The organism is Brenneria sp. g21c3 (assembly GCF_040240345.1).
Lineage (GTDB): Bacteria > Pseudomonadota > Gammaproteobacteria > Enterobacterales > Enterobacteriaceae > Brenneria.
Genome location: NZ_JBEIAB010000002.1, coordinates 461,371 through 557,482, shown reverse-complemented (window position 1 = coordinate 557,482; position 96,112 = coordinate 461,371). Strand labels below are relative to the sequence as shown.

Here is a 96,112-nt window from a genome sequence, read left to right as displayed (position 1 = left end):
GGCAAAGAAGCAAGCTTCTTCCCGCTGCCGCTCGACTTGCATGTGTTAGGCCTGCCGCCAGCGTTCAATCTGAGCCATGATCAAACTCTTCAATTTAAGATTTGTTTGATTCGCTAAGTTAATAGCTATGCTCAAAGAATTAGTAACTGTTCATTCGTAATGAATTTACTGCTAGTCACTCTTCAAGACTTTTTATATCGTCAGCCGATAGGTCTTGTGAGTGCCCACACAGATTGTCTGATTAAATTGTTAAAGAGCAGTGCGCGATGGCCTTGGCCGCTGCGCGAGGTGGCGTATATTACGCTTTCCTCTTTCAGAGTCAATGTTTATTTTAAACATCGTTCTCTTTTTCTTATCGACCCGCCGTTGTGTTCACAGCGCCGTGTCGATGGAGGCGCATTATAGGGAGCCGATGCAGAAGCGCAAGCGAATATCGCTAACTTTTTCTCGTTTGCGCAACATTCATTCACTTGGTCGATTTAATGCGCGTTTTTATCCACTGAGGCAGCTCGGCAAGGCTAGCGATGATGCCATCAGCCAGAGATTCGCCCTGCGCGGTGATGGGCTTTCCGCTACGAACCAGAACTTTTGTGCCTACGCCTGCGGCAATTCCCGCCTGCATATCCTCGGCTTTATCACCAACCATATAAGAAGCGGCCATATCGATATTCAAATGGCGCTGCGCGGAAATCAGCATGCCTGGTTGCGGCTTGCGGCAATCGCAAACCTGGCGATATTCATCGCTCCCATGTTCAGGATGATGCGGACAAAAATAGATGCCGTCCAAATCCACGCCGCGATCGGCCAATGACCAATCCATCCACTCCGTCAATTGCATAAACTGATCTTCAGTAAATTTACCACGGGCAATACCGGATTGGTTGGTGACGACGATCAGCGCGAATCCCATATCCTTTAACTCACGCATGGCATCAATGACGCCCTCAATGAACTGAAACTGATCGATCTCATGAACATATCCGTGATCGACATTAATCGTACCGTCACGATCAAGAAAAACTGCTGGAACACTTTGTGCCACTTACTTTGCTCCTGATGGCGTAAATTGCCGGTTAGTATCGCATGTTTTCGTCATCAGAGAGAATGCCGGGGGAGCGACAATGCCAATTGACTTAGACGTCTAGACGCCCTACCATCCAGCTAACATTCTGACTACTCAGAATATGAATGATTCTGCCATAGGCGTTTATAATAAAAAGTTATGATTGAACTCTCTAATATCACAAAGGTTTTTCAGCAAAATGGTCGAGAGATTACTGCGCTTGCCAATGTAAACCTTCATGTTCCAAAAGGACAAATCTATGGCGTCATTGGCGCATCGGGCGCGGGTAAAAGCACGCTGATCCGCTGCGTCAATTTATTAGAGCGTCCCACCCGGGGTACCGTGCTGGTTGACGGTCAGGATCTGACGAAACTATCGGAAAGCCAGTTAACGCAGGCTCGCCGCCAGATCGGCATGATTTTTCAACATTTTAATTTGCTTTCATCGCGCACGGTTTTTGGCAATATCGCCCTCCCGCTGGAGCTTGATAACACGCCAAAGGCCGAGATTAAGCGCCGGGTAAACGAGTTGCTGAATATCGTCGGTTTATCCGACAAGCACGACGTCTATCCGGCCAACCTTTCCGGCGGACAAAAGCAGCGTGTGGCAATAGCCCGTTCATTGGCCAGCAACCCGAAAGTTTTATTATGCGACGAAGCAACCAGTGCTCTGGATCCGGCAACAACCCGCTCTATTTTAACCTTGCTTAAAGATATCAATCGTCGTCTGGATCTGACGATTCTCTTGATCACCCATGAAATGGATGTCGTAAAGCGTATTTGCGACCAGGTCGCCGTGATCAGCGACGGATGTCTGATTGAACAAGATACGGTGGGACAACTGTTTTCTCATCCAAAAACCCCGTTGGCGCAACAATTCATTCATTCAACACTGCACCTGGATATTCCTGAAGACTATGTCGAACGTTTAACGCCGACGCAGCGGGAAGGTTCGGTGCCGTTGCTGCGTATGGAGTTCACCGGTCAGTCCGTGGATGCTCCGCTGCTTTCCGAAGTGGCGCGGCGTTTTAGCGTCAACAATAATATTATCAGCGCGCAGATGGATTATGCAGGCGGCGTAAAATTCGGCATTATGCTGGCGGAAATGCACGGCCAGGAGGCGGATACCCAGGCAGCAATAAAATTCCTGCAAGATCACCATGCAAATATCGAGGTATTAGGTTATGTCTGAAGCCATGATGTGGCTAATGGCCCGTGGTGTATGGGAAACAGTGGCAATGACATTGGTTTCCGGCTTTTTTGGTTTTGTGTTGGGTCTACCGGTAGGAGTATTGCTTTACGTCACCCGACCGGGGCAGATTATCGCCAACCCCAAACTTTACCGGGTGCTTTCAGCACTGGTGAATATCTTCCGCTCCATTCCTTTTATTATTTTACTGGTATGGATGATCCCCTTTACCCGCATTATTGTCAGCACATCCATCGGCCTACAGGCGGCGATGGTCCCATTAACCGTCGGCGCCGCGCCCTTTATCGCCCGTATGGTGGAAAATACCCTGCTGGAAATTCCAACAGGACTGATTGAGGCTTCACGGGCCATGGGCGCGACCCCCATGCAAATCGTCAGAAAAATCCTGCTGCCGGAAGCATTACCGGGTTTGATTAATGCCGCGACCATCACGCTCATCACCCTTGTTGGCTATTCCGCCATGGGCGGGGCGGTGGGCGCCGGCGGTCTGGGTCAAATTGGTTATCAATATGGTTACATTGGTTATAACGCGACGGTAATGAATACGGTATTGGTCTTGCTGGTTATTCTGGTTTATCTGATTCAATTCTGTGGCGACCGGGCAGTAAAAGCCGTCACGCATAAGTAAGCGTTAAAAACAGGCATGAGCTTATTCCAGGCTCATGTCACGAAGACTTTTAATTATAATTAGAGGAAGGATATGGCTATCAAATTGAAATCCATCGCAGCCATCGGCGCATTGATTGGCGCACTGGCTGTAGCGGGATGTGGTCAGGAAGAAAAAGATCCTAATCATATCAAGGTAGGCATCATTGTCGGCGCAGAGCAGCAGGTTGCGGAAGTTGCGCAAAAAGTAGCGAAAGACAAATACGGTTTGGACGTTGAGTTAGTCACTTTCAATGATTATGTCTTGCCAAACGAGGCGTTGAGCAAAGGCGATATCGACCTGAACGCTTTCCAACACAAACCTTACCTGGACCAGCAAATTAAAGATCGCGGCTATAAGCTGGTCTCCGTAGGCAACACCTTCGTTTACCCGATTGCCGGTTACTCTAAGAAAATAAAGTCGCTGGATGAATTGCAGGATGGTTCTCAGGTAGCGGTGCCAAACGACCCGACCAACCTGGGCCGGACGTTACTGCTGTTGCAGAAAGTGGGGCTGATTAAACTCAAAGAAAACGTTGGCCTGCTGCCAACCGTGCTGGACGTAACGGAAAATCCGAAAAACCTGAAACTGGTCGAACTGGAAGCGCCGCAGTTGCCGCGTTCGCTGGATGACGCCCAGATCGCTTTGGCGGTTATCAATACCACTTATGCCAGCCAAATCAACCTGACGCCGACCAAAGACGGGATTTTTATCGAAGATAAAGAGTCTCCCTATGTCAACCTGCTGGTTGCACGCGAAGACAATAAAGATGCCGACAATGTGAAAAAATTCGTCCAGGCCTATCAGTCTGAGGAAGTAAACGCCGCGGCAAATAAGATCTTTAACGGCGGTGCGGTTAAAGGCTGGTAGACCATTATTACCACCTTTACAAAATATATCGCTAAGACGGGCCTCGGCCCGTCTTGTTATTTGTGCAATAGCTTGCTTCAATATCCGCTCTTGGAGAAAGAACTGAGGAAATCATATGCGCGCCCTACCGCTTATTCTGTTGGCAATGTCGCTAACAGGATGTTCTCTATTGCAGAAGCCATCCGCTCCAAAACATCACCCCACTAGCGAAGCGAAAGTAGAACCGACGGCTAAGCCCAAGCCGACGACACGACCGCTCGCGCCGGCGGTGTTATACAAAAGCGCGGAAGAGCTGGTTGGCAGCCCATTCCGTGATATGGGAGAAGTTTCCGGCTCGTCTTGTCAGGTCAGCGCTCAGGATGCGCCGCCGAACATCGCCAACGCCCGCCGGAGAATGCAGAACCGGGCTACGGCCATTAGGGCCAATGCGGTCCTGCTGCATGACTGTCAGATTATCAGCGGCGTCGCCGGCTGTTATCGTCAGGCGGTTTGCCAAGGCACGGCATTACAAGTCTCTAATCAATGAAACCGTTTTTGTTCAATCAGATCGGCGTTATTCGCTCTCCTTATAAAGAAAAATTCGCCATTCCGCGACAACCAGGTCTGATTGAAGATGGCGGAGGCGAACTCCAGCTATTACCGCCATACAATCAGGCGGAATGCGTACGCGGGCTGTCTGACTTCAGTCATATCTGGGTCCTGTTTGTTTTCCATCAAACAATGGAAGGCGGCTGGCGCCCTACGGTTCGGCCTCCCAGATTAGGCGGAAATGCGCGCGTAGGCGTCTTCGCCACGCGTTCAACCTTTCGGCCCAACCCCATCGGCATGTCGCTGGTGGAACTGAAAGCGATTCACATCAAAGGCGATACGGTGAAACTGGCATTGGGAAGTCTTGATTTGGTGGATGGGACGCCGGTAATGGATATCAAACCCTATCTGCCATTTGCGGAAAGTCAGCCTCATGCCCGGGCGGGTTTTGCCCAGTCGGCTCCGGAAGCCGCAATGCCGGTTATTTTTTCCCCGCTGGCTGAACAGCAAATCGCCGGGCATCAGGACAAGCATCCCCACTTAAAACGTTTTATCACCCAGGTATTAGCGCAGGATCCGCGCCCGGCCTATCGCAAAGGTGAGGACGACGAGAGAGAATATGCCGTTTTGCTGCTGGAATTTAACGTCCGCTGGCGGGTATCGGCGCAGCGAACGGAAGTGCTGTGTCTTGAAACGCGCTAAAAACGCGGCGACCTTTTCTAGCGCCAAGGATGGTCGACCATAAGCAGCGAACCGCGCTAACCGGCATAAAATTGTTCGGAGTCTCTTTTGACGAACGGCGCACACTGGTAAACTAAGCCACTTTTTATATCTTCGGCTGCATTGGCAGCCTGATGCCATTCTTTGTTCTAACGGAACTAAAACACCATGCGTACTAGCCAATACCTGCTCTCCACGCTGAAGGAGACGCCTGCCGATGCGGAAGTCATCAGCCATCAGTTGATGCTTCGCGCGGGAATGATCCGCAAACTGGCCTCCGGCCTTTATACCTGGCTGCCAACCGGCTTACGGGTTTTGAAAAAAGTTGAAAACATCGTTCGGGAAGAAATGAACAACGCGGGCGCGATCGAAGTGTCCATGCCGGTTGTTCAACCCGCCGATCTCTGGGTTGAAAGCGGTCGCTGGGAGCAGTATGGTCCGGAATTACTGCGTTTCGTCGATCGCGGCGAACGCCCATTCGTCCTCGGCCCGACGCATGAGGAAGTCATTACCGATTTGATTCGTAATGAAATCAGCTCATATAAACAGCTGCCGTTGAACTTCTTTCAGATTCAAACCAAATTCCGGGATGAAGTGCGCCCTCGCTTTGGCGTAATGCGCTCGCGCGAGTTCCTGATGAAAGATGCCTATTCTTTCCATACGTCCCAGGAATCATTGCAGGCAACGTACGATACGATGTACGCCGCCTATAGCAAGATCTTCAGCCGCATGGGGTTGGATTTCAGAGCGGTTCAGGCGGATACCGGCTCTATCGGCGGGAACGCCTCCCATGAGTTCCAGGTGCTGGCGGCCAGCGGTGAAGACGATATCGTGTTCTCCACCGGATCCGACTATGCGGCGAACATTGAGTTTGCAGAGGCCGTTGCGCCTGAATTAGGCCGGGCCGAAGCAACCGAAGAACTGCGTCTGGTTGATACGCCAAATGCCAAAACCATCGCGGAGCTGGTTGAGCAATTCAAACTGCCGGTTGAGAAAACCGTTAAAACGTTGCTGGTGAAAGCCACCGAGGAAAGCGGCCATAAGCTGGTTGCACTGCTGGTTCGCGGCGATCACGAACTGAATGAAGTTAAAGCCGAAAAACTTGAACTGGTCGCCAGTCCGCTGACGTTTGCCGCTGAAGAAGAGATCCGTGCCATTGTCGGCGCAGGCCCCGGCTCGCTGGGTCCGGTTAACCTGCCGATCCCGGTCGTAGTCGATCGCTCCGTTGCGGCGATGAGTGATTTCGGCGCCGGCGCCAACGTTGACGGCAAACACTACTTTGGCATCAACTGGGAGCGCGACGTCGCGCTGCCGCTGGTTGCCGATATTCGTAATGTGATGGAAGGCGATGCCAGCCCCGATGGAAAAGGCACGCTGCAAATCAAGCGCGGTATTGAAGTCGGCCATATTTTCCAATTGGGCAGCAAGTACTCCGAAGCCCTGAAGGCAACCGTCCAGGGTGAAGACGGACGTAATCAGATTCTGACGATGGGTTGCTATGGTATCGGCGTGACCCGCGTGGTGGCGGCGGCTATTGAACAGAACCATGACGACCGCGGCATTATCTGGCCTGACGCTATCGCGCCTTTCCACGTCGCTATTCTGCCGATGAATATGCACAAATCTTTCCGCGTGAAAGAAGTTGCTGAAGATATCTATCAGCAATTACGGGCGAAAGGTATCGAAGTGCTGCTGGATGACCGTAAAGAGCGTCCGGGCGTGATGTTCGCCGATATGGAACTGATTGGCGTACCGCACACCATCGTCATTGGCGATCGCAATCTGGATAATGAAGAGATTGAATATAAAAGTCGTCGCGGCGGTGAGAAACAGATGATCAAAACCAGCGAAATCGTTGATTTCCTGGCGGCGAACGTTGTTCGCTAATCGTCTGTGGGCTGTCCTTTCCGCATAGGGAAGGACGCAGTGCGTCGTAACGTCATCGTCTGGCGCTAAAGCGACATAAAAAATGGTGGGGCGACCCCACCATTTTTTGTTCCATTAAACTCTGCCAGCGGCATTACTCACGGAACAATTCTTCAATATCCAGCCCTTGCACCTGTAGGATTTCCCGCAGACGACGCAAGCCTTCCACCTGAATCTGACGAACACGCTCGCGTGTCAGGCCGATTTCCCGGCCGACATCTTCCAGCGTGGCCGCTTCATATCCCAACAGACCGAAACGACGAGCCAACACTTCACGCTGCTTAGCGTTAAGTTCAAACAGCCACTTAACAATATTCTGTTTCATATCGTTGTTTTGAGTGGTGTCTTCCGGCCCATTGTCTTTTTCATCCGCCAGGATATCCAACAGCGCTTTTTCCGAATCACCCCCTAACGGGGTATCAACCGAGGTTATGCGCTCATTCAGACGCAACATGCGATTGACATCGTCGACAGGCTTATCAAGCTGTTCGGCGATCTCTTCCGCACTCGGTTCGTGATCCAGTTTATGAGAAAGTTCGCGCGCGGTACGCAGATAGACATTGAGTTCTTTAACGATATGGATCGGCAGTCGAATAGTACGGGTCTGGTTCATGATCGCCCGTTCTATCGTCTGTCGAATCCACCATGTGGCATACGTTGAAAAACGAAACCCCTTCTCAGGATCGAATTTCTCAACGGCACGAATCAGACCAAGATTACCTTCTTCAATCAGATCCAATAGCGCCAGACCACGATTGTTGTAACGGCGAGCGATCTTGACCACCAACCGCAGGTTACTCTCGATCATCCGGCGGCGCGACGGCAAATCGCCACGCAACGCGCGCCGGGCAAAATAGACTTCTTCTTCGGCAGTTAAAAGCGGTGAATAACCAATTTCTCCCAAATAGAGCTGAGTCGCATCTAAAACACGCTGCGGAACCCCTTGTGATAATAACTCTTCTTCTGTTGAGTCATTATCACTGGTTTCTTCCTCTACCAGCGCCTTGTCTTCAAAAACGCCAAGTCCATTCTCTTCAAAATCAGCATCTTCATGTAACTCGTTAACTTTCAGCGTATTTTGGCTCATAAGTGGCTCCTACCCGTGATCCCAAGGCAGAATACCGAAATACTCCGCCCGATTTATCGCTGCGGAAGAAAACGCAGCGGGTTTACGGATTTCCCCTTGTAACGAATTTCAAAATGCAAACGAACTGAACTGGTGCCGGTGCTACCCATGGTAGCTATTTTCTGCCCCGCCGTGACCTCTTGTTGCTCCCGGACCAGCATACTTTCATTATGAGCGTAGGCACTTAGGTAGTCATCATTATGCTTGATGATTATCAGATTACCGTAACCTCGCAAAGCGTTGCCCGCATACACTACACGCCCACCGGCGGTAGCAACAACGGATTGTCCACGAGAGCCGGCGATATCAATCCCTTTATTTCCCCCTTCCGAATCGGAGAAACTATCAATGACTTTCCCATCTGTGGGCCAACGCCAACTGCCGACAGCAACAGTGGCACTGCTGCTGGCAACAGCCGCTGGTGCGGTAACAGGAGCGGTCGTAGCAGCCCCTGCCGTAGGTAACATCTTACCTACATTCTGTTTACCCGAGTTATCAGAATACGCGTTAGTCGACTGAGAAGCAACCGGCATAGTTTGCATTTGATTAGTTTGGATTTGACTATTAGACGGCGGAACCGGCACGCCCCCCCCGGCAGCGCCCGTCGTCGCCAGCATTCCGCCGCCTGACGAGCCGCCGGTGTTCACGCTGGTGCCCAACGCCAGCGTCTGACCGACATTCAGACTATAGGGCTCAGGAATATGGTTACGCTGAGCCAGGTCCCGATAATCGTTGCCGGTGATCCAGGCGATATAAAAGAGCGTGTCGCCACGCTTGACCGTATAGGTATTCCCGCCGTTATAACTCCCTTTCGGGATATTGTCATAGCTGCGGTTATAAACGATTCGACCATCGCGCGTGGCCACTTTCGACTCGGAGGATGTCGTGATCTGCGACGGAGGGGGAGTCGACACGCCGCTTCTGCCGCCGCCCGAATTTCCGCCGACGCTGCTGATCGGCGCGGATTGGGTATTATCGTGAGAACATCCGGCTAACCCTAAGACAACAAACGTACAAGCAGCGATCTGACGCAAATTCATCATTCGGCTTCCCATGCGCCTTACTCCCCTATAACTATAAAATTCAGTAATCAGTTCAGACATTTGTGGCTCATATCCATTGTAGCGTAGCTGAGTTCAGGTATTTTTCGTCAGCCAGAATGAGAAAGATCGCCATTTCTTCATCTCTGACGCATAAGCGGCATCGGAGAGACAAAATCCTTATCTGATGCTAGCAATATCAGCACGTTCATACCATAAACCCGTTGTATTGAAATCTTCAATTCCCGACGACTAGCTGGAGTCGTCGCCACCGTATCAGGCTAATTCGCCTTTGACTAGCGGAACAAACCGAACTGCTTCAACCGTTTGGATAATGAACTCACCCGCGAGACGCTTTACCACCTGTAACGTTTGTGATTGCTCGCCGACCGGCAGCACCATCACGCCCCCTTCATCCAACTGTTCCAGCAAGGCGCGGGGGATCTCCGGCGGCGCGGCCGTGACAATAATGGCATCAAAAGGGCCGCGCGACGCCCAGCCCTGCCAGCCATCGCCATGGCGGGTAGAAACATTATGCAAATCAAGCTGTTTAAGACGGCGCTTAGCCTGCCACTGGAGTCCTTTAATACGCTCGACGGAGCAGACGTGCTTAACCAAATTCGCCAGAATCGCCGTTTGATAGCCCGAACCGGTGCCTATCTCCAGGACGCGGGAAACCGGCGTCAAATGTAGCAATTCCGTCATTTTCGCCACCATGTAAGGCTGCGAAATCGTTTGGCCGGAACCTATCGGCAACGCCGTATTCTCATAGGCTTTATGCTCAAAAGCCTCATCGACAAAACGTTCTCTGGGTACGGCGGCTATCGCCTGTAGCAGGCGCTCATCCTGTATTCCCTGCTGACGCAATAGCGCCAGCAGCGTTTGCACGCGTTTATTTACCATACCCCGCTAACCTCAGCTTTGGTTAACCTCGTCGTCGATACACTCATTTTCCCCCGCGGGGTGAAAATTGCAGCCACAGTCATTATTGTCACAGGCGTCCGTTCAAGAAAAAAAGAAACCGCGGTACATCAGGCGCTGATGTCCACGTCCTGCTGCGGGTTTAGTATTTCACGCACGACGCTGGTGGCGTAACTTCCCGCCGGCAGCCAGAATTTCAGTTCAACCGTCGCGTCATCCCGCCAGTCCCAGCTCATCTGCTGCGGATACAATAATATCGCACGACGGGCCGACTCGACCCGCTCACGCTGCAATAAAGACAGCAATGTTTCCTGGCCGATAAGATTCTCTTGTTCAAAAACCAGCGCGGCATCCTGCGTGCCTAACGCGCCATCCCCCGGCAACGGCGCCGTTACCTGAAGCTCGCCGCCATCCAGACGCGCCTGTAAAACAGACAGCTCATCGGGCCTGGCGACAAACCAACTGCCCCGCCCCGTCAATTGTAATGCATCGCCGCATAACACGGTTTTAGCCGACTGCTGCGCCAGACGCGCGCTGGCGACCTGATTAAACAGCGCGCTGCGGCTGGCGGAAAGATAAAAGCTTCGCTTATTGCGCGCCTTAACCTGAATTTCATTATTAGCCCAAAGACGCGCCTGTTCCAGATTATTGCCGTTTTTACCAAATCGCTGGCTGCCGAAATAATTGGGCACGCCGTCTTGCGCAATCCGCTGCAAACGGGCATTCACCTCTTCCCGATCGCTGATTTCACGCAACACCAGCGTAAACGCGTTCCCCTGCAATGCGCCAATACGCAATTTACGGCGATGGCGGGCAAATTCAAGCACCTCACAACCTTCCAGTGAGAAATCGTTTAAGTCAGGGGCGGTTTTACCCGGAATATGCAGGCAAAACCATTGCTCGGTAACCGCATGGCGGTCCTTCAGACCCGCATAACTCACCGCGCGTTGCGGCAGACGGGCAAATTTCGCCAGCGCCTCCGCCACAAATTGCGTGTTGCAGCCGCGCTTACGGATGCGCGCCAGGATATGCTCGCCTTCGCCGTCCGGCTGAAAACCCAAATCCTCGATAACGCTGAAATCTTCCGCGCTGGACTTCAGTACGCCCGACGCCCGAGGTTCGCCATGCAGCCAGGTCAGCGACGCCTGATTCTCCATCCCTACCATGCGACGATCCCGCCCGCGTCATTTTTCACCAGGAGCGCGACGGATTCACAGGCGATGCCCTCACCGCGCCCGGTAAATCCGAGTTGTTCGGTTGTGGTGGCCTTAACGTTCACATCATCCATGTGACATTGCAGATCTTCGGCCAGATTGACGCGCATTTGCGGAATGTGGGAAGCCATCTTCGGCGCCTGAGCAATAATCGTGACATCCAGATTGCCCAGTCGATAGCCTTTTTCGGTGACGCGCCGCCACGCCTCTCGCAGCAACACGCGGCTGTCGGCCCCTTTAAATGCCGGATCGGTATCGGGAAACAGCTTGCCGATATCGCCCAGCGCGGCGGCGCCCAGCAGCGCATCCGTTACCGCATGTAGAACAACATCGCCATCAGAATGAGCAAGCAGCCCCTGAGAATAAGGAATGCGCACCCCACCGATCACCAGCGGACCTTCGCCACCAAATTTATGAACATCAAAACCGTGACCGATACGCATCGTGCGTTCTCCTTATGACTTATGTCGTTAGAATATAGGTTTACTCAATTGAACGGCTATGCCGTAAATTCGTTAAATAAAATGCCGCCAATGCCAGATCTTCCGGACGGGTAACTTTGATATTGTCTGCTCGTCCGCTGACCAACTGTGGATGATAACCACAATACTCCAGTGCGGAGGCTTCGTCCGTCACTGTCGCCCCATCGCGCAGCGCCTGCTGTAAACAGGTTTTCAATAACGCGAGCGGAAACAGCTGCGGCGTCAGGGCATGCCACAGTTCGTTACGTTCCACCGTGTGCTCAATCGCCGTTCCCGCACTGCGTTTCATGGTATCACGGACGGGAGACGCCAGAATTCCGCCCACATCGCTCCGCGAGGTAATGCTCAGTAACCGTTCAAGATCGTCCTGATGCAGGCAAGGACGCGCCGCGTCATGCACCAGCACCCATTCGGCATCCTCCACGCTATCGAGCCCCGCCAGTACGGAATCAGCCCGTTGTTTACCGCCGATCGCCACACTGACGCGAGGATCGGCGGCAATAGGCAAGGAATGGAAGCGGGTATCGTCGGCACTGACGACGACGATCGCGCGGCGAATGCGGGGATGGGACAACAGCGCGTTAATCGCGTGCTCCAGAATGGTTTTATTATCGATAGTTAAATACTGCTTGGGGCAAGCGCTTTGCATTCTGCTGCCGTTGCCGGCGGCAGGTAAGACAGCAACAACCTCTGGCAGGGAAGCAATTTGTTTTCGCATTCGTTAGTGTGACGTATTGTTAGGTAAAGATGACGGGCTGGTTGTGCTGCTACGGACCCCGGACTCAGGAACCAGGCGATAGAAGCTTTCACCGGGTTTAATCATGCCCAGCTCATTGCGCGCGCGCTCTTCAATCGCTTCCTGTCCGCCGTCCAGATCGTCGATTTCCGCAAACAGTTGTTCGTTTCGGGCTTTCAGCTTGGCATTATTCCCTTGCTGAACGACAACGTCGTCTTTTACCCGAACATAATCATGAACACCATTCTTGCCCAGCCACAGCGAATACTGAAGCCAGCCAAGTATTACCAATAATAACAGCGTAAGCTTTCCCATCCCGCCCCCTGAAAAACCGCCTAATCATCCCATAACTTTTGCTTCGACTCCACACTGTGTGGCGGCAGGCGCGAAGATTCCTGCCAAAGTAGGGGAAAAGACAGGGAACGGCGCCGGAAATACATCATTTTTCAGCGAACATAATCACGTCCGGCGTTATTCGCCGATGAACAGAGAAAATGTCAGCCAGACCAGAGACAAGACCGTCAGCGCGGTTGCCGACAAGGCGTACCAGATATGTGGGTAAAATAGATAAGAGAACCCGGCGCCGATAATGAGCGACAGCGGCATTAACGCCAAAAAGAACGGCCAGGTGTAAAGCAGCAGGAAAAACGCGGCATTCGCGTTATAAACCAGAAAAGGAAGGATGAACGCCAGGCAATAAAAACAAAAACCGGCGCCGGTTCCCAGCAGGAAAGGGGAGACGCCGTCATCGTCCCGCACTGCGTCAGTATTGGCGGCTGTTAGCCGAGTGACATTCTGCATCGTTTTCCCCTGCAATTTCCTCGCCCCGCACGAACGCGGGACGAGAAAGCGATCAGAGGTTGATAATAGCTCGCCGGCGGAGCAGATCTAACAGTTGATCCGTCAAATTTGTTACCAATTGTTCACCGTCCAGATGAACATCCGGCGCGTCCGGCGCTTCATAGACGGAATCGATGCCGGTGAAATTACGCAGTTCTCCGGCCCGCGCTTTTTTGTAGAGTCCTTTCGGATCGCGCGCTTCGCAGGTCGCCAAAGGCGTATCGACGAATACTTCGATAAATTGCCCGTCGTCCAGCAGATCCTGCACCATTTTCCGCTCGGCGCGATGGGGCGAGATAAAGGCCGTCAGCACCACCAGACCGGCATCGACCATCAATTTGGCCACCTCGCCGACGCGGCGGATATTTTCCCGCCGATCGTCGTCGGTAAAGCCTAAATCGCGGCACAGTCCGTGACGGACATTGTCGCCATCCAGCAGATAGGTGCTAACCCCCAGTCGATGCAGCGCCTGTTCCAGCGCGCCGGCCAGGGTCGATTTACCCGAGCCCGAAAGCCCGGTAAACCAGATGACGACGCCCTGATGACCATGCAGGCGCTCGCGCTCCCGACGAGACACCACATGCGAGTGCCACACTACATTTTCATCGTCCGGCAGCGGCGACGAGGGATGGCGTTGAGACACGTTATTTCCCTCCCAGCAGGTCACGCGCGCCCCAATGCGGGAAGTGACGACGAATCAGCGCATTCAGCTCCAGTTCAAATGCGCTGTAAGCGCCGGGTTCCTGATAGTTCCGTTCGACCACTTCCCGTACCAGTCCGGCGCCCACGGTGACATTGCTCAGGCGATCGATAAAGATCATGCCGCCGGTGACATGGTGTTGCTGATAATTATCCAGCACCAGCGGTTCATCAAACGTCAGCTCAACCAGGCCGATGCCGTTCAACGGCAGGCTTTCCGTTACCCGTTGCGTCAGGGTATTGATCTCAACCTGATACTGAATGTTCTCCACCCGGGCGCGGGCTTTCTTTCCGGCGATCTTGATGTCATAGCTCTGGCCCGGCACCAGCGGTTGTTCCGCCATCCACACCACATCGACCAGCGCATTCTGCGCCGGTTTCAGGGTTTCCGCGCCGTCGACCAGCAGATCGCCGCGGCTGATATCGATCTCATCGGCCAATACCAGCGTAATCGCTTCGCCGGCCTGCGCCTGTTGCAGATCGCCGTCAAAGGTGACGATGCGGCTAACGGTGGACTCCACGCCCGACGGCAACACTTTCACCCGCTGCCCGACGCTGACCACGCCTGACGCCAGCGTACCGGCATAGCCGCGGAAATCGAGGTTGGGACGGTTCACATACTGTACCGGGAAGCGCATCGGCAGCGTCAGGCTGCGCTGCGCCACGTTGACGTTTTCCAGCACATCCAGCAGCGTCGGCCCGTCATACCAGCCCATGGCGTCGCTCGGTCTGGCGACGTTATCGCCGTCCAGCGCGGAAATCGGCACAAAGGTAATATTCAGATCGGTAGGCAACTGCTGGGCGAAATCCAGATAATCCTGTTTAAACTGCTCAAACACCGACTGCTGATAGCCCACCAGATCCATTTTATTGACGGCCACCACCAAATGACGGATCCCCAGCAGCGTTGCAATAAAGCTGTGGCGTCGCGTCTGATCCAAAACGCCTTTACGCGCATCGATCAGCAGGATCGCCAGCTCGCAGGTGGAAGCCCCGGTCGCCATATTGCGGGTATACTGCTCATGCCCCGGCGTATCCGCGATAATGAATTTGCGCTTTTCCGTCGAGAAATAGCGGTAAGCCACATCAATGGTGATGCCCTGCTCGCGCTCGGCCTGAAGGCCATCGACCAGCAAAGCCAGATCCAGTTTTTCCCCCTGCGTACCCAGCCGTTTGCTATCGCTGTGCAGCGTGGTTAACTGATCCTCATAAATCTGACGGGTATCGTGCAACAAACGGCCAATCAGCGTACTTTTACCGTCGTCGACGCTGCCGCAGGTCAGAAAACGCAGCAGGGTTTTATCCTGCTGGGCGCGCAGATAGGCTTCCACGCCCCCTTGTTCCGCAATCTGCTTGGCGATCACATTCTGTTGTTCAACAAACTGGTTCATTCGACGACTCCTTAGAAATACCCTTGACGCTTTTTCAGCTCCATTGAACCGGACTGATCGCGATCGATCATCCGTCCCTGACGTTCGCTGGTAGTGGAAATCAACATCTCTTCGATGATTTCCGGCAGCGTTTGCGCCTGTGACTCAACCGCGCCGGTCAGCGGCCAGCAGCCCAATGTGCGGAAACGCACCATACGCTGCTCAATCACTTCACCCGGTTGCAGATCGATACGATCGTCATCCACCATCAGCAGCATGCCGTCGCGCTCCAGCACCGGCCGTTCGGCGGCCAGATACAGCGGCACAATATCGATATTTTCCAGATAGATGTACTGCCAGATATCCAGTTCGGTCCAGTTGGACAGCGGGAAGACGCGGATGCTTTCGCCCTTGTTGATTTGGCCGTTATAGTTATGCCACAGCTCCGGACGCTGACTCTTCGGATCCCAGCGGTGGAAGCGGTCGCGGAACGAATAAATACGTTCTTTGGCGCGCGATTTTTCTTCATCGCGCCGCGCGCCGCCGAATGCGGCGTCAAAACCGTATTTATCCAGCGCCTGCTTCAGGCCCTCGGTTTTCATGATATCGGTATGCTTGGCGCTGCCGTGAATAAACGGGTTGATGCCGAGCGCCTCGCCCTGCGGGTTGCGGTGAACCAGCAGCTCGCATCCGTAGGCCTTCGCCGTGCGATCGCGGAATTCGTACATTTCGCGAAACTTCCAGCCGGTATCCACGTGCAGCAACGGAAACGGCAGCGATCCCGGGAAGAACGCTTTGCGCGCCAGATGCAGCATGACCGAGGAATCCTTACCGATGGAATACATCATCACCGGGTTGCCGAATTCCGCCGCCACTTCGCGGATGATATGAATACTCTCGGCTTCTAACTGCCGTAAATGAGTGAGTCGTTTCTCGTCCATAATTCTTCCTTAAGCCAAATTCACTACCGCCGGACGGCTATCGTGCCGCGCCGTCAGCGCTTGCTGACCAAACCAGGCGATCTGATGGTGCAGATTCACCACTTCGCCAATCACCAGCAACGCCGGCGTCGGCGCCTGCCGGGCCAATTGTTCCAACTGTCGCAACGTGCCAATCAGCACCTGCTGGTCGTGCCGGGTTCCCCGACCGATCACCGCCACCGGCGTATCGGCGGAACGACCATGGGCGATCAGTTGCCGGGCGATATCCGCCGATTTAACCGTTCCCATATAAATCGCCAGCGTCTGGCGACTGCGCGCCAGCGTCGCCCACTCCAGCGCCTGACCGTCAGGGCGGCAGTGGCCGGTAATAAATACCGCGCTCTGGGCGTAATCCCGGTGCGTCAGGGGGATGCCGGCATAAGCCGTGGCCCCGGCGGCGGCGGTAATCCCCGGTACGACCTGAAAGGAAATGCCGGCCTGCGCCGCCTGTTGCAACTCTTCGCCGCCGCGGCCGAAAATAAACGGATCGCCCCCTTTCAGACGCACCACCCGCTTGCCTTGCTGCGCCAGCGAAACGATTAATCGATTAATGTCATCCTGAGAGGCCGAACAGCCGCCGGCGCGCTTGCCGACGCAGATCCGTTCAGCGTCGCGCCGCACCAGATCCAGCACCTCATCGCTCACCAGACTGTCGTACAGCACCACATCCGCCTGCTGAATAACCTGCAAGCCGCGCAGCGTCAGCAGCCCCGCATCGCCGGGACCCGCGCCGACCAGCGCGACCTCGCCCCGGTCAGCGGGCGTTTTTTGCTGATCGTCTTGCTGCTGTTCCAGCTCGCGCTGCAATTCTTCTTCCGCCTGCGCTACCTGTCCCGCCGCCACCAGACTGGAAAAGCGGCCGTAAAAAAGACGTTCCCAGAAACGGCGGCGCTCGCCGGAAGAGTGCAGACGCTGCTTGATGCGCTCGCGCCAGCCGCCCGCCAACTGGGCCATCGTCCCCAGCGTGAGCGGCAACAAAGCTTCGAGCTTTTCACGCAGCAACCGCGCCAGTACCGGCGCCTGTCCGCCGGACGAGATCGCCACCACCAGCGGCGAACGATCGACGATGGAAGGAAAAATAAAAGAACACTTCGGCTGATCGTCCACCACGTTCACCAACAGATGGCGTTGATTCGCGGCGTCGAAAACGGCGGCGTTCAGTTGGCTATCGTCGGTTGCCGCGATAACCAGAAACACCGCCGACAATTGCTCAGGCATAAAGCGCTGAGCTATCCAATCAAGCCGGCCGGCCTGATGCTGCGCGGCTAACGGTTCTGACAGCGACTGAGCGACCACCTTTATTTCGGCGCCGGCGCGTTGCAGCAGGTCGATTTTGCGCGTGGCGACATCGCCGCCGCCGACCACCAGCACCGGACGGCCTCGTAGGTCCGCAAATAAGGGAAGATAGTTCACAATCGCCTTAGTAAAGTTAAAAAATAGATAAAGTGACTATACGGTGTGGGTGGAACACTTATGAAATGCCGAATTGGAATGACAAGTTCCGTAATGGAATAACCCGAAAAAAGCCGGGAAAACGCCCGGCTCCGCCATTCACCCCTCATGCAGACCACACTCTCGCTTCAAACCGAAAAAGCGGGTTTCTTCCTCGCTCATGCCGGGTTCCCATTTACGGGTGGTGTGGGTGTCGCCCACCGAGAGATAGCCCTGATCCCACAGCGGGTGATAGCCCAGACCGTGTTGTTTCAGATATTGATAAACCTGCTTGTTATCCCAATCGATAACCGGCAGGAATTTGAACACGCCGCGCTGGATGGCCAGCACCGGCAGATGCCCGCGGCTGCCGGATTGCTCGCGCCGCAGGCCGGCGAACCAGGTTTTCGCCTTAAGTTCGCTCAACGCCCGGTTCATCGGCTCCACCTTGTTGATCTGGTTGTAACGCTCGATACCTTCAACCCCCTGCTCCCACAGTTTACCGTAGCGCGCTTCCTGCCAGGCGGGCGTCAGTTCGGCGCGGTAGACCTGAAGGTTGAGCTTCAGCTGTTCGGTCAGGGCGTCGATAAACTGGTAGGTTTCCGGGAAAAGATAGCCGGTATCGGTCAGAATGACCGGAATATCCGGCCGTTGCTGCGTCAGCAGATGCAGGGATAACGCCGCCTGGATGCCAAAGCTGGAGGTCAGCACATATTCTCCCGGCAGATTTTCCAGCGCCCAGCTTATCCGCGCCTGCGCGGATAGCGATTCCAGGCGCTGGTTAACATCCGCCAGCGCCGCGGCCTGTTCCGCTTTGGGTAACGCATTAAGCGCTTCAAGATTAAGCTCGGACATCAGGGTCTCCTGTCAGTCATAGAAGTCGCGCGCGGGATCCAGCACCGGTCTGATAATGTTGGCGCGAATGGTGAAATCGCCAAAACCTTCATTATCCTGACGCTCTTTCGCCCAACGCCCGATTAGCTGGTCTATCTCATTGAGGATTTCCGCCTCGGTAATATTTTCTCGGTACATGCGCGGAATACGCGTGCCTTCACGATTCCCCCCCAGATGCAGGTTATAGCGCCCGATGGCTTTCCCCACCAGACCGATCTCCGCCAGCAGCGCGCGGCCACAGCCGTTAGGACACCCGGTCACGCGCAGGATGATATGCTCGTCGCCCACGCCATGCTGCTGCATGATGTTTTCAACCTTGGTGACAAAGTCCGGCAGGAAACGTTCCGCTTCCGCCATCGCCAGCGGACAGGTCGGGTAAGACACGCAGGCCATGGAGTTTTTGCGTTGATCCGTCACCGCGTCGTCAATCAATCCGTGCCGGCGCGCCAGCGTTTCAATCTTCGCCTTGCTGCGCGCAGACACCCCGGCGACGATCAGGTTCTGGTTGGCGGTCAGACGGAAGTCGCCTTTATGGATTTTAGCAATTTCCGCCAGCCCGGTTTTCAACGGTCGGCCGGGATAATCCAGTATACGGCCATTTTCGATAAACAGCGTCAGATGCCATTTATTATCGATGCCTTTCACCCAGCCGATGCGATCGCCGCGGCCGGTGAACTCATACGGACGAATGGCTTCAAACGCCACGCCGGCGCGTCTTTCCACTTCCTTCTTGAAGGTCTCGACGCCTACCCGTTCCAGCGTATATTTGGTTTTCGCATTCTTACGGTTGGTGCGGTTGCCCCAGTCGCGCTGGGTGGTCACCACCGCTTCGGCGATCGTCAGCGTATGTTCCACCGGAATATAACCCAGTTCGCTGGCGGTACGCGCATAGGTCGCCTTATCGCCGTGTGCGATCGACAGCCCGCCGCCCACCAGCACGTTGAAGCCGACCAGCCGGCCATTGTCGGCGATAGCGACAAAATTCAGATCGTTGGCGTGCAGATCCACATCGTTCTGCGGCGGAATAACCACGGTGGTCTTAAACTTACGCGGCAGGTAGGTCGCCCCCAGAATCGGCTCTTCGTCCGTGGTTTCTACCTTCTCCTGATCCAGCCAGATCTCGGCATAGGCGCGCGTACGCGGCAAAAGATGTTCCGAAATTTTCTTCGCCCACGCATACGCCTGCTGATGCAGTTCGGATTCCACCGGATTCGAGGTACACATCACGTTGCGGTTGACGTCGTTGGCCGTCGCCAGCGAGTCCAGACCCAGGCTGTTCAGCAGCTTATGCGCCGGTTTCACATTCGGTTTCAGAATGCCGTGAAACTGGAACGTCTGACGGTTGGTCAAGCGGATACTGCCGTACAAGGTATTTTCGGCGGCGAACTTATCGATGCCGAGCCACTGCTGAGGCGTGATGACTCCGCCCGGCAAACGGCAGCGCAGCATCATGGCGTGACGCGGCTCCAGCTTTTGCTCGGCGCGTTCGGCGCGGATATCGCGGTCATCCTGCTGATACATGCCGTGAAAACGAATCAGTAAAAAGTTGTCGCCGTGGAAACCGCCGGTCAGGCCGTCCTGCAAATCATCGGCGATAGTGCCGCGCAGAAAGTTGCTTTCTTTCTTCAAGCGCTCGGCGTCAGCGAGTTTCCCTTCGACGACTAATGGGCCGGGATGTTTTTCACTCGCGGCGAGTTCTTCATTGAATAATGGTTTTTTGCTCATTAGTACACATCTCGCTGATAACGGCGCGCAAGGCGCAAATCACTCAAAAACTCATCGGCCTGCTCGGCATCCAGTCCACCGTGCTCGGCCACCACGTCCAATAACGCCTGTTCGACATCTTTCGCCATGCGATTGGCGTCGCCGCAAACATAAAGATGCGCGCCATCTTGCAGCCAGCGCCACACTTCGGCGCCTTTCTCCCGCAATTTGTCCTGAACGTAAATCTTGTGCGCCTGATCGCGCGACCAGGCCAGATCGATATGGGTCAGCAGACCGTCTTTCACATAACGCTGCCACTCAACCTGATAGAGAAAATCCTCGGTAAAATGCGGGTTGCCGAAGAACAACCAGTTTTTACCGCCGGCCCCGTCGGCCTCGCGCTGTTGCATAAAGGCGCGAAACGGCGCAATCCCGGTACCGGGCCCAATCATGATGACCGGCGCATCCGGGTCGGCGGGCAAACGGAAATTGTCGTTATGTTCGATAAACACCCGGATTTCATCATCTTCATTCAGACGATCGGCCAGATAGCTGGAGGCGCCGCCGGCGCGCGCGCGGCCGTCGACGTCATAACGCACCACGCCCACGGTGATATGCACTTCGCTTTCCACTTCAGCCTGTGACGAGGCGATGGAATACAGACGCGGCGTCAACGGACGCAATAGGCCGATAAGCTGTTCCGCCGTCAGTTCAACCGGCGCCTGGCGAACCATATCCACCAGCGGCGTCTGCTGAACGAATCGCTGCAAAGCCGGTTTATCCGCCAATAGCGACAGCAGGGTTTCATCGCGCGACAGCGCCGCGTACTTCTCAGCGATAGGCGCGGTATTCTGCGTCAGTTCAAAATGGCTGCGCAGCGCCTGCGACAACGGCAGCGATTTTCCGTCCACCGTCACGGTCTCGTCGCCTTTCAGCCACAGGAGGTCGAGCAACTCCCGCACCAGCGCCGGATCGTTTTCAAACCATACGCCCAGCGCATCGCCCGGCTGATAACGCAAGCCGGAATCGCCCAGATCGATTTCAATATGACGCACGTCCTTTTGCGAATTACGCCCGGTGATTTTCTGATTCACCGCCAGCGCAGCCTGCAACGGCGATTCTTTGCTGTAAGGGCTGCTGGTGATTTCATCCAGCGCGCCGCTCGCGCTGGCCGTCGCCACCGCCGTTCCCTGCACCGGCACGCGGGCCTGAAGAATATCCACCAGTTGCCGGCGCCACTGCTCCGCCGAGGCCTGATAGTCTACATCCGCGTCAACGCGATCCAACAAACGTTCCGCGCCCAGTTCGGCCAGCCGGCTGTCGATATCTTTGCCGGCTTTACAGAAGAATTCGTATGAGGAGTCGCCCAGTCCCAATACCGCAAACGCGGTATCCTTCAACTGCGGCGCTTTTTTGGAAAACAGGTATTTGTTCAGCGCGATCGCTTCTTCCGGCGGCTCGCCTTCTCCCTGCGTCGAAGTGACGACCAGCAGCAGTTTTTCCTGCGCGATCTGCTTGAATTTGTAATCGCCGGCGTTCACCAGATTCACCGCCAGTTTGGCGTTCAGCAAGTCATCTCGCAGTTGCTCCGCGACCCGACGCGCGTTGCCGGTTTGGGAAGCGGAAATCAACGTGATGCTCTGAACCGGAACAGAGAGAGCCGCCGAGGATTCTGGATTCGCGGCGATGGCCGCGGAACCCGGTTGCGGCTGGGCTGTCGGCTGTTGCAATACGCCCCAAAAATAACCGGACAACCAGGCAAGCTGCATGGGTGAAAAATCACCGGTTGCCGCCTGTAGACGCGTTAATTGCTCCGCACTCAACGGGAGCAACGAAGTCGGAGAAACCGGAGTTGTCATTGGATCTCTATTTCCTTGTGCTTGTGACCAGGCTAATACAAATTCATACAATAAAAAGATGAATGGAATATAAGGGTAACCATCCGTATCTTAACAATTAAAGAAATGATGGACATATCAAATAACCAAAATGACTAAATGGTTTTTCTGATAATCCTTATTGATAAAAGTGTTATAGGCCGGCGTATTGGCCAAAATTTCAGATATCAACCCCATGCCTGATATCAACGCATCGGCGACTAAACGTGCTTCGCGCCGCGATTTCCGGTAGTATGCGGCGGTTTTAAAGACATTAGTTTGAAAGCGATTTATTAAAGCTATTCTGTGAAAGAACCTGAGAGCATCGTCATGGCAACCACGCTATTTAAAGATTTTCAGTTTGAGGCCGCTCACCGTCTGCCTCATGTTCCGGCCGGACATAAATGCGGGCGCCTGCATGGGCATTCGTTTATGGTTCGTCTGGAGATTACCGGCGAGGTTGATGCGTATACCGGTTGGGTGATGGATTTTGCTGAATTAAAAGCCGCGTTTAAGCCGACGTGGGAAAAGTTGGATCATCATTACCTGAATGACATTCCCGGTCTGGAGAATCCGACCAGCGAAGTGCTGGCGCAGTGGATCTGGCAACAGGTAAAACCCTTATTGCCTGAACTGAGCGCGGTGATGGTAAAAGAAACCTGCACCGCGGGCTGCGTGTATAAAGGCGAGTAGCCGTATCTCAAACCACGCGAACCGTCGCCAGCATTCCTCCCTCCCCTGCTAAGGGGAAGGCCGGGGTGGGGTCATATTAAGGATGAGGCGTTGGCAACACTAGGCGATATGCAAATATTTATGCGTTTGCATCGACAACCGCCAGTTACGGGCGATACAGGTGGCGATGCAGAGTTTGGTGGCGCTTTCTTTCTGGCTGATCGGCTGTAGCGCCACAATACGCGGCTTGTCATCCTCCAGCCGGGCCAGCAAGGCATCCAGATCGTCGATATCGCGCTCGCGGGCGACCGGATGCTTGATTTCATCCGCCCGTTGCAGCGCCTGATCGATCACCTTCATCCCGCCGCGCATATTCACCTTCGGGGAAACCGTCACCCAGGTTTTGGGCGAACAGCGAACGTCGTGCGTGCCGCTGGTTTCTATCTGACAACTGAAGCCGTGCTTTTCCAGCAGCAGCGTCAACGGCGCCAGATCGTGAATACAAGGCTCTCCCCCGGTGATCACAATGTGGCGCGCGGTATAGCCCTCCCGTTCGATCAGCGCCAGAATGTCCTCAGCGCCGGCGGCGCCCCAGCCATCGCTTTCCTGCGTTTTAACCAGCACCTGATCCAGCGGCATTTCCCGCTCGGCCAGTTTGTCCCAGGTATGCTTGGTATCGCACCAGCTACAGCCGACCGGACAGCCTTGCAGGCGCACAAACACCGCCGGCACGCCGGTAAAATAGCCTTCGCCCTGCAACGTCTGAAACATTTCATTAATCGGGTACTGCATGTTTTTCACTATACCTGTAACGTAAAAATGCATTATCGCAGATCGCCGGCGGCGCGCCAAACCCGGTACGAATCGGCGTTCTGAATAATGTCAGGGTATCGTGATTAATCGACAGACAGGCAGACAAGATGAGCGAGGTCGTAACCCCGATATCGATAAGGCGGACACCCGCTTCGGGATGTCCGCCCGATGATTACAGATAAACCCGCAGATACTCCGCCAGACAGAGGATCGCCATCGCCTGGCCGTACGGCATGGAGGTCAGCGCGATTTCACGGTAAAAATCGAGATCGTTGCCCATCGCGGTGCCGAAGGAAACCTGGGTCAGTTCGCCATCCGCGTTAACGTGATTGATAACGCCGCGAATCGCTTTTTCCGCCACCGGCGCATAGCGTTTATCCACATAGCGCTTACGCACCGCTTTTAAGATGCCGTAGGCGAAACCCGCGGTCGCCGAGCTTTCCAGGTAGGATTGCGGATCGTCAATCAGCGTGTGCCATAGACCGCTGTCATCCTGATATTTCGCCAGCGCCTCAATCTGGCTTTCCAGCACCTGCAACAGGAAACGGCGCGTGGCGTTGTGCTCCGGCAGATCCAGCAGTTCGATAAACTCGGGGATCGCCACCGTCAGCCAGCTATTGCCCCGCGCCCAGCGCGCTTTGGCGAAGTTATGTTGTCCTTCGAACGTCCAGCCGTGGAACCACAGACCGCTCTCGCGATCCATCAGATATTGAACGTGCAGCAGGAACTGGTAGGTGGCCTCTTCCACAAACTCCGGACGGTTCAACAGCTTGCCGATCTTCGCCAGCGGCAACACGCTCATCATCAGCGTGTCGTCCCACATTTGCTCGGTGTTTTCACTGTTATAAACAATGTGCTGCAATCCCTGCTTGCGGGTGCGCGGCATTTCGTACATCACCCACTCCGCCCAACGCTCCAGATACGGCAGCCAGCGGGCATCGCGCGTTTCCTCATAGCGATAAGCCAGCGTCAGGAAAGGACAGACGGTATTCACATTTTTGGTCGGCGTGCCTTCCGCCAAACGCGCGCTAAACCAGTCGTCGATGATGGCCCGCATCTGCTCGTCGCCGGTTTGCTGGTAATACTGATAGATGCCATACAACCCGATGCCGTGCGTCCATTCCCAACCGGCCCAGCCTTTGGTATCAATCACCCGGCCATCGTCCAGTCGTAACAGGAACTCGCCGGTTTTATCTTCAATATTCACCAGATTATCAGTGATACGGCGAATCAGCGCTTTCAGATCCTCACGAGAGATGAAGCGTTCTGGCTGACACAAAAGCGGGCTATGTTTTACACTGAATACGGTCATAGTAAATCATCCAATTAAGTTATCATTTAACAATTCGCAACGTTCAAGACTGCGTCACTTGCGTTATGGGTTTCACCTTATTCCGGTTCAGGTAGCCGACATTGTTGTTGCCCCACAGCGACTCGTAAGGCATGCCGGCCAGCATTTCGACGGTTTCCCTGGCCTGCGGCGTGATTTGTTCAGGCACCGGCCGTCCGGCTTCGCGCATCTTCTGCGTTTCTTCGCGTAATACGCTGTGCGTCTGAAGGTTGAGTTTAAAACGCAGGGAAACCAGGAAGCCCAGCGCCAGCACCCCGACGGTGCCGAAGCTCAGGATCATCAGGATGGTATGGCTGACGCCCGGCGTCTGTACGCTCTGCCCGGAGACAAAACCGGAAAGCTGCAACACAATCCCCACCAGCATCACCGCGCCGGCCTGGGAAGCCTTGCGGGTCAGGGTCATAATGCCGGCGAAGATCCCTTCGCGGCGCTGAGCGGTAATCACTTCATCGACGTCGGCGATATAGGTGTAGGTATTCCACGGCACGTAGTTAATGCCGCCGCGGCCCAAACCCGCCAGCGCGGAAATCAGCAGCAGCAGCGAGAACGCATCGTGCATATTGCTGTACCAGAGGAAGGCATAAGAGAGCGCGCTTAGCCCGAACAGACACACCACCAGACGATAGGACGGCGCGGGTCCGAAGCGGATGCACAGCGGGATCATGCCGATAACCGAGATAAATTGCAGGATCGCCATGGTACCCATCAGGTTGGAGGCCATCGTCGGGCTCTGCATCAACACAAAGACCACGTAATAGGTAAACACGGCGTTGAACACGTCCTGCGCGATATAGCCGCCCAGATACATGCCCAGATGCTGACGGAAAATACGGATACGCAGCGTCGACAACAGCTCGACGTTCAGTCGTTTCAGGCTATCCACCAGCGACAGGGACTGGCGCTCTTTTTCCGCCCGCAGCGAAGCCTCGGACATTTGATCCCGCGGCCGCTCCCAGGTGAATAAATACACCAGCGTCAACACCAGCGCGCAGATCACGGAAAACACCAGACTGGCGTAGAAGAAGGAAACCGCATTGTCCTTACCCAGGTAACCCAACAGAATGCCGGGCAGGAAGGCGGCCAGAATGGCGGAAAGCTGAGCTAACGCGATACGGGCGCCGGAGAATTTGGTTTTCTGTTTGAAATCGTCGGTCATTTCCGGCACCAGCGTTTCATACGGCACCAGCACCATCGTATAAATCACATCAAACAGCAGGTAAGTCAGCAGGTAGTACCAATATCCCATGTCGCCCACCCACATAAAGCTGTAGCTGAATACGCAAGGGATACCGAGCAGGATAAAGAACTTACGACGGCCGAAGCGTTTGCCCAGCCAGGTGGAACCGAAGTTATCGGTCAGGAAACCCATTAACGGACTGACGACGGCATCCAGAACGCGCGCCATCGCAAAAATAAAGGTCGCCTCAATCGGCGTTAAACCACAAAACGTGGTGTAGAAATAAAGTAACCAGGCGGCGGTCAGTGCGGTGGTGCCTGCGCCAAGAAAGTCGCCCGAGCCGTAGGCTAAATAATTAGCCAACCCGATCTTACGTGTTTTCATTACCATCCTTCCCCGGTCATTTTATTTATAAACGTTGCGCGGCAGGGCCCCCTTACCGCTATTTTCATAACGTAGCGCCCGACCAACCGGAAAACCTTCGTCCTTTTGCCACCCCCCGTGATGCGCTGGCAGCCGAAAGAAGAACATGGCGATCGGCTTCAAAGTTTTTATAAAAAGGCATTTTATATTTTAGAAACCGCGAGTCCGATTAATGTAGTGAGCAACGAAACGGAATGCACGCCTGAGGGCGGCGTTTTGCGAACGAGAGCAATATTTGGGGATTGGAATCGAGAAAACGGCCCGTTTCAGGGCCGTTAAAACAACCGCGGGAAGAGGAATATTCCCGCGTGGTCAGGTCATTACATCACGCCGAGCAAGCGCGGCAAAAACAGGGTCAACTCAGGCAGGTAAGTGATCAGCAGCAGTACCGCGATAATGGCGACGTAAAACGGAATCAACGCCTTGATCAACGCCTCCACCTTCACTTGCCCTACGCTGGCGCCGACATACAGACCGCTGCCGGTTGGCGGCGTGATGGTGCCGATGGCCAGGTTATAAACCAGCAGGATGCCGAAATGCACCGGATCAACCCCGAGTTGCTGCACTATCGGCAATAGGATCGGCGTAAAAATCAGAATGCCGGGTCCGATATCCATAAACATGCCGATGATCAACAAGAAAATCATCACCACCAGCAGGATCACTTCCGGGCTTTCGGATATCCCCAGTATCATGGCGCTGAGCGCCGCCGGAATGCCGGTCATCGACATGGCGAACGACATCGCGGAAGAGGTCGCCAGCAGAAACATGATGACGCCCGTCATCGAGAAGGTCTGAACCAGCACCCTGGGTACATCTTTCCAGGACAGCGTCTTATACAGGAACAGCGTCAGCCAGGCGGTATAAACCACGGCGACCGCGGAAGCTTCGATGGCGGTGAAGATCCCCCAGACGATACCGCCGATAATGATGAACACCAGCAGCAGGCTGGGCAGCGCATCGCGCGTGACCTTCCAGGCCACGCCCTTTTGCAGCACGAAGAAGCTGGTGTAGTTATGGCGTTTGGCTATCACATAGGTCACCAGCATACAGCCGACGCCCCACAAAACGCCCGCCACCAGCCCGGCGGCGAACAGCGCGGCGATGGAGGTTCCGCCGCTGGCCAGCGCATACAGAATGAAGCCGGTGCTGGGCGGGGTCAGCATCCCGGTCGGCGCGGAGGCGGTATTGACGGCGGAAGCGAAATTGCGGTTATACCCCTCGCGGGCGCTCATCGGCACCATCACGCCGCCGATGGATATCGAGGCCGCAATCGCCGAACTGGAAACCGCGCCGAACATCATGTTGCCGACGATATTGGTGTAGGAGTGCGAACCGGGAATACGGCCGGTAAAAAGCTTGGCGAAATTCACCAGCCGGGCGGCAATGCCGCCGTTATTCATGATCACCCCGGAGAGAATAAAAAACGGCACGGCGAGCAGCGCAAAGCTGTCCAGACTGGAAAACATCTTTTGCGCGGTGGCGAACATCGCGATATCAAACGGCAACACCAGCATAATGGTGGCGCCGGAAGCGATAACGATGCACAGCCCGATGGGCGTTCCCAAGGCAAGCAAGAGCACAAAAATCCCCACCAGCACGCTGGCCGCGATCATCGGATCAATCATGCCGATCTCCTTCTATCTCGTGGACCGGTTCCGCCGCCTGCGTCTTGCCGGGCGGCGCGCCTTTAAGCATGTCGAAAATATTCAACAGGCAATAAATAATCGTCAGCACGCCGGACAGCGGCAGGGCGTAATACACCTTCCCCATCGAAATCTGCAAGCTGGGGGAGATCTGCATCATGGCGGTGGCCGATACGCGCCAGCCGCCGATAATCATGATGTAGACGGCAAACAGAATGAACACCGTCTGAATGACGATGTTCCAGCCGACGGCCAGTTTTCTGGGACATTTGTCCAGCAACAGCGTCAGGCTGATATGCTCATGCTTGCCCGCGACGTAAGCGATGCCGATCACCGACAGCCAGACCAGGGAGAAACGCAGAAACTCTTCGGAGAAGGTGCTGGGCGCGTTGAATATATAACGGCTGACCACCTGCCAGCAGGCGATCGCCACCATGACGATAATCAAACAGCAGCCAAAAACTTCAATGATCTTATCCAGCCATTTTCGAATGATATTCATAAGATCCTCAACCATCATGCCGTAACGGAGAAGGAGAACCTTCCCCATGGGGAAATTTATTGACTCGCCTGGCTGATTTTCTGATACAGCTCATAAACCTGCGGCTTGCTTTTCAGTTTTTCATAAATGGGTTGCACCGCGGCTTTGAAGGGTTCGGTATCAATATCGAAAAACTCGACGCCAAATTGTGTTTGCGCCTGTACCCGCGCTTTCTCTATCTCTTCGCGCCAGGCTTTTTTCTCCACGTTGATTGATTCATCAATCGCCTCCTGCAACGCCTGCAACTGCTCCGGCGTTAACTTGGTTTTGGTCAGGTTGCTCATGATGACGATATCGGGAATGCGGGTGTGCATGTCATAGGTATAATATTTGGCGACTTCGCCGTGGCGGGCGATGGTCAGGGCGAATTCATTATTCTCCGCGCCGTCGATAATGCCCTGCTGCAAGGAGGTATACACTTCCCCCTGACTCATGGCGATGGCGGAAGCGCCAAGCAGTTTGATGGTCTCGATGGAGGTTTCGCTTTGCATCACGCGAATCTTCTTGCCTTTCAAATCGCTGACGCTCTTAATCGGAGCCTTGCCGGTATAAAAGCTGCGCGCGCCCGAGTCATACCAGGCGACGCCGGTAAAACCCTGCGCTTCCGTGGCGCGATACACCGGCTCCATGATTTGCGGGTTATCCATCACCTGATAGAAACTCTCCTGATCCTTAAAGAGATAGGGTAAGGAAAAGACGCCGTACAGCGGCGAAAAACTTTCCAGCAGACCCGACGACACTTTCGTCAAATCGATCGCGCCGACCTGCGTCATCTCAACCAGCTCGCGTTCGCCGCCGAGCTGGCTGTCGGGGAAATACTGAATCTTCACTTCGCCATTGGTTTTTTGCTCAACGGCTTTGCCGATGTATTGCAGCGCCTGCTTCACCGGTTCGCTGTTTTCCGCATAGGCCAGTTTAAGCAGGGTTGCTGCGTAAGCGCCATGACTCAGCGAGAAGATCAACGCGGCAGAGGCCAGTTTTATCAGCACAGAGGTTTTAGCTATTTTCATCGCCTTCTTTCTCCTGTTGTTTTCTTTATTATGTCGTCGCCACGGCAAACGCCGCTTGCCGCTGGGCCAGCGTAACCGTCGCATACAGGGGAAACCTTTGCGTTTTTGCCACCTTCCGTCTGACGCTGTCACCACGGAAAAGAATTAACCGATCGGCATCAAACATTTTACAAAAGAGCATTTTGTTTTCAGACAGGCGACACGCTTATTCAGATCGTTCCGGCGGCGCATTACCGCATGCGGGAAGAAGGATTTACCGCGGAGTACGTTTTTTATGGCGGGGCTCTTCTCATACGAAGAGGCAAAAAATGGCGATAAAAAAACGGCTCCCGCAGGAGCCGTTATAAGCAAACAGGAAAGGACTAAAAAATTAAGCCTGACCTTTCACTTCTTTCAGACCGTTGAACGGTGCTTTGGCGCCCAGCGCTTCTTCGATACGAATCAGCTGGTTGTATTTAGCAACACGGTCAGAACGGCTCATGGAACCGGTTTTGATCTGGCCGGCCGCAGTACCTACCGCCAGGTCGGCGATGGTGGCGTCTTCGGTTTCGCCGGAACGGTGAGAGATAACGGCGGTGTAGCCGGCGTCTTTCGCCATCTTGATAGCAGCCAGAGTTTCGGTCAGAGAACCGATCTGGTTGAATTTGATCAGGATGGAGTTGGCGATACCTTTATCGATACCTTCTTTCAGGATCTTGGTGTTGGTGACGAACAGATCGTCGCCGACCAGCTGGATTTTGTCGCCCAGGACTTTAGTCTGGTAAGCAAAACCGTCCCAGTCGGATTCATTCAGACCGTCTTCGATGGACACGATCGGATATTCTTTGGTCAGGCCTTCCAGGTAATGCGTGAATTCCTGAGAAGTGAAGGTTTTGCCTTCACCTTTCAGTTCATAGTTACCGGTTTCTTTGTTGTAGAATTCGGAAGCCGCGCAGTCCATCGCCAGCGTCACATCTTTACCCAGCACATAACCGGCTTTTTCTACCGCTTCTTTGATAGCGGCCAGCGCGGCGGCGTTGGATTCCAGGTTAGGGGCATAGCCGCCTTCGTCGCCGACTGCGGTGCTCATGCCTTTGGCTTTCAGCACTTTCGCCAGGTTGTGGAACACTTCGGAACCGATGCGGATCGCTTCTTTCACGGTTTTCGCGCCGACAGGCTGAATCATGAATTCCTGGATGTCGACGTTGTTGTCGGCATGTTCGCCGCCGTTGATGATGTTCATCATCGGCAGAGGCATAGAGTACTGACCCGGAGTGCCGTTCAGCTCGGCGATGTGCGCGTACAGCGGCAGGCCTTTGGAAGCGGCGGCAGCTTTAGCCGCAGCCAGAGAAACCGCCAGAATGGCGTTGGCGCCGAATTTGGATTTGTTTTCAGTCCCGTCCAGGTCGATCATGATTTTATCGATGTTCGCCTGATCTTTCGCGTCTTTACCCAGGATAGCCTGAGCCAGCGGGCCGTTTACCGCGGCAACGGCTTTCGTTACGCCCTTGCCCAGGAAACGGGATTTGTCACCGTCACGCAGTTCCAGCGCTTCACGAGAACCGGTGGAAGCCCCTGAAGGCGCGGCAGCCAGACCAACGAAACCGCCTTCCAGATGCACTTCAGCTTCAACAGTTGGATTTCCGCGTGAGTCGATGATTTCACGACCGATGACTTTAACAATTTTGGACATTAGATTTTCCTCAGTACAGTTAAACTAAAACCTCAGACGAACACCGCGCGATCATGAGACCACGCGGCGCTGGCAAAACTTACTTCACCTGACGCTTTTGATACGCGCCAGCGGCTTTTACAAAGCCAGCAAACAATGGATGTCCATCACGCGGCGTCGATGTGAATTCCGGGTGGAACTGACAGGCCACGAACCATGGATGATCGGGTAATTCAATGATCTCCACCAGCTTGCGATCGGCGGAGAGACCGGCTACGCGCAATCCCGCCGCTTCAATCTGTTTCAACAACATGTTGTTGACTTCATAACGATGACGGTGACGTTCGATGATCGTCGGTTCACCGTAGAGTTGCCGCACCAGGCTGCCTTCGGCCAGATGACATTGCTGTCCGCCGACGCGCATGGTGCCGCCCAGGTCGCTATCTTCACTACGAACTTCGATATTGCCGTCTTCATCACGCCATTCCGTAATGAGCGCAATCACCGGGTACTTACAGTCTGGCACAAACTCCGTCGAATTCGCCCCTTCCATACCGACGACGTCGCGGGCAAATTCCATTAATGCGACCTGCATGCCAAGACAAATGCCCAGGTAAGGGACATTGTTTTCACGGGCGTAACGCGCCGCCATCACCTTACCTTCAACGCCACGATAGCCGAATCCGCCGGGGATCAGGATAGCGTCCAAATCTTTCAGAATATCGACGCCGCGGGTTTCCACATCCTGCGAGTCGATAAGCTTGATGTTCACCGTCAGGCGATTTTTCAAGCCGCCGTGTTTCAGCGCTTCAATGACGGACTTATAGGCGTCAGGCAACGCCACGTATTTGCCGATCATCCCGATGGTCACTTCGCCGCCCGGATTGGCTTCTTCGTACACCACCTGTTCCCACTCTGACAGGTTCGCTTCCTGACAGTTCAAGCTGAATCGTTTACAAATATAATCGTCCAGGCCCTGAGATTTCAATAGCGCCGGGATTTTATAAATGGAATCAATGTCTTTAAGGGAGATTACCGCTTTTTCCGGTACATTACAGAATAAAGCAATCTTTGCCCGCTCATTGGCCGGGACGGTACGGTCGGAACGGCAGATAAGAACGTCGGGCTGAATACCGATGGAAAGCAGCTCTTTTACCGAGTGCTGCGTTGGCTTGGTTTTTACCTCACCGGCGGCGGCCAGGTAAGGCACCAGCGTCAGGTGCATAAACAACGTATGCTCACGGCCCACTTCAACCGCCATCTGACGAATCGCTTCCAGGAACGGCAGGGATTCGATATCGCCGACGGTGCCGCCGATTTCAACCAGCACCACGTCATGCCCTTCGCCGCCTTCCAGGATACGCTCTTTAATCGCATTGGTGATATGCGGGATAACCTGAATCGTCGCGCCCAGATAGTCGCCCCGGCGCTCTTTACGCAGAACGTCGGAGTAGATGCGGCCGGTGGTGAAGTTATTACGGCGAGACATTTTGGTGCGGATGAAGCGCTCGTAGTGGCCCAGATCGAGATCGGTTTCCGCCCCATCTTCGGTGACGAACACTTCACCGTGCTGAGTCGGGCTCATCGTCCCCGGATCCACGTTGATATACGGGTCCAGTTTCATGATGGTAACGTTGAGGCCACGGGCTTCGAGAATAGCCGCCAGAGAGGCTGCGGCAATGCCTTTACCCAGAGAGGATACGACCCCGCCGGTCACAAAAATATAATTAGTTGTCATGCTGAACCTGAGAGTTTAGGTTTAAAGACGATGGAAAGACCAAGACGGGAAAGTAGTATACCGGAACCTGCCGGGCGCCACAATTGTTCGTTTTGCCCGTCGCGGCAAGCGCGACGGCGCGGAGGCGTAAACGGCCTATGTCCGACCGGCGGGCGGCGTTCGGGCTTTCCGCCGTCGTTGCCGGCACGTCGGTCTGGCCGGGGGTTTCATTGCGAAGGCGCAGGGACGGGGAACGTTCGCCAGTCGTTCGAATGATTGCGCTCACCCTTGTTTTTCCAGGTTTTTCACCTGTTGCCACGCCGCTTCCATCTGTTCCAGCGTCGCTTGATCCAGGGTGCCGCCGGCTTGGCTGATAATCTGTTCCACCTGACGGAAACGGCGGCAGAATTTGCGATTGGCCTCTTGCAAGGCGCGCTCGGCCTTATGCCCCAGATGACGCGAAAGATTGACGGTCGCAAACAGTAAATCGCCGATTTCCTCACCCAGTTTTTCTTCATCAATGACGGCCTGCCGGGCTTCATGCAGCACTTCATCAATTTCTTCGTAAACTTTGTCGACGACCGGCCCCAGGCTGTTCCAGTCAAAACCGACGGCGGCGCAGCGCTGCTGAATTTTTTGCGCTTTCATTAACGCCGGCAGCGCATCGGGAATATCATCCACCAGCGAGTGACGATCTTTTTCAGACCTTTCCTGCGCTTTGGTCTGCTCCCAACTTGCCAGCGCGGCTTTACTGTCCGCCGGCGTCGCCGCATCGGCGAAAATGTGCGGATGACGGCGTTCCAGCTTGTCGCTGATGGCGTCGCAAACGTCGGAAAAATCAAACAGCCCCTGTTCCTGCGCCATTTGCGCGTAAAATACCACCTGGAACAGCAGGTCGCCCAACTCGCCGCGCAGGTCGTCAAAGTCTTTACGGCTGATGGCGTCCAGCACTTCGTAAGTCTCTTCCAACGTGTAGGGGGCGATGGTGTCAAACGTCTGTTTGCGATCCCACGGACAGCCGTTCTGCGGATCGCGCAGGGTTTTCATAATGGCGAGCAGGCGCTCAATAGCGGGTGAAGTCATAGTGTTCCTAATGATGAGGGCTGTGCCCGAACTAAGTTAATAACAACGGCAAGGAAGCCAGAATATTTCACCGTTTTGTTGTTCCGGGCGTAAAAAATTGTGCTGAGGTGAGCGTGACCGCCGAGTGAGCCGCATGGACGCGTCACTGGCGGCTCGGTAAGCGGGCATGGACACCGAAGGAACCGCGCAGCGGCACAATTCCCGCCCAAAGCCTGGGTTCTGAGGGATGCGGCGATTGAGCATCCCTCAGTCGGGCGTGGCGGTGGTGCCACAAAAAACTACGTCACTCAACACGCACGAAACCCTCCACCGCACCAACATAAACACGATTTTTATCACCTACGGTTTGAAAAGCCAAAAAAACAACCCCCCATTTATCCCCCCTGCTGGCGGCGGGCGTCGATCACATCCGGCAGTTGGTTGAGCTTAGCCAGCACGCGTCCCAGCACCTGCAAGTTATAAATCTCGATGTCCATATCGATGGTGGCCAACTGCTGCCGGGTGTCGCTGCGGCTGGATACCCCCAGCACATTGACTTTTTCGTTCGCCAGAATGGTGGTGATATCGCGCAGTAAACCGCTGCGATCGTTGGCCGTCACCCTCACCACCAGCGAATAGCCGCTGGAATAACTTTCGCCCCACACCGCGTCGACAATGCGTTCCGGCGCATGACTACGCAGTTCTTCCAACTGCTCGCAGTCCGAACGGTGGATGGAGATCCCCCGTCCGCGGGTGATAAACCCGGTGATATCGTCGCCGGGGATCGGCTGGCAGCAACGGGCGATATGGTGCATCAGGTTGCCGACGCCCTCCACCACGACGCGCCCGTTATCCTTGTTGCGCGGCGCCGGCGGCTGGGATTTCTGCGTCAGCTGACGCAGCGCTTCACGATCCTGCTCTTCCGCGCTGGGTTGCTTAAGCTGGGATTGCAGGAAATTCACCATCTGATTAAGGCGAATATCCCCGCCGCCAATCGCCGCCAGCAGTTCATCCAGCGAATTGACGTTATAACGCGGCAACAGCAGTTTCTCCGCCGTTTTCAGACCGATCCCCAGATGCTCCAACTCATCGTCCAGGATCTGACGCCCGGCCAGAATGTTCTTGTCGCGATCCTGCTTGCGGAACCAGTTATGAATTTTAGAACGCCCGCGGCTGGTGGTGATGTAGCCCAGATTGGGATTCAGCCAGTCGCGACTGGGGTTTGGCTGTTTCTGGGTGATCACTTCTATCTGATCGCCCATCTGTAGCTGGTAGGTGAACGGCACGATGCGGCCGCCGATTTTGGCGCCGATGCAACGATGGCCGATATCGCTGTGAATATGGTAGGCGAAATCCAGCGGCGTCGAGCCGGCGGGCAGATCGACCACGTCGCCTTTCGGCGTAAAGACGTAAACCCGATCGTCGAACACCTGACTGCGCACTTCATCCAGCACTTCGTCCGAATCCGCCATCTCTTCCTGCCAGGCGATCAGCTTACGCAGCCAGGCGATCCGCCCCTCGTAACCCGCGCGACCGCCGGCCACCGTGCCTTCTTTATATTTCCAGTGCGCCGCCACGCCCAGCTCGGCATCTTCATGCATCTGCCGGGTGCGGATCTGGATTTCGAGCGTTTTGCCTTTCGGCCCCAGCACCACCGTATGAATGGACTGGTAGCCGTTCGGTTTCGGGTTGGCGACGTAGTCGTCAAACTCGTCCGGCAGATGCCGATAATGGGTATGCACAATCCCCAGCGCGCCGTAGCAATCCTGCAAGCGCTCCACCACAATCCGCACCGCGCGCACGTCGAACAGTTCGTCAAACGACAGCGATTTTTTCTGCATCTTGCGCCAGATGCTGTAGATGTGTTTGGGGCGACCGTAGATCTCCGCCTGCACCCCTTCTTCCTTCATGGCGGCGCGCAGCGTTTTCACGAAATCGTCGATGTACTGTTCGCGATCGATGCGGCGCTCATGCAGCAGCGTCGCAATGCGTTTGTACTCTTCCGGATGCAGATAGCGGAAACAGAAGTCTTCCAACTCCCATTTGAGCTGCCCGATCCCCAGCCGGTTGGCGAGCGGCGCATAAATATTGGTACACTCTTTCGCCGCCAGCACCCGTTCTTCTTCCGGGGCGTCCTTCACTTCGCGCAGGTGGGCGATGCGCTCCGCCAGCTTGATCACGACGCAGCGAAAATCCTCCACCATCGCCAGCAGCATACGGCGGATGTTATCGACCTGCTCGGAGGCGACGGAGTCCGTCTGGGTGGCTTTGAGCTGGCGAATCGCATCCATATCGCGCACGCCATGCACCAGATCGGCGATGTTTTTGCCAAACGTTTCGCCCAGCGTGGCTTCATCCACGACATTGGCGTTGGCGAGCGGGAACAGCAGCGCCGCGCGCATGCTGTCATTGTCCATGCTCAGCGTGGACAGAATTTCGACCATCTCGATCCCCCGCCACAGCAGCAGCATGGCATCGGGATGATCCTGGGTTTGTTGTTCACAGTAACGCAAGGTTTCGGCTAAACGTTCACACGACTGCTGACTGGTTATTCCAAGCGAAGCAATCCACGCGTCAGCTACGAATTCGCCAGCCGTATTCAAATGCGCACTTCTTACCGCAACCATAATTTCTCCCTACTTATACCCTTCATCTTTTTTCAAATTGCAGAAGCGTCGGCCGCCTGCCTGCGTTTCGAAATCTATGGGGTATCCGCCTCACCGGAATCGCGCAAAAACAACGCCATCGATTCAAGATGTCCGGTATGTGGAAACATATCCAACATAGTAACATTCGCCAGCCGATAACCGGCCGCGAGTAATATTTTACTGTCGCGCGCCAGCGTGGTCGGGTTACAGGAAACATACACCACACGCCGGGGAGACAGCCTGACAATCTGTGCCATGACGCCCGCGGCGCCGGCACGCGCCGGATCGAGTAATATTTTATCAAAACCCTGAGCGGCCCAGGGCTGTCGCGTAACGTCATCCTCAAGATTTTGGTGAAAAAAGGTGACATTCGCCAGGCCGTTGCGCCGGGCGTTCTCGCGCCCTTTTTCCACTAACGCCGCCACGCCTTCCACGCCGACAACGCCGGCCGCCCGCTGCGCCATTGGGAGGGTGAAATTTCCCATCCCGCAGAACAGGTCCAATATCCGGTCCTCGGGCTGAATATCCAGCCAGGCCAACGCCTGAGCGACCATTTGCTGATTGACCGAATCATTGACCTGAATAAAATCCCGCGGACTGAACGCCAGCGTAAGCCCTGCGACGCGGTAGACCGGCGCTTCGCCGTGCAGGCAAATCAGGGATTGCGCATCCGCCGCCAGATAGACAGACACCGCATGCCGCTGCGCAAAGTCGCGTAATGCCTGACCATCAGCGGCGCTCAGCGGATCGAGATGGCGTAATACCAGCAACGGACCGTTATCGGCCAGCACCAGTTCAACGTGTCCCAGGCGTTTCACCGCCTGCAAGCCGGCCAGGCAATCGCGCAACGGCGCCAACAGCGCGTCCAGCTCCGGCCGTAATATCGGGCAGGTTCGGACATCGGCCAAATCATGCGATCCGGCCTGACGATATCCCATCAGCAGGCGTTGCTGTTTCGCCTGATAGTATAACGCAAGCCGCGCGCGTCGCCGGTATGCGTACGCCGGCCCGCAAATAGGATCGCCGACGATTGCGGACGCCCCCGTTTCCCGCGCCATCAGACGCGCCAGCGCCGATGATTTGCTGCCCTGCTGTAACGCAATATCGGCATGTTGCTGCTGGCAACCGCCGCAGACGTTAAAGTGCGGACAGCGCGGCGCCACACGTTGCGGGCTGCGCGTCAGTAAACGTTTAAGTTTAGCATGCGCAAACTGGCGCTTTTCGTCCGTCAGTTGCACTTCCGCCCGCTCTCCCGGCAACGCGCCGGTGACGAAAATGGTTTTACCCTGATGGCGAGCCACCCCCTGACCAAACGGGTCAAGGGAATCTACCGCGACGGTTATTATTTGCCGGGTCGTCACGCGCCGGTTTGGAGAGTAGAATTGCGCCATAATTTACAATTGGTTTATAAAAACCCTAATTTTTAAGCTGAATGTTTATTGATACCCAATTGATGTCAAGATACCGGGTAAGGCTGAATTCTCCCACATTGGAGCCCCATGACCAAATACAGTCTGCGTGCGCGCATGTTAATACTGGTTTTAGCGCCGACATTATTAATCGGGCTGTTGCTCAGTATTTTTTTCGGCATCACCCGCTATAACCAATTGCAGTCGCAATTGGCCGACACGGGAGCCAGTATTATTGAGCCGCTGGCGGTCGCCAGCGCTTATGCTATTACGAAAAATCAATTAGATACGCTTCAGCCGCTGATCAATACCCTGCACCGCCGCCATTCCGACGTCATCAGGGCCATCAGCATTTTCGACGCGCAGGATCGGCTGATCGTCACGACCAATATTCGCCATGAAGCGGTGTCTGAACACCTGGCGGAAGAGGCGCACGATTACGGCGTGCTGCACCTCTACCATACCGGCGACTTACTGATCCTGCATATGCCCATCATGGCGGATAGCGAATTCACCCATGACGCCAGGCCGGCGCGGCCCGGCGTCATGAAACCCATCGCCTATCTGGCGGTCGAGCTGGATATCAACGCCCTCAAACTTCAGCAATATCAGGAAATGCTGATCGCCGGTCTGCTGCTGCTGCTTTGCATGGGCGTGGCCTTTCTGTTTGCCTATCGTCTGATGCGGGACGTCACCGCGCCAATCCGCAACATGGTGGAAACGGTCGACCGCATCCGCCGCGGACAGCTGGACAGCCGGGTTGAGGGCCACATGCTGGGCGAGCTGGATATGCTGAAAAACGGCATCAACTCAATGGCCATGTCGTTGACCGCCTATCACGAAGAGATGCAGCAGAACATCGATCAGGCCACTTACGATCTGCGGGAAACGCTTGAACAGATGGAGATCCAGAACGTGGAGCTGGATCTGGCGAAAAAACGGGCGCAGGAAGCGGCGCGCATCAAGTCCGAGTTTTTGGCCAATATGTCGCACGAATTAAGAACGCCGCTCAACGGCGTCATCGGTTTTACCCGCCAGACGTTGAAAACCTCGCTGAATCCGACGCAAACCGACTACCTGCTGACCATCGAACGTTCCGCCAACAACCTGCTGAATATCATTAATGACGTGCTGGATTTCTCCAAACTGGAGGCCGGCAAGCTGGTACTGGAAAATATCCCCTTCTCGTTGCATAACACGCTGGACGAAGTGGTCATGCTGCTGGCTCACACCGCGCACGAAAAAGGGCTGGAGCTCACCCTCGATATTCAAAACGACGTGCCGGAACAATTCGTCGGCGATCCGATGCGGCTCCAGCAAATCATCACCAACCTGCTGGGGAACGCCATCAAGTTTACCGAGCAGGGCAACATTGATATCCGGGTGGAAAAACGCCGACAGGAACAGCATCACGTTCAGTTGGAAATTCAAATCCGCGATACCGGCATCGGCATTGCGGAACGGCAGCAGTCGCATCTGTTTCAGGCTTTCCGCCAGGCCGACACCAGTATCTCGCGACGCCACGGGGGAACCGGGCTGGGCCTGGTGATCACCCAGCGGCTGATCAAAGAGATGGGCGGCGATATCAGCTTTCACAGTCAGTTGAATAAAGGTTCCACCTTCTGGTTCCATATCAGCCTGCCGTTGAACCCCCACGCCGCGCCGGCGCACAATATGTACCGGATGCTGCAAGGCAAAACCCTGGCGTATATCGAATCCAATCCGGCGGCGGCGCAGGCGACGCTGGATATTCTCAGTCAAACGCCGCTGACGGTCAGCTACAGCGCCACGCTGGAACAACTCCCCGATACGCCTTTCGATATCCTGCTGCTGGGCATTCCGGTTCACTACCGCAACACGCTGCTCGACTATACGCCCAAGCTGCGAGACGTTTGCCGACGCGCGCCCTGCGTGATATTGGCGCTGCCCAGCCTCGCGCAAATGGATGCGGAACAGCTGAAATTGTTCGGCGTTCACGCCTGCCTGAGCAAACCGATCTCCGCGCCCCGGCTGCTGCCGCTGCTGCAAGACAACCCGTTTATCGAGCTGCCTTTTCTGCCGGAAGACATCAAGGCGGCGCAACCGCCGCAGGCAACGACCGAACGGCTGGCGCTGTGCGTGATGGCGGTGGACGATAACCCGGCCAACCTGAAATTGATCGGCACGCTGCTGGAAGAACAGGTCGAGAAAGTCATTCTGTGCGAAAACGGCGCGGAAGCCATCCACCAGGCCAGAGAGCAGGATATTCATATCATCCTGATGGATATTCAGATGCCGGGGATGGACGGCATCCGCACCAGTGAGTTAATCCGCCAGCTTCCTCATCACGCGGAAACGCCGATTATCGCCGTGACCGCCCATACCATGGGCGATGAGCGCGACCATATGCTCCAGGCGGGGATGGATGATTATCTGGCAAAACCGATTGACGAGCAGATGCTGAACAAAGTGCTGTCCCGCTATTCCCATATGAATATGAAAGCGGCGCCCGCGCCCGCGGATGAACCACAGGATAGCCCATGCTCCCTGGACTGGACGCTGGCGCAACGGCAGGCGGCCAATAAGCCGGAACTGGCGCGCGAACTGCTCCAGATGCTGCTGGACTTTCTGCCGGAGGTCAGCCAACAGGTTGAAAACATGATGAATGGCCAACCGAGCGATAACATCCTCGATCTGATCCACAAACTGCACGGCAGTTGCAGCTACAGCGGGGTGCCGCGCCTGAAGCAAATCTGCTGTTATCTGGAACAGCAGTTGCGCAAAGGGATCGATGCCGGCGAACTGGAGCCGGAATGGCTGGAACTGCTGGATGAAATCGATAATGTCGGCAAGGCGGCGGCGGCGCACCTAAACCCGAGCGCGGTTCAGCAGGCCTGACGGGCCTTATGACCGCGTCCGCCTCGCGCCTCAGTCATCCGGCAATCCCTGCGCCAGTTTGATGGTGGCGGCGATATTGCGCGCCGTCATGCGTACATTGTCCGCCGCGTTATCCAGCGCGTCTTCCAGCGAACAGATGTTGTACAGCACGCTGAATACCGCATCCAGACCGTGTTCATGCACCACCCCGACATCCGCGGTCAGGCTGCCGGCGATACCGATGACCGGTATATGGTAGCGTTTGGCCACTCTGGCGACGCCAATCGGCACTTTGCCGTGGATCGTCTGGCTATCGATGCGCCCTTCGCCGGTAATCACCAACGACGCGTCCCGCACCAGCGCATCCAGCCCCAGCGCTTCAGTGACGATCTCGATCCCCTGGCGCAAATCGGCGGCGCAAAACGCCAGTAACGCGGCGCCCATTCCCCCCGCCGCGCCCGCGCCGGGAACCCGTTCGACGTCGGTATCCAAATCACGGCGGATGACCGCCGCATAATGCCTGAGGGCGTTATCCAACTGTTCAATCATCTGGTCGGTCGCCCCTTTTTGCGGGCCGAAAATCGCCGACGCGCCTTGCTTACCGGTCAACGGATTGGTGACATCGCACGCGACTTCAAAACGACAGGTTTTTATGCGCGCATCCAGCTCGCCGATATCAATACTGGCCAGTTGATCAAGCTTGCCGCCGCCGAAACCGATCTGCTCGCCGGAGGCATCCAGCAGCTTCGCGCCCAGCGCCTGCGCCATGCCCGCGCCGCCATCATTGGTGGCGCTGCCGCCGATGCCGATGATGCAATGCTTGACGCCATGATCCAGCGCGCAGCGAATCAGCTCGCCCGTGCCGTAGCTGGTGGTCAGCAACGGATTGCGCCGATGTGTCGGAACCTGCTCCAGACCGCTGGCGGCGGCCATTTCAATAAACGCCGTTTTTTCATCGCCCGACAGGCCAAAAAACGCCTCGATGTTATCGCCTAACGGCCCGGTGACCTGAACATTGACCCGCTTTCCGCCGGTAGCCGCCACCATCGCCTCAACGGTGCCTTCGCCGCCATCGGCAACCGGCAATTTGACGTAGCAGGCATGGGGAAACACATCAAGAAACCCCAGCTCAATTTGCGTGGCGACGTCTTGCGCCGACAGACTTTCTTTATAAGAATCCGGTGCGATAACTATTTTCATAAACGATCCGATTTCATAAACGATCCGATTGCATCAATAGTCCGCACTGCTGAACCGGCGTTTATCAGAATGATTACCCCGACGACCGCCGCGGCATACCACAATGTACGCCGCGGCGACAATCATCACGTAATGCGTAATGTCTACCGCGTTATTTCAACTTTAGCCAATTTTTCATAATAGCAAGCCAATGCGCTGTGATCGGCCGTACCCAGACCGTCCGCTTTCAACGCCTGCATCATTTCCATCACCGCGGCGGTCAACGGCAGCTGCGCGCCGACGCCGTGTGAAGTATCCAGCGCGTTGGCCAAATCCTTAATGTGCAAATCGATGCGGAAACCCGGTTTGAAGTTACGATCCAGCACCATCGGCGTTTTGGCGTCCAGCACCGTGCTGCCCGCCAGGCCGCCGCGAATCGCCTGATAAACCAACTCCGGGTTGACGCCGGCTTTGGTCGCCAGCGTCAGCGCTTCCGACATGGCGGCGATATTCAGCGCCACAATCACCTGATTCGCCAGTTTGGTGACATTGCCCGCGCCGATATCGCCGGTATGCACCACCGAACCGGCCATCGTTTTCATGATGTCGAAACAGCGCTCGAACAGCGCTTTATCGCCGCCGACCATCACGGACAGCGTGCCGTCAATCGCTTTCGGTTCGCCGCCGCTGACGGGCGCATCCAGCATGCCGATCTCTTTTTCCGCCAATGCCGCGGCGATTTCGCGACTGGCCAGCGGCGCAATCGAACTCATATCAATCACCACGCCGCCGGCGCGGACGCCCTCTATCACCCCGCCCTCGCCCAGCACCACCTCTTTTACCTGCGGAGAGTTCGGCAACATGGTGATAATGATGTCGCACTGTTCCGCCACCTGTTTCGGCAGCGCGGCCGGCTCCGCGCCGGCGGCGACCACCTCCGCGACGGCCGCGCTGTTACGGTCCATCACGACCAATGAATAACCTGCCTTCAGCAGATTTTTACTCATCGGTTTTCCCATAATGCCCAGTCCGATAAAACCAATTTTCATTGTGATAACCCCATTGTCCGGTGTATTGACCACGCGCATTAGCGCTGACATCACTGCTTAAATTTGTCGTTCAGCGCCTGAGTCGCGCTACGAAACAGGCCTAAATCGCTGCCTACCGCCACAAAGCTCGCGCCCCATTCCAGGTAGCGACGGGCGTCGGCCTCGACCGGCGCCAGAATGCCGGCAGGCTTGCCGTGGGCGGCGGCGCGTTCAAAGATATGGCGGATGACGCGCTGAACCTCAGGATGATTGGGCTGGCCTAAATAACCCAGCGCGGCGGAGAGATCGCCCGGTCCGACAAAAATACCGTCTACGCCGTCAACGGCGGCGATGGCATCCAGATTGTCGACGCCCTGCCGGCTTTCGATCTGAACCAGAACGGTGATGTTGTCGTTGATGGTGGCGAAATAGTCAGGCTCTGTGCCATAGGCATTGCTGCGATGCGCGACGGAAACGCCGCGGATGCCCGCCGGCGGATAACGCGTCGACGCGACGGCGCCGATGGCCTCTTCCTCGCTTTCCACAAAAGGGATCAGGAAGTTATTAAAACCGATATCCAGCAATCGCTTGATAATCACCGGTTCATTACAGGGAGGGCGAACGACCGGCGCGCTGCGGCTGCCTTGCAGCGCCATGAGTTGCGGAATAAAAGTACTGATGTCGTTCGGCGCGTGCTCGCCATCCAGAACCAGCCAGTCAAACCCCGCCAGCCCCAGCACTTCGGTGGAAATAGGATTTGCCAGCGCGCACCAGCAGCCAATCAGTTTTTTTCCCTGGCGTAGATTTTGACGAAAATGGTTAGGCAACAACGTAGTTTTCATTTTTTATCCTCGGCAAGTCCGGCGCCGCCTCGTCTGAAACGGCGCCCTTAAACAGCTAGATAATCAAACGGTTAACGCACCAGGCACGGACGTTTATTGTCGAATGCCCAACCAGGAATGAGATATTGCATCCCCACCGCGTCGTTGCGGGCGCCCAGCCCCATGTTTTTGTACAGCTCATGCGCTTTCAGCACCTGCTCCCAATCCAGCTCGATGCCCAGTCCCGGCTTCTTCGGCACCTCGACCATGCCGCCCACGATCGGTAATGGCGCTTTGGTTAAACGCTGATTGCCTTCCTGCCAGATCCAATGCGTATCAATGGCCGTGATTTTGCCCGGCGCAGCCGCCGCCACGTGGGTGAACATCGCCAGTGAAATATCAAAGTGATTATTAGAGTGAGAGCCCCAGGTCAGTCCCCATTCGTGACACATCTGCGCCACGCGAACGGAGCCGTTCATCGTCCAGAAATGGGGGTCTGCCAGCGGGATATCGACAGACTGTAGCGAAATAGTGTGTCCCATCTGACGCCAGTCGGTGGCAATCATGTTGGTGGCGGTCGGCAGACCGGTGGCGCGGCGAAACTCCGCCATGATTTCACGCCCGGAGAACCCCTGTTCCGCGCCACAGGGATCTTCCGCATACGCCAGTACGCCGCGCAGTTGTTTGCCCAGACCGATGGCTTCGTCCAGAGACCAGGCGCCATTGGGATCCAGGGTGATCCGCGCCTGAGGGAAACGTTCAGCGAGCGCCGTCACCGCTTCCGCTTCTTCACTGCCGGCCAGAACCCCGCCCTTCAGTTTGAAATCATTAAAACCGTATTTTTCGTAAGAGGCCTCGGCCAAACGGACAATGGTTTCCGGCGTGAGCGCTTCTTCATGGCGCAGACGATACCAGTCGCATTTTTCATCCGGCTGGCTCTGATAAGGCAGATCGGTTTTGTTGCGATCGCCGATGTAAAACAGGTAACCCAGCATTTCAACCGCATCGCGCTGTTGTCCATCGCCCAGCAGCGACGCCACCGAAACATTCAGGAACTGGCCCAACAGGTCGAGCATGGCGGCTTCAATCGCCGTCACCACATGAATCGTGGTGCGCAAATCAAACGTCTGTAACCCGCGGCCGGCCGCATCGCGATCGGCGAACTGATTACGCACCGCCGTCATCACGTTCTTATACTCGCCAAGCGTTTTACCGATGACCAATACGCCGGCGTCTTCCAGCGTCTGACGTATTTTCTCGCCGCCGGGGACTTCCCCGACCCCGGTATGACCGGCGTTGTCCTTCAGGATCACGATATTACGGGTAAAGTAAGGCGCATGCGCGCCGCTAAGATTCAGCAGCATGCTGTCATACCCGGCGACGGGGATAACCTGCATGTCGGTAATAACCGGTGTTGAATGTTGCAAAGTCATGGTTTTTATCCTTATTGAAGTAGGGGTACGGATAATTAACGACCAAAGACCGGGCGTTTACGATCGAATGTCCAGCCGGGGATCAGGTACTGCATCGCGGCGGCGTCATTACGTGCGCCGCTGGGCAATTTTTTATATAATTCATGCGCTTTCATTACCCGATCCCTATCCAGTTCAATTCCCAGTCCCGGACGATCCGGCACCTTGATTTTGCCATTGACGATCGGTAGCGGATCTTTGGTCAGATATTGGCCTTCCTGCCAGATCCAGTGCGTATCAATGGCGGTCGGATTGCCCGGCGCCGCCGCGCCGACGTGCGTAAACATCGCCAGCGAAATATCAAAATGGTTATTGGAGTGACAGCCCCACGTCAGCCCCCACTCATCGCACATTTGCGCGACGCGCACCGCGCCGCGCATCGTCCAGAAATGCGGGTCGGCCAGCGGAATATCGACGGCCTGCAACATCACGGCGTGATTCATTTCACGCCAGTTGGTGGCGATCATATTGGTTGCCACCGGTAAGCCGGTGGCGCGGCGAAACTCCGCCATGATTTCACGCCCGGAGAATCCTTGTTCCGCGCCGCAGGGATCTTCCGCATAGGCCAGAATGCCCTGCATGTCTTTGCACAGGCGAACCGCTTCATCCAATAACCAGGCGCCGTTCGGATCGATGGTGATGCGGGCATCGGGAAAGCGTGTTGCCAGTGCGCGGACCGCATCGATTTCCTGTTCGCCCGGCAATACGCCGCCTTTCAGTTTGAAATCTTTGAAGCCGTAACGGTCGGCGGCCGCTTCGGCCAGACGAACGATGGCGTCGCTATCCATCGCTTTCTCATGACGCAGGCGATACCACTCATGTTTCCCCGTTTCGCCCGCCAGGTACGGCAGGTCGGTTTTCAGGCGATCGCCGATGTAGAACAGATAGCCAAGCACCGTGACCTCATCACGCTGTTGTCCATGCCCCAACAGTTCGGACACCGGCACGCCGAGGAACTGGCCCTGAAGATCAAGCAAGGCGGCTTCCAGCGCGGCCACCGCATTGACCCGTAATTCAAACGTCCAGGCGCCTTTGCCGAACGAATCGAAATCCGAGGATTGGTTGCCGACATGGATGTCATGCACCAGGCGGTTCATGCGCGCCAGATGTTCGCCTTTGACGCGCGGTATCGCCGCCAGCAGCGTGTTGTAAATCACTTCGCCGCCCGGCGCTTCGCCGAGCCCGGTATGCCCGGCGCTGTCGGTCAGAATGACGATATTGCGCGTGAAATAAGCCCCGTGCGCGCCGCCGATGTTCAGCAACATGCTGTCATACCCGGCAACCGGAATAACCTGCATATCGGTAATGACGGGAGAGGATGAAAAAGAATGATTGTTCATGACCTGCTCCTGATTTCAGATAAATGCGTGGCGGAGAATTAATTCAGATACTGGCGATAACCGTTCGATAAGCGGAATAGCGGATACATCAATCAATGATTTCATACTCTTTTCCTGCTTTATTTTCGCCTGCCTATTTTTCGCCGAAAAATAGGCGGCACGAGAGGAATATTAAAATAACAAGCTGATTATGATTAAGATCATTCTTTGGAAAAACCGACTAAGGCACGCGTCTCGTCGTTAATTCATCCCATCGACTTCAGCTCAAGTATAATTTTTTTCGTTTGCTAACTCACTGTGCAACCGCCCAGTTTTTCAGCGCATAAAAAAGATTAAATAAGTCATCAGCCCAAACTATTGAGAGATATTTCACGAAAACATCTCTTGCCGATGACATATTCACTGCGCGTTATTTATGACGTTATCGGGCGCCGGATATCCTCGTGTAAAAATACCCGGCTCAGGTGGTTGTTATTGTTTAAAGGGCGTTAATTCAATACGTTTTATTTCGCCCACGATGAACAGATAACTAACGATGGCGACCAGCGCATGAATACCGACATAAATCAGACCGCCGTTGAAAGAGCCCGTCATGCCAATGATGTAACCAATGGCGATCGGCGTCACAATTCCCGAAACGTTGCCGAACATATTAAACAGACCGCCGCTGAGTCCGCTGATTTCCTTCGGCGCGGTATCCGCCATGACCGCCCAGCCCAATGCGCCGATACCTTTGCCAAAGAAAGCCGCCGCCATTACCGCCACAACTATCCATTCGGTTTCGACATAGTTGCAAATCACCATCGACATGGAGAGAAACATGCCGAGAACGATGGGGGTTTTACGCGCAAAGGTCAGGGAGTTGGTGCGGCGCATCAGAAAATCAGAAATCACGCCGCCCAGAACGCCGCCGACAAAGCCGCAGATAGCGGGAACGGAGGCAACGAATCCGGCCTTAAGGATCGACATGCCGCGAGCCTGCACCAGGTAAACCGGGAACCAGGTGATGAAAAAGTAGGTTAAGGCATTAATGCAATACTGTCCGATGTAAACGCCGATCATCATGCGTGATTGCAGCAACTGCTTAATCTGATGCCATTTTTCACCTTTTTCTGTGGTTTTTTTGACGCCTTGCGCATCCATGTTAGTCAGCGCGCCGCCCGCTTCAATGTAATCAAGCTCAGCCTGATTGACGCCCGGGTGATCTTTCGGATCGTGAATCACTTTCAGCCAGACAAAGCTGAGAATGATGCCGAGACCGCCCATAAACCAGAATACATGAGCCCAACCCACCGCATGGGTCAGCCAGCCCATGATCGGGGCAAAAATCACCGTGGCGAAATATTGTGCGGAGTTAAATATCGCCACCGCCGTACCCCGTTCCTGAGCGGGAAACCAGGCGGCGACAATACGGCTGTTCCCCGGGAAGGAGGGCGATTCACAGAGCCCCACCATAAAACGCAGCAGGAACAAGGAAATAACAATACCAGCGCCGCTGAATAGATCGACAAACCCCTGTAATAAAGTAAAAAGCGACCAGGTGAAAATGCTATAGAAATACACTTTCTTGGAGCCGAATTTGTCCAGCAGCCAGCCGCCCGGGATCTGCCCGATGACGTATGCCCATGAAAACGCGGAGAAGATATAGCCCATGCCGACGGCATCAAGACCAATTTCTTTGGACATGGCCGAACCGGCAATGGACAACGTGGCGCGATCGCCATAGTTAAACGAGGTGACAATAAATAACATCACGACAATCCAGTAGCGGGCGTTTGTTCTCTTTTGCATCGCGCCGGCTGCTGAGCTTACTGTATTCATTATGAACTCCTGCTTTATCGCGGTTAGCTCATTCATTCCGAATAACAAATGACATTGTAGGGTTATCAGAATGAAGATATGTGGATATTGAATTCGCGTTCTTATTTTTCGCCAATAGCCCGGCTATATAGCAGCGAAATAATTAATAGACAGCTTTCACTCGCTGTACGAGTATAATTTTTAATTCTCTGCCGCTCACTAGGGAAAAGCACAACATTAAAAATTTCATTTTTGATATATTGGTGCATTTGCCCTATATAATGGGAGATGGTTCACGAAAACAGCATTTTACTCATCATAATTCAGCACCGACTTATTTCCTCAGCCGTTAAAAAACAGACGCGTAAACATTGTGATCGACCTCACCAATGGCTGTACATTCGCCCGATAAACGAGAGGTCAAATAATAACATTTCATTCAATTGCATAATGTGTAGGCCACGGGCGTTGACGTATACTGATCAGTGAGCGATGTCGTAAATCATAAAAACCCATGTCATAGGTGATATATTAATCACAAAGGCTTGCATCATGTCATATAAATCAAAGAATAATGCGGTAATCGAGCGACCACTTTATATTAAGGTTCATGCATCCGATAACGTCGCCATTGTCGTTAATAACGATGGCTTATGCGCCGGCACGCAATTTGATACGGGATTGAAACTAATTGAGCATATCCCTCAGGGACATAAAGTCGCGTTGGTTAATATTGCCAAATCCGGCCCTATTATCCGCTATGGCGAAATCATTGGCTATGCGTTAAAGGATATTCCGCAGGGCAGCTGGATTGACGAATCCCTGGTCGAACTGCCCCAGCCCCCGGCGTTGAACGCGCTGCCGTTGGCAACCAACGTTCCCGCCGCGCTTCCTCCACTCGAGGGCTATACTTTTGCAGGCTACCGAAACCCGGACGGCAGCGTCGGCACGAAAAATCTGCTTGGCATTACCACCAGCGTCCATTGCGTAGCGGGGGTGGTTGATTACGTGGTCAAAATTATTGAACGCGATCTCCTGCCCAAATACCCGAATGTGGACGGCGTAGTCGCGCTGAATCACCTGTATGGCTGCGGCGTCGCCATTAATGCGCCGGCGGCGGTCGTGCCGATCCGCACCATTCACAACCTGGCGTTGAACCCTAACTTTGGCGGGGAGATCCTGGTTGTCGGCTTAGGTTGTGAAAAGTTGCAACCGGAACGCCTGTTGGAAGGAACGCCTGATGTACAGGCTATTTCACTCGATGAGAGCAGCATTGTCCGTTTACAGGATGAACATCATATCGGCTTCAAATCAATGGTGGATGATATCCTGGCCATGGCCGATCGACATCTGCAACAATTGAACCAACGCCAGCGTGAAACTTGCCCGGCCTCTGAATTGGTGGTCGGTATGCAGTGTGGCGGCAGCGATGCCTTCTCCGGCGTAACGGCGAATCCGGCGGTGGGTTTTGCATCCGATCTGCTGGTACGTTGCGGCGCTACCGTGATGTTTTCAGAAGTGACCGAAGTGCGCGATGCGATTCATCTGCTCACCCCCAGAGCGATTAACCAAGAGGTTGGCAAACGTCTGCTGGAAGAAATGGCCTGGTATGATAATTACCTCGATAGCGGCCAGACCGATCGCAGCGCCAATCCCTCGCCGGGCAACAAAAAAGGCGGGCTGGCTAACGTGGTGGAAAAAGCGCTGGGTTCTATCGCCAAATCCGGCACCAGCGCTATCGTTGAAGTGCTGTCTCCGGGACAGCGTCCCAGCAAACGCGGCCTGATTTATGCCGCAACGCCAGCCAGCGATTTCGTTTGCGGCACGCAGCAGTTGGCTTCCGGCATTACCGTTCAGGTGTTTACCACCGGCCGCGGCACGCCTTACGGCTTGCTGGCCGTTCCCGTCATCAAAATGGCGACCCGAACGGAACTGGCTAATCGCTGGTACGATCTTATGGATATTGACGCAGGCACCATCGCCACCGGCGAAGCAACCATTGAAGATGTGGGTTGGCAGCTTTTCCATTTTATTCTGGATATTGCCAGCGGTCATAAGAAAACCTGGTCCGATCAATGGGGTCTGCATAACGCGCTGGCCGTTTTCAACCCGGCGCCAGTCACCTGACTGTTATTGCCTATAATATGGCCGGATATATTCCGGCCATAATGCTTATTTTCATTTTCCGGTGAAATATCAATTTTACCGCCATCATCTTTAGATATATGAGCAAATAATCCACACAAACCTCATAATGAGCAACATCCAAGATAATATTTTGATAACAAATTAAAAACGGTCGCCTCATTTAACACAGGCCGACGTTTTTACTGCCGATGCTTATCACTTCCTGTCACGCGCGGGTAATAACGATTTTTCACCAGCCGATTTTTTAATAATTAAACGAATGCATTGACATCAGGATCCCCGTCGTCATAAATTTACAATACTTGACATGCCGATGAATATATTCCGACATTGATCTTAAAAAAAGATCGCAGTCTGGATAGCAAGGCGCGATAAAAATCAGCGACGCCTTTATTACAATAACGGCATATATTCCCCATAAATTTCACGACGCGCCAACATAATAGTAACGTGAATAATGGAAATATAAGTTTATTTAATGCATTTCAGCAGATTAAGCGGCGAAATTTCAGCTTATGGCGATGAAATATTGACTAATTTACACAGCAAAATACCCAAAACGACGTTGCGGCTTTAAAGCCGTATGGGTATGCACATTCTGGGGTTTTCGATGAGATTAAATACGCCTGTTACACAGCAGGAGTATCTGTTGGATATGGATACCATCTTGATGTCCACAACGGATACAAAGAGCCATATTACCTACGCCAATTCCGCATTTATCAACGTCAGTGGTTTCTCTGAATCCGAATTACTCAATCAGCCACATAATATCGTGCGTCACCCGGATATGCCGGTCGAAGCATTTGCAGACATGTGGTTTACCTTAAAGCAAGGCGATAGCTGGACCGGGCTGGTAAAAAACCGGCGCAATAATGGCGATTATTATTGGGTTAGAGCGAACGTCACGCCGGTTTATCATCAAAATCAACTTACGGGGTATATCTCGGTGCGCAATACGCCGAGCGCGGATGAAATCAAACTGGTTGAACCCCTCTATGCCGCAATGAAGAAAAAGCAGGCCGGGAAACGTAAATTTTATAAAGGATTAGTGATTCGAAGCGGTATCTTCTCCCCGCTCTCGCTCTTACAAAAATTATCCGTCCGCTGGCGCCTGCGTCTGGCGGTGCTGACCGCCGGCATTATTCCCGCGCTACTCGCGCTGGTCGGCATTAATCCGCTATGGCTGGCCGCGCTGACGCTGCCGTTGATTCTGCTGCTGGACGCTTTCCTGCAACAGCAGATCGCACGACCGCTGAAAACCATCCTGAAACAGGCTCAGGATGTGGTCTCCGGCCGTAAAGGAAAAACCATACGCCTGAATCGGGTTGATGAGATCGGCCTATTGATGCGGGCAGTCAACCAGTTCGGGCTCAATCTGCACTCGCTGGTCGATGATGTCGGCACGCAGGTAAAAGGCATGACGGAAGTCAGCCACCGGCTGGCGGAAAACAATATCGCGCTGAATACCCGCACGGAGGAGACATCCGCCAACCTGCAACAGACGGCGGCGGCCATTGAGCAAATTACCGCCGCGGTACAGCAGAGTTCCGAAACGGCCGCACAGGCGACGCAGATGGCGGAAACCGCCAGCCGGTCGGCCATCAAAGGCGGAGAAATCATGAAAGAAGCCATCGGTATGATGGATTCCATTTCCACGACCAGTAATAAAATCGTCGATATCATCAGCGTGATCGACAGCATCGCCTTTCAGACCAATATCCTGGCTCTGAATGCCGCCGTAGAAGCGGCGCGGGCCGGCGTGCAAGGCAAGGGATTTGCCGTGGTGGCGACGGAAGTCCGCAATTTGGCCCAGCATTCGGCATCCGCCGCGAAAGAGATTAAAGCGCTGATTAACGATAATGTTAAAAGCGTGAAGTCCGGGGAAGAGAGGGTGGAAAATGCCGGCAGACATATCAGCGATATTGTGAATGAGGCGCTGCAAGTCGCGACGATGATCAAAGAGATCAGCCATGCCGCCCAAGAGCAAACCTCGGCGCTGGGATTGATCAATACCTCGATAGCCCATATCGAGGAGATGACGCAACGTAATACGGATATGGTGGCGCAATCAACGGAAACCGCCGAAGGCTTGAACAATCAGGCGAAACGCTTAAACAGCGCGATTAATGTTTATGGACGTTAATTAATATTTCCAAATATTAAAGCTGGGGAAAATTTGACCGATACTAATAAGGTTGCCATCAGGAATTTTTACGTTGAGGATAAAACGATGTCTACCTATTCCAATTCTCTGGCTTTAGTTTCTGCTATCGCGCCGATAACATCCAGCACAGCTAATGATGTCGACCAACAGGTTACACAGCTAAATCAACGCATTAATCACCTTAACGATAAGCTGTCGCAACTCAGCGTCCCTGCCGCCAGTGGCGATAACAGCATCCAGGAGCAGAAACAGATTATTCAGGCTCAGTTGGTCGCGCTCCAGTCGCAGATAGCCGCCTTGCAGCAGGGACAGCAAGTTACGCCGACGACAACGGACACCAGCGCGTCGGCAGCCCAAGACACGGTCGCGGCGCCCTCGGGAAATAACCGGCTCGATCTTTACGTGTAATGTCGCGATTCGCTATGCGGATAGGCGGCGGAAATACCACTGACAGTAAAAAATGGCGCGGCAGCAAAGGGGCGGCAATCCGGCAGGAAACATGTTTTGTTACATGTATTACGCAATACTGACGACAACCATGCGCCTTGACAACCTAATTCTCCTCAATGCTTGCAGGTAATTACCGATAATAAACTCACACTATGCGTGATCTTTATTAGGAGGAAAAATGTCCGGCATCAGTGCAATTTCATCAGCGACTTCATCTGCGGGCGGCGCGTCGCAGAGCTATACCCAGAAGATTAATCAGCTCAACCGGCAGCTTGAAAAGTTGACCGAGCAGCTTAAAGACGTCGCGCAATCATCGGAAGACGCAGAAACGACCGCAACCAAAAGCGAGGCACTACAGGCGCAGATCCAGGCGATTGCAGCGCAGATCGCGCAGCTTGAAGCACAGCAGGCGCAACAATCCGCAGAGGACTCGAATGGCGGTGCGGCCGCGCTTTCCGCCAAGGGCGACGGCGTTAACCGTCCGACGGACGAAAACCAGATTAACGTCTATGTCTAACGATCGGTAGCAGGCAAGGCATGACGCTCATGCCTTGCCATTTTTCTTCAACGGTTTAACCAACCCTTGCAGACCCTCTATTTTGATCGCCAGCGTAACTTGCATCAACTCGCCCAGACGCCCTTGCGGAAATTCGCCTTTACGGGCAAACCACAGCAGATACTCTTCCGGGAGATCGATAAGCGCACGCCCCTGGTATTTACCAAACGGCATCGGCATATTGGCAATCTCGATCAGGTCTTCTTTTTCCACGGGTCAGGCTCCCAGCAAACGGATCATTTCGGCCTCATCGATCACCGGGATCCCCAGTTCCTGCGCTTTGGTCAGCTTGGATCCCGCCGCTTCGCCCGCAATCACCATATCCGTTTTCTTCGATACGCTGCCGCTGACCTTCGCGCCCAACGCCGTTAGCCGATCTTTGGCTTCATCGCGGGACAGAATACTCAGCGACCCGGTCAGCACCAGGGTCTTGCCGGCAAACGGGCTGTCAATCTCATCAACCTTGACCACCGTCGGCGCCGGCCAGTGAACGTTTATGCCATCGGGATCGGTTAACTCGCGGATCACGTTTTGGTTGTGCTCTTCCTCAAGGAAATGACGCACATGCGTCGCCACCACCGTTCCCACATCGGGAACCGCCAGCAACGCCTCTTCATCCGCGGCGGATAGCGCCTCAAGCGAACCAAAATGCGCCGCAAGGTTGGCCGCCGTCGCTTCCCCGACATCACGGATCCCCAGGGCGTACAGGAAGCGCGCCAGCGTGGTGCTTTTCGCTTTTTCCAACGCGCCGACCAGGTTTTGCGCCGACTTCGGCCCCATACGATCGAGACCGGTCAAGATGCCGGCGCTCAGTCGGAAAAGATCCGCCGGCGTTTTGACGTACTCTTTCTCCACCAGTTGATCGATAATCTTGTCTCCCATGCCGTCGACATCCAGCGCCCGGCGGGAAACAAAATGCTTCAGGGATTCTTTGCGCTGCGCCCCGCAAATCAGTCCCGCGGTGCAGCGGGTGACGGCTTCGCCTTCAACACGCTCGACGTCAGAACCGCACACCGGACACGCGGCGGGGAACAGGATCGGCCGGGTATTTTCAGGACGCTCCGACTCCACCACGCCGACAATCTGCGGGATCACATCGCCGGCCCGGCGCACAATCACCCGATCGCCAATCTGTAGACCAAGACGTTCAATTTCATCCGCGTTGTGCAACGTCGCATTACTGACCATCACCCCGGCCACCGCCACCGGCTCCAGACGCGCCACCGGCGTAATCGCCCCGGTACGGCCCACCTGAAACTCAACGTCACGAACCCAGGTCAGCTGTTCCTGGGCCGGGAATTTATACGCCACCGCCCAGCGCGGCGCGCGGGCGACGAATCCCAGCCGCGCCTGCAAGGCCAGATCGTCGACCTTGACCACCACGCCGTCGATATCAAAGCCCAGCGAGGCGCGCTGCTGCTCGACGTGGCGGTAAAAGTCCAGCACTTCGCCGCTGCCGGTGCAAAGCTTGATACGATCGCTGACGGGAAGCCCCCAGGCTTTGAATTGCATCAAACGCCGCCAGTGGCTGGCGGGCAACTCGCCCCCTTCCAGCAGGCCCACGCCGTAACAGAAAAAGGTCAGCGGGCGTTTGGCCGTAATGCGGGGATCGAGCTGACGCAGCGAGCCCGCCGCCGCATTGCGCGGATTGGCGAAAACTTTGCCGCCGGTGCGGCGCGCTTCTTCGTTCAGTTGTTCGAAACCGCGGTGTTTCATGAAAACTTCACCGCGCACTTCCAGACGACGTGGAATGTTGTCCCCGCGCAAACGCAGCGGGATCGCCTTAACGGTGCGAATGTTGGCGGTGATGTTCTCACCGGTCGTGCCGTCGCCGCGCGTTGCCGCCTGCACCAGCACGCCATCCTCATACAGCAGACTGACCGCCAGACCGTCCAGTTTCAGTTCACAGCAGAACGTCAGGTCTTCGGCATTTTTCAGCCGATCGCCAATACGTTTGCTGAACGCCAGATAGCTGTCTTCATCAAAGACGTTGTCCAGCGACAGCATCGGCACTTCATGGCGCACCTGCTCGAACGCCGCCAGCGGCGCGGCCCCGACGCGCTGAGTCGGCGAGTCGCTGGTCACCAGTTGAGGATAGGCCTGTTCCAGACTTTTCAGCTCTTGCATCAGCCGGTCGTATTCGGCATCGGGAATTTCCGGCGCATCTTCCACGTGATACTTGTATTCGTGATGGCGCAGCAATGCGCGCAGTTCTGCTATCCGTGAGGTTGCCTCACGTACTTCGGCTGACTCTAAATTCAATGGATTCATACCTGTTTCAGTCAGTTACTCAGACTTACCGGCTTTAATGGCGTTAATAATATTGGTAGTGGAACAGCCGTCTTCAAAATTCAGCACTTTGACTTCGCCGCCATTGGCCCACACTTCTTCGCTGCCTGCGATTTCATGCGGCTGATAATCGCCGCCTTTTACCAGAATATCCGGCAATACCTCGGCAATCAGACGCTGCGGGGTATCTTCCTCGAACGCCACCACCCAGTCGACGGACTCCAACGCGCCCAGCACGATCATGCGCTGCGGCAACGGATTTACCGGTCGGGTCGGCCCTTTCAGGCGCTTGGTCGAGGCATCGCTGTTGACGGCGACAATCAGGCGATCGCCCAGTTTACGGGCGTTGGCAAGGTAGGAGACGTGTCCCGCATGTAAAATATCAAAACAGCCGTTGGTCATGACGATCTTCTCGCCACGCTGACGCGCGCGCGCCACGGCGTCCTTCAGTTGCTCCTCGCTCATCACGCCGAAACCGCTATCCGAGCGGCCGCGAATGGCATTTTCCAGTTCGATGGGCGTTACCGTCGAGGTGCCCAGCTTGCCGACCACCACGCCCGCGGCGGCATTCGCCAGGAAACAGGCCTCTTCCAGCGGGTTGCCGGCGGCCAGCGCCGCGGCCAAAACGCCGATAACCGTATCGCCGGCCCCGGTCACGTCATACACTTCCTGCGCCTGGGTCGGTAAATTCAACGGCGCTTTACCCGGTTGCAACAGCGTCATACCCTGCTCGGAACGGGTGATCAACAGCGCGGAAAGCTGGTAATCAGCCACCAGTCGCATACCGCGCTCCACCAGTTCCTGTTCATTTTTACAGCGCCCGACCACCGCCTCGAACTCAGACAGGTTGGGCGTCAGCAACGTCGCGCCCCGGTAACGGGAAAAATCGGTGCCTTTCGGATCGATCAGCACCGGCACGCCCGCCGCCTTCGCCGTCTGGATCATCGTCTGTACGTGGGTAAGCGCCCCTTTTGCGTAATCCGACAAAACCAGCGCGCCGATGTTGGGCAGCGCCTGCTGGATACGCTCAATCATCGGCTGCGGATCGACGCCGTCGAAACCTTCTTCAAAGTCCAGTCGAATCAACTGCTGATTACGCGACAACACGCGCAGTTTGGTGATGGTCGGATGCGTAGGCACCGAAACAAAATCGCACCTGACGTTGACTTCGTTCAGTTTGGCGCTCAACGCCCGCGCGGCGTCATCGATTCCCGTCAGGCCGACCAGGCGTGAAACCGCGCCCAGGGAGGCGATATTCATCGCCACGTTGGCTGCGCCGCCCGGACGTTCCTCAATCGTATCCACCTTCACCACCGGCACCGGCGCCTCAGGTGAAATCCGGTTGGTCGGGCCATACCAGTAGCGGTCCAGCATCACATCCCCAACCACCAATACGCCCGCACGGCGGAAATCAGGCAGCGTAACTTTCATTCCATACTCCAAGCTCATTTCGCATAATGCGCGTCATAATATCACAGGACGGATTATTACCATTAAAAAGCGCATCCGGGCTCCACGGAATGCGAAGCGCTTCTCAACCCAGCCATTGGTTCCAGCTTTGCTGAACCTGTTGCCGCTCGGCCATAAACTTATCCGGCCCCACCCGTCCTGATATTTCCTGCAACGCCAGATGGTGCAGCTCATTGCGCATCGCGACGTAGGCCCGCTTCAAGGCATCGGCCTCGCGCTCCTCCATCACGCCATACTGCGCCATCATGTCCAGTATGCGCACATTATCCGACCAGCGGGTCAGGCGCGGCTCCTGCGACGCATAGCGCAGCACCAGATACTGGACGATAAATTCAATGTCGGTGATCCCGCCGGCGTCCGTCTTCAGGTCGAACAGGCTCTTATCCTTATTCGCCAGATGCTGGCGCATTTTTTCACGCATCTCGCGCACGTCGGTACGCAGTTTGTCGCCGTCGCGCGCGCGGCAGAGAATATCGCGCCGAATGGCCTCGAACCGCCGCTGAACGCCGCTCTCGCCGTAAACCATACGCGCCCGCACCAGCGCCTGATGTTCCCAGGTCCAGGCCTCGTTATGCTGGTAATCATCAAAAGCCTCAAGCGTACTGACCAGCATCCCCGCGGCGCCCGAAGGCCGCAGACGCGCATCCACCTCATACAAAATGCCCGATGAGGTGCGCGTACTGAACAGGTGCATCACGCGCTGGGCCAGCCGCAGATAGAACTGGCGGCCATCGATACTGCGCTCGCCATCGGTCATGACATCGGGCGGACAATCCAGCAGGAAAACCAGATCCAGATCGGAGCCGTAGCCCAATTCCCAACCGCCCAGCTTGCCATAGGCGATGACCGCAAAACCGCGCCCTTCGCGCTGCTGCAAATGCGCGGGCTGACCGTAACGGGCGACCATCAGCGACCAGGCCTGCTGCACGACGGCGGCGATAATCGCTTCGGCCAGATAGGTTAAGTGATCGCTCACTTTCATTACCGGCAGCGCGCCGGCGATATCGCCGGCGGCGATACGCAACAATTGCGCCTGTTTGAACTGGCGCACCGCCTCCAGTTGTTGCTCCTCATCCTCTTCCGGCACGCGCATCAGGTACTGGCGCAGCTCATCGGCATAGGCTTCCGGCGCGGTCGGTTGATAAAGCGTGGCGGGATCGAGCAACTCATCCAGCAGCAGCGGATAACGCGCCAGTTGGCCGGCCACCATCGGCGAAGCCTCGCACAGCCGGACGAGCTGCGCCAGCGCGGGCCGCGACTCCAGCAGCAGTTCCAGATAGGTGGTGCGGGTGACAATCCCCAGCAACAGAGGGGTCAGGCGAGATAAAATGATATCCGCATCCTGCCGGGCGCACACTTCCGCCAGCAGGCTGGGCATCAGTTGATCGAGCACGTCGCGCCCGCGCGGGCCGATCGTCCGCTTGGCGACGTCATGATGAAAATCGACGACCTCGCGCAACAGTTTCTCACGCACGCTTGCCGTCAGGTGCGGGGTCAGCAGGGCCAGATCGGCATAATCCAATTTGTCCTGCCACAGGCTGCGATAGCTGTCGTGTTCGGGAATATCGTTATTGTCCGGCGCATCATCGCCAATCAAATCGTCAAACACGCGGCGGACGCAGAGCGTGTGACGCGCCAGCGCCTGTTCCAGCGCGGGCCAGTCGTCAACCCCCATCCCCCACGCCAGCCGCGACCGATTCAGCTCATCGTCGGGCAATGTCTGCGTTTGCTCATCGGCAATCGCCTGTAGCAGATTTTCCAGACGGCGCAGAAAACAGTATGCCTCGCTGAGCTCGGCAATCTGAGGCGGCGCCAGTAGTCCCAGTTCGCCGATATGCCGCAGCGTGGGCAGCAGCGCCCTTTCCTGTAGCCCCGGCTCGCGTCCGCCGCGGATAAGTTGAAAAACCTGGGTGATAAACTCGATTTCACGAATGCCGCCCGCGCCCAGTTTGATATTGTTACGCAAATCCCGCCGACGAACTTCGCGGGCAATCATGCCCTTCATGTTACGCAACGACTGAATCACGCTGAAATCGATATAGCGCCGAAAGACAAAAGGCCGCAGCATGCTGCGCAGCTCCTGACTGTATCCATCTTCCGCCCCGCCCAGCAGACGGGCTTTCACCATCGCATAGCGTTCCCAGTCCCTGCCCTGTTCCTGATAATAATCCTCCATCGCGGCAAAACTCAGCACCAGCGGGCCGCTATCGCCGAACGGGCGCAGCCGCATGTCGACGCGATAGACAAAACCATCGACCGTGGGCTGATCCAGCACCTTGATCAGCCGCTGTCCCAGCCGGGTAAAAAACTGCGCGTTATCCAGCTCACGCCGCCCGCCCTGGGTCTGACCGCTCTCCGGATAGGCAAAAATCAGGTCGATGTCGGAGGAGAAATTCAACTCGCAGCCGCCCAGCTTTCCCATCCCCAGGATCAGCAGCGGCTGAGGAATTCCCCGCGCATTGACGGGCGCGCCCCAATCGCGGCAGCAGGCCTGATACAGCCAGTCGCGCGCCGCGATAATCAGCGTTTCCGCCAGTTCGCTCAGCTGCCGCAAGGTTTGTTCCGTGCTACTGGCGCGTACCACCTGCGACCAGGCGATCCTGACCAGCATATGGCGGCGAAAACGCCGCAGCGCGCTCATCAGCGCCGTTTCGTCGTCGATGCCGCTCAGCGTCTGATTCAGCCACTCAGGGTAATGCCGCCACTCATCCGGCTGCGGCGGCCGGCGGTGAATATCCTGCCGCCAGTCCGGATAACGCGTCAGCGCGTCACTGACGAAATCGCTCATCGCCAGGACGGCAAGCTCGTTCTCCGTTACCGGAACCGGGTCCGCGGCGGCTTCCCGCCAACGTAATAAAACCCGTTGGGACTGTTGCGCCAATAACGGCGGCAAAGACGGCAAAGGATAGATCGACATGACTGGTTCCCTTGAGAGGTTACCCGCCGTCAATAGCGGGTAAACGCGGTTAACGGTTAATTCCCGGCGCTGTGTAGCCAGAATGGCGGCTGTGCCAATGCCTGTTTACGGCAGGTTTCCAGATACGGCGATGGCGTGTGATCGACTGATAACTGTTCAATCGACTCGATTAACGCGCGCCAGCGCGCCATATACGCCTCCACCTGCTCAGTCGGATAGGCGCCGGATAACAGTTGCAGCGCGCAAATATTGCGTTGTAAACGCGGCAATTGCTGTACATATTGCACTTCGCTCAGGGTACTGTTGAACGTGTGTTTCAGTTCGGCGGAACTGCGTCCCAGCATGATGTCGGCAAAACGTTTGTAAGACCCCTGTAACTTGATGCGCTCTTTATTATCCATATAGCTGCGCCAGCCGGCTTCAACCAGCCATGAAGTAAGCGCCAGCTTACTTTGCAGATACTCTACGCTGTAGCACAGACTTTCCGCCGCCTCCGGCCCCTGAACCTTGTCTTCCAGACTGGCGAGCGCCGCGCGAAACAGGGTCGTCACCTTCCGGGGAATCACGCCGCCGACCAGCACCAGCATTTCGCGGATCAGCGCGCCGGCCTGCGGCAATGCCTTACGGGCCTCGGCGTTGCCGCGCACCCAAAGCTCTTCATGATACTGCCAGTGGCTGAGCGCGTATTCCAGCGCCGCGCCGATGGCCTGATCGATAGTGGCCTTGGGCTCCAGGGTAAGGATGCCCGCCGGGCGGCATTCACGCGCAGGATTGCCTTTAGCCAGATGATAGCCGCGCGCGGCTTTACTGAGGCTTCCCTGGCGCAAACCGCCAAATTCGGCGATTTCCGTCGCCAGTTCAAACAGGTCCGACGTTTGTCCCAGCTTCAGCTCCATCTCAAGTTCGCTTAACGGTTCACTGAGTTCGCCTGCGCGGATCTCGCCGCGATCAAGCGCAACCTCAATCACGCTTTGATGATAAGTAACCACCCACTTCTCACGGGTAAAGTCCGTGCTGAACAGCGGATTAAGCGACGGCTGAAGCGCGCCCGGATCGCAGTTTTCCGGCCAGATTTCCGCCGGAAGCAGGCTAAGATCCAACGCCGCTTTCTCCAGCGCGACATTATATTCAGGGTGCTGATGCAGCCCGCCAATCACTTTACCGGCGGTTTTCACCGTCATCTCATAGCGTTCGTTCTCGCCGCGAATCCGCAGACCGATACCCTGCTTGCGCAGGAAGCCGTCCGCCGTCTCATAATAGGTGTTCGTCAGCCGCCGGGCATGCAGATGCTCCGCCTGACTGTACTCGCTTTGCCAGGCGGACAACTGCTGTCGTAACGACTCGACGCTGTCGCGATGAACAATAAATTTCAGTTCGATTTCTTCACTCATAACATTTACCAGACCGGACCCGGACTCCATCAAATTTACGCCAGTAAATAACATTTTACTTCACCTTGCCACCTTTGCGGCGACCGTTGATTTTTCACCGGCGGCGATAGGCTTAAACAGGATTCGCGCCGCGACAAAAACATCGCGCGCCGCTCAAGGGAACGACCGGCGAACCAAGAGTGAGAAAGTTCTCATTCAGGTTTAATCATTGCCTCGTCAGACTTAAGCCTCTACTATCATCCCATGACTTACGCAACCTGATGATCTTATGCAGAAATTACGCCTGATTTTTTTTACCTTAATGACCTTTACCCTAAGTTTGACCGCTCATGCTGATGAACAACGTTATATTTCCGATGAGTTGCTGACCTATATCCACAGCGGCCCCGGCAATCAATATCGTATTATCGGTACGCTGAAAGCCGGCACGCCCGTGACGGTGCTCAGTATTAATCAGGACGCGGGCTATGCGCAGATCCTCGATGATAAAAACCGCACGAGCTGGATTGCGCTCGATCAGTTGAGCGAAACGCCAAGTCTGAAAACCCGGGTGCCTGAATTGGAAAATCAGGTTAACGATTTGACGGCAAAACTGAACAATATCGATCAGACCTGGAACCAGCGCACGGCGGAAATGCAGCAGAAAGTCGCCGCCAGCGACGATATTATCAACGGGTTGCGTAATGAAAATCAGGAGTTGAAGAATCAGCTGATCGTGGCGCAGAAGAAAGTCAGCGCCGCGAATGTCCAGCTTGACGATAAACAGCGAACCATCATTCTACAGTGGTTCCTGTACGGCGGCGGCGTGGCAGGCGCCGGACTCCTGCTGGGCCTGCTGTTGCCGCACATTATCCCGCGTCGCAAGAAGAATGACCGGTGGATGAGTTAACGCTATCCAACACCCGTTACGGTAATGTTGCGCAAAAATGGTAATATGTCATGAATATGACGATACATTCACAGGAGCCCGACGTTGAATATTTACCTTGTCGGCGGCGCAGTACGGGACAGTCTGCTTAATTTACCCGTTACCGAACGAGACTGGGTTGTGGTTGGCGCAACGCCGGAGCAAATGCTTGCTCAGGGCTACCAGCAGGTAGGAAGAGATTTCCCGGTATTTTTGCATCCGGTCAGCCATGAAGAATATGCGCTGGCCCGTACCGAACGAAAATCAGGCAACGGTTATACCGGTTTTGTCTGCCACGCGGCGCCGGACGTCACGCTGGAGCAGGACTTGCTGCGCCGCGATCTGACCATTAACGCGATTGCCCGTACGCAACAGGGTGAACTGATCGATCCCTATCATGGCCGCCGCGATCTGGAAAATCGCCTGTTGCGCCATGTTTCCGACGCCTTTAGTGAAGATCCGCTGCGCGTATTGCGCGTGGCGCGTTTTGCCGCCCGCTTCGCCGACCTTGGTTTTCAGATTGCCGATGAAACGCTGGCGCTGATGCAAAAAATGACGCGCGAGGGCGAACTGGCCTATCTGACGCCGGAGCGCGTCTGGAAAGAAACCGAGAAAGCGCTCGCGACCCAATCCCCGCAGGTTTATTTTCAGGTGCTCAGAGAGTGCGGCGCGCTTGGCGTACTGTTTCCTGAAATCGATAAGCTGTACGGCATTCCGGCGCCGGCCAAGTGGCATCCTGAAATCGATACCGGCATTCATACGCTGATGACGCTGGCCATCGCCGCCCGTCTCACCCCGGACGTCGACATCCGTTTCGCCACCCTGTGCCACGATCTCGGCAAAGGACTGACGCCGCCCGAACTTTGGCCGCGCCATCACGGTCACGGGCCGGCAGGGGTGAAACTGGTTGAGGCATTATGCGAGCGGCTGCGTATTCCCAATCACATTCGGGATCTGGCGAAGCTGGTCGCGGAATATCACGATCTGGTTCACACGGTGCAGCAATTGCAGCCCAAAACGTTGCTGAAGCTGTTTGATGCGCTTGACGTGTGGCGTAAGCCGCAGCGGCTGGAACAGTTGGCGATCACCAGCGAAGCCGATGCCCGCGGACGCACCGGCTTTGAAGAAAGCGCCTATCCGCAGGGCGATTATCTGCGCGCGGCCTTTCGCGTCGCAAGCGGCGTTGCCAGCGCCGCCGTGGTCGCCGACGGTTTTCAGGGCATTGAAGTTCGCAACGAACTGAATCGCCGCCGCATCAAGGCGTTGGAACAATGGAAGGCACAACAGGCGAATAACGCTCCGCCGGCCGCATAAGCCAACAGTAAAAAATAAAAAGCCGCGCCATGGCGCGGCTTTTTACTTTGCGAACGGCTTACAAAAACACCACATACACCGCCGCCGCGACAAAAAAGCGATAGATGGCGAAGGGGACGAAAGAGATACGTTTAATCACCTGTAAGAAGGTCTTAATCGCAATCAGCGCCACGACAAAGGCCGTGATAAAGCCCACCGCGAACATCGGCAGATCGCTCAGCGTCAGAAAATGCCAGCTCTTGTAAAGGTCCAGCGCCGTCGCGCCCATCATCATGGGAACCGCCAGAATAAAAGAGAACTCCGATGCCGCATAGCGACTGACGCCCACCAGCATACCGCCGGAAATGGTGGCGCCGGAGCGGGAAAAGCCCGGCCAGAGCGCTAAGCATTGAAAACAACCGATCATAAACGCCTGACGATGCGTAATATCATCCAGCCCGACCGCGCGCGCTTGCCGGGGCTTTAACCATTCCGCCGCCAGCAGCAGAAAACCGCCGACGACCAACGCGTACATCACATTTTTGGGTTCGAACAGCGATTTGATCACATCGTGAAAAATCAGGCCGAGCACCACGGCCGGGATCATTCCAAGCAGGATATGGCTCAGTTTCAGACGACCGGCGGTATGGCCTTCATGGGGAACCTGGCCGAAATGGATACCGATAAGGCCGAATAAACGACGCCAAAACATCACGACGACCGCAAGAATCGATCCTAACTGGATAATGACCTCAAAGGTTTTTGCTTTGTCATCCGCAAACCCCAACCAATGACCGACAATAATCATATGGCCGGTAGAGGATACGGGTAAAAACTCAGTCAATCCCTCAACGACACCGAGAATAAATGCAATAAATAATGAGTGCAGATCTGTCATCTAAAATACCTTGCGTATGATAACCGTGAGATCATAAAACGTCGTGCAGCCATGATCTGAAAGCGCCAACAGCCCGTGCGCCGTGCCACAAAAAAGCGGCAGCGCTGTTTGGCGAGCCGCTTCAAAATGTTATAGACCTCACAGATTACGTTTTTGTTGTACGCAAATCAGTAATAATTCAAAAAAATCAGATTTATCGCTTTCCACGCTCAATAATCACGCCGACCTGACGCGCCTGCGCCACCGCGCCGGGCTTACAAAGCTTAATGCGCAGCCAGGGGATGGCGAAACGCTGCATCAGCATCGTCGCCACTTCTTCCGCCACGCGTTCAACCAGCGCAAAGCGCTGTCCTTCGACCAGCGTTATCACCGCATCGCTGACATCGGCGTAACTCAGGCAGTCGTTAACGTCATCGCTTCCCGCCGCCTGACGGTTATCCCAGCCCATTTCGATATCGAACACCAATTTCTGCCGGATGGTCTGTTCCCAGTCGTAAACACCAATCGTGGTAATTACAGTAAGTTCTTCAATAAATACGATATCCATCACGCCATTCTCTGTTTTTGTCGTTGTCGGATACCACTTCCGACGGATTATGCGTATTATCCACAGATGCGAAGAGTAAAACGACCCTTATTAAACGACCTTCTAAACATCTTTCTATTAAACGGAACCGCGTTATGAGTGCTACCGCGCTTGGTATGATATTAATCGCGTATCTGTGTGGCTCCATTTCCAGCGCGATTCTGGTCTGCCGGATCGCCGGGCTGCCGGATCCTCGCGAGCAGGGTTCAGGCAATCCCGGCGCCACCAACGTCCTGCGTATCGGCGGCAAATCCACCGCCGCCACCGTGCTGATCTTCGATATATTAAAAGGCATGTTGCCCGTCTGGGCGGCGTACGCGCTGGGCGTTCCCCCTTTATATCTGGGGCTGACCGCCATCGCCGCCTGTCTCGGTCATATCTATCCGGTATTTTTTCATTTTCGCGGCGGCAAAGGCGTCGCCACGGCGTTCGGCGCCATTGCGCCCATCGGCTGGGATCTCACCGGCCTGATGACGGGAACCTGGTTGCTGACCGTGTTGCTCAGCGGCTATTCCTCGCTTGGAGCGATCGTCAGCGCACTGATCGCGCCGTTCTACGTCTGGTGGTTTAAGCCGCAGTTTACCTTCCCGGTCGCCTTGCTTTCCTGTCTGATATTGGTGCGTCACCATGATAATATTCAGCGCTTGTGGCGTGGGCAGGAAAGCAAAATCTGGCGCAAACTGCGCAGGAAAAAACGCGCTGACGATGCGGATGTTTAAGACAAATCACCATTCCCGCCGCGACGGGAATGGTCGGTCGATAACAATACCCCGTCAGACTCAATACCGGCCTATCGCCGCCAGTTCCTGACGCGGCAGTTTGAATACCGCCATACTTTCCGCCAGTTGACGCGCCTGTTCTTCCAGCGAACGCGTCGCCGCCGTTGATTCCTCCACCAGCGACGCATTCTGCTGGGCCGCTTCATCCATCTGCGACACGGCGACATTGACCTGTTCGATACCGTGACTCTGTTCACGCGACGCGCTGGAGATCTCCCGCATCAGGGTGGTCATGTGCGTCACGACCTCAGAAACCTTATTCATGATGTCGCCGGTCGTTTCCGCCATTTGCGTCCCTTCCCTGACCCGCTCCTGAGAATCCAGCATCAGCGCTTTGATTTCTTTGGCGGACTGCGCGCTGCGCTGCGCCAGGTTCCTCACCTCGCCGGCCACCACCGCGAAGCCCCGCCCCTGCTCGCCGGCGCGCGCGGCCTCCACCGCGGCGTTCAACGCCAGTATATTGGTCTGGAAAGCAATACCGTCGATAACGGCCAGAATATCGGCGATATGCGCCGAGCTTTGAGAGATAAGGCTCATTCTCTCAACCATCTGTTCGACCGCATTGCTGCCCTGTCCGGTGATATCCGCAACATTCTGCGCCAGACTATATGCCTGCTCGGCATTCTCCGCGTTCAGTTTCACCGTCGCATTCAGCTGTTCCATGCTGGCCGCGGTTTGCTCGATGGAGGCCGCCGACTCTTCGGTGCGCGCCGCCAGATGCGTATTGCCGATGGAGAGTTCGCCGGTGCCGATGTCAATCTGTCCGCCAGCGTCGCGCACCCGGCCGACCGCCAGCGAGAGCGAATGCTGCATGTTTTTCATCGATTGCATCAGGCGGCCAATCTCATTGTCGCCGCCATCCTCAATCTGATGCGTCAAATCGCCATGAGAAATAAACTCCAGCTGTCGCACCGCCTTGCCAAGCGGGAGCAGAACCAGATGTTTCAGCGCAACCCAGGCAATCAGCGCCATCGCCAGCGTCAGCGCGCAGGCGATGCCAATCGTGGTCAACCGGCTGACGGCGAAAGATTCCGCGTCAGAGACCATCTCCTGCCCCACCTGCAAGGCAAAATCGCGAAAAGCGTTATTGGCTTTATCCATATCGGCGCTGAGAGGAGGAACCACGTTTTGCAGCAGGCTGTAATATTCATCCACGTTGCCGCGCTTCAGCGCGTCGATCATCGGCTGAATACCCAGATCGATATAGACGGCATACTGTTTTTTGATGTCTTCGAGCAGCTTCTTGCCATGCGCCGTCACGGCGCCGTATTCAAGGAGCCGCGCCATCTCCTGACGGGAAATCACCGCATAGTCCTGCGCCCGCGCCACCGACTCTTCGGCCTTAATCCGCTCGCCGGCCACCATCTGCCGGGCCGCCAGCGCGACCCCGGTTCGGGCGCGCAGCGAAGCGGTGTAACTGCCCGCCAGCGCGCTCAGCTCTTTGCCCTGAATTTTGTCAATCGTCGCAAGCGATCTTTTCCCCTGATTGATGGAGCTGATGCCAATCGCGCTGACCAGCAGCAAAAGCAGCACCATGGCGCCTAAAAGAACCAGCAAATTCACCTTAATGGTGATATTTTTTAACATCACATCCTCCTGAATTTATAAAAATCAATCCTGTAAAAGCAGCAAATCGCCAACGAAATTTGCAGCAGGCCATCTATCGGATGCCGATCTCTTAAGCTTTAACCCGCCATAGGGTTTAGTAACTTAATAACGAATTAATAAGTTTGTTACATTTATCTATAAGTTATTACACTCTGCGCGCGGCGCTGGCGGGAAAACGGCAGGCGCTAAAAATCGAGGACATCAAGCGCGTTTTGGCTATAATGACCGCCACTCCATTTCAGGTTTGAAGAGAAGGAAACCGACATGAGTCTGAACAATGTCCCGGCGGGTAAAGATCTGCCAGAAGATATCTACGTCATTATTGAAATCCCGGCTAACGCCGATCCGATCAAATATGAAGTTGATAAAGATAGCGGGGAGCTGTTTGTAGACCGCTTCATGTCTACCGCCATGTTCTATCCATGCAACTATGGCTACATCAATCATACTCTGTCGCTGGATGGCGACCCGGTCGACGTACTGGTGCCGACGCCGTATCCGTTGCAGCCGGGCGCGGTGATCCGTTGCCGTCCGGTCGGCGTACTGAAAATGACTGACGAATCGGGTGAAGACGCCAAGCTGGTCGCCGTGCCGCACAGCAAGTTGACCAAAGAATACGATCACATCAAAGACGTCAACGATCTGCCGGAATTGCTGCGCGCGCAGATTACTCATTTCTTTGAACATTACAAAGATCTGGAAAAAGGCAAGTGGGTAAAAGTGGAAGGTTGGGAGAACGCCGAAGCCGCTAAAGCGGAAATCGTCGCCTCCTTCGAGCGCGCCAAGAAATAAAAACCTTCCTCCATCATGCCGGCGTAAGCCGGCATGCCAGACTATCTACCGAACCAGAACGGTGAGAATGAAATAGAATAGAAGAGTAAAGCGTCTTTACGATCTATCCATTCTCACCGCTCGCCGCACTTTGTCATCAACATCCTGTATTCCTAAATATATCTCGCCGCGCAATACCTGCGCTTAACGTCATCCGTTTTTAAAGGCCATAGACAGAGCATGGAATTAATTGATAAATATTTTTTCCGGCTATCAATTTCTGATTATTACACGATGCCAATCCTGACGACCGTCGTTTTACCCTTAATTAAAGAACGGTATTTGGCGGCAAGAGAAACCGTTCAATCATGATAAAAACAATATCATGCCGGCCGGCCTTCCTTAGATGATAATACCGCAAAAAATATTTATTTGGTTTTTATACTTGTCATATTGGTGATTTTAAATATTTTATATCACTAATCATTAAATATCCTATGCAATACCAATCTTTTACTTTGACAATATCGGCGAGCTCTTACAACGTAAGCCTTACTTCTGGCGACGGGATGAGGTGATTTTAAATATAAATACGGCGGCAGTATTATCTTGCCGGCCGCGTTATTAACGCTGTTCAGCGCCCAAGCGTAAACGGCATTGCGTATTAAAAACGATTGACGTTAATCCAGGCGGTTCGTCTTAATCTCCTGCTGAGTTTTTTGGATATTTCACGACAGATAAACAGGCGGTTTTATGAATTACGGGTATGTTTTAGCACGGCGCTTTCTGCGCCTGGTCGCCGCGTTGGCGGCGCTGGGAATATTCAGTCAGGCATTGGCGGAGACACAGCCGCTCAAGCAGTTGAATATCGGCTTTCAAAAAGCCAATATTCTGGCGCTGCTCAAATCACGCGGCACGCTCGACGAAGCGTTGAAACAGAAGGGCATCGCCACCCGCTGGATCGAATTTCCCGCCGGTCCGCAAATGCTGGAAGGGCTCAACGTCGGCAGTATCGACCTTGCCGCCACCGGCGACGCCCCTCCCGCCTTCGCCCAGGCGGCTAAAGCGGATTTGATTTATCTGGCGCACAACATCCCCAATCCAAAGACCGAAGCGATCGTGGTGCCGAAAGAATCGACGGTGCAAAACGTACAAGATCTTAAAGGCAAGCGGGTGGCCCTGAATAAAGGGTCGGATGTGAATTATCTGCTCATCGAGGCGCTGAAAAAAGCCGGGCTGGCCTATACCGATATCACGCCGGTCTACCTGACGCCCAGCGATGCGCGGGCGGCATTCCAGAATGGCAGCATCGACGCCTGGGTCATCTGGGACCCGTTCTATGCGGAGGTTGAAACCAACGCCGGCGCGCGCCGGCTTCAGGATGCCGAAGGCCTTGTCCCGCACTACACCTTCTATCTCGCAAGCCGCCGATTTGCTGAAAACCATCCCGACATCGCCAAGCTGGTCATCGAACAACTGGCGCAACTGAGCGACTGGGCCAACGATAATCATGAAGAGGTGGCGCGAGTGCTGTCCCAAAGCACCGGTCTGCCGCAACCGATATGGCTGCGGGCGCTGGCGCGTATGCCTTTCGGTACGCAACGCATCACCGATGACGTGATTCGCCAGCAGCAGACACTGGCCGATACGTTTACCGACGTTGGTTTGATTCCGGTGAAAGTCGATGTCAGTCAGGCGCGTTGGTCGCAGGATAAACCTTAAGGCCCTAACCCATAACGGGGTAATACAGCGATTGCCGGATGACGTTATTCATCATGATTTACCGCGTGCATACCGGTTGATTAATCCTTTATAGAGTAAGGAGATATACGATGAGCACAGAAATTTTCTGGTTTCTGCCCACCTCCGGCGACACGCGTTATCTTGGTAAATCGCCTGCCGGGCGTTATGCGACAAATGAATATTTACGACAGATTGCCGTTTCAGCAGAGAATCTGGGATACGACGGTCTGTTAATTCCCACCGGCAGCGGTAATCTCGACCCGTGGATTACCGCTGCGAGCCTGGCTCCCGTGACCAGCCGCATTAAGCTGTTGGTCGCGTTACGAACCTCAACGGCGCATCCCGTCGTCATCGCCAGGCAGGCCGCGACGCTGGATCAAGCCTTACACGGCAGGTTATTGCTTAATGTGGTGCCCGGCGGCGATGCCGACGAGCTGGCTGCCGAAGGCGTATTCCTGGAGCACGACCAGCGTTATGAACTGGCCGATGAGTTTATTACGGTATGGAAAAAGCTATTCAACGACGAAACGGTCAACTTTGACGGCAAGTATATCCAGGCCAAAAATGCCAGGAATTATTACTCTTCAGAAAAAAAATCCTCTCCCCCGCTTTATTTCGGCGGTTCTTCCGAGGCCGCCCATGAACTTGCCGGCAAGCAGGTCGATGCGTATTTGACCTGGGGCGAACCGCCCGAAGCCGTGAAAGAAAAGATCGAGGATGTGCGTGCTAAAGCCGAAAAACATGGGCGTCAGGTTCGTTTCGGCGTGCGTTTGCATGTCATTGTACGGGAAACGAATGCTGAAGCCTGGCAGGCGGCGGAGCGGTTAATCCAGCATCTGGACGATGAAACGATAGCCAAAGCGCAGGCGAATTTCGCCCGGCAGGATTCCGTGGGTCAGCATCGGATCTCATCCTTGCATGGCGGCAGGAGGGATAAGCTGGAAATCAGTCCGAATCTCTGGGCAGGGGTGGGATTGGTTCGCGGGGGAGCCGGCACGGCGCTGGTGGGCGATCCTCAGACGGTCGCGCAGCGCTTGCAGGAATATGCCGATCTGGGCGTAGATACTTTTGTACTGTCCGGCTATCCGCATCTGGAAGAGTCTATCCGTTTTGCTGAGCTGGTATTCCCTTTATTGCCGGGGAAAAAACCCGTGACGCAGGCGGATCAGATCGTAACCGGAGGAGGCACGCCGCGCGTCTTCACCGGGGGCGCATTTGATAATCGCGCCAGTAATGATGTTGCGGCGGTGGGTTAAAACCGCTATCGACCGCAATCTGAAACATCGCCTGCGCAGAGTTTGCGATGTTTCCTGATTGCGGTCGGCGGCATCCGCTATTCCTCGTCGCGCTTCAGCCAGTCGCCGCTGGCGAGCCGTTTCAATCCGGTCACCGAATGCTGATACAGATAGATCCACGCGCTGCCGTAGGGCGTGGAAATCAGCTCCCGCCGGTATTCATGACCGTCTCGTTTTAATGCATCCAGCTCCGCCAGTATTGACGAACTGATGCGATACACTTCACCATAAATTTCCCCATCGCCAGTCACCACCGCCGGATAGTGGCCGAGGTCATACAACTCATATCCAGCGAGTTGACAATCCCCCAGCCATTGGGCGTTGGTCATCCAGTGACTATTTCCCTGTTTGCGTCGTAAACTGCCGTAGACAATAATTCGCATCGCTAGAACTCAAACTGATAGAGCACATCTAATGCCTGATCGATACCAGACACCGCTTCCAAGTATAGTTTTGGCATCAAGCGGTAACGCAGCGTTAACGTCGCCAAAGAATCAAATATGCCAACACCGTATTTAACTTGCAGGCCGGGAAGCACGTAACCGCTGACGACCACTTGTGAATCATCGCCAACGCCCTGTGTATCCAGAGCTAAATTACTTACCCCGAAAGCCTCGCCGATTTTACCCACAACTTGACCACTTTGCGCAACCCCTAAACCAATCAGCATCGATGTCATTGCCGAACTATCGGCTCCGCTGCTGCCGAGTCCCTCGCCTCTGAGCAGATAGGAGAGCGCTTCCTGTTGCGACATGGTCGGATTGGAGAACACTTCAAGCTTGGGCGCGCTCGCCATCCCGGTGACGCGCACGCCGGCGGTGACGTCATCGGCGGTATTATCGGGATTACGCACGGCCTCGATATTCAGCACCGGCTGATCCGGCGGACCGGAGAACAGAATCAGTCCTTTTTGCACAATCAGATCCTGTCCGTAGGCTTTGAAACGGCCGGAAGGGATATTGACCTGCCCGTTAATCCCCAGCCCGCGCTCGTCCTGCGTCATTTTCAGATCGCCCTGCAAACTCGCCTTAAGCCCGTAGGCATCCAGCCGGACATCATCGCCGATACGGATAGTCAGGTTGCTGTTGATGGGGATAGATGTAGAGGCTTGCGCCAACGGCTGACGGTTTTCATCCAGCATGACCTCATCCGACGACACCGCGACTGCGCTTTCAGGCAGTTCGTTGACCACGATACGCGCCCACGGGATACTGACCGAACCATTTAACGCAAACAGTTGCGGCGTAGCCTCAAACACAATATCCGGCGTAACGTCCAGCCGCGCCATCGGCGGCACGGTAACCCGAATTTTCTCCCCTTTGGCCGCGATGCGCGCCCGCCATGCATTGGGATTCTCCCAATCGGCATTGCCGCTCAGGTTTAACTGGCCGTTATTGGTTTTCAGGAATCCCTGCATCGTGGAAGACATGCCGTTGAAATGAACCGCCAGACGCCCGTTCGTCAGATCGATCGGCATCCAGCGACCGTCCAGATCAAACTGCTCCAGCGCGATCTGACCGAATACCTGCGGGCGCGCGGCATTCCCCGCCAGACGCAAATCGGCATTCAGCATGCCCGTGGCCTTTTCCCCCTGCTGCAATATCGGGGCAAGCAGCGCCAGCGAAATATTATTGATGGCGACATTGCCGCCAAGATTACGTCTTCCCTGCGGATCGGTAATCTGCACATTGCCGGTGAAACGACCGTTATCCCGGATGGCGATAAGCCAGCCAAGCTGCACGCGGCCGCGATCGATACCGGCATTCAGGGTCAGCGTGTCAAACGCGACAGGCAACGTTTTTCCCTGCACTTGCTGGCGGATATTCACGCCGTTGCCCGCCAGCGTCACTTTCGCCTGCGGCAAGCCCTGTCCCGGCTGCCAGCTCACATCGGCGCCGCCGGTAAAGGTACCCGCCAAAACGGTGTCCTCGCCCAGGAAAGGTTTAAGCATGGCTAAATCGAAGCGGTTTAATCTGATGCTGGCCTGACCGCTCGGCCCGGCTTCAATGGTTCGGGGAACGCAAAGCTCGGCATTTGGGTTACGCCAGCAGTGCGTGCCAATACTGATTTTCTGCTGGGTATTCTGATAATCCAGCGCCAGCGCCTGCATCAGACGCCACTCGCCGACCGGCGTATCAAACCGGGTATTGCTCAGCGTACCGCGCCAGCGCTGCGTTTGCCGATCGAAGCCGCCGGATAGCGCCAGTTGCCCCGATACCGGCTCGCCTTCCATATTCAGGCGTAACTGATGCTGTTTTTCATTGCCGTCGGCAGCCAACGTCAGCAGGCTGATATCCAGCCCCGCCTGATGCAGTTGTTCCAGGCGCACCGCCAGCTTGCCCTGGATCTGTTGCTCGGAGCGCACGTCGGCGTCCACTTTTATACGGCTAATGGTCATCTCTTGCCAACGCAGGCCCGATGCGGTGATATCCGCCAGAATCTGCGGTTCGCGCAGATTGCCGCGTAATTTCAACGTACCGACCGCGCGCCCGGCCAGACCGGGCAGCGTGCCGTTCAACGACGGCGCATTGATATCGGCGTCCAGCCGCCACCGATCATTCAGTTCGCCCTTAACATTCAATTGGTTGGAACCCAGCGCCAGATTCAGCCCCGGAATTTGCCATTGCCCGGCCGCATTTCCCCGCAGTTCGCCTCTGGCGGACAGCTTGTTCTGCTTCACATTGCCGTCCAGACGCAGTTCCGGCACCTGTAGCTGCCAGCTGCCGCCGTACAGACTGCCGCGCGTGGTCACCTTGCCGTCGATTTTCGCCGGCCAGTCCGGCCACTGTTTCGCCGTATTGATGCCGCTCAAGAGCAGTTCGCTGCGCCAGCTAATGGCTTTGCTCCAGTCGACCACGCCGCTGAGATCGGCATGGCCCTGTAGAGCGGACAATCGCAGGCGCGACAGCGTGAACTGCTGCACATTGCCTTTGCCGTTCAGCGACAGCGCCGCGGGCGGCAGGTCGGCGCCGCGCAGATCGCTGCGCAGCGAAAGGGTGTAATCCGTAGCCTGGCCGCTTAACTGCAATTGCAGGTTGTCGACCTGATATTGCGGCGCCCCGGTTAACGGCCAGCGTATCCGATCGGTTTGCAGCGTCAGCGCCAGCGGCAACCCCGCTTGCGCCAGTTCGGTTTGCAGATTGAGCTGCGCGCGCTGCGGGCCGGACAGATTGAGCGCGATATTCAGTTTTTCACGCAGGCCGCCGTCCACGCTGAGTTTGAGCGTTTCCCCTTTCAGCGGGTCGACATTGATGACGCCGTTAGCCGATAAGGAAACCGGCCAGTTATCGCTGAGCGTCGCATTGCCCCGGACATTCAACCCCCCTTGCGGAGACCGGACAACCAATCTATCCAGCGTCAGGCGTTGCGCCTGCGTGGAGGCCTGGATCCATAAATCGGCGATAAGGATGTCCTGATCGCCCGTCAGCCGCAGTTGCTCGCCATGAATTTCCGTGATGTTCAGATCCAGCGGCAGGGTGAATTGCGGCAAGTCGGGCAGTAACGGTTTGGAGAACAGTTCGGTTAGCCGCTCGCCGAGCGCTTGCTGCGGCTGAGCGGACGCCGCGTCGCTTGCGGCTGGCTTATCCGCCGCGCCGTTTTTATCGGCGGGCGTCAGCGGCGCGGCAGACGACGTTTGCGCCCCGGAGAGTGTTTTATCAATCTGAACCGTTTGCGCCGTCCCGCTTTCCAGCGACTCGCGGACGCTGTCGGCGCTTTCTTTAACGGCCGCCGCCACTTGCGCCGCCGTCGCCTTGCCCTCTTCCAGCGCGCCGACGGGGGTTTTCGGCAGCGCGACCAGCAAAGCGCCGATTTTGGTCGGCAGCAGCGTCAAACTGCGCTCTCTCCACTCCATGCCGGTGCGGAATTCGGCCAATGAGATGGCCGTATCGTCTACGGCGACGTGAACGTTGTTCAACGCCAGTTGACGCAGCGAGATGGGAAACGGCGCGGATAATTCAGTCAGCGGCTCGCTGGGCGCCGGCGCTTCCTCGGAAACCGGCAACGACTTGCTGTCCACCACCACATCAATATTCTGTGCCGACAGATCGTTGATGCACAGTTGACTCTGCAACAAACAGCGCGGCGCCAATGACAAATGAAACGTATCGGCCTTAACCGTGACGCCCGGCATTTGATAACGCATATCTTTCAGCGTCAGATCGCGCCAGCCTCCGCTGACGCTGGCGATGTCCAGCCCCGGCACAAAGCGCGCGGCGCCATTCAGCAACAGATGTAAACCCGGCGTCGTCCCCACCAGCAGCACCAGCGTGATGAGCAACAGCAACAGGAAAGCGAGAAGACCGATGCCAACTTTTTTCATCAGGCCCAGGTTATTCTTCAGACTCATAATTCAGGCCCCAAAGCGATATAGAACTGCACGTCATTTTTTTCCGGATCGCCGATCGGCGTCGCAACGTCCAATTTCACCGGGCCGATTGGCGATGCCCAACGCACGCCGACGCCCGCGCCGGTTTTAAAGTCGCTCTGTTTAATGTCGTTGACGGCCTCGCCCGAATCCAGGAAAACGGCGCCCCACCATTTCCCCGTCACGTTGTATTGATACTCCAGCGAACCGGTGACCAGTTTGGATGCGCCGGTCAATTTATCGTCGCTGTCCCGCGGCGATATGGATTTGTACTTATAGCCGCGAATGCTGCGATCGCCCCCGGCGAAGAAACGCAGAGAAGGCGGAACGCGCGAGAAATTGTTGGTTTCGATCCAGCCCAGATTGCCGCGCGCCACAAAGCGGTGTTTCTCCGCCAGCGTTCTGATCCAGACGTTCTGCGCCTGCAACACGGCGAAATCAATATCCGACCCCCACAGGGTATCGGAAACATCGACAGAGTAGCGTTGACTGTCGCCCCATACCGGCATCAGACCGCCGCGCTGGCGGGTGCGGTTGATGCTCACGCCGGGATAGATCAGCATGGTGGTGTCCGTCACGCTGCCCTGGGTAAAGTGGTCGAGGCTCCAGCGCAGGTTGACGGACCGCTGCCAGCCGCTGGAGAGATCCCAGTAGCGCGCGACGTTCAGCGTGGTCGAATCGGACTTGGTATCGTTGAGATCCTCGCGTTTGAAACCGCCCTGTAGCAGGTAATACTGCTCTAACGGATTCTTCAGCAAAGGAATTTTATAACTCAGATCGAGGCTCTGTTCCGGCGCGGAGACGTTGATGCTGCTTTCCAGACTATGCCCGTAGCTGTTGATCCAGGGTTTGTTCCAGGTGGTTTTAAGCCGCGGCCCTACGTCCGTGGCATACCCTACCCCGGTTTCGATGCGGTTACGGGTACGGGGCGTGATGACCGCTTCCAGCGGCAGGGTTTTGGTTGCTTTCGACTGACTGAAATCAGGGGAAACCACCACCGAATTGAACCATCCGGTGGCCGATAAACGACGGTTAAACTCGCCCAGCTCTTCGCTGCTGTAGGCATCGCCGGCATGAAACGGCACCAGATTGCGCAGATATTCCTCACGAATTTGCGAACCTTCGAATTTGACCTCGCCAAAACGGTAACGCTCGCCGCTGTCAAAATCGATATCCCAGAAAGCCTGGCGTTCCGCCTGCAAGACGCCTAACCGACTCTGCAAAAAGCGGGCGTCGAAATACCCTTTGCGCAACGACAAACTATTCAGTGAATTCTTGAAGCTATCGTAATCGCCATGATTAAGTACGCTGCCGACGTCGGGCGCATCATTCTTCACCAGTTGCTGATAATCCTTGTCGTCATGGGCTCCGCCGCGCAGCACAATATTCACATCAGCTATTTTTACCGGTTCGCCCGGCGTTACGCTGGCAATCAGCACCGGCCGCCCGCCATTGACCGCGGGACGAAACTCAAAGGCGATCTGCGGATCATAATAACCCAGGGCGCGTAATCCCTGGCGGATCGCATCATCGACGCGCGAGCGGAAACGACCGTCGGCAGTCACTTCATCGGCGGCAATCGTGGATAAACGCGCCCGCACGTTCTTTTGCAGCGCGCCGTCTAATCCAACGACTTGTAAACGCACATTGGCGGCAAAACTTGCGGAGGGAAATAGGAGTACGCACAGTAAACCCCAAATATGTCGGCGTGGCGCGCAGAAGCCCGAATGGCTGTTTTTTTTTCCTGAGAGAATAGTCACTTAGCTTCCTGATAACCTTATTCGGTCACATCAAATCTAGAATATCGTTTTCATACCGCATGATATCGGCAAACACCCTCTGCCTGAACGTTAGCAGGAAATATCAATATTTTCCTTTAGATATATATCTTAAACCGGTAAATGCCAAAATACCGCGTTACAGGTAAACATAATCTTAACATTAAACGCCGATGCGCTATCAAGACAGGTTAAAGCTTCTCGGTTATGCTCTGAATATTATACTCGCTAATTATCAACTCGCAGGGATAGCGGCCAACGACAGGCGTTGAAACCGCTCATGCGCGCGACGACTCGCCGCCAGGGAGCCATTTGCTCGCGGCTGACGGCGGCGCCTGAAGGTCGAGGATAAAGCCGATGCCTGTCCGTCATTTGGAAGACGATGAACAGGAGAATTTCACAGCCATGTTTTGGAGAGAGATAAGTGATGCAGAACGTTGATAAAACGCAGCGGATTAAGCAATCAGACGCGCTGCCCGGACGTATAACGCCGATGCCGGTCGCCAGATTGCATGCCGTCAGTGAACACTCCATGACCCATGTGCCGGATAATATGCAAGTCGCGATCTTCGCCATGGGCTGTTTTTGGGGCGCCGAGCGTCTTTTTTGGCAACAGCCCGGCGTTTACAGCACGGCCGCGGGTTATACCGGCGGCTACACGCCCAACCCCACCTACCGCGAAGTTTGCAGCGGACAAACCGACCACGCCGAAGCGGTACGCGTGGTGTTTGATCCTGAGACGATCGGTTACGACCGGCTCTTGCAGCTCTTCTGGGAAAACCACGATCCGGCGCAGGGTATGCGCCAGGGCGGCGATATCGGCACCCAATACCGCTCCGCGATTTATACGCTCACGCCGGAACAGGAAAAGGCGGCCCGCGAGAGTTATCTGAGTTTTCAACAGGCGATGAAAGACAACGGCGATAACCGGCGCATCAGCACGGAAATCGCTCCCGCCGGTCCGTTCTATTATGCCGAAGACGAACACCAGCAATATCTGCATAAAAACCCGGCAGGCTATTGCGGGCTAGGCGGCATAGGCGTGTGTCTGCCCCCTCAGCGCTGAAATCTGGCGGTAATTTCATCACTCCTGTTATAATGGTTCGCTATTAAAAATTTGGGCTGGTAACCAACCAGCCCTGTTAACGGCTTTTTGTGCGTTATTTGAGATAATTCGCCTTTCTGAGGATGACCTTTCCCCTTTCTGGGGTTAAAGCGAAAACACTATGTTAAACAGTCTATTACTTATTATTGCTCTTATTGCCATCAGCGCTTTTTTTGCGCTGTCTGAAATCTCATTGGCCGCCTCTCGTAAATTAAAACTTAAACAAATGGCTGATGAGGGCAACCTCAACGCCGATCTGGTCTTAAAGTTTCAGGAAACGCCCGGTATTTTCTTTACCGTTATTCAGATAGGCGTCAATGCCGTCGCCATTCTGGCCGGTATAATCGGCGACGCCGCGTTCTCCCCCACTTTCTCTCTGTTATTTGAACAATTCATGTCGCCGGAGTCGGCGGACAAAGTCAGCTTTATCTGCTCGTTCGTACTGGTCACCAGTCTGTTTATTTTATTTGGCGATCTGACGCCGAAACGCATTGGCATGATTGCCCCAGAGGCCGTTGCCATCCGCATTATCAATCCTATGCGCTTCTGCCTGTTTATCTTCCGCCCGCTGGTCTGGCTGTTTAACGGATTGGCAAACGTGATTTTCCGGCTGCTTAAACTGCCGATGGTGCGTAAAGACGACATCACCTCCGATGATATTTACGCCGTGGTCGAAGCGGGGGCGCTGGCGGGCGTGCTGCGTAAGCAGGAACATGAGCTGATCGAAAACGTGTTCGAACTGGAGTCGCGCACGGTACCCTCTTCCATGACGTCGCGCGAAAGCGTGGTGTTTTTTGATCTGCATGAACAGGAAGCGCAGATCAAAGAGAAAATCGCCCAACAGCCGCATTCTAAATTCCTGGTCTGCGACGGTCACATCGACCAGGTTGTCGGCTACGTCGACTCAAAAGATCTGCTGAACCGGGTGCTGGGCAACCAGAGTCTTGAGCTGCACAGCGGCGTACAGATTCGACCCGCGCTGATCGTGCCGGATACGCTGACGCTGTCTGAAGCATTGGAAAGTTTTAAAACGGCGGGAGAAGACTTCGCCGTTATTCTGAACGAATATGCGCTGGTGGTGGGGATCATTACCCTTAACGACGTCATGACCACGTTGATGGGCGATTTGGTCGGCCAGGGCCTGGAAGAGCAAATTGTCGCCCGTGATGAAAACTCCTGGCTGATCGAAGGGGGTACGCCGATAGAAGACGTCATGCGCGCGCTGTGCATCGATGATTTCCCGCATGCGGGCAATTATGAAACCATCGGCGGATTTATGATGTACACCTTGCGCAAAATTCCCAAACGGACCGACTTCGTTCGCTTCTCAGGCTTCAAATTCGAAGTCGTGGATATTGATAGCTATAAGATCGACCAGTTGCTGGTTACCCGTCTGGACGAAAAACCCGCCGGCGGCGAAGCAAAATCAGCAGAGAAAAAGTAACCCTTTTAGCGTCTTATGCCCCGCCGTCATTCCCGGATGCGACGGGGTTAGCTTCATCCCATCTCAGCCTGTAATCGGATAACCTGACGGTTAACTTCAGACATCACCAGCAGATGCCGTTTGTCTTGCGTCTTTGGCAATAAAATTTTGCCGTAATCGAATTCAAAAGCGCCGACGCCTTTAATATAAATCCGTCCGCGAAAGAGTGTTTTCACATACTTTGCGACCTTCATAGGATTGTAACGTTCGAAGATCCTCATCGTTTTTACTCTCCTTATTCTCTTATTTTTCTATGCCCTTTCCACCGCCGACATGATCAAGGGTGCAGAGCGTCATGCAACAATGGATACTGACTGTTAGTGCAATAAAAATAGCATTAAGTTCCGCATCGAACAGTATCATTAACTGCTTTTACACACTTTTACAGAATGGTATTTAAATATTTCGCTCACTATTAGTGTAAGTATTCAAAAAATGATGTATTCGTGCGCTCTGGCGATCCTGCATAGGCCGGAGGCTAATCTACGCAATGCAGATGACAAAATGACGACAATCAGCGCGCTTTTTCGCCACGCTGAAGAACAGGAAAGCACAATGCGGGGAGAATGCGGCAGGTGATCCCTGCCGCATTGATGGCGAGAAAAGAAAAGCGCGTGAATCAGAACAGCGACACGCGAAAACCGGGGTTCAGAAACGACTCTCGCGGCGTGTAGGTCAACGGCTGGCCCTGCCAGTCATGAATCTGCGCGCCGGCCGCGGCGGCAACCGCATGTCCGGCGGCGGTATCCCATATGTTGGTGGGTCCGAAGCGAGGATAAAGCTGGGCCTTCCCTTCCGCCACCAGACAAAATTTCAGCGACGATCCGATCGCCACCGTTTGATGCTCGCCCAACTGGGCAAGATAGTCTTTCAGCTCTTGGTCCGCATGAGAACGACTCACCACGACCAGCGGCGGGCGGGAATCCTGTATGGCGATCTGCCGACGCCCGGTTTTATCTTCTTTCCAGGCCTTGCCTTCCGCCGCGGAATACATCACGTCGGTAACCGGCACATAGACCACGCCCAGCACCGCCTGACCGTTTTCAATCAGCGCGATATTGACCGTAAATTCGCCATTCCGATTAAGGAATTCTTTGGTGCCATCCAGCGGATCGACCAGCCAATAGCGCTGCCAGTGCCGGCGTTCCGACCACGGCGCCGGATCTTCTTCCGAGAGTAGCGGAATATCCGGGAACGCCGCCGCCAACCCCGCTTTAATCACCCGGTGAGCGGCCAGATCGGCGGCTGTCACCGGTGAATCATCTTTTTTACGGGCTACTTCAAGGGGTTGATGTCCCTCATAAACCGCCATTATGGCATCCCCTGCGTCACGGGCCAGTTGGCAAATATGTTCTAGCATTTTCTACCTCATCGTTACCGGTTATGCCGTGGAACGCGCCATCGTCGTCACACTGCCACTGTCTATCATTATACAACGGTGAAACGAACGACGATTATCGCCGTTATTTTATGAACACCCTCACATTTCACGCTGATGTTTAACCATAGATTCATCATTATATGAGATATACCCCAAATAACAGCCGCAAAGGAGTTAAAGCAATGAAGCATTCGCCGGCATTAAGCCTGCTTGCTGCGCTTGTCGCCACAACCGTTCACGCCGCAACCGTTGATTTACGGGTACTGGAAACCACCGATTTGCACAGCAATATGATGGACTTTGATTATTACAAAGATACGCCGACCGATAAATTCGGGCTGGTTCGCACCGCCAGTCTGATCCACGCGGCGCGCGCGCAAGCGACAAACAGCGTCCTGGTCGATAACGGCGATATCATCCAGGGCAGCCCATTAGGGGACTACATGGCGGCCAGGGGATTAAAAGACGGCGAGGTTCACCCCGTCTATCAGGCGCTCAATACGCTTGATTACTCCGTCGGCAACATTGGCAACCATGAGTTTAACTATGGTCTGGATTATCTGTATAAGGCGCTGGCCGGCGCAAAATTTCCTTATGTCAACGCCAACGTATTGGACGCCAAAACCGGTAAACCCCTGTTCACGCCCTACCTCATAGAAGATAAAACGGTCATCGACCGCGATGGGAAATCCCACAGGCTGCGCATCGGCTATGTTGGTTTTGTGCCGCCGCAAATTCTGGTGTGGGATAAGGCCAATCTGGCGGGCAAAGTCACGGTGGAAGACATTACCGAAAGCGCCAGGAAGTGGGTGCCGGAAATACGTAAACAGGGAGCCGATCTGGTGATCGCCATCCCTCACTCCGGCCTCTCCGCCGAACCTTACAAAGCCATGGCGGAAAATTCCGTCTACTACCTCAGCCAGATTCCGGGTATTGATGCCATCATGTTCGGCCATGCTCATGCCGTCTTCCCCAGCCAGGATTTTAGCGCCATCAAAGGCGCCGATATCGCTCAAGGCACCCTCAATGGCATTCCCGCCGTGATGCCGGGCCAGTGGGGCGATCATCTCGGCGTCGTCGATTTCACGCTGAATAACGACGACGGCGCGTGGCGCGTCGAGAAGGCCAAAGCGGAAGCCAGACCCATCTATGATAAAGCGCAGAAAAAATCGCTGGCGCCGGAAGACGCGAACCTGGTCAACGTATTGTCTGAAGCGCACCGCAATACCCGTGACTTCGTCGGCAAACCGATCGGCAAATCCGCCGATAACATGTACAGCTATCTGTCGCTGATTCAGGACGATCCGACCGTACAGATCGTCAACAACGCCCAGCGCGCTTATGTCGAACACTTTATCCAGGGCGACCCGGATCTGGCCGACTTGCCGGTATTGTCCGCCGCCGCGCCCTTTAAGGCCGGCGGGCGTAAAAACGATCCGGCCAGCTATGTCGAAGTGGAAAAAGGCCGGCTCACCTTCCGTAATGCGGCGGATCTTTACCTGTATCCCAACACGCTGGTGGTGGTGAAAGTGAATGGTAAAGAGGTTCGGGAGTGGCTGGAATGTTCGGCGGGCCAGTTCAAACAAATTGATATCCACGAGAGTAAACCCCAGGAGTTGCTCAACTGGGACGGCTTTCGTACCTATAACTTTGATGTTATCGACGGCGTGAACTATCAGATCGATGTCACGCAGCCGGCGCGTTATGACGGTGAATGCGCCTTAATCAACGACGACGCCCACCGTATCAAAAACCTGACCTTCAAGGGTAAGGCTATCGCTCCCGACGCGATCTTCCTCATTGCGACCAATAACTACCGCGCCTATGGCGAGAAGTTTGCCGGCACCGGCGAAAAACATGTCGCCTTTGCCTCGCCGGATGAAAACCGCGCCGTGCTGGCGGCCTATATCAGCGCCGAAACGCAAAGGTCGGGAGAAGTGAAACCCCAGGCGGATAATAACTGGCGGCTGGCGCCCATCACCAGCAGCACCCCGCTGGATATCCGTTTCGCCACATCGCCGTCCGACAAAGCCGCGGCTTTCATTAAAGAAAAAGCCCAATATCCGATGGTCTCCGTCGGCGCCGACGAGACGGGATTCGCGATTTACCGCCTCGATCTGCAACATCCCAAACCGTAAATGCAACCGATGCCTGCGTCAGCAGGCATCAGAAACCGGGGACGACGGATTAACGGGAGAGCGGTTCGTCAGGTTCGCGCAATGATTCATCAAATTTTTTCTGTGACGACAGCACGCGCTCCATATTCTGCTCGGCCCAATAGGTCAGCTCGGCAATCGGTTTGGCCAGCGTTTTTCCCAACGGGGTTGATGAATATTCAACGGTGACGGGAACGGAGGGAAAAACGTTGCGTTCCACAAAACCATCGCGCACCAGATTCTTCAGCGTTTGCGATAAAACCTTTTGCGAGATCCCCTCTACATCGCGTTTTAACTGATTAAAGCGCATCGGCCGTTCAACCAGAATATTCAGAATCAATAACGTCCATTTATCCGCCACCCGATCCAGAATCATGCGGGCCGGACAATGCTGCGCATAAACATTGTAAGGTTTTTTCATTCGCGGACTTCCGTCATGGTTACCTTGAGGATACCTGGTCACGTTAAAGTGCTTTCTTAACAGAATCATGAGACTCCGCTATAGTCATCCTATTATAGAGTTGGTATCCATAAGAAAGCACGTATCATCATGATGGATGTTACGCTCATGATGTCATCGTGCAGTTCATTCAAACACAGAAAGCACGAGGATTGTTATGTCAAAAACTGTTGTGATCTACCATTCCGGCTACGGCCACACCCAACGTCTGGCTGATGCCGTCGCGCAAGGCGCCGGTGCTGAACTGATTGCTATTGATGCGGAAGGCAATATCGCCGAAGCGGATTGGGATAAACTGGCTGACGCCGATGCCATTATTTTCGGCACGCCGACCTATATGGGCGGCCCGTCCTGGCAGTTCAAGAAATTCGCCGACGCCAGCTCCAAACAGTGGTTTGCCGGCAAGTGGAAAAATAAAGTATTCGGCGGCTTTACCAACAGCGCCAGCCTGAACGGCGACAAGCAGGTTACGCTGATTTATCTGCAAACGCTGGCTTCGCAGCACGGCGGCATTTGGGTCAGCCTCGGCATACTGCCGGCGAATACCAAGGCTGCAACGCGTAACGATATCAATAACCTCGGCGCTTCCGTCGGCCTGCTGGCGCAGACGCCGTCCGACGCCAGCGTGGATGAAGTGGTTGCCGGCGATCTGGCCACCGGGAAACTATACGGTCAGCATGTGGCGGAGATCGCCGCGAAACTGGCAAAATAATCTCCGGCCGACCCCACCCCAACCCTCCCCTTCGCAGGGGAGGGAGCCAATCCAGCATCCGGCGAGAGGCTCCCTTCGCAGGGGAAGCCAATCCAGCATCCGGCAAGAAGCTCCCTTCGCAGGGGAAGCCAATCCAGCATCCGGCAAGAAGCTCCCTTCGCAGGGGAAGCCAATCCAGCCGATCAGTGCCGGAAGTGGCCGGGGCCGGGGCCGTGGCGATCCGGGCCGGGGCCGCGTTCGGGGCCTCGTCCATGGCGGTCACCACGACGCGGGCCGCGGTCGTCCATATGCCGTGGGCCGCGGTGATGATGATTGTCGAAATGGCGCGGGCCGCGGTTATATTCGCGCCACCAGCCGACATCACGCCAGCGCCAGCCATCCCAATAGTACCCATGCTGGTTACGCGCGCCGCGATGATGCCCCCGGTACTCCCGCCACCAGCGCTCGCTGCGCCAGTCATAACCGTCCCAATAATAACCACGCCGGTCACGATCGCCGATATTCAACGTAACGCCCGGCATGAGATCGATGCTGATGCTGCTGGCTTCCGCCGTTGGCGTCATCGCAAACATCCCGACTAACAGAGAACTCATTAACAGTGGCTTAAACATAGGATGATTCCTCCCTTGCCGCGATTGCGGATAGGCGAAGATATACGGGGATTTATGCAGCGCCACTATAAGATAAATACCTATTTTCATGGATTTACATTTCTTAACAGAAGATTGGCGGCGCATGGGCGGGCAGATAAAACCGGCCAAGAGGGAAAAAGCAGAAACGCAAAAAAACGCTCCCGTTCCCGCGCAGCCGTTACAGACTGATTGCCTGATAGCCGAATAGAAAAAATTTTTAGCGTCGCTGCCGACGGCGCGAAGGTGACGGGCAGGGCGCCCGCCATAAGAAACGAATGAAAAACTCCGCTTGCCGTTAGCCGACGGAGTATGAAACTTACAAAATTTCCAGCAGTTCGACTTCAAAAATCAACGCGCTGAACGGCGGAATAGAGGCGCCCGCGCCACGTTCGCCGTAAGCCAGATCGTGCGGGATATACAGTTCCCATTTGGAGCCGACCGGCATCAGCGTTAACGCCTCAATCCAGCCTGGGATCACGCCGCTTACCGGGAATTCGGCAGGTTGACCGCGCTCGACCGAGCTATCAAACACGCTGCCGTCAATCAGACGACCGGTATAATGAACGCGTACGCGATCCTGACGAGAAGGAATGTCGCCCTCGCCTTGCGTCAGTACACGAAACTGTAAGCCGGACTCCGTGCTGCTCACGCCCTCTTTCTGCGCGTTTTCAGCCAGAAACTGTTGTCCTTCCACGGCCAATGCCTGCTGACGTTCGCGACGAACGGCGCTCGCGCGTTCATGCACCTCACGTAAGGCCCGGTGAACCACATCCACGGGAACCACTGGCGCATTGCTTTCCAGCGCATCACGCAAACCGGCGACCAGCGCTTCAGGGATCAATCCTTCAAGACCGGATTCCTGTAGTTGTTGACCTACCTGTAAGCCGATGCCGTAACTTGCCTGCGCTTCGACGCTATCAAAAGAAGGGGTTGTCATGGATGTTCCTTTTAAACTGTAAAAAACCGAAAGCGCAGCATAACAGCGCCGGAGATTAGGGTAAAATCCTGTGTGCGAACGGGTCGCCTTTGTCTGTGGATACCCGCTGCCGTTTCGGCCGGCAAATCAATGCCCAATGGATTTAAGCGTGCGGGAAGCCAACAGACCTGCAACTTGCCAGATGAAGGGTATATACTGAAAATTCAACGCTGGGGAGGAGAATAACCCATTGCAACCATCATCCGGTCTGCGGATTAAAGCCGCGTTACAAAAAATCTGGCATTTGCCCGATAGCTACCATTGGATGGAACCGCTGCCTCCCTTCCATCGCCGTTGGATGTGGGTCGCGGCCGGCATCGTACTGGTCGCCATACTGTGGCCCTACAGCCCGCCGCCCGCACCGCCGCCGCAGTCAAGACCGGTCGCCGACGCGCCCTCTGCGCCGATGCAGGCGGAAGTTGTCGAAAACAGTTCATTGGCGCGTCAGGCGCCCGCCGTCCAGCCGGCTCAACCGGCGCAATCCGCGCCGCAAAATGTCGACGCGTCCTGGCGCAACTACGAAATCAGCTCCGGTCAGACGCTGGCGCAACTATTCCGTGATAATAATCTGCCGGTCAGTGATGTTTTCGCGATGGCGCAGGCGGAAGGGGATGATAAACCGCTCAGCAATCTGCGAGCCGGTCAGCATGTGAAGTTGCAGTTGAACGCTCAGGGCGCGGTAACGGCATTGGAAATAGAAACCACGGGCAATCAGTTGATCCGATTCACCCGCAACGCGGACGGCGGATTTACCCGCTCCCGTTAACGGTCAATCGGGATGCCTCTTCCATTGGATTGCAAAATGCAAGGGCTGGAAATGCAAAACGCTGGCGCAAGGCCAGCGTTTAACTCGTAACTGTCAGCATTAATAACGACGAGCGTTAATTAAGCTTCAGCAACGACAACTACATTCAGCGTAGCGAACACATCGCTGTGTACCTGGAAGCTCACTTCGTGATCGCCCAGAGTACGCAGAACGCCGTTCGGTAAACGAACTTCGCTCTTAGCAATTTCAACGCCAGCCGCGGTAACCGCGTCAGCGATGTCACGGGTGCCGATAGAACCGAACAGTTTACCTTCATCGCCCGCTTTAGACGCGATGGTAACCGTTGCCAGTTCAGTGATCTTGGCGGCGCGAGCTTCAGCAGCGGCCAGAACTTCAGCCAGTTTGGCTTCCAGTTCAGCACGACGCGCTTCGAAGAACTCAACGTTTTTCTTGGTTGCCGGCACAGCTTTGCCCTGCGGAACCAGGAAGTTACGAGCATAACCCGCTTTAACGTTTACCTGATCACCCAGGCTGCCCAGGTTTGCTACTTTATCAAGCAGAATAACTTGCATTACCTTATCCTCTCAAAGTCTCGTTAATGGACAGTGGCCGATTACTGATGACGATCAGTGTACGGCAACAAAGACAAGTAACGCGCACGCTTGATAGCGCGAGCCAGCTGACGCTGGTATTTTGCACGAGTACCAGTGATACGGCTAGGAACAATCTTGCCGCTTTCAGTGATGTAGTTTTTCAGCGTAGCGATGTCTTTATAATCGATCTCGATAACGCCTTCCGCGGTGAAACGGCAGAACTTGCGACGACGGAAATAACGTGCCATTTGGCTAGTCTCCAGAATCTATCAATTCAATCTGCTCGGCATGTAACACTATCTTGCTCAGGCCATTGCGCCCTTGATGGCAGCTAATAAACCCATGCACGGTAAGTTGCGTGCCGACCGTTATACTGTGGGTAAATGCTTGTGACGCGGGTCCACTGACAACCACGGGCATACGACACCATGCTTGCCGGTTAAATCCGGCTTCCTTCTGCGCCGATCGGTGCTCAAGCACAAACTGGCAATGAGGAATACCCGAAGGACTGACTTTACGAATGGGGGTCTTGCACACCGTGCCGGACAACACCAGACGATTGGTCGTCACCACAACAATTACTCTTCAGAATCCCCAGAATTTGCATCATCGTTGGATTCTGCGAAATCTTCACGACGCTCACGGCGTTCGTCTTTCGCTTTCACCATCGGAGATGCTTCGGTTACCGCGTGTTTAACGCGCATAATCATGCTGCGGATAACGGCGTCGTTGAAGCGGAAGTTTGTTTCCAGCTCATCGATAACTTCCTGCGGCGCTTCAACGTTCAGCAGAACGTAGTGTGCTTTGTGCAGTTTGTTGATCGGGTAAGCCAGTTGACGGCGGCCCCAGTCTTCCAGACGGTGGATCGTGCCTTCCGCCGCCGTGATGGCGCCAGTGTAGCGTTCGATCATGCCCGGAACCTGTTCGCTTTGGTCAGGATGAACCATAAAAACGATTTCGTAATGACGCATCGAATTGCTCCTTACGGATTATTCAGCCTCCTGTCAGGGTCAACCGCGGCCCATGGAAGCAAGGAACGTGTTATGTGAGCGGCTGAAAAAATGACGCGTAATTATATTGGCCTCCGCGCAGGAACACAAGGAAGAAATCAGAAGAAAGGTCGATTGATGAACAGACACCGAAACTGCAAGCGGCGACCAGCGGAATGCTGCCTATCGGTCATCCATCAATAAGATGCGCGGTAAAATCACTGAGGCAAAAATGCCGCCCATGGCATAACCGGCGCAATGAGCGGCATTATTGATAACGTCAGGTATTAATAAATCAAATTATCCGGCCAGACAACAGACAAGGCATTGTCATTAAAAATGTTTTAATTCCATCACCCTGAGCCTTTTAATTATCGAGGTATTACTCTATTTCTTTGACGACTAACTTTCTGTTGAAATTAATCAGTAATGAGCTCACCAGATAGCCGATAGCGGCCACTGCAAAAAACATCATCGCCGCATAATATGACCCCGTCGATTGGATCATAAACCCGACCAGGATGGGAACAATCGCCGCAATCATATTACTGCTGAAGTTCATCGTACCGGTGATGGTGCCGGCCATATGTTGAGCGCCCAATAATCCGGGAATGGACCAATACACGCTGGCCCAACGTAATGGAAATAATGCGATGGTCAGGAATATCACCGCCAGCAAAGGATCTTTGGTATTCGCGCATAAAAAGACGCCGACGCCGGAGACGATTGCCGAGACGGCTAACAAGGTGTGAAATACCTTGTTCGGCGAACCGCCTGCCTGACGCCATTTATCCGCCAGCCAACCGCCAAGCTGCTGACCGACAAAACACATGATGAACATCATAAACATGGCGCCGCCCATCTCTTTCACATTAAAGCCATGCTCCTGATTTAAATAAGCGGGAACCCAGACCATAAGCCCATAGAAGACAATGCTGTAGCACACCCAGCCGCAAATCAGCGCGATAACGTTGACCTGTGTCAGGTAAGGGACGATATCTCTGAGCCGCGTTTTTTTGTTAACAATGCCGCCCGCTTGTTTAATCCCTTCTTCGATATGTTGTAATTCGGCCTGATTCACGCCCGGATGTTCACTGGGTTTGTTGCGTATATAAAACCATGCGACGACCCCCACTAAAACGGTTCCCACGCCGGCGACGACAAACGCCGCCCGCCATGAACCGAAATGCGCGATCAGCCACGTTAACAGGATGGCGCCGAAAGCCGTACCCAGCGGAGCGCCGCCATCCAACAGCATCGATCCCCTTCCCCTTTCGTTAGGCGTCAGCCAGTTGCCCATCAGTTTGGCGCCGGCCGGCATAATCGGCGCTTCCGATACTCCCAGCCCGATACGCGTCAGCATTAATAAAAAGATGGTATGGCACGCGGCGCCCAATGCCTGAAAGGCCCCCCAGACAACGGTGGCGCACGTAATAATCGTCCGCGTTTTAAACTTATCGGCTAAAAAGCCGCTTGGAATCTGCATCAGTGCGTAAGACCAGAAAAACGCGCTATGCAATAAACCGACGATGCGCTGATCTTTAATACCAAATTCTTCCTGGATAAACGGCATTGCGATACCCAACGACGTTCTATCGATATAATTTATCGCACCCAGCACCAACATTAAAATGAAGACAAACCAGCGAACAGCAGTTGGTTTTTCTTTTTTAGTTGTTTCAATATATTGAGACATACTATCCCCCAACTAATTAAAGCTGTTAAATTATTTTACCGCTTGGATTAATTACATTATTGCGCCTGGTTGCCAGGGAACGAATTCTAATGAACCATAGCCAAATTTTTCACTTTTACTTTTTTCACCAGAAGCAACGTTAATTATCATTTCGAATATTCGTCTTCCGGCAGACTCTAATGACTCCAGCCCATCGGCGACATCGCCGCAATTAATATCCATATCTTCTTCCTGACGCCGCCATAGGAAGTTATTAGAGGCGATTTTTATGCAGGGCGTGGGCTTTCCTCCATAAGCGGATCCTCTGCCTGTCGTAAAGCACATCACATTCGCCCCGCCGGCAATCTGCCCGGTACAGGCAAACGCGTCGTATCCCGGGGTATCCATAAATACCAGCCCTTTGGCCGTGACCGGTTCGGCATATTCATAGACGTCAACCAGATTTGAGCTACCGGCTTTCGCAATCGCGCCTAATGATTTCTCCAGAATCGTGGTGAGCCCGCCCTCTTTATTACCGGCCGAAGGATTATTGTTTAATTCCGCATGGCAGCGGATGGCGTAATCTTCCCACCAGCGGATCCGATTGATGAGCTTCTGACCGACTTGCGGAGAAACGGCCCGGCGGGTGAGCATATACTCCGCGCCATAAATTTCCGGCGTTTCCGCCAGAATCGCGGTACCCCCTTGCTGAATTAAAAGGTCGACGGCATACCCAAGCGCAGGATTGGCGGAAATACCGGAATAACTGTCCGATCCGCCGCATTCCAGCGCGACAATCAGTTCTGAAACGGGAATTTTCTCCCGATGCAGATTATTGGCCTGGCTTAACATGCCTTCGATAATTTCAATCCCTTTATTCAGCGTTTTTTGCGTCCCGCCCGTTTCCTGGATTGTCAGATGCTGAAGCATCGGCCCTTCATTAATGGCTTCTATTTTAATCAGCTCTTTTATTTGATTCGATTCACAGCCTAATCCGACGATCAGCACGCCGGCAAAGTTGGCATGATTGGCATAGCCGCTCATCGTTCTTTGCATGATTTTCATCAGATCGCCCTTCATATCCATCGCACAGCCAAAACTCTGCGGAAGGGCGACGATGCCGTCAATATTAGGATAATCGGCCAATCCCACTCTTTTAAAGTGTTCTTCCATGGCTTTAGCCACCGTGGCGCTACAGTTTACCGATGTCAGTATCCCGATATAATTACGGGTCGCGACTTTGCCATTCGCCCGTCGGTATCCCATAAAGGTTCTGACCTCCGCGGCTGGTTCAATTTCCTTTTTATCCACGCAAAAAGCGTAATCCTGACCATAATCGCCCATCTTGAGATTATGTAAATGAATATGCTCGCCGGCTTTTATCGGCTGACTGGCATAACCAATGATCTGGTTATAACGTTTGACGGCCTGGTCAATAGCGATGTCTCTTAATGCTATCTTATGGCCTTCTTTTACATCCGTTAAAACAACAACGCCTCTCTCTGAAATAACATCCCCCTGGTTAACAGGAAATCTTGCAATTGCGACATCATCATTTGGATGAAGTATTATTACTGAAGAAATATTGCTCATAACATTGCTCTCTTGCTGATATTATTGTTTTGCTTGATGAGGAATGAGTCCTGAAAATTCCAATATCGAAACCAAATGCGCCTTTTTTTCCATACTTAACGGCTCGACTGGCGGCACAACATTGGTGGAAATATCCAGGCCACAGAGTTTTATCGCCTCTTTTATGACGCCGAAAAAAGGCGTTTCCAGACTATAAACTGACGATAACTTTGCGAGTTGCTGTTGCAGCAAGAACATCTCGTCATAGTTTTTTTCTTTAAAACACCGGTAGATTCCGCAGGTAACAAAAGGCGCGAAATTACAGGTTGCCGGGATCCCGCCATTCGCGCCAAGAATCAACGCATCCATCATGTACTCATCAAAACCGGCAAAAATAACAAAATCCTCTCTGAGGGGTCTGACTTGATTAATAATTTCCCTGATGTGGCTGGCATTATCCACGGTATCTTTCACGCCAATAACGTTAGGTATCTCGCTGGCGAGTCGTTGTAATAAAGGAATACTGATATCTTGCCCGGTTAACGCCGGAAAATTGTAAACGATAATGGGAGATGTAATATTTGAAGCGACAGACTTGAAATGATGATAGATATAATCCTCATTGAGCAGCGCATAATAGGGGTTCAAAACCAGCACGGCATCCACACCCAACTCATCCGCATGCTTACCGTATTCAATCACCTCTTGCGTGCTTGTACTGCTGATTCCCAACAGGATCGGCACACGCTTATCAACGTACCGGGTGACAAACTCCGCGATCTCAAAACGCTGCCTTTTGCTTAAGTGGCAAAACTCTCCGCCGCTGCCTAAAAACAGCATGCCGTTCACGCCGGCATCAATCAGCTTATCAATCAGTTTGCCCATGCCTGCGGCATCGAATCGCCCCGACTCATCAACGATCGTTGGGACAGGGGGAAAAACGCCAGAAAATTTAGTTACGCTACTCATTTATCGCCTCTTTATTTCCATATACTGAACAACTGTTCTATTTATGGAAATTTATAGCATTCGGCCTGAATAGCGTCAACGACCGCCAGAAGGCAATTGCATGAACTTTGATCGGCTACACAAAAGAAAAAAATAAAGCGTCCCACAGGCTGAACATCGTCGGATGCCCGTTGGTCAGTGTGGATTGAAGGCCGCGCCGCCCGTTTAAGCGATGCGCTAAAGGAATATGACAGCGGTTGAAAGAGGAGCGTTTGCGGTTTATGGCCTGCCTAAACGATGGCCGCTATCCGAGCCGACGACGCCGAGATTAAAGTTTTTAACTTCCATGGCGTTCGCTTATAATCGCCAGAGGTGACATTAATACTTATTGAGAGTCGGCGTGCTGCAAACACAAACCCCAGCAATTGATAAAACCGTTAAAATTTTCGAGTTCTTATCAACGAACAACGGCGCGACATTCAGCCAGATTTATCAAGGCGTCGGTTTGCCAAAAAGCTCGACATCCTCTCTACTGGCATCGCTGGTTGCTCACGGGTTATTGCGGCAGGAAAAAAATCATTACTATCTGGGATTAAGGCTATACGAATTCGGCAGCAAAGCTGAAGAATCCTTTGATATTAAAAAACTGGCGTCAGAACCACTGACCCAGTTGCGGGACAGCACCCAGTTAACCTGTCATCTCGGGGTACAGGATGGCGGCTCGGCTATTTACCTATTAAAACTGGAGAGTCCCGGCGCTATTGTCGTTCGCAGTTGGGTAGGGAAAAAACTGTCGTTATACAGTTCAGGGCTGGGCAAAGCTTTATTGGCCTGGTTGCCGGAGTCCGCCATCGATCTTTATCTGCCTGATGAAGAGTTTGAAATCTTTACCCCGACAACAATAAAAACCAAGACTGCGCTGAAAAAAGAGCTGGCGCTTATTCGTCAACGCGGCTGGGCGTACGACAATGCGGAAAACAGCGAAGGCGTCTATTGCATTTCAGCGCCGATCTTTGACAAAAATGGCAACGTCATCGCCGCCATCAGCGCATCCGGCGTCGCTTTCCAAATGACGCCCGAGCTGATCCCGCAGAACGCACAGCGCATTGTCGATACCGCAAAAGCGATATCAGATAAAGTTAACCGTTAATCCCGTCGCGGGTGCCGAAACCCTGTGGTTGATTTCGCGCCACACGGCCTCTTCGGCGTTTTTATTCCCGTCCCGTTTCTGATAGCGATAAATAGCGCCGGAAAAAATCGCCCCCGGCCCGCAGCGCCGTCGGCGTGATGCGGTGCGTCACGCCGGCTTCGGTCAGGTAGGTCAGATTGCCGCCCGGATGATTGGCTTGCAGCGCCTGATATAAGCGGGCGCTTTCCTCCGCCGGCACCACGTCATCCGCCTCGCCATGCCAGAGCAGTAAAGGCCGGTCGGCCAGATTCTCCAGCCGGGAGGAGACGTCATACTCGGCGAGGGTCGCGGATAAGCTCCGCAAGACGCTTTCCGCCTCCGCGCTCCCTGCCGGCACCGGAGGATACAGCGAGCGCGACAGGGTCGAAAAATAGCCGGATCCCATAAAGGCCGCCACGGCGGAAATCCACGGGTAGCGCGCCATCGCCCCCAATGCGCTCATGCCGCCCAGCGACGCGCCGCACACGCCGATACGCCGGTCGGCAAGCAACCCGCGCTGTCGATAGGCATCCACATAGTCAGGCAACTCTTGAATATTAGACTGAAGGATATCCCAGAAATGCCGCAACCGCCGGGCTTCATTGCCGTCAAAACGCGCGCCGTGCATGGCGGCATCCGGCAAAATCACGCGAAAACCGGCCGCCGCCAGCGCATAGCCAAAATAGGAATAGACCTCTTTTGATGAAAGATAACCATGAAAGAAAAAAATGGTCGGCAGGGGAAGGTCTTTTTTACCGCCGGGAACGGCATGCAAAACATCAATACCGTTAATGCTATCCAATGAAATCTCAACCATGTGCTTGTCTCTACCTTTCATCTCATTCCTGAATGTCTACCGCTTTAAATACCATAGCATCAAAAACAGATTCGCTTTAAAAACAAATTTCGCAATGGTTTAGCGCAAAGGCTGCAATAACAAAGAGAAAGGCAGGCCGGGAAAAACGCAAGAGCGGCGAGTGATGGACGAGATGAAGGGGGAGTGAGCGCTCCCCCTTGAACGGCATCATTTAGCGCAACGCCTCAAAACGCTCGCCGACAAACACCCGTATCGGGTTCCCGCGCTCGATTTGAGCATGAGACTGTCGACGCCGGGAACGCAAATCGGCTGCGCTTTGCTGTTCCCGTTGTTGCAAATGCCAGGCGATTAAATAGCCGGCAAGGCGCTTGTTGG

At 54.7% G+C, this 96,112-nt stretch carries 82 protein-coding genes and 1 rRNA gene (1 of these 83 cut by a window edge); 24 read left to right on the top strand and 59 right to left on the bottom strand.

The features are described from left to right. Both ABRZ28_RS05125 and gmhB read right to left on the bottom strand, forming a co-directional pair. Nucleotides 1-96 (bottom strand): 16S ribosomal RNA (locus ABRZ28_RS05125); the annotation flags it as partial. 370 nt (nt 97-466) lie between these two features. After that, on the bottom strand, nt 467-1,042 hold the full coding sequence (gene gmhB, locus ABRZ28_RS05120) for a D-glycero-beta-D-manno-heptose 1,7-bisphosphate 7-phosphatase (protein WP_330519646.1): 576 nt from the start codon (nt 1,040-1,042) through the stop codon (nt 467-469). A gap of 180 nt (nt 1,043-1,222) precedes the next feature. Between gmhB and metN the strand changes: the two genes are divergently transcribed. The 6 genes from metN (at nt 1,223) to proS (ending at nt 6,923) form a co-directional block, all read left to right on the top strand. Then, nucleotides 1,223-2,254 (top strand): methionine ABC transporter ATP-binding protein MetN, encoded by a 1,032-nt coding sequence (metN, locus tag ABRZ28_RS05115; protein ID WP_330519645.1) that lies wholly within the window; start codon nt 1,223-1,225, stop codon nt 2,252-2,254. Then, complete coding sequence (locus tag ABRZ28_RS05110; RefSeq protein ID WP_319604567.1) at nt 2,247-2,900, top strand: methionine ABC transporter permease MetI; 654 nt, start codon at nt 2,247-2,249, stop codon at nt 2,898-2,900. The genes metN and ABRZ28_RS05110 overlap by 8 nt, the downstream gene beginning before the upstream one ends. Nucleotides 2,901-2,972: 72 nt before the next feature. Beyond that, the gene (locus ABRZ28_RS05105; RefSeq protein ID WP_319604566.1) at nt 2,973-3,788 is read left to right on the top strand and encodes a MetQ/NlpA family lipoprotein; all 816 of its coding nucleotides are present in this window, start codon (nt 2,973-2,975) and stop codon (nt 3,786-3,788) included. 115 nt (nt 3,789-3,903) lie between these two features. Further along, nucleotides 3,904-4,314 carry an envelope stress sensor lipoprotein RcsF gene (gene rcsF / locus ABRZ28_RS05100; RefSeq protein WP_319604565.1) on the top strand — a complete coding sequence of 137 codons (411 nt, stop codon included), beginning with the start codon at nt 3,904-3,906 and terminating at the stop codon, nt 4,312-4,314. Beyond that, nucleotides 4,311-5,018, top strand: a complete 708-nt coding sequence (tsaA, locus tag ABRZ28_RS05095) for a tRNA (N6-threonylcarbamoyladenosine(37)-N6)-methyltransferase TrmO (protein WP_330519644.1) — start codon at nt 4,311-4,313, stop codon at nt 5,016-5,018. The genes rcsF and tsaA overlap by 4 nt, the downstream gene beginning before the upstream one ends. Nucleotides 5,019-5,204: 186 nt before the next feature. After that, the gene (proS, locus tag ABRZ28_RS05090) at nt 5,205-6,923 is read left to right on the top strand and encodes a proline--tRNA ligase (RefSeq protein WP_330519643.1); all 1,719 of its coding nucleotides are present in this window, start codon (nt 5,205-5,207) and stop codon (nt 6,921-6,923) included. 133 nt (nt 6,924-7,056) lie between these two features. Here the strand turns inward: proS and rpoS are convergent, their stop codons facing one another. From rpoS to cysJ, 15 genes are all read right to left on the bottom strand, one after another. Continuing rightward, entirely contained in the window at nt 7,057-8,049 is a 993-nt protein-coding gene (gene rpoS / locus ABRZ28_RS05085; protein WP_319604562.1) for an RNA polymerase sigma factor RpoS, read from the bottom strand. Nucleotides 8,050-8,102: 53 nt separating this feature from the next. Further along, entirely contained in the window at nt 8,103-9,131 is a 1,029-nt protein-coding gene (gene nlpD, locus ABRZ28_RS05080; RefSeq protein WP_319604581.1) for a murein hydrolase activator NlpD, read from the bottom strand. A gap of 273 nt (nt 9,132-9,404) precedes the next feature. Beyond that, complete coding sequence (locus tag ABRZ28_RS05075; protein WP_319604561.1) at nt 9,405-10,031, bottom strand: protein-L-isoaspartate(D-aspartate) O-methyltransferase; 627 nt, start codon at nt 10,029-10,031, stop codon at nt 9,405-9,407. 128 nt (nt 10,032-10,159) lie between these two features. Next, the gene (truD, locus tag ABRZ28_RS05070) at nt 10,160-11,206 is read right to left on the bottom strand and encodes a tRNA pseudouridine(13) synthase TruD (protein ID WP_330519658.1); all 1,047 of its coding nucleotides are present in this window, start codon (nt 11,204-11,206) and stop codon (nt 10,160-10,162) included. 2 nt (nt 11,207-11,208) lie between these two features. Further along, nucleotides 11,209-11,706, bottom strand: a complete 498-nt coding sequence (ispF, locus tag ABRZ28_RS05065; RefSeq protein WP_319604579.1) for a 2-C-methyl-D-erythritol 2,4-cyclodiphosphate synthase — start codon at nt 11,704-11,706, stop codon at nt 11,209-11,211. A gap of 40 nt (nt 11,707-11,746) precedes the next feature. Continuing rightward, complete coding sequence (ispD, locus tag ABRZ28_RS05060; protein WP_319604559.1) at nt 11,747-12,463, bottom strand: 2-C-methyl-D-erythritol 4-phosphate cytidylyltransferase; 717 nt, start codon at nt 12,461-12,463, stop codon at nt 11,747-11,749. Nucleotides 12,464-12,466: 3 nt separating this feature from the next. Beyond that, a complete protein-coding gene (gene ftsB / locus ABRZ28_RS05055) occupies nt 12,467-12,796 on the bottom strand; it encodes a cell division protein FtsB (RefSeq protein WP_319604558.1) in 330 nt (109 codons plus the stop codon). A gap of 156 nt (nt 12,797-12,952) precedes the next feature. Next, the gene (locus ABRZ28_RS05050) at nt 12,953-13,282 is read right to left on the bottom strand and encodes a DUF3561 family protein (RefSeq protein WP_330519642.1); all 330 of its coding nucleotides are present in this window, start codon (nt 13,280-13,282) and stop codon (nt 12,953-12,955) included. Nucleotides 13,283-13,334: 52 nt separating this feature from the next. Beyond that, nucleotides 13,335-13,964, bottom strand: a complete 630-nt coding sequence (cysC, locus tag ABRZ28_RS05045) for an adenylyl-sulfate kinase (protein ID WP_413556217.1) — start codon at nt 13,962-13,964, stop codon at nt 13,335-13,337. Nucleotide 13,965: 1 nt separating this feature from the next. Continuing rightward, complete coding sequence (gene cysN, locus ABRZ28_RS05040; RefSeq protein ID WP_330519641.1) at nt 13,966-15,411, bottom strand: sulfate adenylyltransferase subunit CysN; 1,446 nt, start codon at nt 15,409-15,411, stop codon at nt 13,966-13,968. Between the two features lie 11 nt (nt 15,412-15,422). Next, the gene (gene cysD / locus ABRZ28_RS05035) at nt 15,423-16,331 is read right to left on the bottom strand and encodes a sulfate adenylyltransferase subunit CysD (protein WP_319604552.1); all 909 of its coding nucleotides are present in this window, start codon (nt 16,329-16,331) and stop codon (nt 15,423-15,425) included. A gap of 9 nt (nt 16,332-16,340) precedes the next feature. Further along, entirely contained in the window at nt 16,341-17,783 is a 1,443-nt protein-coding gene (cysG, locus tag ABRZ28_RS05030) for a siroheme synthase CysG (RefSeq protein WP_330519640.1), read from the bottom strand. Nucleotides 17,784-17,921: 138 nt separating this feature from the next. Then, nucleotides 17,922-18,656: a phosphoadenylyl-sulfate reductase gene (locus ABRZ28_RS05025; RefSeq protein ID WP_319604550.1), complete on the bottom strand. Its 735-nt coding sequence runs from the start codon at nt 18,654-18,656 to the stop codon at nt 17,922-17,924. A 12-nt stretch (nt 18,657-18,668) separates the two neighbouring features. Next, the gene (gene cysI, locus ABRZ28_RS05020) at nt 18,669-20,420 is read right to left on the bottom strand and encodes an assimilatory sulfite reductase (NADPH) hemoprotein subunit (protein WP_330519639.1); all 1,752 of its coding nucleotides are present in this window, start codon (nt 20,418-20,420) and stop codon (nt 18,669-18,671) included. Next, nucleotides 20,420-22,258 carry an NADPH-dependent assimilatory sulfite reductase flavoprotein subunit gene (gene cysJ / locus ABRZ28_RS05015; protein WP_319604548.1) on the bottom strand — a complete coding sequence of 613 codons (1,839 nt, stop codon included), beginning with the start codon at nt 22,256-22,258 and terminating at the stop codon, nt 20,420-20,422. The genes cysI and cysJ overlap by 1 nt, the downstream gene beginning before the upstream one ends. A 348-nt stretch (nt 22,259-22,606) precedes the next feature. On the opposite strand from cysJ, the gene queD reads away from it, so the two are divergent. Then, on the top strand, nt 22,607-22,969 hold the full coding sequence (gene queD / locus ABRZ28_RS05010; RefSeq protein ID WP_319604578.1) for a 6-carboxytetrahydropterin synthase QueD: 363 nt from the start codon (nt 22,607-22,609) through the stop codon (nt 22,967-22,969). Between the two features lie 99 nt (nt 22,970-23,068). Here queD and queE read toward each other — a convergent pair whose 3' ends face one another. From queE to rlmD, 11 genes are all read right to left on the bottom strand, one after another. Beyond that, nucleotides 23,069-23,740 (bottom strand): 7-carboxy-7-deazaguanine synthase QueE, encoded by a 672-nt coding sequence (gene queE, locus ABRZ28_RS05005; RefSeq protein WP_330519638.1) that lies wholly within the window; start codon nt 23,738-23,740, stop codon nt 23,069-23,071. Nucleotides 23,741-23,933: 193 nt separating this feature from the next. Next, on the bottom strand, nt 23,934-25,073 hold the full coding sequence (bglB, locus tag ABRZ28_RS05000) for a beta-galactosidase BglB (RefSeq protein WP_319604546.1): 1,140 nt from the start codon (nt 25,071-25,073) through the stop codon (nt 23,934-23,936). A gap of 43 nt (nt 25,074-25,116) precedes the next feature. Further along, nucleotides 25,117-26,673 (bottom strand): MFS transporter, encoded by a 1,557-nt coding sequence (locus ABRZ28_RS04995; RefSeq protein ID WP_330519637.1) that lies wholly within the window; start codon nt 26,671-26,673, stop codon nt 25,117-25,119. A 359-nt stretch (nt 26,674-27,032) separates the two neighbouring features. Then, a complete protein-coding gene (locus ABRZ28_RS04990) occupies nt 27,033-28,340 on the bottom strand; it encodes a TRAP transporter large permease (protein WP_319604544.1) in 1,308 nt (435 codons plus the stop codon). Continuing rightward, nucleotides 28,333-28,860, bottom strand: coding sequence for a TRAP transporter small permease (locus ABRZ28_RS04985; protein WP_319604543.1), 528 nt, complete (start codon nt 28,858-28,860; stop codon nt 28,333-28,335). Before ABRZ28_RS04985 ends, ABRZ28_RS04990 begins: the two co-directional genes overlap by 8 nt. A gap of 56 nt (nt 28,861-28,916) precedes the next feature. Then, a complete protein-coding gene (locus ABRZ28_RS04980; protein ID WP_319604542.1) occupies nt 28,917-29,909 on the bottom strand; it encodes a TRAP transporter substrate-binding protein in 993 nt (330 codons plus the stop codon). A gap of 370 nt (nt 29,910-30,279) precedes the next feature. Next, complete coding sequence (gene eno / locus ABRZ28_RS04975) at nt 30,280-31,581, bottom strand: phosphopyruvate hydratase (RefSeq protein WP_319604541.1); 1,302 nt, start codon at nt 31,579-31,581, stop codon at nt 30,280-30,282. Between the two features lie 79 nt (nt 31,582-31,660). Next, complete coding sequence (pyrG, locus tag ABRZ28_RS04970; RefSeq protein ID WP_319604540.1) at nt 31,661-33,298, bottom strand: glutamine hydrolyzing CTP synthase; 1,638 nt, start codon at nt 33,296-33,298, stop codon at nt 31,661-31,663. 261 nt (nt 33,299-33,559) lie between these two features. Further along, nucleotides 33,560-34,360, bottom strand: coding sequence for a nucleoside triphosphate pyrophosphohydrolase (mazG, locus tag ABRZ28_RS04965; RefSeq protein WP_330519636.1), 801 nt, complete (start codon nt 34,358-34,360; stop codon nt 33,560-33,562). Between the two features lie 374 nt (nt 34,361-34,734). Continuing rightward, complete coding sequence (relA, locus tag ABRZ28_RS04960; protein WP_319604538.1) at nt 34,735-36,966, bottom strand: GTP diphosphokinase; 2,232 nt, start codon at nt 36,964-36,966, stop codon at nt 34,735-34,737. A gap of 74 nt (nt 36,967-37,040) precedes the next feature. Beyond that, nucleotides 37,041-38,378, bottom strand: coding sequence for a 23S rRNA (uracil(1939)-C(5))-methyltransferase RlmD (gene rlmD / locus ABRZ28_RS04955; RefSeq protein WP_330519635.1), 1,338 nt, complete (start codon nt 38,376-38,378; stop codon nt 37,041-37,043). 108 nt (nt 38,379-38,486) lie between these two features. Here rlmD and barA point away from each other — a divergent pair, with 108 nt between their 5' ends. Further along, nucleotides 38,487-41,273, top strand: coding sequence for a two-component sensor histidine kinase BarA (gene barA, locus ABRZ28_RS04950; protein WP_330519634.1), 2,787 nt, complete (start codon nt 38,487-38,489; stop codon nt 41,271-41,273). Nucleotides 41,274-41,303: 30 nt separating this feature from the next. Here barA and ABRZ28_RS04945 read toward each other — a convergent pair whose 3' ends face one another. The 6 genes from ABRZ28_RS04945 to ABRZ28_RS04920 form a co-directional block, all read right to left on the bottom strand. Further along, nucleotides 41,304-42,452, bottom strand: a complete 1,149-nt coding sequence (locus ABRZ28_RS04945) for a glycerate kinase (RefSeq protein ID WP_319604535.1) — start codon at nt 42,450-42,452, stop codon at nt 41,304-41,306. Nucleotides 42,453-42,595: 143 nt separating this feature from the next. Further along, complete coding sequence (garR, locus tag ABRZ28_RS04940; RefSeq protein ID WP_319604534.1) at nt 42,596-43,480, bottom strand: 2-hydroxy-3-oxopropionate reductase; 885 nt, start codon at nt 43,478-43,480, stop codon at nt 42,596-42,598. A 50-nt stretch (nt 43,481-43,530) separates the two neighbouring features. Further along, the gene (gene garL / locus ABRZ28_RS04935) at nt 43,531-44,301 is read right to left on the bottom strand and encodes a 2-dehydro-3-deoxyglucarate aldolase (RefSeq protein ID WP_319604533.1); all 771 of its coding nucleotides are present in this window, start codon (nt 44,299-44,301) and stop codon (nt 43,531-43,533) included. Between the two features lie 71 nt (nt 44,302-44,372). Then, nucleotides 44,373-45,713: a glucarate dehydratase gene (gene gudD / locus ABRZ28_RS04930; protein ID WP_319604532.1), complete on the bottom strand. Its 1,341-nt coding sequence runs from the start codon at nt 45,711-45,713 to the stop codon at nt 44,373-44,375. Nucleotides 45,714-45,748: 35 nt separating this feature from the next. Beyond that, a complete protein-coding gene (locus ABRZ28_RS04925; protein ID WP_319604531.1) occupies nt 45,749-47,092 on the bottom strand; it encodes an enolase C-terminal domain-like protein in 1,344 nt (447 codons plus the stop codon). Nucleotides 47,093-47,563: 471 nt separating this feature from the next. After that, nucleotides 47,564-48,913, bottom strand: a complete 1,350-nt coding sequence (locus ABRZ28_RS04920) for an MFS transporter (protein WP_319604530.1) — start codon at nt 48,911-48,913, stop codon at nt 47,564-47,566. 531 nt (nt 48,914-49,444) lie between these two features. Here ABRZ28_RS04920 and garD point away from each other — a divergent pair. The 4 genes from garD to ABRZ28_RS04900 all read left to right on the top strand — a co-directional run bounded on the left by garD (nt 49,445) and on the right by ABRZ28_RS04900 (nt 54,174). Then, a complete protein-coding gene (gene garD / locus ABRZ28_RS04915) occupies nt 49,445-51,019 on the top strand; it encodes a galactarate dehydratase (protein ID WP_319604529.1) in 1,575 nt (524 codons plus the stop codon). Nucleotides 51,020-51,650: 631 nt separating this feature from the next. After that, entirely contained in the window at nt 51,651-53,186 is a 1,536-nt protein-coding gene (locus ABRZ28_RS04910) for a methyl-accepting chemotaxis protein (RefSeq protein WP_319604528.1), read from the top strand. Nucleotides 53,187-53,273: 87 nt separating this feature from the next. Then, entirely contained in the window at nt 53,274-53,615 is a 342-nt protein-coding gene (locus ABRZ28_RS04905) for a FlxA-like family protein (RefSeq protein WP_319604527.1), read from the top strand. Nucleotides 53,616-53,835: 220 nt separating this feature from the next. After that, a complete protein-coding gene (locus ABRZ28_RS04900; RefSeq protein WP_330519633.1) occupies nt 53,836-54,174 on the top strand; it encodes a FlxA-like family protein in 339 nt (112 codons plus the stop codon). A gap of 27 nt (nt 54,175-54,201) precedes the next feature. On the opposite strand, the gene ABRZ28_RS04895 is transcribed toward ABRZ28_RS04900, so the two are convergent. The 5 genes from ABRZ28_RS04895 to ABRZ28_RS04875 form a co-directional block, all read right to left on the bottom strand. Beyond that, nucleotides 54,202-54,426 (bottom strand): DUF3820 family protein, encoded by a 225-nt coding sequence (locus ABRZ28_RS04895; protein ID WP_319604525.1) that lies wholly within the window; start codon nt 54,424-54,426, stop codon nt 54,202-54,204. 3 nt (nt 54,427-54,429) lie between these two features. Further along, on the bottom strand, nt 54,430-56,484 hold the full coding sequence (gene ligA / locus ABRZ28_RS04890) for an NAD-dependent DNA ligase LigA (protein ID WP_319604524.1): 2,055 nt from the start codon (nt 56,482-56,484) through the stop codon (nt 54,430-54,432). 15 nt (nt 56,485-56,499) lie between these two features. Then, the gene (gene hldE, locus ABRZ28_RS04885) at nt 56,500-57,933 is read right to left on the bottom strand and encodes a bifunctional D-glycero-beta-D-manno-heptose-7-phosphate kinase/D-glycero-beta-D-manno-heptose 1-phosphate adenylyltransferase HldE (RefSeq protein WP_319604523.1); all 1,434 of its coding nucleotides are present in this window, start codon (nt 57,931-57,933) and stop codon (nt 56,500-56,502) included. 103 nt (nt 57,934-58,036) lie between these two features. After that, nucleotides 58,037-60,889: a bifunctional [glutamate--ammonia ligase]-adenylyl-L-tyrosine phosphorylase/[glutamate--ammonia-ligase] adenylyltransferase gene (gene glnE / locus ABRZ28_RS04880; protein WP_330519632.1), complete on the bottom strand. Its 2,853-nt coding sequence runs from the start codon at nt 60,887-60,889 to the stop codon at nt 58,037-58,039. Between the two features lie 56 nt (nt 60,890-60,945). Continuing rightward, a complete protein-coding gene (locus tag ABRZ28_RS04875) occupies nt 60,946-62,280 on the bottom strand; it encodes a CYTH domain-containing protein (protein WP_330519631.1) in 1,335 nt (444 codons plus the stop codon). A 268-nt stretch (nt 62,281-62,548) separates the two neighbouring features. On the opposite strand from ABRZ28_RS04875, the gene ABRZ28_RS04870 reads away from it, so the two are divergent. Together ABRZ28_RS04870 and ABRZ28_RS04865 are read left to right on the top strand one after the other, a co-directional pair. Further along, on the top strand, nt 62,549-63,169 hold the full coding sequence (locus tag ABRZ28_RS04870) for a TIGR04211 family SH3 domain-containing protein (RefSeq protein WP_319604520.1): 621 nt from the start codon (nt 62,549-62,551) through the stop codon (nt 63,167-63,169). A gap of 84 nt (nt 63,170-63,253) precedes the next feature. After that, a complete protein-coding gene (locus tag ABRZ28_RS04865; protein WP_330519630.1) occupies nt 63,254-64,501 on the top strand; it encodes a multifunctional CCA addition/repair protein in 1,248 nt (415 codons plus the stop codon). A gap of 58 nt (nt 64,502-64,559) precedes the next feature. On the opposite strand, the gene bacA is transcribed toward ABRZ28_RS04865, so the two are convergent. Together bacA and folB are read right to left on the bottom strand one after the other, a co-directional pair. Beyond that, on the bottom strand, nt 64,560-65,378 hold the full coding sequence (gene bacA / locus ABRZ28_RS04860; protein ID WP_330519629.1) for an undecaprenyl-diphosphate phosphatase: 819 nt from the start codon (nt 65,376-65,378) through the stop codon (nt 64,560-64,562). Nucleotides 65,379-65,571: 193 nt separating this feature from the next. Next, a complete protein-coding gene (gene folB, locus ABRZ28_RS04855; protein WP_319604517.1) occupies nt 65,572-65,925 on the bottom strand; it encodes a bifunctional dihydroneopterin aldolase/7,8-dihydroneopterin epimerase in 354 nt (117 codons plus the stop codon). A 134-nt stretch (nt 65,926-66,059) separates the two neighbouring features. On the opposite strand from folB, the gene plsY reads away from it, so the two are divergent. Continuing rightward, nucleotides 66,060-66,683 (top strand): glycerol-3-phosphate 1-O-acyltransferase PlsY, encoded by a 624-nt coding sequence (gene plsY, locus ABRZ28_RS04850; RefSeq protein WP_330519628.1) that lies wholly within the window; start codon nt 66,060-66,062, stop codon nt 66,681-66,683. Between the two features lie 60 nt (nt 66,684-66,743). On the opposite strand, the gene ABRZ28_RS04845 is transcribed toward plsY, so the two are convergent. Then, nucleotides 66,744-68,330, bottom strand: coding sequence for a methyl-accepting chemotaxis protein (locus ABRZ28_RS04845; RefSeq protein WP_319604515.1), 1,587 nt, complete (start codon nt 68,328-68,330; stop codon nt 66,744-66,746). 285 nt (nt 68,331-68,615) lie between these two features. On the opposite strand from ABRZ28_RS04845, the gene ppa reads away from it, so the two are divergent. From ppa to ssuD, 3 genes are all read left to right on the top strand, one after another. Beyond that, nucleotides 68,616-69,143, top strand: coding sequence for an inorganic diphosphatase (gene ppa / locus ABRZ28_RS04840; RefSeq protein ID WP_319604514.1), 528 nt, complete (start codon nt 68,616-68,618; stop codon nt 69,141-69,143). Nucleotides 69,144-69,875: 732 nt separating this feature from the next. After that, the gene (locus ABRZ28_RS04835) at nt 69,876-70,844 is read left to right on the top strand and encodes a sulfonate ABC transporter substrate-binding protein (RefSeq protein WP_319604513.1); all 969 of its coding nucleotides are present in this window, start codon (nt 69,876-69,878) and stop codon (nt 70,842-70,844) included. Between the two features lie 110 nt (nt 70,845-70,954). Beyond that, a complete protein-coding gene (ssuD, locus tag ABRZ28_RS04830) occupies nt 70,955-72,121 on the top strand; it encodes an FMNH2-dependent alkanesulfonate monooxygenase (RefSeq protein WP_330519627.1) in 1,167 nt (388 codons plus the stop codon). Nucleotides 72,122-72,198: 77 nt separating this feature from the next. Here the strand turns inward: ssuD and ABRZ28_RS04825 are convergent, their stop codons facing one another. The 3 genes from ABRZ28_RS04825 to tamA are packed head-to-tail and all read right to left on the bottom strand — an operon-like array spanning nt 72,199 to nt 78,226. Further along, a complete protein-coding gene (locus tag ABRZ28_RS04825) occupies nt 72,199-72,543 on the bottom strand; it encodes a gamma-glutamylcyclotransferase family protein (RefSeq protein WP_319604511.1) in 345 nt (114 codons plus the stop codon). 2 nt (nt 72,544-72,545) lie between these two features. Then, complete coding sequence (gene tamB / locus ABRZ28_RS04820) at nt 72,546-76,508, bottom strand: autotransporter assembly complex protein TamB (RefSeq protein WP_442878667.1); 3,963 nt, start codon at nt 76,506-76,508, stop codon at nt 72,546-72,548. Next, entirely contained in the window at nt 76,505-78,226 is a 1,722-nt protein-coding gene (gene tamA / locus ABRZ28_RS04815) for an autotransporter assembly complex protein TamA (RefSeq protein ID WP_330519656.1), read from the bottom strand. Before tamA ends, tamB begins: the two co-directional genes overlap by 4 nt. Before the next feature lie 505 nt (nt 78,227-78,731). On the opposite strand from tamA, the gene msrA reads away from it, so the two are divergent. Further along, entirely contained in the window at nt 78,732-79,370 is a 639-nt protein-coding gene (gene msrA, locus ABRZ28_RS04810) for a peptide-methionine (S)-S-oxide reductase MsrA (RefSeq protein ID WP_330519626.1), read from the top strand. 160 nt (nt 79,371-79,530) lie between these two features. Then, nucleotides 79,531-80,853 carry a polyamine export protein PaeA gene (gene paeA / locus ABRZ28_RS04805; RefSeq protein WP_319604509.1) on the top strand — a complete coding sequence of 441 codons (1,323 nt, stop codon included), beginning with the start codon at nt 79,531-79,533 and terminating at the stop codon, nt 80,851-80,853. Between the two features lie 53 nt (nt 80,854-80,906). Here paeA and ABRZ28_RS04800 read toward each other — a convergent pair whose 3' ends face one another. Then, a complete protein-coding gene (locus tag ABRZ28_RS04800; RefSeq protein WP_319604508.1) occupies nt 80,907-81,113 on the bottom strand; it encodes a DUF1107 domain-containing protein in 207 nt (68 codons plus the stop codon). 398 nt (nt 81,114-81,511) lie between these two features. After that, entirely contained in the window at nt 81,512-82,252 is a 741-nt protein-coding gene (gene cysQ, locus ABRZ28_RS04795) for a 3'(2'),5'-bisphosphate nucleotidase CysQ (protein WP_330519625.1), read from the bottom strand. Nucleotides 82,253-82,455: 203 nt separating this feature from the next. Between cysQ and ABRZ28_RS04790 the strand changes: the two genes are divergently transcribed. Then, a complete protein-coding gene (locus tag ABRZ28_RS04790; RefSeq protein ID WP_330519624.1) occupies nt 82,456-84,411 on the top strand; it encodes a bifunctional 2',3'-cyclic-nucleotide 2'-phosphodiesterase/3'-nucleotidase in 1,956 nt (651 codons plus the stop codon). 49 nt (nt 84,412-84,460) lie between these two features. Here ABRZ28_RS04790 and ABRZ28_RS04785 read toward each other — a convergent pair whose 3' ends face one another. After that, on the bottom strand, nt 84,461-84,850 hold the full coding sequence (locus tag ABRZ28_RS04785; RefSeq protein ID WP_330519623.1) for a winged helix-turn-helix transcriptional regulator: 390 nt from the start codon (nt 84,848-84,850) through the stop codon (nt 84,461-84,463). A gap of 196 nt (nt 84,851-85,046) precedes the next feature. Between ABRZ28_RS04785 and ABRZ28_RS04780 the strand changes: the two genes are divergently transcribed. Next, on the top strand, nt 85,047-85,601 hold the full coding sequence (locus tag ABRZ28_RS04780; RefSeq protein WP_319604504.1) for a flavodoxin family protein: 555 nt from the start codon (nt 85,047-85,049) through the stop codon (nt 85,599-85,601). Between the two features lie 182 nt (nt 85,602-85,783). Here the strand turns inward: ABRZ28_RS04780 and ABRZ28_RS04775 are convergent, their stop codons facing one another. Next, entirely contained in the window at nt 85,784-86,212 is a 429-nt protein-coding gene (locus ABRZ28_RS04775; RefSeq protein ID WP_330519622.1) for a DUF2502 domain-containing protein, read from the bottom strand. 337 nt (nt 86,213-86,549) lie between these two features. Continuing rightward, the gene (gene bamJ / locus ABRZ28_RS04770) at nt 86,550-87,170 is read right to left on the bottom strand and encodes a BamJ family beta-barrel-assembly machinery protein (RefSeq protein ID WP_319604502.1); all 621 of its coding nucleotides are present in this window, start codon (nt 87,168-87,170) and stop codon (nt 86,550-86,552) included. 229 nt (nt 87,171-87,399) lie between these two features. Between bamJ and ABRZ28_RS04765 the strand changes: the two genes are divergently transcribed. After that, a complete protein-coding gene (locus tag ABRZ28_RS04765) occupies nt 87,400-87,975 on the top strand; it encodes an OapA family protein (RefSeq protein WP_319604501.1) in 576 nt (191 codons plus the stop codon). A 119-nt stretch (nt 87,976-88,094) separates the two neighbouring features. Here the strand turns inward: ABRZ28_RS04765 and rplI are convergent, their stop codons facing one another. The 7 genes from rplI to ABRZ28_RS04730 all read right to left on the bottom strand — a co-directional run bounded on the left by rplI (nt 88,095) and on the right by ABRZ28_RS04730 (nt 93,773). Beyond that, on the bottom strand, nt 88,095-88,547 hold the full coding sequence (rplI, locus tag ABRZ28_RS04760; protein ID WP_319604500.1) for a 50S ribosomal protein L9: 453 nt from the start codon (nt 88,545-88,547) through the stop codon (nt 88,095-88,097). A 41-nt stretch (nt 88,548-88,588) separates the two neighbouring features. Then, nucleotides 88,589-88,816, bottom strand: coding sequence for a 30S ribosomal protein S18 (gene rpsR, locus ABRZ28_RS04755; protein ID WP_048637617.1), 228 nt, complete (start codon nt 88,814-88,816; stop codon nt 88,589-88,591). Nucleotides 88,817-88,820: 4 nt separating this feature from the next. Then, on the bottom strand, nt 88,821-89,141 hold the full coding sequence (gene priB / locus ABRZ28_RS04750) for a primosomal replication protein N (protein WP_319604499.1): 321 nt from the start codon (nt 89,139-89,141) through the stop codon (nt 88,821-88,823). Between the two features lie 5 nt (nt 89,142-89,146). After that, nucleotides 89,147-89,539, bottom strand: coding sequence for a 30S ribosomal protein S6 (gene rpsF / locus ABRZ28_RS04745; protein ID WP_319604498.1), 393 nt, complete (start codon nt 89,537-89,539; stop codon nt 89,147-89,149). A 400-nt stretch (nt 89,540-89,939) separates the two neighbouring features. Next, nucleotides 89,940-91,253, bottom strand: coding sequence for an MFS transporter (locus ABRZ28_RS04740; protein ID WP_319604497.1), 1,314 nt, complete (start codon nt 91,251-91,253; stop codon nt 89,940-89,942). Nucleotides 91,254-91,304: 51 nt separating this feature from the next. Beyond that, entirely contained in the window at nt 91,305-92,825 is a 1,521-nt protein-coding gene (locus tag ABRZ28_RS04735) for a UxaA family hydrolase (RefSeq protein WP_330519621.1), read from the bottom strand. Between the two features lie 21 nt (nt 92,826-92,846). Continuing rightward, nucleotides 92,847-93,773, bottom strand: a complete 927-nt coding sequence (locus tag ABRZ28_RS04730; RefSeq protein ID WP_319604495.1) for a dihydrodipicolinate synthase family protein — start codon at nt 93,771-93,773, stop codon at nt 92,847-92,849. A gap of 379 nt (nt 93,774-94,152) precedes the next feature. Between ABRZ28_RS04730 and ABRZ28_RS04725 the strand changes: the two genes are divergently transcribed. Then, nucleotides 94,153-94,902 carry an IclR family transcriptional regulator gene (locus ABRZ28_RS04725; RefSeq protein ID WP_330519620.1) on the top strand — a complete coding sequence of 250 codons (750 nt, stop codon included), beginning with the start codon at nt 94,153-94,155 and terminating at the stop codon, nt 94,900-94,902. 61 nt (nt 94,903-94,963) lie between these two features. Here the strand turns inward: ABRZ28_RS04725 and yjfP are convergent, their stop codons facing one another. After that, nucleotides 94,964-95,737 carry an esterase gene (gene yjfP, locus ABRZ28_RS04720; RefSeq protein WP_330519655.1) on the bottom strand — a complete coding sequence of 258 codons (774 nt, stop codon included), beginning with the start codon at nt 95,735-95,737 and terminating at the stop codon, nt 94,964-94,966. Between the two features lie 211 nt (nt 95,738-95,948). After that, nucleotides 95,949-96,112 carry the 3' portion of a peptide chain release factor H gene (gene prfH, locus ABRZ28_RS04715; protein ID WP_330519619.1) on the bottom strand. The gene runs 454 nt beyond the window's last position, so 164 of the gene's 618 nt are visible here — the last part of the coding sequence; its start codon lies off the right edge, out of view; it ends in the stop codon at nt 95,949-95,951.

Coding starts and splice junctions, on each gene's coding strand:
- metN (WP_330519645.1), top strand. CDS start 1,223: ATGATTGAACTCTCTAATATCACAAAGGTTTTTCAGCAAAATGGTCGA.
- ABRZ28_RS05110 (WP_319604567.1), top strand. CDS start 2,247: ATGTCTGAAGCCATGATGTGGCTAATGGCCCGTGGTGTATGGGAAACA.
- ABRZ28_RS05105 (WP_319604566.1), top strand. CDS start 2,973: ATGGCTATCAAATTGAAATCCATCGCAGCCATCGGCGCATTGATTGGC.
- rcsF (WP_319604565.1), top strand. CDS start 3,904: ATGCGCGCCCTACCGCTTATTCTGTTGGCAATGTCGCTAACAGGATGT.
- tsaA (WP_330519644.1), top strand. CDS start 4,311: ATGAAACCGTTTTTGTTCAATCAGATCGGCGTTATTCGCTCTCCTTAT.
- proS (WP_330519643.1), top strand. CDS start 5,205: ATGCGTACTAGCCAATACCTGCTCTCCACGCTGAAGGAGACGCCTGCC.
- rpoS (WP_319604562.1), bottom strand. CDS start 8,049: ATGAGCCAAAATACGCTGAAAGTTAACGAGTTACATGAAGATGCTGAT.
- nlpD (WP_319604581.1), bottom strand. CDS start 9,131: ATGATGAATTTGCGTCAGATCGCTGCTTGTACGTTTGTTGTCTTAGGG.
- ABRZ28_RS05075 (WP_319604561.1), bottom strand. CDS start 10,031: ATGGTAAATAAACGCGTGCAAACGCTGCTGGCGCTATTGCGTCAGCAG.
- truD (WP_330519658.1), bottom strand. CDS start 11,206: ATGGAGAATCAGGCGTCGCTGACCTGGCTGCATGGCGAACCTCGGGCG.
- ispF (WP_319604579.1), bottom strand. CDS start 11,706: ATGCGTATCGGTCACGGTTTTGATGTTCATAAATTTGGTGGCGAAGGT.
- ispD (WP_319604559.1), bottom strand. CDS start 12,463: ATGCGAAAACAAATTGCTTCCCTGCCAGAGGTTGTTGCTGTCTTACCT.
- ftsB (WP_319604558.1), bottom strand. CDS start 12,796: ATGGGAAAGCTTACGCTGTTATTATTGGTAATACTTGGCTGGCTTCAG.
- ABRZ28_RS05050 (WP_330519642.1), bottom strand. CDS start 13,282: ATGCAGAATGTCACTCGGCTAACAGCCGCCAATACTGACGCAGTGCGG.
- cysN (WP_330519641.1), bottom strand. CDS start 15,411: ATGAACCAGTTTGTTGAACAACAGAATGTGATCGCCAAGCAGATTGCG.
- cysD (WP_319604552.1), bottom strand. CDS start 16,331: ATGGACGAGAAACGACTCACTCATTTACGGCAGTTAGAAGCCGAGAGT.
- ABRZ28_RS05025 (WP_319604550.1), bottom strand. CDS start 18,656: ATGTCCGAGCTTAATCTTGAAGCGCTTAATGCGTTACCCAAAGCGGAA.
- cysI (WP_330519639.1), bottom strand. CDS start 20,420: ATGAGCAAAAAACCATTATTCAATGAAGAACTCGCCGCGAGTGAAAAA.
- cysJ (WP_319604548.1), bottom strand. CDS start 22,258: ATGACAACTCCGGTTTCTCCGACTTCGTTGCTCCCGTTGAGTGCGGAG.
- queD (WP_319604578.1), top strand. CDS start 22,607: ATGGCAACCACGCTATTTAAAGATTTTCAGTTTGAGGCCGCTCACCGT.
- queE (WP_330519638.1), bottom strand. CDS start 23,740: ATGCAGTACCCGATTAATGAAATGTTTCAGACGTTGCAGGGCGAAGGC.
- bglB (WP_319604546.1), bottom strand. CDS start 25,073: ATGACCGTATTCAGTGTAAAACATAGCCCGCTTTTGTGTCAGCCAGAA.
- ABRZ28_RS04995 (WP_330519637.1), bottom strand. CDS start 26,673: ATGAAAACACGTAAGATCGGGTTGGCTAATTATTTAGCCTACGGCTCG.
- ABRZ28_RS04990 (WP_319604544.1), bottom strand. CDS start 28,340: ATGATTGATCCGATGATCGCGGCCAGCGTGCTGGTGGGGATTTTTGTG.
- ABRZ28_RS04985 (WP_319604543.1), bottom strand. CDS start 28,860: ATGAATATCATTCGAAAATGGCTGGATAAGATCATTGAAGTTTTTGGC.
- ABRZ28_RS04980 (WP_319604542.1), bottom strand. CDS start 29,909: ATGAAAATAGCTAAAACCTCTGTGCTGATAAAACTGGCCTCTGCCGCG.
- eno (WP_319604541.1), bottom strand. CDS start 31,581: ATGTCCAAAATTGTTAAAGTCATCGGTCGTGAAATCATCGACTCACGC.
- pyrG (WP_319604540.1), bottom strand. CDS start 33,298: ATGACAACTAATTATATTTTTGTGACCGGCGGGGTCGTATCCTCTCTG.
- mazG (WP_330519636.1), bottom strand. CDS start 34,360: ATGACTTCACCCGCTATTGAGCGCCTGCTCGCCATTATGAAAACCCTG.
- relA (WP_319604538.1), bottom strand. CDS start 36,966: ATGGTTGCGGTAAGAAGTGCGCATTTGAATACGGCTGGCGAATTCGTA.
- rlmD (WP_330519635.1), bottom strand. CDS start 38,378: ATGGCGCAATTCTACTCTCCAAACCGGCGCGTGACGACCCGGCAAATA.
- barA (WP_330519634.1), top strand. CDS start 38,487: ATGACCAAATACAGTCTGCGTGCGCGCATGTTAATACTGGTTTTAGCG.
- ABRZ28_RS04945 (WP_319604535.1), bottom strand. CDS start 42,452: ATGAAAATAGTTATCGCACCGGATTCTTATAAAGAAAGTCTGTCGGCG.
- garR (WP_319604534.1), bottom strand. CDS start 43,480: ATGAAAATTGGTTTTATCGGACTGGGCATTATGGGAAAACCGATGAGT.
- garL (WP_319604533.1), bottom strand. CDS start 44,301: ATGAAAACTACGTTGTTGCCTAACCATTTTCGTCAAAATCTACGCCAG.
- gudD (WP_319604532.1), bottom strand. CDS start 45,713: ATGACTTTGCAACATTCAACACCGGTTATTACCGACATGCAGGTTATC.
- ABRZ28_RS04925 (WP_319604531.1), bottom strand. CDS start 47,092: ATGAACAATCATTCTTTTTCATCCTCTCCCGTCATTACCGATATGCAG.
- ABRZ28_RS04920 (WP_319604530.1), bottom strand. CDS start 48,913: ATGAATACAGTAAGCTCAGCAGCCGGCGCGATGCAAAAGAGAACAAAC.
- garD (WP_319604529.1), top strand. CDS start 49,445: ATGTCATATAAATCAAAGAATAATGCGGTAATCGAGCGACCACTTTAT.
- ABRZ28_RS04910 (WP_319604528.1), top strand. CDS start 51,651: ATGAGATTAAATACGCCTGTTACACAGCAGGAGTATCTGTTGGATATG.
- ABRZ28_RS04905 (WP_319604527.1), top strand. CDS start 53,274: ATGTCTACCTATTCCAATTCTCTGGCTTTAGTTTCTGCTATCGCGCCG.
- ABRZ28_RS04900 (WP_330519633.1), top strand. CDS start 53,836: ATGTCCGGCATCAGTGCAATTTCATCAGCGACTTCATCTGCGGGCGGC.
- ligA (WP_319604524.1), bottom strand. CDS start 56,484: ATGAATCCATTGAATTTAGAGTCAGCCGAAGTACGTGAGGCAACCTCA.
- hldE (WP_319604523.1), bottom strand. CDS start 57,933: ATGAAAGTTACGCTGCCTGATTTCCGCCGTGCGGGCGTATTGGTGGTT.
- glnE (WP_330519632.1), bottom strand. CDS start 60,889: ATGTCGATCTATCCTTTGCCGTCTTTGCCGCCGTTATTGGCGCAACAG.
- ABRZ28_RS04875 (WP_330519631.1), bottom strand. CDS start 62,280: ATGAGTGAAGAAATCGAACTGAAATTTATTGTTCATCGCGACAGCGTC.
- ABRZ28_RS04870 (WP_319604520.1), top strand. CDS start 62,549: ATGCAGAAATTACGCCTGATTTTTTTTACCTTAATGACCTTTACCCTA.
- bacA (WP_330519629.1), bottom strand. CDS start 65,378: ATGACAGATCTGCACTCATTATTTATTGCATTTATTCTCGGTGTCGTT.
- folB (WP_319604517.1), bottom strand. CDS start 65,925: ATGGATATCGTATTTATTGAAGAACTTACTGTAATTACCACGATTGGT.
- plsY (WP_330519628.1), top strand. CDS start 66,060: ATGAGTGCTACCGCGCTTGGTATGATATTAATCGCGTATCTGTGTGGC.
- ABRZ28_RS04845 (WP_319604515.1), bottom strand. CDS start 68,330: ATGTTAAAAAATATCACCATTAAGGTGAATTTGCTGGTTCTTTTAGGC.
- ppa (WP_319604514.1), top strand. CDS start 68,616: ATGAGTCTGAACAATGTCCCGGCGGGTAAAGATCTGCCAGAAGATATC.
- ABRZ28_RS04835 (WP_319604513.1), top strand. CDS start 69,876: ATGAATTACGGGTATGTTTTAGCACGGCGCTTTCTGCGCCTGGTCGCC.
- ssuD (WP_330519627.1), top strand. CDS start 70,955: ATGAGCACAGAAATTTTCTGGTTTCTGCCCACCTCCGGCGACACGCGT.
- ABRZ28_RS04825 (WP_319604511.1), bottom strand. CDS start 72,543: ATGCGAATTATTGTCTACGGCAGTTTACGACGCAAACAGGGAAATAGT.
- tamB (WP_442878667.1), bottom strand. CDS start 76,508: ATGAGTCTGAAGAATAACCTGGGCCTGATGAAAAAAGTTGGCATCGGT.
- msrA (WP_330519626.1), top strand. CDS start 78,732: ATGCAGAACGTTGATAAAACGCAGCGGATTAAGCAATCAGACGCGCTG.
- paeA (WP_319604509.1), top strand. CDS start 79,531: ATGTTAAACAGTCTATTACTTATTATTGCTCTTATTGCCATCAGCGCT.
- ABRZ28_RS04800 (WP_319604508.1), bottom strand. CDS start 81,113: ATGAGGATCTTCGAACGTTACAATCCTATGAAGGTCGCAAAGTATGTG.
- cysQ (WP_330519625.1), bottom strand. CDS start 82,252: ATGCTAGAACATATTTGCCAACTGGCCCGTGACGCAGGGGATGCCATA.
- ABRZ28_RS04790 (WP_330519624.1), top strand. CDS start 82,456: ATGAAGCATTCGCCGGCATTAAGCCTGCTTGCTGCGCTTGTCGCCACA.
- ABRZ28_RS04785 (WP_330519623.1), bottom strand. CDS start 84,850: ATGAAAAAACCTTACAATGTTTATGCGCAGCATTGTCCGGCCCGCATG.
- ABRZ28_RS04780 (WP_319604504.1), top strand. CDS start 85,047: ATGTCAAAAACTGTTGTGATCTACCATTCCGGCTACGGCCACACCCAA.
- ABRZ28_RS04775 (WP_330519622.1), bottom strand. CDS start 86,212: ATGTTTAAGCCACTGTTAATGAGTTCTCTGTTAGTCGGGATGTTTGCG.
- bamJ (WP_319604502.1), bottom strand. CDS start 87,170: ATGACAACCCCTTCTTTTGATAGCGTCGAAGCGCAGGCAAGTTACGGC.
- rplI (WP_319604500.1), bottom strand. CDS start 88,547: ATGCAAGTTATTCTGCTTGATAAAGTAGCAAACCTGGGCAGCCTGGGT.
- rpsR (WP_048637617.1), bottom strand. CDS start 88,816: ATGGCACGTTATTTCCGTCGTCGCAAGTTCTGCCGTTTCACCGCGGAA.
- rpsF (WP_319604498.1), bottom strand. CDS start 89,539: ATGCGTCATTACGAAATCGTTTTTATGGTTCATCCTGACCAAAGCGAA.
- ABRZ28_RS04740 (WP_319604497.1), bottom strand. CDS start 91,253: ATGTCTCAATATATTGAAACAACTAAAAAAGAAAAACCAACTGCTGTT.
- ABRZ28_RS04735 (WP_330519621.1), bottom strand. CDS start 92,825: ATGAGCAATATTTCTTCAGTAATAATACTTCATCCAAATGATGATGTC.
- ABRZ28_RS04730 (WP_319604495.1), bottom strand. CDS start 93,773: ATGAGTAGCGTAACTAAATTTTCTGGCGTTTTTCCCCCTGTCCCAACG.
- yjfP (WP_330519655.1), bottom strand. CDS start 95,737: ATGGTTGAGATTTCATTGGATAGCATTAACGGTATTGATGTTTTGCAT.